We start from the raw sequence: 115,343 nt of genomic DNA, 5'->3' as shown, positions 1-115,343 counted from the left end.
TCGCGGAGGGCTTCGGCGGCCCGCTCGTCGCGTTCGCGGTCGAGGTCGAGCGGCACGTCGAGGCGATCCTCGCCGAGCTGAAGCCCGGCCGTGAGCTGCACACCAACGTGGAGTTCTACGCGGGCGTGGTCATGGAGCTGTGCGGGGTGCCGCGCGAGATGTTCACGCCGACGTTCTGCGCGGCCCGGGTGGTCGGCTGGAGCGCCAATATCCTGGAGCAGGCGGAGGACTCGAAGATCATCCGCCCGGCGGCCCGCTATGTCGGCCCGCCCGTGCCACAGCCCGTGCCCGCACCCTGAGAGAGGTCCCCCTTGAGCCCGACCGGTCCGAGCCAGCATTCCAGCCAGCCCGAGAGCCGGTCGGTGAGCCGGCGGATTCCCGTCGTGGTCCTCGCGGGATTCCTCGGCTCGGGCAAGACCACGCTGCTCAACCATCTGCTGCGGGCGAGCCGGGGGACCCGTATCGGTGCGATCGTCAACGACTTCGGGTCCATCGAGATCGACGCCATGACCGTGGCCGGTCAGCTCGGCGACTCCACGCTGTCGCTCGGCAACGGCTGTCTGTGCTGCGCGGTCGACGCGAGCGAGCTCGACGTCTATCTGGAGAAGCTGACCCGGCCCGCCGCCCGTCTCGACGTCGTCGTCATCGAGGCGAGCGGTCTCGCCGAGCCGCAGGAACTGGTCAGGATGGTGCTGGCCAGCGAGAACCCCCGGGTCGTCTACGGCGGCCTGGTCGAGGTCGTCGACGCCGCCGAGTACGAGGACACCCGCGAGCGGCACCCCGAGATCGACCGGCACCTCGCCGTCGCCGACCTCGTGGTGCTCAACAAGACGGACCGGGTGGAGCGGGCCCGGCTCGACCGGTTGCGGGAGTCCCTGGGCGGGGCGTCGGTGGTCGAGGCGAGGTACGGGCGGGTCGACCCGGAGCTGTTCTTCGACCGCAGGCCCGCCGCCGAGCGCGTCGGCCAGCTCGCCTTCGAGGACCTGCTGGACGACGACGCGTACGGCATGGGAAGCGACCATGGTGATCACTGCGGCTCCGACTGCGGCCACGGTCACGCCGCCCATCTGCACACCGCGTACGAGTCCGTCGCCTTCACCTCGGCCGGGCCCATGGACCCGCGTCGGCTGATGGCCTTCCTCGACAGCCGCCCCGAAGGGCTCTACCGGATCAAGGGGTTCGTCGACTTCGGTGCCGCCGATCCGCGCAACCGGTACGCCGTCCACGCCGTCGGCCGCTTCCTGCGCTTCTACCCGGAGCCCTGGGCGCCCGGCGAGGAGCGGCTGACCCAGCTCGTCCTCATCGGCTCCCGCATCGACGCCGAAGCGCTGAGCAAGTCCCTTGACGCGGCCGTGGCGCAGGACGTTCCGGATGAGCACGCGATGTGGGGCGTCCTGCGGTACGTACGCCAGGACGAGGCCGAGGAGGAGCCGGACGCGGAGATGTGAGCGCGCCCGAACACGACGACGCGGCCCGGCTTCTGAAAGCCGGGCCGCGTCTTTGCGTGCGGGCCCCTTACGAGGCCGGGCCCGCCAGGTCCGTGATCGCGTGGGCCAGCGGTGTGCCCGAGCCGTCGCGGCGCGGGTCCGGCTCCGGCAGCTCGGCGGGTGTGCCGTTGGCCTGCGCCGCCCGGGCCGGGGCCGCGCCCGCCCAGGCCAGCACCAGCATGTCCTCGCCCTTCAGGAACCGCTGGCAGCGCACTCCGCCGGTGGCCCGGCCCTTGCGCGGATACTGGTCGAACGGGGTGAGCTTGGCGGTCGCCGCCGAGTCCCCGAGCAGTGTGCCGCGCGAGCCCGCGACCGTGAACACCGCGCCGTCCGCCGCCGGGTCGACCACGGTGAACGAGATCACTTTGGCGCCGTCGGCCAGCTTGATGCCCGCCATACCGCCCGCCGGGCGGCCCTGCGGGCGCACCTGGGAGGCCTGGTAGCGCAGCAGCTGGGCGTCGTCCGTGATGAAGACCAGGTCCTCCTCGCCGGTTCGCAGCTCGGCCGCGCCGATGATCCGGTCACCGTCCTTGAGGGTGATGACCTCCAACTCGTCCTTGTTCGCCGGGTAGTCGGGCACCACCCGCTTGACGACACCCTGCTCGGTGCCGATCGCGAGCCCCGGCGACGACTCGTCGAGCGTCGTCAGGCAGACCAGCTTCTCGTCCGCGTCGAGCGAGAGGAACTCCGAAACCGGTGCCCCGCCCGACAGGTTGGGCGCGGCCGCCGTGTCCGGCAGCTGCGGCAGGTCGATCACCGCGAGCCGCAGCAGCCGCCCGGTGGAGGTCACCGCGCCGACATCGCCGCGCTGGGTGGCGGGCACGGCGCAGACGATCACATCGTGCTTGGTGCGCCGCTCGGCGTCGGTGGCGAGCGGCTCCGCGTTCGCCGTACGGGCCAGCAGACCCGTCGAGGAGAGCAGCACCCGGCACGGGTCGTCGGCGACCTCCAGGGCCACCGCCGCGACCGGGGCGCCCGCCGACTCCAGCAGGACGGTCCGCCGCTCGGTGCCGAACTTCTTGGCCACCGCAGCCAGTTCCGTCGAGACCAGCTTGCGCAGCTCGGTGTCGGACTCCAGGATCCCGGTCAGCTCGTCGATCTCGCCGGTGAGGCGGTCGCGCTCGCTCTCCAGCTCGATGCGGTCGAACTTGGTGAGCCGGCGCAGCGGGGTGTCCAGGATGTACTGCGTCTGGATCTCGCTCAGCGAGAAGTGCTCGATCAGGCGTTGCTTGGCCTGCGCAGAGTTGTCACTCGACCGGATGAGACGGATGACCTCGTCGATGTCGAGGAGCGCGACGAGCAGACCCTCGACCAGATGCAGCCGGTCGCGGCGCTTGGTGCGGCGGAACTCGCTGCGCCGGCGCACCACGTCGAAGCGGTGGTCGAGGTAGACCTCAAGGAGCTCCTTGAGCCCCATGGTGAGCGGCTGGCCGTCGACCAGCGCCACATTGTTGATGCCGAAGGACTCCTCCATTGGCGTCAGCTTGTAGAGCTGCTCCAGGACCGCCTCGGGCACGAAGCCGTTCTTGACCTCGATGACCAGGCGCAGACCGTGCGAGCGGTCGGTGAGGTCCTTGACGTCGGCGATGCCCTGGAGCTTCTTCGAGCCGACCAGGTCCTTGATCTTGGAGATCACCTTCTCCGGGCCGACCGTGAACGGCAGTTCGGTGACGACCAGGCCCTTGCGGCGGGCCGTCACGTTCTCCACGGACACCGTCGCGCGGATCTTGAAGGTGCCGCGCCCCGACTCGTACGCGTCCTTGATGCCCGACAGGCCCACGATCCGGCCACCGGTCGGCAGGTCGGGACCGGGCACGAAGCGCATCAGCGCCTCCAGGTCCGCGCCCGGGTGCCGGATCAGATGGCGGGCGGCGGCGATGACCTCGCCCAGGTTGTGCGGCGGCATATTGGTGGCCATGCCGACCGCGATGCCGGTCGCACCGTTGACCAGCAGGTTCGGGAACGCGGCGGGCAGCGCCACCGGCTCCTGCTCCTGGCCGTCGTAGTTCGGCGAGAAATCGACGGTGTCCTCGTCGATCGACTCGGTCATCAGCGAGGTGGCGTCGGCCATCTTGCACTCGGTGTAGCGCATCGCGGCCGGCGGGTCGTCGTTGCCGAGCGAGCCGAAGTTGCCGTGGCCGTCGACCAGCGGCAGGCGCATCGAGAAGGGCTGGGCCATCCGCACCAGCGCGTCGTAGATCGACGCGTCGCCGTGCGGATGCAGCTTGCCCATGACCTCGCCGACCACGCGCGCGCACTTCACATAGCCGCGCTCGGGGCGCAGGCCCATCTCGTTCATCTGGTAGACGATGCGGCGGTGGACCGGCTTCATGCCGTCGCGGGCGTCCGGCAGGGCCCGCGAGTAGATCACCGAGTAGGCGTACTCGAGGAAGGAGCCCTGCATTTCGTCCACGACGTCGATGTCGAGGATCTTCTCCTCGAAATCGTCCGGCGGCGGGGTCTTCGTGCTGCGGCGGGCCATCGCGGCTGCGGCTCCTTCACCAACGAGTTCTTCTCAGCGACCACCAACAAGGTCTGCTCCTGACGCCGACCATTGTGGACCGTCCCACTGACAACGCCGACCGCGACCCGGAACAACGCGGACCGGGACCCGGGAACTTCGCCAGGTGTCGGTGCGCTTGCATACAGTGGCAGGACTTCTTCCTGACTTCTTCACCGCGATCGAAGGGACGTACATGCCCATGGGTCACACGGCCACCGCCCAGGCCGGCTCCGGCGGCCTGACAGCGACCGAGCACCGGCTGGCCAACGGCCTGCGAGTGGTGCTCTCCGAGGACCACCTGACCCCGGTCGCCGCGGTCTGCCTCTGGTACGACGTGGGTTCCCGCCACGAGGTCAAGGGCCGAACGGGCCTTGCTCACCTCTTCGAGCACCTGATGTTCCAGGGCTCCCACCAGGTCCACGGAAACGGTCACTTCGAGCTGGTGCAGGGCGCCGGTGGTTCGCTCAACGGCACCACCAGCTTCGAGCGCACCAACTACTTCGAGACCATGCCCACCCACCAGCTGGAGCTGGCGCTGTGGCTGGAGGCGGACCGGATGGGCTCGCTGCTGGCCGCCCTGGACGAGGAGTCCATGGAGAACCAGCGCGACGTCGTCAAGAACGAGCGCCGCCAGCGCTACGACAACGTGCCGTACGGCACCGCGTTCGAGAAGCTGACCGCGCTGGCCTACCCCGAGGGCCACCCGTACCACCACACGCCGATCGGCTCGATGGCCGACCTGGACGCGGCGACCCTTGAGGACGCGCGGAACTTCTTCCGTACGTACTACGCGCCGAACAACGCGGTCCTCGCGGTCGTCGGCGACATCGACCCGGAGCAGACGCTCGCCTGGATCGAGAAGTACTTCGGCTCCATCCCGACGCACGACGGCAAGCAGCCGCCGCGCGACGGCGCGCTGCCCGGCGTGATCGGCGAGCAGCTGCGCGAGGTCGTCCACGAGGACGTGCCGGCGCGCGCGCTGATGGCCGCCTACCGGCTGCCGCACGACGGCACGCGCGAGTGCGACGCGGCGGACCTGGCGCTCACCGTGCTCGGCGGCGGCGAGTCGTCCCGGCTCCACAACCGCCTGGTGCGCCGCGACCAGAGCGCCGTCGCCGCGGGCTTCGGCCTGCTGCGCCTGGCCGGTGCCCCCTCGCTCGGCTGGCTGGACGTGAAGACGTCCGGCGGCGTCGAGGTCCCGGACATCGAGTCGGCCGTCGACGAGGAGCTGGCCCGGTTCGCCGAAGAGGGCCCCACGGCCGAGGAGATGGAGCGCGCCCAGGCCCAGCTGGAGCGCGAGTGGCTGGACCGGCTCGGTACGGTCGCGGGCCGCGCGGACGAACTCTGCCGGTACGCGGTGCTGTTCGGCGACCCCCAGCTCGCCCTGACCGCCGTCGACCGGGTGCTCGACATCACCGCCGACGAGGTGCGGGACGTCGCCCGGGCCACCCTGCGCCCGGACAACAGGGCGGTGCTGGTCTACGAGCCGACCACCGCCGAAGCAGACGAGGACGAGGCGGCCGACGCCGACGCCAAGGGAGCAGAGCAGTGAGCGAGACCGGCGTGACCATGGAGTTCCACCCGCAGCCGGTGGCGGGCACCGCGCGTCCCTGGGCGTTCCCCGCCCCCGGCCGCACCACCCTGTCCAACGGGCTGACCGTGCTGCGCTGCGACCGCCCGGGCCAGCAGGTGGTGGCCGTCGAGATCTTCCTCGCCGCCCCGCTGGACGCCGAACCGGCCGGTCTGGACGGCGTCGCCACGATCATGGCGCGCGCGTTCTCCGAGGGCACCGACAAGCGCTCCGCCGAGGAGTTCGCCGCCGACCTGGAGCGCTGCGGCGCCACCCTGGACGCGCACGCGGACCACCCGGGCGTGCGGGTCTCCCTGGAGGTGCCGGTCTCCCGGCTCCCCAAGGCGCTCGGTCTGCTCGCCGAGGCCCTGCGCGCGCCCGCGTTCGCCGACGCGGAGGTCGACCGCCTGGTCCGCAACCGCCTCGACGAGATCCCGCACGAGCTGGCCAACCCGGCCCGCCGCGCCGCCCAGCAGCTCTCCAAGGAGCTCTTCCCGGCGACCGCGCGCATGTCGCGCCCGCGCCAGGGCACCGAGGAGACCGTCACGCGGATCGACGCCGCCGCCGTACGGGCCTTCTACGAGGCGTACGTGCGCCCGGCGGCGGCCACCGCGGTCGTCGTCGGCGACTTCGGCGCCACCGACCTGGACGCGGTCCTCGCGGACTCGCTCGGCGCCTGGACCGGCACCGCGGCCCAGGAGCGCCCGATGCCGCCGATCACCGCCGACGACACCGGCCGTGTGGTCATCGTCGACCGGCCCGGCGCCGTCCAGACCCAGCTGCTCATCGGCCGGGTCGGTCCGGACCGCCACGACCGCGTCTGGCCCGCCCAGGTCCTCGGGACGTACTGCCTGGGCGGCACGCTCACCTCCCGCCTGGACCGCGTCCTGCGCGAGGAGAAGGGCTACACGTACGGAGTACGTGCGTACGGTCAGGTCCTGCGCTCCGGCGCCGAGGGCACCGGCGCCGCCATGCTCGCCATCAGCGGCTCGGTCGACACCCCGAACACCGGCCCGGCCCTGGACGACCTGTGGACGGTGCTGCGCAAGCTCGCCGCCGAGGGTCTGACCGACCCCGAGCGCGAGACGGCCGTGCAGAACCTGGTGGGCGTCGCCCCGCTGAAGTACGAGACGGCGGCGGCCGTCGCCGGGACGCTGGCCGACCAGGTCGAGCAGCACCTCCCGGACGACTTCCAGGCGCAGTTGTACGCGCGCCTCGCCGAGACGGGCACCGTGGAGGCGACGGCGGCCGTCGTCAGCGCCTTCCCGGTGGACCGTCTGGTGACCGTCCTCGTCGGTGACGCGGCGCAGATCGCGGAGCCGGTCAAGGCCCTCGGGATCGGTGAAGTCACCGTCGTAGCGGGCTGATTGGGAGCCGCGTCGCGCGCGTGGCGTCCCGTACGGGAAGGACCCCGGTGGCAGGTGTGCCGCCGGGGTCCTCCTATATGTCCCATTTAGTGGGGAGGTTGCCTGTCTGTCATGTGGCGTGCGCTACAAAAACAGGCGTCTGTTTGGCGATTGAAAGATCAGCCGTCTAGCGTCGGTCGGGCTGTCCGTCACCACCCGTCGCAGCCGCGGCACCGGACAGCGATCGCCGAGTCCCCAACTGGCGCGAGCCAGGGGAGCCGGGGACCCACTCAGTCCCTGGGGTGAATCGGACGCCTCCGCCCGCGGAGGGGCCCGTAGGAGACCTTCCAGCTCCGAACCCGTCAGCTAACCCGGTAGGCGAGATGGAAGGAAAGGACACCGCCTCTCCATGGCGTTCACCCGTGCCACCGGGAAACATCGTCGTCCGAGCGCCATGTCGCGCAAGAGCGCGAACATAGCCGGCATCGCCACCCTGGCCACCGCCGGAGTCGTGGGCACCCTCGCCTCGCCGGCCCTCGCCGCCGAGAACGCCGCGTCCACCTCGGCCTCCGTCGAGGACACCGGCATCACGCAGGCCATCGTCATCGGCGACACGCTCGCCGACCGCATCGGCGCCCAGGCCGCGGCCCAGCAGCACGCCGCCGACAAGGCCCGCGCCGCCGCCGAGGCCAAGCGCAAGGCCGAGGCCCGGGCCAAGGAAGAGCGCGCCGCCAAGGAGCGGGCCGCCCGCGAGGCCGAGCGCAAGCGCCTCAACACCTTCGTGGCGCCGATATCCAACTCGTACGTCTCCACCGGCTACAAGACTGGCGGCTCGCTGTGGTCCTCCGGGAGCCACACCGGCATCGACTTCCACGCGGAGAGCGGCACCGTGGTGCACGCCGTGGGGCTCGGCACCGTGGTCGAGGCGGGCTGGGGCGGGGCGTACGGCAACAACATCGTGATCAAGATGAACGACGGCACGTACACGCAGTACGGCCACCTGTCGTCCATCGGCGTCTCCGTCGGCCAGTCGGTCGAGCCGGGCCAGCAGATAGGCCTCTCCGGCGACACCGGCAACACCACCGGCCCGCACCTCCACTTCGAGGCCCGCACGGCCCCCACCTACGGCTCGGACATCGACCCGGTCGCCTACCTGCGCGCGCACGGCGTCGACGTCTGACGCACGGGCGTACCGTCCTTCCGCGAAGCCCCGGCACCTTGTGCCGGGGCTTCGTCGCGTTGGCCAAAAGATATCGCTGGAATAGGCCATGTCACCGGGAATTAACAGCCGCTGGAATAGAGTCGCCGAACAGGCGTCGATCGACCGCGTTTCGCGGGGATTAAGGCGGAGGTTCGGTCATGCGCATTCCGGCGCAATCGGTATGCACGGCGATCCGTGACGACATCGTCGCGGGACTCTTCGAGCGCGGCGGCCGGCTCACCGAGGAAGTGCTCGCCCGGCGTTACGGAGTCTCGCGCGTCCCGGTCCGCGAGGCGCTGCGCACCCTGGAGTCCGAGGGCTTCGTGACCACCCGCCGGCACGCCGGGGCCTGTGTCGCCGAGCCCACCGAGCAGGAGGCGGCCGACCTGCTCGAAATGCGCGTACTGCTCGAACCGCTGGCCGCCGCGCGGGCGGCGACGCGGCACACCGAGGCCCATCTGAAGGTGCTGCGCGGCCTGGTCAGGCTGGGTCAGGAGCGCATCCGGCGGGCCCAGGGCGAGGACCTGCGCTCGCTGGGCGTCTGGTTCCACGAGACGCTCGCCCAGGCCTCCGGCAGCCCCGGCCTGATCGCGCTGCTCACCCAGCTGCGCCACAAGATCGCCTGGATTTACGTGGTGGAGCACCCCGCGCTGCCGGGTGAGTCCTGGGCGGAGCACGGGGCGATCGTGGACGCGGTGGCGCGGGGCGACGCCGAGCGGGCCAGATCGCTGGCGACCCTCCATGCCGAGCGCGCCTTTTCCGCCTATCGGCTGCGCCGCCCGGCGGACGTGAGAAGTTCGCAACATGCCGTAAACATCGCGGGCGTACGTGCTTAACAAAGCCGCCGTATACAAAGAGAAGTAATTCGAGGGGCCGGTTTTCCGCTGCCCGGAATCAGCAGGCGTGTATGTGAAGCCGCGTAAAAGAAAGCGAGCCGTGGATCCCGAATTCGGGATCCACGGCTCGCTTCGTGAAGCGTGGGGCTCGGCCGACCGGGGTGCGGTCAGACGGTCTCCGGGAGCTCCTCAAGGCCCTCGGCGACGAGCTTCGCCAGACGGTCCAGGGCCGCGTCGGAGCCCTCCGCCTCGGAAGCCAGCACGATCTCCTCGCCGCCCTGCGCGCCCAGGCCGAGCACCGCGAGCATGGAGGCGGCGTTGACCGGGTTGCCGTCGGCCTTGGCGATCGTCACGGGGACGCCGGAGGCCGTGGCGGCGCGGACGAAGATGGAAGCGGGGCGGGCGTGCAGGCCCTCGGCCCAGCCGACATTGACGCGGCGCTCAGCCATGGTGATGCCCTTCGAAATCTCTGACGGTTGTCTAGACCATTCTCTCATGTCCTGCGGAGTGCTCATAACGGCCTCGGACCCCGGCCCTGAGGCCGTTCGGCCCTGCGCTCCTCTCCCTGTCCTGTCCCTGTCCGGGCGCCCTGCTCCGGCTCCCTACCTTGGCCCGCCCCAACCGGCGCCGCGACCCGTAGGCTGCCCGTATGCAGGCTCCGCAGGAGAAGACGCAGGACCCCGCGTACCCGGCCCACTGGGAGGCCGACGTCGTGCTGCGCGACGGGGGTACGGCCCGGATCAGGCCCATCACGACCGCCGACGCCGAGCGGCTCGTCTCCTTCTACGAGCAGGTGTCGGACGAGTCCAAGTACTACCGCTTCTTCGCGCCCTACCCCCGGCTGTCCGCCAAGGACGTGCACCGCTTCACCCATCACGACTATGTGGACCGGGTCGGGCTCGCGGCGACGGTCGGCGGCGAGTTCATCGCGACCGTCCGCTTCGACCGGATCAACGCGCAGGGCCGCCCCGCCTCGGCCCCGGCCGACGAGGCCGAGGTGGCCTTCCTCGTACAGGACGCCCACCAGGGGCGCGGGGTGGCGTCCGCGCTGCTCGAACACATCGCGGAGGTCGCGCGCGAGCGGGGGATCCGGCGGTTCGCGGCGGAGGTGCTGCCCGCCAACAACAAGATGATCAAGGTGTTCACGGACGCGGGCTACCAGCAGAAGCGTTCCTTTGAGGACGGCTCGGTCCATCTGACGCTCGACCTGGAGCCGACGGCCGAGTCGCTGGCCGTGCAGCGCGCGCGTGAGCAGCGCGCGGAGTCACGCTCGGTGCAGCGGCTGCTCGCGCCCGGCTCGCTCGCCGTGATCGGCGTCGGCCGCGAGCCCGGTGGAGTGGGGCGCACGGTGCTGCGCAATCTGCTGGGGGCGGGGTTCACCGGCCGGGTGTACGCGGTCAACCGGGCCTTCGGGGACGGGAGTTCCACTGCCGGCGGCGGCTCGTGGTTCGGTGGCGGCCCCACGGTCGACGGTGTACCGGCGGTCCGCTCGCTCGCGGAGATCGGGGAGCCGGTCGACCTGGCGGTCGTCGCGGTACCGGCCGAGCGGGTGCCGGAGGCGGTCGCGGAGTGCGGCGAGCACGGGGTGCAGGGCCTCGTCGTCCTCTCCGCCGGTTACGCGGAGAGCGGCGCGGCCGGACGCGAGCGCCAGCGCGAACTGCTGCGGCAGGTGCGGTCGTACGGGATGCGGCTGATCGGGCCGAACGCGTTCGGCGTGATCAACACCGCGCCCGGGGTACGGCTGAACGCGTCCCTGGCGCCGGAGCCGCCCGACCGGGGCCGGATCGGCCTGTTCACGCAGTCCGGAGCGATCGGCATCGCGCTGCTCTCGGGGCTCTACCGGCGCGGGGCGGGCCTGTCGACGTTCATCTCGTCCGGCAACCGGGCGGACGTCTCGGGCAACGACATCCTCCAGTACTGGTACGAGGACGCCGATACGGACGTGGTCCTGCTGTACCTCGAATCCATCGGCAACCCGCGGAAGTTCACCCGGCTCGCGCGGCGGACGGCGGCGGTGAAGCCGGTGGTCGCGGTGAAGGGCGCGCGCCACAGCGGCTCGACCCCGCCGGGCCACGCGGTCCCGGTGACCCGTGTCCCGGACGCGGCGGTCTCGGCGCTGCTGCGCCAGGCCGGGGTGATCCGGGTGGACACGGTGACCGAACTGGTCGACGTGGGCGTGCTCCTCGCGGACCAGCCGCTGCCGGCGGGCCCGCGCGTGGCGATCCTGGGCAACTCGGAATCGCTCGGCCTGCTGACGTACGACGCCTGCCTCACCGAGGGGCTGCGCCCCCTGCCGCCCCGCGACCTGACGACGGCGGCCACCCCGGCCGACTTCCGGGACGCACTGGCACAGGCGCTCGCGGACGAGTTCTGCGACGCGGTGGTGGTCACGGCGATCCCCTGGGTGGGCACCCCCGGCCACCCCGACGAGGCCCTGGCCACGGCCCTCAAGGAAGCCACGGCCACGTCCCCGGCGAAGCCGGTGGCGGTGGTCCACGTGGAACTGGGCGGCCTGGCCCAGGCGCTCGCGAGCGCGGCGGACACGGCACCGCGAGCGGCGACGGCGAACCGGGGGAGGGTGGTGCCCGCGCGGCCGGAGCCCGGAAGCGGGGGTATGGCGGCCGAGGGGGTGCAGGGGCGCATCCCCGCCTACCCCGCCGCCGAGCGCGCCGTACGGGCGCTCGCGCAGGCCGTGCGGTACGGGCAGTGGCGGCGGCAGGCCGCCGAGCAGGGGAAGGTGCCGGAGTACGACGACATCGACGAGGCCGGGGCCGCCCGGGACATCGCGGGGCTGCTCGGGGACGCCCCGGACCCCCGGGGCGTGACGCTCGGCAGCGACGCCGCCGAGGCGCTGCTCGGCCGGTACGGCATCCGGGTGCGCCCCGCCCGCCCCGCCCCGCACCCGGACGCCGCCGTCGAGGCCGCCGCCCGCATCGGCTACCCCGTCGCGCTCAAGACCACCGCCCCGCATCTGCGCCACCGCCCCGACCTCGGCGGGGTCCGCCTGGACCTGGCGGACGAGGAGCAACTGCGGCGCGCGTACGCCGAGTTGACCCACGCGCTCGGCAAGCCGGAGGAGCTGCAGCCGGTCGTCCAGGCGATGGCGCCGCGCGGGGTGGACACCGTCGTGCGCGCCGCCATCGACCCGGCCGTCGGCGCCGTGCTCTCCTTCGGCCTGGCGGGCGCCGCCTCCGAGCTGCTCGGGGACACCGGCCATCGTCTGGTTCCGGCCACCGACCGCGACGCCGCCGAGCTGATCCGGTCGATCCGGACCGCCCCGCTCCTGTTCGGCTGGCGCGGCTCGGCCCCGGTGGACACGGCGGCGCTCGAAGAGCTCCTGCTGCGGGTGTCGCGCCTGGTCGACGACCACCCGGAGGTCGTCGCGGTCACCCTGGAACCGGTCGTCGTCGCCCAGCACGGTCTCACCGCCCTCGGCGCCACCGTCCGCCTCGCCCCGCCCCCCGCCCGCACCGACCTCGGCCCCCGGCGCCTGCCCAGCTACTGAAACGATCGGGCCCCGGGGCCCCGTAGGATGGAGTCCATGGCGAAGACCGGCACGATGACCCAGGGGCTGCGCGCGGCGATCGAGCGCAGCGGCTACTACCCGGCCCTTGTGGCCGAGGCGGTGGAGGCCGCCGTCGGTGGTGAGCCCATCGCGTCGTACCTGGTGCACCAGGAGACCACCTTCGACGCCAACGAGGTGCGTCGCCACGTCACGGTCCTCGTCCTCACGGACAATCGTTTCATCGTGAGCCACACCGACGAGCAGAACGCCGACACCAGCTCCCCGACGCCGTACGCGACGACCTCGACGGAGTCCGTGAAGATCGGCCGGATCTCGTCCGTGGTGGTCAGCCGCGTCGTCGCCAACCCCGAGTCGTACACGCCGGGCGTCCTGCCCCGTGAAGTGGTGCTCACCATCGGCTGGGGTGCGGTGTCCCGTATCGACCTGGAGCCCGCCGCCTGCGGCGACCCCAACTGCGACGCCGACCACGGCTACACCGGCAACGCCACGGCCGACGACCTGAGCCTGCGGGTCAGCGAGGCCGGCGACGGCCCGGACACCGTGCGCCAGACCCTCGCCTTCGCGCAGGCGCTCTCCGAGGCGACCGCGGCGACCGGCCGCTGATGGCCCAGCCCTACTGGCAGGATCCGGAACCCCTCGCCCTCGACACCGCCCCCCTGCCCGAGTACGGCAGCGGCTCGCTCGCCGATCTGCTGCCCACGCTCGTGGCGGGCCAGGGCGTGCCCGGTGTGAGCGCCGCGATCCCCGAGCTGACCCCGGCCGACCGGAACTGCGTCTTCCTGATCGACGGCCTCGGCTGGGAGCAGATCAAGGCCCACCCGGACGAGGCGCCGTATCTGCACTCGCTGCTCGGCACCTCGCGCGGCGGCACCGGCCGCCCGATCACCGCGGGCTTCCCGGCCACCACCGCCACCTCGCTGGCTTCCGTCGGCACGGGCCTGCCGCCCGCCGCGCACGGCCTGCCCGGCTACACCGCGCGCAACCCCGAGACCGGCCAGCTGATGAACCAGCTGCGCTGGCGGCCGTGGACCGATCCGCATGTGTGGCAGCCGTACCCCACGGTCTTCCAACTGGCCGACGCGGCCGGGGTGCACACCGCCCAGGTGTCGTCGCCGACGTTCGAACACACTCCGCTGACTAAAGTGGCGCTCAGTGGCGGAACGTTTCACGGGCGGCTCTCCGGCGAGGACCGCATGGACCTCGCGGCCGAGCAACTGGCCGCCGGAGACCGCTCGTTGGTCTACACGTACTACAGCGACGTCGACGGCAAGGGCCACCGCTTCGGCGTCGACTCCGACGCCTGGCGCGGCCAGCTGATGTACGTCGACCGGCTCGTCCAGCGCCTCGCCGAGCAGCTGCCGCCCCGCTCGGCGCTGTACGTCACCGCCGACCACGGCATGATCGACATCCCCTTCGACGAAGAGTCCCGTATCGACTTCGACGAGGACTGGGAGCTGCGCGCGGGCGTCGCCCTGCTCGGCGGCGAGGGCCGGGCCCGGCATGTGTACGCGGTCCCGGGGGCCCAGTCCGACGTCCTCGCCGTCTGGCGCGAGGTGCTCGGCGAGCAGTTCTGGGTGGCGAGCCGCGAGGAGGCCATAGCCGCGGGCTGGTTCGGGCAGCCGGGCGTCTGCGACGAGCGGGTGCACGGCCGGATCGGCGACGTCGTCGCGGCCGCCCAGGCCGATGTGGTGATCACCGCCTCGCAGAACGAGCCGAACGAGTCCGCGATGGTCGGCATGCACGGCTCGATGACCCCCGTCGAGCAGCTGGTGCCGCTCATAGAAGTACGCTCGTAACCCTTCCCGTACTTCTTCCACCCTCTACGCGCGCGTGCGCGCAGACCCGAAAGGCCGTCACCCTCCCATGCCCGAGCTGGTGTTCTTCTCCGGAACGATGGACTGCGGAAAGAGCACCCTCGCTCTTCAGATCGAGCACAACCGGTCCGCGCGCGGACTCCAGGGCATGATCTTCACGCGGGACGACCGCGCGGGCGAGGGCAAGCTGTCCTCCCGGCTCGGGCTCGTGACGGACGCCGTCGAGGCCGCCGAGGGCTTCGACTTCTACGCGTACCTCGTCGCCCATCTCTCCAAGGGCGGCCGCTGCGACTATGTGATCGCGGACGAGGCGCAGTTCCTCGCGCCCGAGCAGATCGACCAGCTCGCCCGGGTCGTCGACGACCTCGAACTGGACGTCTTCGCCTTCGGCATCACCACCGACTTCCGCTCCAAGCTCTTCCCCGGCTCCCAGCGGCTCGTCGAGCTCGCCGACCGGGTCGAGGTGCTCCAGGTGGAGGCGCTGTGCTGGTGCGGCGCGCGGGCCACGCACAACGCCCGTACGGTCGGGGGCGAGATGGTCGTCGAGGGCGCGCAGGTGGTCGTCGGCGACGTCAACCAGTCCGAGGACGAGATCGGTTACGAGGTGCTGTGCCGACGCCATCATCGGCGCCGCATGACGGCCGCGGCGGCGCGTGCGGCTGCGCTGTCGCCGGATGTGCTGCCCGTCGACGCGTAGCGCTCCGCGGGGGCTGGATATTTGGCTGCGGACCGTGCGGGGCTGGTCGCGCAGTTCCCCGCGCCCCTTTAGGGCGCCGACCGCACCAGGGTGAAGACCGCCCCCTCCGGGTCCGCCACCGTCGTCACTCGGCCGCTCGAACCGTCGCGGGGTGGCTTGATCACGTGGCCGCCGAGTTCCGTGACCCGGCGGGCCGCCGCGTCGGCGTCCGTGACCTCGAAGTACGTCATCCAGTGCGCGCCCTTGTCGCGGGGCAGGGCGTGGCCGACGCCGTGCAGGGACGCGACCGGGCGGCCGTCGAGGTGGAGCGTCACGTAGTCGAAGTCGGCCGAGACCACCGCCTCCTCCTCGTAGCCGAACACCGACTCGTAGAACTTGCCGACCGCAGAGGTCTCACGGGTCACCAGCTCGTTCCAGACGGGCGTGCCCGGCGCGCCCGCCACCGTGTTGCCGACGTGCGCCTCGGCCTGCCAGGCGCCGAAGACCGCGCCCTCCGGGTCCGAGGCGATCACCAGGCGGCCCGCGTCGCCCGCGTCCAGCGGACCCACCCCGACGGTGCCGCCGCAGTGCCGGATCGCCTCGGCGGTCGCGTCCGCGTCGTCGGTGGCCAGATAGGTGGTCCAGGCGATCGGCAGATGGCGGTCGGGCGGGAGCTGTCCGATGCCCGCGACCTCGGCGCCGTCGAGCACGGCCCGTACGTACGGGCCGAGCGAGGCGGGCCCGGGGCGGAACTCCCAGCCGAAGAGCGCCGCGTAGAACTCCTGTGTAGGCGCCAGGCCGTGCACCATGAGGCTCACCCAGCAGGGTGTTCCGGGTGTGTGCCGGGTCTCTGCCTGGGACATCGTGACTCTCTCCTCGGACCATCGCTGTGACAACGCGCCCTAAAGAAGTGGGCGGCCGGCCGCGCCGCGCGCCCACCCCCTCGCAGATGCTTGCACCACCGGAGGCGATGCGCGCCCCGGCCGCGCCGCTTTTGGCGCGTTCCCGCAGGAGGGATGCCCACTTTGGCATTTCTCATCCGTTTCGCGCCCGTTACGTTGCGGCGGGCACTGCGCGAGGATGGCCCCATGAACGTCATCATCAGCGCATCCGAACTGGCGAGCGAGCTGGCCGGGGCGCGGCCGCCGGTCCTGCTCGACGTCCGCTGGCAGTTGAGCCTGGCCAAGGCGGCGGGCGCCGCCCCCTTCGACGGCCGGGCCGAGTACGCGGCCGGGCACATCGGCGACGCGGTCTTCGTCGACCTCGACGCGGAGCTGGCCGCCCCGCCCGGCGCGGCCGGACGCCATCCGCTGCCCGATGTGGCCGCCTTCGGCGCGGTGATGCGCCGCGCGGGCGTGTCGGCCGGGACGCCGGTCGTTGTGTACGACGGCGGCCAGGGCTGGGCGGCCGCGCGCGCGTGGTGGCTGCTGCGCTGGACGGGGCACCAGGACGTACGGGTCCTCGACGGCGGCCTCGCCACCTGGAGCGGCCCGCTCTCCACCGAGCTCCCGACGCCCGCCGAGGGCGACTTCGCGCCGGAGCCCGGCGCGCTGGGCCTCCTCGACGCGGACGCGGCGGCCGCCCTCGCCCGGTCGGGGCTGCTCCTGGACGCGCGTGCGGGGGAGCGCTACCGGGGCGAGGTAGAGCCGATCGACCGGGTCGGCGGCCACATCCCGGGCGCGGTCTCGGCGCCGACCACCGAGAACGTCGGCCCCGACGGGCGCTTCCTGGCCGCCGAGGTCCTCGCCGACCGCTTCAAGGCGCTGGGCGCCTCCGGCACCGACGTCGGCGTCTACTGCGGCTCCGGGGTCTCCGGCGCCCATGAGGTGCTGGCCCTGGCGGTCGCGGGCATCCCGGCCGCGCTGTACGCGGGCTCCTGGTCGCACTGGTCCTCGGACGAGTCCCGCCCGGTGGCCACCGGCCCCGACCCGCAGTAGCGCGACGCACACCGAGGGGGCCCGCGCGGTGCGCGGGCCCCCTCGGGTCGTCAAGGCTTCCCCTACGGGGAAGCGGTTGCCGCGAAGAAGCGGCTACTCCTGTTTCTTGCGGCGCGTGCCGAAGACGATCTCGTCCCAGCTCGGCACGGCGGCCCGGCGCCCGGGCCGGACGCCGTCCGCCTCGGCCTGGCGGTCGGTCGTGCCGGTGAGCCGGTCGCGGTGACCGCTCACCGAGCGCGGCATCAGGACGTCCGCGTACGCGGCACCCGCACCCGCCGAGGCGGCGGGCGCCGGCGGCTCCTCGACCTCCGGCTCGGCCTCGGGCTCGCTCGCCGGGGGCTCGGGCGGGGCGGTGGGCCGCTCGGGCACCACCATGTCGCCCCGGAAGCTGGGCACCGCCTCCAGGAGGCTGGTGAGCGAGTCGCTCTCGTCCACAGGTTCCGGCGCGGGCGCGGTGGGACGCTCCAGTGGCCGGTCCAACTGCCGGTCCAGGGCGCGGTCCAGCGGCCGGTCCCGGGGCAGCCGGGCGATCCTGGGCACGAACGGGAAGCTCGGCTCGGGGGTGTCGTCGCTCTCGCCGATCAGCGAGCGGGCCTCGTCGTCGACGGCCTGGACGAGGCGGCGCGGCGGGTCGTACGTCCAGCTCGCCGCGTGCGGCTCGGTGGCCACACGGTAGACGAGCAGGACCTCCCAGGTGCCGTCGTCACGGCGCCAGGAGTCCCACTGGACGCTGTCCTTGTCGGCGCCGCGCAGCAGCAGCCGTTCCTGGACCGCCTCGCCGAGCTGCGGTCCGGTGTTCTCGCCGGGACGGCGTACGGGGGTCTTGCGGGCCCGCTCGGCCATGAAGGCGCGCTCCGCGAGCACCGGGCCCTCGAAGCGGCGCACCCGGTCGACGGGGATCCCGGCGAGCTGGGCGACCTCTTCGGCCGAGGCACCGGCTCGTATACGCGCCTGGATGTCGCGGGGCCGGAGGTGGCTCTCCACCTCGATCTCGATCTGGCCCAGGCGAGCACGGTCGTTGCGCACGGCGGCGCGCAGCCGCTCATCGATCGGAAGCGTGTATTCCGTGCTGTCCGCAGCCTTGAGCACCAGTCGTGTGCCGTCGTTGGAGACGGCCACGACACGCAGTTCGGGCATGGGGACCTCCCGGGTGGTGCCTGCCGACGTCACCTGCGTCGCTGCTTCCGCTAGTCGAGTGTGGCCTGCCCGGGTGCAGCCTGCCACAACATTGCCGAGTTGCCCGGCGTGTCGGGCATGTGCCCTGGTACGCCGTTATGGCACGGTTACCTATTTGCAACGCAGAGTGACCGATGTGGTCGCTCCACCAGCAGGCGCCCGTACGGTGCCACGGCTCCGCCGGTTCGAGTGCCGCTTTCGGCCCCCTCCCGCAGGACCCGGAAACCCGTGAGGGAGACCAGGCCCAGGGCTCGCCACAGTACTCCATTCGGGCCACCTGGGTGGACCGCCGCGCCGCCGAAGTTCTCCCGGGGGGCGGGAGTTGGACGCCGCGTGCCGTGACGACACGTACTTCGTACGTGTCGTGCTTCACACAATCGCCAGAAACGGAACTATTCGCTTCGCCCATGGGTCCCCTCTACGTACAAGCTGGCGGAGAAGGGCGAACAGAGGCTGTAGATGGGTGAGAAGCCGGATACCGGGACGAAGCAGGATGAAAAGCGCCTCGACCTGAGCGTTCCCCAGGTCGCGGGCAGCGCGCTCGCGGCGATCGCGGCCGCCGTGCTCGCCTCCAAGCTCGGCGTCTACGGGACGATCCTGGGCGCCGGTGTGGTGAGCGTCGTCGCCACCTGCGGCGGCACGGTCTTCCAGCATCTGTTCCGCCGGACCGGGGAGCAGCTGCGCGACGTCACCGTCCAGACGATCCCGAAGGCCCGGCAGACGCCGGGGCTGCCCGCGTACGAGGAGACGCGCCAGGGCGAGTTCGGCGCGGCCACCGTCCACGGCACCCGCGTCCGGGGCTGGAAGCGCTCCGCGCTGGGCGCCGCGGTCGTCTTCGTCATCGCGATGGCCGGCATCACCACGTACGAACTGGCGTCCGACTCGAAGCTGAGCGGCGGCAAGGGCGGCACCACCTTCGGCTCGGTCGTCAGCGGCAGCGGCGCCAGGTCGTCCGACAAGGAGCCGGAGACCGACCGCGACAACCGCCACACCCCGGACACGGGCACCGGCGGCGGGCAGTCGCCCTCCAAGGACCCGGGCCAGGGCGGCGGTTCGACGTCCGGCACGAGCGGCACGTCCGGTGGTTCGACCGGTACGAGCCCGACGCCCACCCCGTCCACCTCGCCCGGCACCACCACCGGCGGCCAGGGCGCGACCGGCGGCACCCCGAGCCCGCCGCCGTCCCCGTCCCCGAGCAAGGACACGGGCGCGGCCGACGGCGGCACGAGCTCGGGCTCGACTCCGAAGGCCGAATCCCCGGCCCCGCCCACCACCTGAGTCAGTCGCCCAGCACCCGCCGCAGATACGCGTTGGCGAACCGCCGTTCCGGGTCGAGCCGGTCGCGCAGCGCGGTGAACTCGCCGAAGCGCGGATAGGCCTCGGCGAAGTACTCGGCGTCGCGGGTGTGCACCTTGCCCCAGTGCGGACGGCCGCCGTGCGCGGTCATGATCCGCTCCACGGCGGTGAAGTACGCCTGGTACGGCGTGCCCTTGTACATGTGCACGGCGATGTAGGCGGTGTCCCGGCCGGACGCCGTGGAGAGCGCGATGTCGTCGGCCGGCGCCGTGCGCACCTCGACCGGGAAGCTCACCCGCAGACCGGAGCGGTCGACCAGCATGCGCACCTCGCGCAGCACGTCGACGACGTCCTCGCGCGCGAGGGCGTACTCCATCTCCACGAACCGCACCCGCCGTGGACTTGTGAAGACCTTGTACGGAATGTCGGTGTACGTACGGGCGGAGAGGGCGCGGCTGGAGATCCTGGCGATCGCCGGGATCGTCGCGGGCACGGCCCGGCCCAGTGAACAGGCCACCTGGAAGACCCCGTTGGAGAGCAGCTCGTCCTCGACCCAGCCGCTCACCCGGCCGGCCGGGGCGGCGGGGCCCGCGCTGCGGTTGTTGCGCTTGGTGTTGCAGTTGCCGGTGTGCGGGAACCAGTAGAACTCGAAGTGCTCGTTCTCCGCGAACAGTTCGTCGAACTCGCCCGTCACCCGGTCGAACGTCATCGGCTCCTCGCGCGCGGTGAGCAGGAACTCCGGCTCCACCGCGAAGGTGATCGCGGTGACGATCCCGAGCGCCCCGAGCCCGATCCGGGCCGCCGCGAAGACCTCCGGGTTCTCCTTCGCCGAGCAGGTGAGCAGCGAGCCGTCCGCGGTGACCAGCTCAAGTGCCGTGATCTGGGCGGCTATCGACGCCGAGTCGCGGCCGGTGCCATGGGTTCCGGTCGCGGTGGCCCCGGCCACCGTCTGCTCCATGATGTCGCCCATGTTGGTGAGGGAGAGCCCCTCGCGCGCGAGGACCGCGTTCAAACGCTTCAGGGGCGTGCCCGCCTCGACCGTCACGGTCATCGCCGTACGGTCGATCTCGCGTATGCCGGTGAGCAGATCGGGGCGTATGAGCACGCCGTCGGTGGCCGCCGTCGTGGTGAAGGAGTGGCCGGTGCCGACCGCCTTCACCTTCAGGCCGTCCCCGGCCGCCCTGCGGACCACCGCGGCCACCTCGGCCGCCGAGGCGGGGGACACCTCCCGGACCGGCCGTGCGGTGACGTTGCCCGCCCAGTTACGCCACGTGCTGCTGCTCGCTCCGCTCATCTGCCAGCCCCTCCCGTCGTGGCGCCGGCCTGCGCAGCCGGCGGTACCCCGAGAACGCCACCGCGGCCGCGAGCGCTCCCGCCACGACGGGCACCAGATACCCCGAGCGCGCGCCCGCCGCGTCGACCGCCCACCCGGCGGCCGACGAACCGAGCGCCACACCGACCGCGAGCCCGGTACTCGTCCAGGTCATGCCCTCGGTGAGCTTGCTGCGCGGTACGTGCTGTTCGACGAGGGCCATGGTCGACACCATCGTCGGCGCGATGGACAGGCCCGCGACAAAGAGCGCCACGGCCAGGAACGGCAGGCTCCCGGCCAGTTGGAGCGGGATCATACTCACCGCCATCGCACACACGCCCACCAGCCACCTCTTGGCAGGGGCGCCCTTGAACCGCAGCAGCCCGAACACCGCACCCGCCAGACACGAGCCGAGCGCATACGCCGCGAGCACCAGACTGGCCGCCGCCTTGTGGCCGCGCTCGTCAGCGAAGGCCACGGTGACCACGTCGACCGCGCCGAAGATCGCGCCGGTGGCGACGAAGGTGGCGACCAGGACCTGGAGGCCGGGGGAGCGCAGCGCCGAGCCGCCGGTGTGGTGCTCGCGCGGATGCGGTACCGGCTCGGTGGCGCGCTGGGCGGTCAGCCAGAAGACGCCGGCGACCAGGAAGGCGGCCGCCATCAGCGGCCCCGCCTCGGCGAACCAGGCGGTGGAGAGCCCGATGGAGAGGATCGGCCCGACGATGAAGCAGAGCTCGTCGACGATCGACTCCCAGGAGTACGCCGCGTGCAGGCTCTGGCCGTCGCCCCGGTAGATCTCGGCCCAGCGGGCCCGGACCATCGAGCCGACGCTCGGCACACAGCCCGCGGCCGCCGAGAACACGAACAGCGTCCAGTCCGGCGCCCCCTGCTGGGCGCAGACGAGCAGTCCGGCGACGGCCGCCACCGCCGCGAGCGTGGCGGGCCGCAGCACCCGGCGCTGCCCGTGCCGGTCGACGAGCCGGGAGATGTACGGCCCGAGCACGGCGGCCGACATGGCGAGCGTCGCCGAGAGCGCGCCCGCGAGCCCGTAACGGCCGGTGAGCTGGGAGACCATCGTGACGACGCCGATGCCCATCATCGACAGCGGCATCCGCCCGAGGAGGCCGGCGGCGGAGAACCCCCTGGTGCCGGGGGCGGCGAATATCGCGCGGTAGGGACTGGCCATGCGAGGCTCCGGCTTCCGGCTCAACCGAGCAGTTAATTCCTAAAGCTTACGGTGTTGAACTTACGGTGCGGAGTGGCGCCTGCGCACCATGTTTTCCGTGCGCCGCCGTCCCGGGTTGCCGATGGGGCCGGTTCGGCGGGGCCGCGTTCCCGGTGCCCCGGTTGTCAGTGGCGGATGGCAGGATCGATGCCATGTCCGATCTGCGCGATCAAGCTTCTGGAGCGGCCCTCGAAGCGGCTCCTTACGACGCCCTGCTGCTGCTCTCCTTCGGCGGCCCGGAGGGTCCCGACGACGTGGTCCCGTTCCTGGAGAACGTGACGCGCGGCCGGGGCATCCCACGGGAGCGGCTGAAGGAAGTCGGTCAGCACTACTTCCTCTTCGGCGGGGTCAGCCCCATCAACGAGCAGAACCGCGCCCTGCTCGAAGCCCTGCGCAAGGACTTCGCGCAGAACAGCCTGGACCTCCCGGTCCACTGGGGCAACCGGAACTGGGCGCCGTACCTCACGGACACGCTGCGCGAGATGGCGCTGGCCGGCCACCGCCGTATCGCCGTGCTCACCACCAGTGCGTACGCGTCGTACTCGGGCTGCCGCCAGTACCGCGAGAACCTGGCGGACGCGCTGGCCGCCCTGGAAGCGGAGGGCATCGAGCCGCCCCGCGTGGACAAGCTGCGGCACTACTTCAACCACCCCGGCTTCGTGCGCCCGATGATCGACGGCGTGCTCGCCTCGCTCGCCGCGCTGCCGGAGGAGGTCCGCGCGGGCGCCCACCTCGCGTTCACCACGCACTCGATCCCCACCGCGTCCGCCGACGCCTCGGGCCCGGTGGAGGAGCACGGGGACGGCGGCGCGTATGTGAGCGAGCACCTGGACGTGGCCCGGGTGATCGCCGACGCCGTGCGCGAGGAGACCGGGGTGCAGCGGCCCTGGGAGCTCGTCTACCAGTCGCGCTCCGGCGCCCCGCACATCCCGTGGTTGGAGCCGGACATCTGCGACCACCTGGAGGCGCTGCACGGGGACGGCGCCCCGGCGGTCGTGATGGTGCCCATCGGGTTCGTGTCGGACCACATGGAGGTCCTGTACGACCTGGACACCGAGGCCACGGCCAAGGCGGCCGAGCTCGGGCTTCCGATCGCCCGGTCGGCCACGGTCGGCGCGGACCCGCGGTTCGCCGCGGCCGTGCGCGAGCTCGTCCTGGAGCGGGCGGCGGCCGAGCGCGGGGAGTCCGTGGAGCGCTGCGCCCTGGGCGCGCTCGCCCCCTCGCACGACCTGTGTCCGGTCGGCTGCTGCCCCGCCCGGGCGCCGCGGCCCGCCGCGGCCGGCGCCGACAGCCCGTACGCGTAAGGAGCGACCATGCCCGCCGAGAACACAGAGAACACCGAGAACCGCGAACTCCTCGCGCTCGCCCTGGAGGCCGCCCGGCGGGCCGGGGCGCTGCTGCGCGACGGGCGCCCGGCCGACCTGGGCGTCGCCGCCACCAAGACCAGCCCGATCGACGTCGTCACCGAGATGGACATCGCGGCCGAGAAGCTGATCACCGGCTTCCTGGCCGAGCACCGCCCCGACGACGGCTTCCTCGGTGAGGAGGGCGCCTCCAGCGAGGGCACCAGCGGGGTGCGCTGGGTCATCGACCCGCTCGACGGAACCGTCAACTACCTTTACGGGCTGCCCACTTGGGCCGTCTCCATCGCCGCCGAGCGGGACGGGGTGCGGGTCGCGGGCGTGGTCGAGGCGCCGATGCGCGGCGAGACGTACCACGCGGTGCTCGGCGGCGGCGCGTTCGTGGGCGAGCGGCCGCTGCGCTGCCGCCCGGCGGCCCCGCTCGACCAGTCGCTGCTCGGGACCGGCTTCGCCTATGTCCAGTCGGTGCGGGCCCACCAGGCGGAGATCGCGGCCAAGCTGATCCCGCGGTTCCGGGACGTGCGGCGCGGCGGTTCGGCGGCGATCGACCTGTGCGACGTGGCGGCCGGGCGTCTGGACGCGTACTACGAGCGCGGGCTCAACCCCTGGGACCTGGCGGCGGGCGACCTCATCGCGCGCGAGGCGGGCGCCCTGACCGGCGGACGCCCGGGCGACCCGGCCTCCCGGGACCTGACGATCGCCGCGACCCCGGAGCTCTTCGGCCCGCTCCAGGCCCTCCTTGAGGAGTACGGGGCCTGGCACGACTGAGCGGGCCTGTGGACAGCGCGAACCCCCGGCACCGTCCTGCGATGCCGGGGGTTCGCGTGCTGCTCAGCTTGCCGTGGCCACCACCTCGACGCCGTGTTCGGCGGCGAGGCGATGGAGATCGTCGAGCTCGGCCTGTTCGACTTCCACCAGGAAGTCGTCGCCGTTCTCGCGGGCCCGCGTGAGGTCCGTCTCCGTGGCCCTTATGCGCTGCAGGAGTCCTGCGGTGAATGCGTCCATGGTGCGCCCCCTCGTCGTGGGTCGGTGGCACGGGGGTGTGCCGACGGTGGGTCACGATCACGAGCAGCAGGTAGTGGCATGCCACATACAGGGCGTGATCGCGGGTGTGCAGTCGTCCTCCCCCCACCCGGTCCCACAGAAACCTCAACTCGCGCGAGAATCCGGCGAATTCCGTCGCCGCCGGTGAACCCGCAGGTCGGACGGCGACTGTGCGGTGGCACCGTCTTACCGCCGGTTTATGGCCGTAAGGGGCAGGATGGAAGCACACAGTCACTGCTTCAGTGCCCACAGAACGGCCCACACGGGCTCGGAAGAACCGCCCGCGTGGGCCTGCGTGCCCCAGGGCGCTGCTGCCCGCGAGGGCTCAGAGGAAGGAAAAGCGCCGTGCGCGTACTCGTCGTCGAGGACGAGCAGCTGCTCGCCGATGCGGTGGCCACCGGACTGCGCCGGGAGGCCATGGCCGTCGACGTCGTCTACGACGGCGCCGCCGCCCTGGAGCGCATCGGTGTCAACGACTACGACGTGGTCGTGCTCGACCGGGACCTCCCGCTGGTGCACGGCGACGACGTCTGCCGCAAGATCGTCGAGCTCGGGATGCCCACCCGGGTCCTGATGCTGACCGCCTCCGGCGACGTCAGCGACCGTGTCGAGGGCCTGGAGATCGGCGCCGACGACTATCTGCCCAAGCCGTTCGCCTTCAGCGAGCTCACCGCGCGCGTGCGGGCGCTCGGCCGGCGTACGACGGTGCCGCTGCCGCCCATCCTGGAGCGCGCCGGTATCAAGCTCGACCCGAACCGGCGCGAGATCTTCCGCGACGGCAAGGAGATCCAGCTGGCCCCGAAGGAGTTCGCGGTCCTGGAGGTCCTGATGCGCAGCGAGGGCGCCGTGGTCTCGGCCGAGCAGCTGCTTGAGAAGGCGTGGGACGAGAACACCGACCCGTTCACCAACGTGGTGCGCGTGACCGTCATGACGCTGCGCCGCAAGCTCGGCGAGCCGCCCGTCATCGTCACGGTGCCGGGCTCGGGATACCGGATCTGACCCCGATGGCCACGACCCCCGCGCCGCCACCGACGGCGCCACCGAAACCGACCTGGGACCCCCGAGGTGCCGAGCCCCCGTTCCCCTGGGTGCGCCCGACCATCCGGATAAGGCTCACGCTGCTCTACGGCGGCATGTTCATGATCGCGGGCATCCTGCTGCTCTCGATCATCTACCTGCTCGCGGCCGCCGCCTTGCACACGGCCAACGATCTGCCCTTCAAGCTGCTGCCCGAGAGCAAGATCCAGCTGACCAGCAACTCGTGCCCGGCGCTCGCCCCCGGCCTGTCGGCCGACGAGGCGAACGCCGCGCTCAAGGCGTGCGTCGCCGAGCAGCGCCAGCACGCGCTCGACGATCTGCTGACCCGCTCGCTGATGGCGCTCGTGGGCCTCAGCGTCATCGCGTTCGCGTTCGGATACGCGATGGCCGGCCGGGTCCTGTCGCCGCTGGGCCGGATCACCCGCACCGCCCGCCGGGTGGCCGGGACCGACCTGACCCGGCGGATCGAGCTGGACGGCCCGGACGACGAGCTCAAGGAGCTCGCGGACACCTTCGACGACATGCTGGACCGCCTGGAGCGGGCCTTCACCGCCCAGCAGCGGTTCGTGGCGAACGCCTCGCACGAGCTGAGAACCCCGCTGGCGATCAACCGCACGCTCCTGGAGGTCCACCTCTCCGACCCCGGGGCGCCCGTGGAGCTCCAGCAGCTCGGCAAGACGCTGCTGGCCACCAACGAGCGCAGCGAGCAGCTGGTGGAGGGCCTGCTGCTGCTCGCCCGCAGCGACAACGAGATCGTCGACCGCAAGCCCGTCGACCTCGCCGAGGTCGCCTCCCGCGCCATCGACCAGGCGCGCGGGGAGGCCGAGGCCAAGGGCGTGGAGATCCGCGGCGAGCGGGCGCCCGCCGTGGTGCAGGGCAACGGGGTCCTGCTGGAGCGGATCGCGCTGAACCTGGTGCAGAATGCGGTGCGCTACAACGTCCCCGAGGACGGCTGGGTGTCGGTGACCACCGAGCTCCAGCAGGGACAGGCCGTCCTGCTGGTCTCGAACACGGGGCCGGTGGTTCCCGCGTACGAGATCGACAACCTCTTCGAGCCGTTCCGGAGGCTCCGCACGGAGCGCACGGGCAGCGACAAGGGTGTCGGGCTCGGGCTTTCCATCGCGCGATCCGTCGCGCGGGCCCACGGAGGCCGTATCATCGCGGAGCCCCGCGAGGGCGGCGGCCTCGTGATGCGTGTCACCATGCCAGTTTGAGATGCTTTTCGATGCCGTCGAGAAGTTCGCTTTGAGCGGAATTTTCGGGACCCGTTCCGGAGATGTCCGTGTGTGATCAATCACAAGGGCAAATTTCCGGCCATCTACTCTCCGTGATCATTGCCTCCGCCGGAAAACCGGGAAAAGTCCGGGTTTCCGGGGGGTGAGATCACGGGAAGTACACGGGGTGACGCCCGTGAAGTGCGACATTCGGACCGTGTACGGTCCCGATCGCCATCCAAGACGATCACTCTTGAGGAGTGCGGCTGGGTGTCGATTGAGTAACAGACCTTGATGTGAGGCAAAATCTCCGCCTCGGGTCGGGCACAAGTCCGGCCTCTCACGCGTTACGTGCGCTGGAGACACCGCAACCACCCAGAGGGGGAGAGCGACATGGCAACGGACTACGACACCCCACGCAAGACCGATGACGACGTCGATTCCGACAGTCTTGAAGAACTGAAGGCCCGGCGGAACGACAAGTCGGCCTCGGCCGTCGACGTCGACGATTTCGAGGCCGCGGAGGGCATGGAACTGCCCGGCGCGGACCTTTCCAACGAGGAGCTCGCCGTTCGGGTCCTGCCCAAGCAGGCCGACGAGTTCACCTGCATGAGCTGCTTCCTCGTGCACCACCGCAGCCAGCTGGCCCGGGAGAAGAACGGCCAGCCGATCTGCCGCGACTGCGACTGATCAGGCAGGCCGTGGCGTGGCAGGCGCCGAACCGCCCCGGAAGCGACCGTTCCGGCGAAAGGGTGCCTCGGGTACGCCCGAGGCGTCACAGGGCGGCACAGGCCCGGCAGAGGGCGTCCAGACGCCCGCCGAGCCCTCCGCCCTCCCCGCGGTGAGCTCTGCCGCTCGTGCACGTGACGACGAGCGGGGCCGGCCGGCCTCGCTCGAAGCAGTACTGGACGACCAGGCGGGGCCCGCGGCCGGGGCCCGACGCCTGGGCGCCCTGAGAAAAGCCGCCGCCGACAAAGGCGTGCCGGCCCTGAAGAACGGGGTGCGCAAGAGCGGCGCGAGCGCGAAGGCGGGGCTCGGCCATCTCGCCGACCGCGTCATCGAGATCGCCCCGCGTATTCCGGTGCGCGACCTGACCACGTTGCGCGCCCACTTTCCGGGCCTCGGCCCGGAGGAAATCGCCGACAAACTCATCGCGGGCGCGGCCAACGCCACCTCCGCGGTGGGCGCGGGAATCGGCGCCGCCGCGATGCTGCCCGTTCCGCCCGCCATGCCGGCCGAGCTCGCCGCCGAGGTCACCGGAGTCGCGGCCATCGAGCTCAAGCTGATCGCCGAGCTCCACGAGGTCTACGGAATGCGGCCGTCCGGCAATCTCACCCAGCGCTCCACGGCGTATCTGACGTCCTGGACCGAGGAGCGGGGTGTCCAGGTGACCAAGCCGTCGACCGTCAATGCGGCGCTCGGCGTGCAGATGAAGCGCGAGCTGCGCCAGCAGATCATGAAGCGCATGGTGCGGAATCTGCCGAATCTGACGCCGTTCATGGTCGGGGCGGCGGTGGGTGCCGTCATGAACCGGCGGGATACGAAGAAAGTCGCCGCGCGGGTCCGCGCGGATCTGCGGGCCCGGCAGGTGCCGTGGGACGCGCTGCCCGAGCTGCCTCCGCTGGAGCGCCCCACCGACCCGCTGCGGCCGGGTGAGCTGCCCAAGGAGCTCGGCAGCTAGCCGTCTGCGCCTGCGGCGGGCTTTGCCCCACCCCGCCCCTTCCCGAAAGCCCTTGGCGGGCCGCCGTTGCGGGGGCTCTGCCCCCGGGCCCCCGCTCCTCAAACGCCGGAGGGGATTAGGCCCGCAGCCCGTCCAGTGCCGCCTTGAGCGCCTGCGGGTCCCTCGTCGAGAGGTAGACGTACGGGGTCGGGTCCTGCGGGTCCGTGACCTCCACCCGGACCGCCGTCGGGATGTAGCTGCGCAGCAGCATGAACGCGCGGGGGTCGGCCTTGTGGAGGCGCCAGGCCCGGGCCTCCTCCGCGTCCAGGACCTCAGGTTCGCCCAGTGCCGTCACCGGGATCCGGGCGTCGCCCGCGACCAGGGTGCCCGCGACGACCCGGATGCGTACCGAGCCGTACGAACTGACCACCACGGCGGCCGCGGCCGTGCCGCCGATGAGGCCGCCCAGGAGCGGCAGGCCGCCCAGCGGCAGCAGCATCAGCGCGCACGCGACGCCCACCAGGGCGGCGATCATCCACCAGGAGCGGGGCGCGGTGAGGCGTTCGGTGTACTGAGGGGCGTTCGGCTGCATGACAGCAAGCTTGGCACGACGCGCTTCGCGCCCGGGACCGCGGGTAAGGTCAGCGGCTGTGACTGCTAGATCTGCGTCCCTGACGCCCCCGGCCGACGCCGCGCCGCCGGTCAGGCACCCCGACGCGCCCGCCCCCGGAGAGCTGCTCGGCGCACACTACGAGCACTGCTTCGGCTGCGGCGGCGGACAGCCCCACGGGCTGCACCTCCAGGCGCGGGCCGGCGAGGGCGTGCGGGTGACCGCCGAGTTCACCGTGCGCCCCGCCCACCAGGGCGCCCCGGGCCTCGCGCACGGCGGCGTGCTCGCCACCGCGCTCGACGAGACGCTCGGCTCGCTGAACTGGCTGCTCCAGACCATCGCCGTGACCGGCCGCCTGGAGACCGACTTCGTGCGGCCGGTGCCGCTGGACACCGTGCTGTTCCTGGAGGCCGAGGTCACCGCCGTATCGGGCCGGAAGATCTACTCCACCGCGACCGGCCGGATAGGCGGCCCCGACGGGCCCGTGGCGGTCCGGGCCGACGCGCTGTTCATCGAGGTGAAGGTGGACCACTTCATCGAGAACGGCCGCGCCGAGGAGATCCAGGCCGTCATGTCCGACCCCGACCAGGTCAGGCGCGCCCGCGCCTTCGAGGTGAACCCGTGACCCGTAACCCCGTAGACGTCCTCATCCGCCGAGTCGACCCCGAGGTGCCGATTCCGGCGTACGGGCACCCCGGCGACGCGGGCGCCGACCTCGTCACCACCGAGGCCGCCGAACTCGCTCCGGGGGAGCGGGCGGTGCTGCCGACGGGGGTGAGTATCGCCCTGCCCGACGGGTACGCGGCCTTTGTGCATCCGAGGTCCGGCCTGGCCGCACGCTGCGGTGTCGCCCTGGTGAATGCCCCAGGGACGGTGGATGCCGGGTACCGTGGGGAAATCAAGGTGATCGTGGTCAATCTCGACCCGCGCGAGAGCGTGCGGTTCGAGCGATTCGACCGGATTGCCCAACTGGTCGTCCAGCAGGTCGAGAAGGTGCGCTTCCACGAGGTGGCGGAGCTTCCCGGCTCGGCGCGGGCCGAGGGGGGCTTCGGTTCCACTGGCGGTCATGCCGCCGTGGGCAGGGCCCTCGGCAGTGAACAGGGTGGGAATCGATACGCTTCGGTCGTATCCGACCGGGAAGGACAGTGACGTGTTCGGACGTCGCAAGAAGAGCGGATCCGCCGAGGACACGGCGGGCGAGGCCGAGCAGGTCGTCGACGGCATTGACGCCGAAGATGCCGACTACGCCGATGATGCCGCTGACGAGGGCGAGCCGCGTCGGGTGAACCTGCCGCCGGCCCCTCGGCCGGACGGCCCGTGGGACATCTCCGAGGTGTCCGAGGCCGGCGAGGGCCGGGTCGACCTGGGCGGCCTGTTCGTCCCCGGGGTCGAGGGGATGGAGCTGCGGGTCGAGGTCGCGGGCGACGCGATCGTGGCGGCCACTGTCGTGCTGCGCGACAGCGCGGTGCAGTTGCAGGCCTTCGCGGCCCCCAAGAACGAGGGGATCTGGGGCGAGGTCCGCGAGGAGATCGCCTCCGGCATCACACAGCAGGGCGGGATCATCGACGAGGTCGAGGGTCCGCTGGGCTGGGAGCTGCGGGCCCAGGTGCCGGTGCAGCTGCCGGACGGGACCAACGGGGTCCAGCTGGTCCGCTTCGTGGGCGTGGACGGCCCGCGCTGGTTCCTGCGCGGTGTCATCTCCGGCCAGGGCGCGGTGCAGCCGCAGGCGGCCGGGCTGCTTGAGCAGATCTTCCAGGACACGGTCGTCGTGCGCGGCGAGGGCCCGATGGCCCCGCGCGACCCGATCGTCCTGAAGCTCCCGGACGACGCGCAGATGATGCCCGACGGCGTCCAGCAGGAGGAGCAGGAGGGCTCCCGCTTCTCCGGCGGAATGGGCCAGCTCCAGCGCGGCCCGGAAATCACCGAGGTCCGCTGACCCGAAACGGGTTCACAAGGATGGGCCGTACCCCTGCGTGGGGGGGTGCGGCCCATCGGCCGTTTTTCAAGGGGCGCGGGGAACTGCGCGACCAGCCCAAGACGGCCCGCAGTCGCACAACGACATCTCCAGCGGAGCATTGGGCGCACATCATTGACGTGTCCATAGCCAAGCCCTAGGTTCACGGGCCATCGCGGGCGTTCAAATGGACGCCCATCGTTCACGTACAAGAACGGATGGCCCCACATGCCCCTGTGCATACCCCCGCGTGCCACCCACCGCAAACGCCGCACCATAGGTGCCGCGCTCGCCGTAGCGGCGGTGCTCGGCACCCTAACCGCCGGGCTAAGCGCGACGGCCCGCCCGGCCAAGGCAGCCGCAACCGCAACCGCGCCCACAGGCTTCGTCCACCCCGGCGTCCTCGTCTCAAGGCCCCAACTCGACTTCGCCCGCAAGCAGGTAAACGCCGGCGCCCAGCCCTGGAAGGCCGCGTACGACCAGATGACGGCGAGCCCGTACGCCGACCTCAGCCGTACGCCCAAGCCCCGCGCCGTCGTGGAGTGCGGCCCGTACTCCAACCCCAACCACGGCTGCACCGACGAGCGCGAGGACGCCCTCGCCGCGTACACCGACGCCCTCGCCTGGTACATCACCCAGGACAGCCGGTACGCGAAGAAGGCCATCGAGCTCATGGACGCCTGGTCGGGCGTGATCACGAGCCACACCGACTCCAACGCGCCCCTCCAGACCGGCTGGTCGGGTTCGGTGTGGCCGCGCGCGGCCGAGATCATCCGGGCCACGTACAACGGCGGCTGGGAGCAACAGGGCCGGTTCGCGACCATGCTGCGCACGGTCTATCTGCCCGAGGTGATCAACGGCTCGAACTCCAACGGCAACTGGGAGCTGTCGATGATGGAGGCCGCCGTCGGCATCTCCGTCTTCCTGGACGACCGGACCTCGTACGACAAGGCCATGGCCAGGTTCCGCACCCGCGCCGCCGCGTATGTCTACCTCGCTTCGGACGGGGCGCTGCCCAAGACTGTGCCCTCCCAGCACCTCGACACCCGGGACAAGATCGTCAAGTACTGGCAGGGGCAGTCCACCTTCGTCACCGGCCTCACCCAGGAGACCTGCCGCGACTTCACCCACACCGGATACGGCATCTCCGCGATCTCGCACACCGCCGAGACCAGCCGTATCCAGGGCCAGGACCTCTACTCGACGGACATCGGCGAGCGGCTGCGGCAGGCGCTCGGCTTCCAGGCCACGTACGAGCTGGGCGCGGCCGTGCCGAGCTGGCTCTGCGGCGGCAGCGTCAAGCGCGGCCTCGGCCCGGTCACCGAGGTCGGCTACAACGCCCTGCACAACCGGCTCGGCATCGCCATGGCGCACGCCCGGACGCTCACCGAGCAGAACCGTCCCGCCGGCTCCGACAACCTCTTCGTCGCCTGGGAGACGCTGACGCACGGCGACAACCCGAACTGATCCAAGGCCGTCCATTGCCCGGCCGGACGCCATCTGCCCATACTGGCGCCCGGCGGGGCATCACGGACGTACGGGGGAGCGCATGAGCGAGAGCACCAGCGGACGCGGCGGCACGGCGGCGCTCGCCGAGGAGCCGGGCGCCGGGCCGATGGTCCGCGTCGAGGACCTGCGCCGCTCGTACGGCGAGGGCGCGGCCGCCGTGCACGCGCTGCGCGGGGTCTCCTTCGAGGTGCCGCGCGGCGAGCTCGTCGCCCTCAAGGGCCGCTCCGGCTCCGGCAAGACGACCCTGCTCAACCTGGTCGGCGGGCTCGACCGACCGGACGGCGGCAGCGTCACCGTCGACTCCACGGATCTGGCCGGACTCGGCGAGGAGGGCCTGCTCGCGCTGCGCCGCGACCGTATCGGCTTCATCTTCCAGTCCTTCGGACTGATCCCGATCCTCAGCGCCGCCGAGAACGTCGGCGTGCCGATGCGGCTGCGCCGGACCGACCCCGCCGAGCGCGACGCGCGCGTGGAACTGCTTCTTGGGCTCGTCGGGCTCGCCGACCACGCCCAGCAGCGGCCCGGCGAGCTCTCCGGCGGACAGCAGCAGCGCGTCGCCATCGCCCGCGCGCTCGCCAACCGCCCCGCGCTCCTGATCGCCGACGAGCCCACCGGCCAGCTGGACGCCGAGACCGGGCTCGCGGTGATGGAGCTGCTGCGCGCGGTGGTGCGCAGCGAGGGCGTCACGGTCCTGGTCGCCACCCACGACAGCCAGTTGCTGGGCCTCGCGGACCGGGTCCTGGAGCTCAGCGACGGGCAGATCATCGACCACGGCTGACGGATACATCGCCGACCACGACTGACGCCACCCGCCCCGCCCGCGACATCAGAATCGCGTCAATACGCACGCCAGGCCGCCCCCCGGTCCGATTTGCCCGGATCGGTGGCCGTAAGGTCGGCATCGCGTACGCAGCGATTTTCTGAAAGACAATGGGGCCATGGCACGCGGCAAGCTTCGGATATACCTCGGTTCGGCACCGGGCGTCGGCAAGACGTACGCGATGCTGTCCGAGGGCCACCGGCGCGTGGAGCGCGGCACGGACTGCGTGGTCGCGTTCGTGGAGCACCACGGCCGCCCGCGCACCGAGGTGATGCTGCACGGCCTGGAGCAGATCCAGCGCCGCGACATCGAGTACCGCGGCTCGGCCTTCACCGAGATGGACGTCGACGCGGTCCTGGAGCGCAGACCCGCGGTCGCCCTGGTCGACGAGCTCGCCCACACCAACGTCCCCGGCTCGCGCAACACCAAGCGCTGGCAGGACGTCGAGGAGCTGCTCCAGGCGGGCATCGACGTCGTCTCGACCGTCAACATCCAGCACCTGGAGTCGCTCGGCGACGTCGTCGAGTCGATAACCGGCGTACGCCAGCGCGAGACGGTGCCCGACGAGGTCGTGCGGCGTGCGGATCAGATCGAACTCGTCGACATGTCGCCCCAGGCGCTGCGCCGCCGGATGGCACACGGCAACATCTACAAGTCCGACAAGGTCGACGCGGCCCTGTCCAACTACTTCCGCCCCGGCAATCTGACCGCGCTGCGCGAGCTCGCGCTCCTGTGGGTCGCCGACCGGGTCGACGAATACCTCCAGCAGTACCGGGGCGAGCACAACATCCGCTCCACCTGGCAGGCCCGCGAGCGGATCGTCGTCGGTCTGACCGGCGGGCCCGAGGGCCGTACCCTGATCCGGCGCGCGGCCCGCATGGCCGCCAAGGGCTCCGGCAGCGAGATCCTCGCGGTGTACGTGGCCCGCAGCGACGGCCTGACCTCGGCCTCGCCCAAGGAGCTGGCCGTCCAGCGCACCCTGGTCGAAGACCTCGGGGGAACGTTTCATCACGTCATAGGCGACGACGTGCCCGCCTCGCTCCTGGAGTTCGCCCGGGGCGTCAACGCCACCCAGATCGTCCTCGGCTCCAGCCGACGCAAGGCCTGGCAGTACATGTTCGGGCCGGGCGTCGGCGCGACCGTCGCCCGGGACTCGGGGCCCGACCTCGACGTCCACATCGTCACCCACGAAGAGGTGGCGAAGGGGCGCGGACTGCCGGTGGCGCGGGGCGCGCGGCTCGGGCGGGCCCGGATCATCTGGGGCTGGGCGGCCGCGGTCATCGGCCCGGTCCTGCTGTCCATCCTGCTCACCAATGTCGACGCGGACCTCGGGCTCGCCAACGACATGCTGCTGTTCCTGACGCTCACGGTGGCCGCGGCGCTGCTCGGCGGACTGGTCCCGGCGCTCGCCTCGGCGGCCGTCGGCTCGTTCCTGCTGAACTACTACTTCACCCCGCCGATCCACAAGATCACGATCGCCGACCCGAAGAACATCGTCGCCATCGTGATCTTCGTGTTCGTGGCCGTCTCGGTGGCCTCCGTCGTCGACCTCGCGGCCCGCCGCACCCACCAGGCGGCCCGGCTGCGCGCCGAGTCCGAGATCCTGTCGTTCCTGGCGGGCAGCGTGCTGCGCGGCGAGACCACCCTGGACGCCCTCCTGGAGCGGGTCCGCGAGACCTTCGCCATGGAGTCGGTGGCCCTCCTTGAGCGCGTCAGCGACGTCGAGCCGTGGACCTGCGCGGGCAGCGTCGGGCCGCACCCCGTCGCCCGCCCCGAGGACGCCGATGTCGACATGCCCGTCGGCGACCACATGGCGCTCGCCCTGAGCGGCCGCGTACTGCCCGCCGAGGACCGCCGGGTGCTCGGCGCCTTCGCCGCCCAGGCCGCCGTCGTACTGGACCGCCAGCGCCTGGTGGACGAGGCCGAGGAGTCCCGCAAGCTCGCCGAGGGCAACCGCATCCGCACCGCGCTGCTCGCCGCCGTCAGCCACGACCTGCGCACCCCGCTCGCCTCCATCAAGGCCGCCGTCACCTCGCTGCGCTCCGGCGACGTCGAGTGGTCCGAGGAGGACGAGGCCGAGCTCCTGGCGGGCATCGAGCACGGCGCCGACCGGCTCGACCACCTCGTCGGCAACCTGCTCGACATGTCCCGCCTCAACACCGGCACCGTCGTCCCGATCATCCGCGAGATCGACCTCGACGAGGTGGTCCCGATGGCGCTCGGCGGCGTCCCCGAGGACAGCGTGGAGCTGGACATCCCGGAGACCCTGCCGATGGTCGCCGTCGACCCCGGGCTCCTGGAGCGGGCGGTGGCCAACATCGTCGAGAACGCCGTCAAGTACAGCCCCGACGCCGTGCCCGTAGTCGTCGGCGCCAGCGCCCTTGGCGACCGCGTCGAGGTGCGCGTCGCCGACCGCGGCCCCGGCGTGCCCGACGAGAGCAAAGAACGGATCTTCGAGCCCTTCCAGCGGTACGGTGACGCTCCGCGCGGCGCCGGCGTCGGACTGGGGCTCGCGGTCGCCCGGGGATTCGTCGAGTCGATGGGCGGCACCCTCACCGCCGAGGACACCCCCGGCGGCGGTATGACCATGGTTCTCACCCTCAAGGCGGTGCCCGGCCCCAGCCCGGTCGTCGCCGATCTCTCCGCCCAGGTCACCTCATGACCCGCGGCCCCCGACAGAAAGCAGGACCCGCATGACCCGGGTGCTCGTGGTGGACGACGAGCCGCAGATCGTCCGAGCGCTGGTGATCAACCTCAAGGCACGGAAGTACGAGGTGGACGCGGCCCCCGACGGGGCGACCGCGCTCCAGCTCGCCGCCGCCCGCCACCCCGACGTGGTCGTCCTCGACCTCGGCCTGCCCGACATGGACGGCGTCGAGGTGATCAAGGGGCTGCGCGGCTGGACCCGGGTCCCGATCCTGGTGCTCTCGGCCCGCCACACCTCGGACGAGAAGGTCGAGGCGCTGGACGCGGGCGCCGACGACTACGTCACCAAGCCGTTCGGCATGGACGAACTGCTGGCCCGGCTGCGCGCCGCCGTACGGCGGGCCGAGCCGGTCGGGGGCGAGGGCGCGGACGACGTGGTGACCGTGGAGACCGAGGGCTTCACCGTCGACCTGGCCGCCAAGAAGGTCAACCGGGACGGCCGCGACGTGCGCCTCACGCCCACCGAGTGGCACCTCCTGGAGGTGCTGGTGCGCAACACCGGCCGCCTGGTCAGCCAGAAGCAGCTCCTCCAGGAGGTCTGGGGCCCCTCCTACGGCACCGAGACGAACTATCTGCGCGTGTACATGGCCCAGCTGCGCCGCAAGCTGGAACTGGACCCCGCGCACCCCAGGCACTTCATCACCGAGCCGGGGATGGGGTACCGCTTCGAGGCGTGAGCGCGGGCGGGGGCCCGGCCCGCCCGGGGCGTGAGCGAAGGGTGGCGCGGGCTGCTCCTGTGTCGGTGGGGGCCGGTACGCTTTCTGTATGAGTGCTGACCTTGGGACCGAGAAGCGCGCGGGGCGGTTCCGCCGGATGCTCGACCGGCTGTCCACCTCGCAGGAGGAGCTGCACTCCGCGGAACTGCAGGAGGACACGCAGGCCACGGGGTGCACGCGCATCTCCGACTGCGACGACCGCCAGATAGTCAAGGTGACTGGTACCTTGCGGACGGTCACCCTGCGTCCGAGGGCGGGCGTTCCGGCGCTGGAGGCCGAGCTCTTCGACGGCACCGCCCCGCTGGACGTGGTGTGGCTGGGACGGCGCTCGATCGTGGGCATCGAGCCGGGCCGCAAGCTCATCGCCTCGGGCCGGATCTCGATGAGCCACGGCCGGCGGGTGCTGTTCAACCCCAAATACGAACTGCGACCGCTCGGACAGGAGTAGCCGGTGACGTCAGTCGACAAGCCGACCACCACGACCGCCGCACGGCACGCGCGCACCGCGCCCGACGCCGACGCGGACGCCAAAGCCGTCACCGAGGCAGCCCTCTTCGAGGCGTTCGGCGGCGTGCGCGGCATGGTGGAGACGTGCCTGCCCGGGCTCCTCTTCGTCACGATCTTCACGGTCAACAAGGACCTGCACAGCTCGGCGATCGCGGCCGTCGCGGTCTCGCTGCTGCTCCTGGTGGTCCGCCTGGCCCGCAAGGACACGGTCAAGCACGCCTTCAGCGGCGTCTTCGGCGTGGCCTTCGGCGTGGTCTTCGCGATGATGACCGGCAACGCGAAGGACTTCTATCTGCCGGGCATGCTCTACACGCTGGGCCTGGCCGTCGCGTACATCGTGACCACGGTCTTCGGCGTCCCGCTGATCGGTCTGATCCTGGGCCCGGTCTTCAAGGAGAACCTGTCCTGGCGGACCCGCAACCCGGGCCGCAAGAAGGCGTACGCGAAGGCCAGTTGGGCCTGGGGCCTGATCCTGCTCGCCAAGTGCGCGATCCTGTTCCCGCTCTACTGGTGGGCCAACACCTCCCAGTTGGGCTGGGTCCTGATCGCCCTGAAGATCCCGCCGTTCCTGCTCGCGGTCTGGCTGACCTGGATCTTCCTCGCCAAGGCCCCGCCGCCCATCGACGTGTTCGCGGAGATGGAGGCCGAGGAGGAAGCGGCGAAGGCGGTCAAGGCCGCTGACGCGGCCCAATAGGGGCGCGGGGAACTGCGCGACCAGCCACAGACGGCCCGCAGCGACCCGGCCGCCTCGTCGGCGAGACGCCCAAGGGAAGGGGCCGGGAGTACGTCACGTACTCCCGGCCCCTTCCCTTGCTATGAGCGAGCGTCAGCTCGCAGTGCCCTCCCGGCGGACCGACAGCAGGTCCTCCAGTTGCTCCTCGCGGGCCTGCGCGGCCACGAACAGGAGCTCGTCGCCCGCCTCCAGGGTCTCCTCCGACTGCGGAGTGAGCACCCGGGTGCCCCGGATGATGGTGACCAGCGAGGTGTCCTCGGGCCAGGCGACATCGCCGACCTGAGTGCCCGCCAGCGCCGACTCCGGCGGCAGCGTCAGCTCGACGAGGTTGGCGTCGCCGTGGCTGAAGCGCAGCAGCCGCACGAGGTCGCCGACGCTCACCGCCTCCTCGACAAGCGCCGACATCAGACGCGGGGTCGAGACGGCGACGTCGACGCCCCACGACTCGTTGAACAGCCACTCGTTCTTCGGGTTGTTGACCCGGGCGACCACGCGCGGCACGCCGTACTCGGTCTTCGCGAGCAGCGAGACGACCAGGTTCACCTTGTCGTCGCCGGTGGCCGCGATGACCACGTTGCAGCGCTGCAGCGCCGCCTCGTCCAGCGAGGTGATCTCGCAGGCGTCGGCCAGCAGCCACTCCGCCTGCGGCACCCGCTCCACCGAGATGGCGGTGGGCGCCTTGTCCACGAGCAGTACCTCGTGGCCGTTCTCCAGCAGCTCGCCCGCGATGGAACGACCCACCGCGCCGGCCCCGGCAATCGCGACGCGCATCAGTGACCGCCCTCCTCGGGACCCTGGGCGAAGGCCGCCTCGACCTTCTCGACCTCGTCCGTACGCATCATCACGTGGACCAGGTCGCCCTCCTGCAGAACCGTCTGGGAGCTCGGCAGTACCGCTTCGCCCAGCCGGGTGAGGAACGCGACGCGTACGCCGGTCTCCTCCTGCAACTTGCTGATCTTGTGGCCGATCCAGGCGGTGGAGGTGTGCACCTCCGCCAGCTGGAGCGCGCCGCTCGGGTCGCTCCACAGCGGTTCGGCGCCGGACGGCAGCAGCCGCCGCAGCATCTGGTCGGCGGTCCAGCTGACCGTGGCGACCGTAGGAATGCCGAGCCGCTGGTAGACCTCGGCGCGGCGCGGGTCGTAGATACGGGCCGCGACGTTCTCGATCCCGAACATCTCACGGGCCACCCGGGCCGCGATGATGTTGGAGTTGTCGCCGCTGGAGACGGCCGCGAACGCGCCCGCCTCCTCGATCCCGGCTTCCCGCAGGGTGTCCTGGTCGAAGCCGACACCGGTGACCCGGCGCCCGCCGAACCCGGAACCGAGCCTGCGGAAGGCCGTGGGGTCCTGGTCGACCACGGCGACCGTGTGCCCCTGCTGCTCCAAGGTCTGCGCGAGAGCGGCTCCCACTCGCCCGCAGCCCATGATGACGATGTGCACGTCCCCTCACATACTTCCTTCTCGGCGGTGCCCGGTGACGAGCTTATGCGGCGAGCGGCGGGATGCACTCATCAGCGTCCGTACTTCCCCCGGTGCCCGCTGGTGAAGCGTATGGGGGTGGGCCGGGTCAAGACCTCCATACGGAACCCTTACGCTTCTCTGTTGTGTCCAAACTGACCGACGTGCCCAAACGGATCCTGATCGGCCGGGCGCTGCGCAGCGACAAGCTGGGAGAAACGCTCCTCCCCAAGCGCATCGCGCTCCCCGTCTTCGCGTCCGACCCGCTCTCGTCCGTTGCGTACGCACCCGGAGAAGTCCTCCTGGTGCTCTCCGTGGCGGGTGTGTCGGCGTACCACTTCAGCCCCTGGATCGCGGTCGCGGTCGTGGTGCTGATGTTCACCGTGGTCGCCTCGTACCGGCAGAACGTGCACGCCTACCCCAGCGGCGGCGGCGACTACGAGGTCGCCACCACCAACCTCGGCCCCAAGGCCGGGCTCACGGTGGCCAGCGCGCTCCTCGTCGACTACGTCCTGACCGTCGCCGTCTCGATCGCCTCCGGCATCGAGAACCTCGGCTCGGCGGTCCCCTTCGTCGTCGAGCACAAGGTGCTCTGCGCCGTGGTCGTCATCGTGCTGCTCACGCTGATGAACCTGCGCGGGGTCAAGGAGTCGGGCAAGCTCTTCGCCATCCCGACCTATGTGTTCGTCGGCGGCGTCTTCATCATGATCGCGTGGGGCGCCTTCCGGGGCATGGCCCTCGGCGACACCATGAAGGCCCCGACGGCCGACTACACCGTCCACGCCGAGCACAAGGGACTGGCGGGCTTCGCTCTCGTCTTCCTGCTGCTGCGCGCCTTCTCCTCCGGCTGCGCGGCGCTCACCGGCGTCGAGGCGATCAGCAACGGCGTCCCGGCCTTCCGCAAGCCGAAGTCGAAGAACGCGGCGACCACGCTCGCCCTCATGGGCGGCCTCGCGGTCACCATGTTCTGCGGCATCATCGCGCTGGCCATGGTCACCAAGGTGCGGATGGCCGAGAAGCCCGCCTCCGACCTGCTCAGCAACGGCGTCCCGGTCGGCGACGGCTATGTGCAGAACCCGGTGATCTCGCAGGTCGCCGAGGCCGTCTTCGGCAAGGGCAGCTTCCTCTTCATCATCCTGGCCGCCGCGACCGCCCTGGTGCTGTTCCTGGCCGCGAACACCGCGTACAACGGTTTCCCGCTGCTCGGCTCGATCCTCGCGCAGGACCGCTACCTGCCGCGCCAGCTGCACACCCGCGGCGACCGGCTCGCGTTCTCCAACGGCATCGTGCTGCTCGCCGGGGCCGCGGCCCTGCTCACGGTGATATACGGCGCCGACTCGACCCGGCTGATCCAGCTCTACATCGTCGGCGTCTTCGTCTCCTTCACGCTCAGCCAGACCGGCATGGTCCGGCACTGGAACCGGCACCTGGCCACCGAGCAGGACCCGGCCAAGCGCCGCCACATGGTCCGCTCCCGCGCGATCAACACCTTCGGCGCCTTCTTCACGGGCCTGGTCCTGGTCGTCGTCCTCGCCACCAAGTTCACCCACGGCGCCTGGGTCGCCCTGATGGGCATGGTGATCTTCTACGGGACGATGACCGCGATCCGGAAGCACTACGACAAGGTCTCGGAAGAGATCGCGGCGGCCGAGGAGCGTCCGGACGAGTACGTGCGCCCCTCGCGCGTCCACTCCGTGGTCCTCGTCTCCAAGCTCCACAAGCCCACCCTGCGCGCCCTGGCCTACGCCAAGCTGCTCCACGCCAACCAGCTGGAGGCGATCAGCGTCAGCGTGGACGCGGAGGAGACCAAGGCGCTCAAGGACGAGTGGGAGCGGCGCGGCATCGACGTACCGCTGAAGATCATCGACTCGCCGTACCGCGAGATCACCCGCCCGGTCATCGAGTACGTCAGGGGCCTGCGGCGCGAGAGCCCGCGCGACGCGGTGAGCGTCTACATCCCCGAGTACGTGGTGGGCCACTGGTACGAGCACCTGCTGCACAATCAGAGCGCCCTGCGCCTGAAGGGCCGCCTGCTCTTCACGCCCGGCGTGATGGTGACGTCCGTCCCCTACCAGCTCCAGTCCTCCGAGGCCGCCAAGATGCGGGCCCGCAGGCGGCAGGAGTGGAACGCGCCGGGCTCGGTGCGCCGCGGCCCGGTCGGGCAGCAGCGGTCGAAGGAGCAGAGCGCCAAGAAGTAAGGGCCGGGTTCGCCGACCGCTGCATTGGGCAAGCGGTCGGCGTCTCCGACTGGCACACGTAGACTGAGGGGCTGTCGTCCGTACGCGGACGGCGGCCCCTCATCCCTGGTACCTCTGGAGTCCCCCCGTCATGCAGAACGAGTCCGATTCCTCGTCTTCCTCTTCGTCTTCGCTGGTCGGGGAGGAGTACGAGGTCGAGGTCGGCCCTGTCGCGCACGGCGGCCACTGCATCGCCCGCACGGAGCAGGGCCGGGTCCTGTTCGTCCGGCACGCGCTGCCCGGCGAGAAGATCGTGGCCCGGGTGACCGAGGGCGAGGAGGACTCCCGCTTCCTGCGTGCGGATGCCGTGCAGATCCTTGAGGCGTCGAAGGACCGCGTCGAGGCGCCGTGTGTGTTCGCGGGCCCCGGCAAGTGCGGCGGCTGCGACTGGCAGCACGCCAAGCCCGGCGCCCAGCGCCGCCTCAAGGGCGAGGTCATCACCGAGCAGCTCCAGCGGCTGGCCGGCCTCACCCCCGAGGACGTCGGCTGGGACGGCACGGTCATGCCCGCCGAGGGCGACAAGCTGCCCGCCGGCCAGGTCCCGGCGTGGCGCACCCGCGTCCAGTACGCCATCGACGAGGACGGCCGGGCCGGCCTGCGCAAGCACCGTTCGCACGACGTCCAGGTGATCGACCACTGCATGATCGCCGCGCCGGGGGTCACCGAGCTCGGCATCGAGAAGCGCGAGTGGCCGCAGATGGAGTCGGTCGAGGCGATCGCCGCGACGGGCTCGCACGACCGCCAGGTGGTTCTGACCCCGCGCCCCGGCGGCCGCCTCCCGCTGGTCGAGCTCGACAAGCCGGTCTCGGTCCTGCGGGTCGAGGAGAAGGACGGCGGCGTGCACCGCGTCCACGGCCGCGCGTTCGTGCGCGAGCGGGCCGGTGAGAACGCCGACGCGCGCACCTACCGTGTGGGCATGGGCGGCTTCTGGCAGGTCCACCCGCAGGCCGCGAACACCCTGATCAAGGCCGTGATGCAGGGCCTGATGCCGCGCAAGGGCGAGATGGCGCTCGACCTGTACTGCGGCGTCGGCCTGTTCACGGGCGCGCTCGCCGAGCGCGTCGGCGAGCAGGGCGCGGTGCTGGGCATCGAGTCCTCCAAGCGCGCGGTGGAGGACGCCCGCCACAACCTCGCGGACCTGCCCCGCGTCCGCGTCGAGCAGGGCAAGGTCGAGCAGGTCCTGCCCCGCACCAAGATCAGCGAGGCCGACCTGATCGTCCTCGACCCGCCGCGCGCGGGCGCGGGCAAGCAGACGGTGAAGTACCTCGCGGGCCTGGGCGCCCGCCGCATCGCGTATGTCGCCTGCGACCCGGCGGCGCTGGCGCGGGATCTGGCGTACTTCGCGGCGGGCGGGTACAAGGTGCGGACGCTGCGGGCGTTTGATCTTTTTCCGATGACTCATCATGTTGAGTGCGTGGCGATTCTGGAGCCGGTCACGAGGGGGGTCTGACGCGAATTGGCAGGGGCTTCGGGCTGGACGACGAGACGATGGCCGAGATAGCGGAGGGGCTGACGCTGATCCGTCTCGACCTCGGCGGGGACACGACCTGACCGTCGCTTCCCGTCCCGGTCGAGGCGAATGCCGAGCGCTGCGGGTGTGGCTGGCGCAGGACGAGCGGCGTGCTCGGGCGACCTGGGGCAACCACCGCACCAAGCCGATCCTGCGGGCTGTGGGCCGCGGACGTGCGAGAGCCCTGCCGCCCCAAGGGACCGGCAGGGCTCTCGCGTACGTACGGCCGTCAGGCGTCCCGCTCCGGCGAGGCCGATCCGACGAAGCCCGCCCACGCCTCGCGCGACACGCGGACGACCGGCCCGGCCACCGCCTTGGAGTCCCGGATGTGCACAACTCCCGTACCGGCCGCGACCTCGACGCACTGGCCGCCCTCGGTTCCGCTGTAGCTGCTCTTGAACCAGGTGAGGCCGGATGCGACGGTCGAGGACTCAGCGTTGTTCATAGCGATTCCAGCAACCCTTCGATAAACTCCAGCGACTCTCGCGGAGTGAGAGCCTGAGATCGGATAATCCCATAGCGGGCTGCGGCGAGAACCGTCTGTTCCGGGTCGGTCTCCAACGTGCTGGTCGCGTGTGCCTCGGAGTACACGAACTTCTTGCTGTCCTTGCGCGTGACAACCGTGAACGGCCCGTTCACGCCCGCGTTGTCCTCGCAGGCGAGGGGCATGACCTGGATCTCGACGTTCCGGTGCTCGCCGAACAAGAGAAGCTGCTCCAACTGTCCCCGCAGCACGTCCTTGCCGCCGTAGCGATGCCGCAACACTGCCTCGTCCATCACGAAACCCAGCAGAGGCGCGGGCCGTCGGCCGAAGATGTCTTGTCGGGCCAGTCGTGCGGTTACTCGCTGATCGATGGTCTCCTGCTCCAGCGTCGGACGCCTCATGGCGAGCAGGGCCTTCATGTATTCCTTGGTCTGGAGCAGGCCGTTGACGACATGCGTGTCGTACATCAGCAGCTCGATGCACTGCTTCTCCAGCTCCGCCATCCCCTGAAAGAACACCGGATACTGAGCCCGCTCCACCTGCTCCTTCCACACCGTCAGCAACCCGTCCGCCCCCAGGACTTCGTCCGCCTGGTCGATGGTCCGGGGCGACGGAATCCGCCGGCCCTGCTCGAACGACGCGATGGTGGAGGCCGAATACCCCAGCCGCCGCCCGAACTCCTCGCGTTCCAGGCCCGCCCGCACGCGCAGTGTCTTCATGCTCTGGCCGAACGCCGTGACCACGCCCTGGCCGGACTTGTCCGCCGCCTGCCCTCCGGCACCGTCGTCGACCGTCACGGCGGCCTCAGTCTCCCTGCCCGTACCGTTGGTCACCACCATCGCCTCCCTGGCCCAACGCCCATCCAGGAGCGTCGTCACGCCGCGTGTCCCGTACTCGTACCGACACCGCGCGTACAAACGGCCTACGTCGGTGCGTCACCACTGGTCACGCTACGCGACCGGCGACACCGTTGCCGGTGTGACGACCAATCCCGCAAGCTCCGGCTGCACCCCCCAACCCGCCTGCCCCACCGGTCACTTGACCGCCCCTCACGCGCCGCTCGACCACGTCTTCGAGATGCGCTTCACCTCCACCCCGCGCGGCGCCCGCCTCGCCCGCAGGCTGGCCGCGCACCGGCTGGACGCGTGGGGCATCCCGTACGGCGCCGACGCGCACGACGCGATCGTGGTGATCGTCGCTGAGCTGACCGCCAACGCCGTACGACACGGCCACGTCCCCGGCCGGGACTTCCGGCTGCGGCTACAAGTGACCGCACACCCGCGGACCGCCCGGATCGAGGTCACCGACGCCCGCGCCGAACGCCTGCCGCCCTGGCCGGACGCGCTCCGGCTGCCGGACGCGGACGACTCCGGTGGCCGGGGGCTCCTCCTCGTCGCCGGGCTGGCCGCCCGCTGGGGATGGCATCCACGGCCTGACGGCCCCGGAAAGACAGTGTGGGCCGAGTGTGAGTACACGCTGCCCGTGTGATCGTGCTGTGGGAGCAGGGGCTCGCCCGGGCCGACCCCAGGGACGGGTCGGCCCGGACGCGTGTCGGCCCGATCAGACCAGATCGAACCGGTCCAGCTCCATCACCTTGACCCACGCCGCCACGAAGTCCGTCACGAACTTCTCCTTCGCGTCGTCGCTCGCGTACACCTCCGCCAGGGCGCGCAGCTCGGAGTTCGAGCCGAAGACCAGGTCGGCGCGGGTGCCGGTCCACTTGACGGCGCCCTTGGCGTCGCGGCCCTCGAACGTGTTCGCGTCCGAGGACGTCGCCTTCCACGTGGTGTCCAGGTCGAGCAGGTTGACGAAGAAGTCGTTCGTCAGCGTGCCCGGGGCGGTGGTGAAGACACCGTGCCGCGAGCCCTGGTGGTTGGCGCCCAGGACGCGCAGGCCGCCGACGAGGACGGTCAGTTCGGGGGCGCTGAGGTTCAGCAGGTTCGCCTTGTCGATCAGCAGGTACTCGGCGGGGAGCCGGTTGCCCTTGCCGAGGTAGTTGCGGAACCCGTCGGCCGCCGGCTCCAGCGCGGCGAACGACTCCACGTCGGTCTTCTCCTGCGTGGCGTCCACCCGGCCCGGCGTGAACGGGACCTCGACGGTCCGGCCCGCGTCCTTCGCGGCCTTCTCGACGGCCGCGCCGCCCGCCAGGACGACCAGGTCCGCCAGCGACACCTGCTTGCCGCCGCCCTGCGCCGCGTTGAAGGACTCCCGTACGCCTTCGAGCGTACGCAGCGCAGCCGCGAGCTCGTCGGGCTCGTTGACCTCCCAGCCGATCTGCGGCTGGAGGCGGACGCGCCCGCCGTTGGCGCCGCCGCGCTTGTCGCTGCCCCGGAACGAGGAGGCCGCGGCCCACGCTGTGGCGACCAGCCGGGACACCGGCAGGCCCGTGGCGAGGATCTGCTCCTTGAGCGAGGCGATGTCCGCCGCGTCGATCAGCTCGTACGTCCGCGCCGGCAGCGGGTCCTGCCACAGCAGCTCCTCGGCCGGGACCTCCGGGCCGAGGTAGCGCGAGAGCGGGCCCATGTCGCGGTGCGTCAGCTTGAACCACGCCCGCGCGAAGGCGTCCGCGAACTCGGCCGGGTTGTCCTTGAACCGGCGCGAGATCTGCTCGTACGCCGGGTCGAGGCGCAGCGAGAGGTCGGTCGTCAGCATTGTCGGGGCGTGGGTCTTCGACGTGTCGTGGGCGTCCGGCACGGTGCCCGCCCCGGCGTCGTTCTTCGGCCGCCACTGGTGGGCGCCCGCAGGGCTCTTGAACAGCTCCCACTCGTACCCGAACAGGATCTCGAAGAAGGTGTTGTCCCAGGTGACCGGGGTGTTCGTCCAGATGCCCTCAAGGCCGCTGGTGATCGCGTCGCCGCCCTTGCCGGTGCCGTGGCTGCTCTGCCAGCCGAGGCCCTGCCGCTCCAGCGGGGCGGCCTCGGGGTCGGGGCCGACCGCGTCCGCCGGGCCCGCGCCGTGGGTCTTGCCGAAGGTGTGACCGCCCGCGATCAGGGCGACCGTCTCCTCGTCGTTCATCGCCATCCGGCGGAACGTCTCGCGGATGTCGCGCGCCGCCGAGACCGGGTCCGGGTTGCCGTTGGGGCCCTCCGGGTTGACGTAGATGAGGCCCATCTGGACGGCGCCGAGCGGATTCTCCAGCTCGCGGTCGCCGGTGTAGCGCTCGTCGCCGAGCCACTGGGTCTCGGGGCCCCAGTACACGTCCTCGTCGGGCTCCCAGACGTCCGCGCGGCCGCCGCCGAAGCCGAACGTCTCGAAGCCCATCGACTCCAGCGCGACATTGCCCGTGAGGATCATCAGGTCGGCCCACGAGAGGCTCTTGCCGTACTTCTTCTTCACCGGCCACAGCAGGCGGCGGGCCTTGTCCAGGCTCGCGTTGTCCGGCCAGCTGTTGAGCGGGGCGAAGCGCTGCTGCCCGGCCCCGGCGCCGCCGCGGCCGTCGCTGATCCGGTACGTACCCGCGCTGTGCCAGGCCATCCGGATCATCAGCGGGCCGTAGTGGCCGAAGTCGGCGGGCCACCAGTCCTGCGAGGTCGTCAGGACCTCCTCGATGTCCCGCTTCACCGTCGGCAGGTCGAGGCTCTTGAACGCCTTGGCGTAGTCGAAGTCCTCGCCGAGCGGGTTCGCCACGGCGGGGTTCTTCGCGAGGATCTTCAGATTGAGCCGCTCCGGCCACCACTGGCGGTTTCCGCCGCCCTGCGTCGGGTGCGGGGCGCGCCCGTGCGCGACCGGGCAGCCGCCGCCTTCCTCCGGCTTCGGGTCGGTGACGATCGCGTCATGGTTCTCAGACATGGCAATCCTTGTTGGCTCGGTGGATCACGTTGCTCAGGAACTGCGGACGGTGGAGCTGGTGGGGTGGGTGAGGAGGAGTGGCGTGATGGGGGCGGGACCCGCCTGGCCCGGCGGCCGGCCCCCGGCCGTGATGCGCTACGCCCCGTACCCCACGTGGTGGGCAAGTGGAGGGCCGCACAGGCGACTTGAGAGCGCGACCTGAAAGAAGAATACGGTCCATGTGATCACGTATCCGGGAGGCGTCGCCGCGACGCCGCAGCTGTCGCGACCGTGTGCTGGAGTGTCTTCTGGTTCCTATTCTATCGATGGATCGATCCTATGGTGGACAGAGTCCAAGTCAAGAAGCACATCAAATGTAGGTCTCGGTGAAGCCGACGGCATCCTGATCGGGTCGCGTGGGAACGCGTGGGCTGCCGGGCCTAGAGTGCTGTCGTGCCGACGTACAGCATTGGGCAGGCGGCGAGCCTGCTCGGCGTGAGTTCCGAGACGGTTCGCCGCTGGGCGGACGCCGGACGGTTGCGCATGGAGCGGGACGGTACGGGGAACCGGGTGATCGACGGGGTCGGGCTCGCCGGGTTCGCGCGGGAGCGGGCCGTCGGGCAGCACGAGGTGGCGGGCGCCGTGGCCACCTCGGTGCGGAACTCGTTCGTCGGGATCGTGACCGCCGTGGTCGTCGACGACGTGGCCGCGCAGGTGGAGATCCAGTGCGGGCCGCACCGGGTGGTCTCGCTGGTGACCCGGGAGTCGGTGGACGAGCTCGGCATCGAGGTCGGGGTGACCGTCACCGCACGGGTCAAGTCGACCAACGTGCATGTTGACGTGACGTAGACCCTCATGGACCTTCGCCCTTGCGACCGCCCACCCCTCACCTGCACAGCAGCGCCGCCCGCAGGTCAAGTTTGTGGTCCAGGCGGGACAGGTCTCGGCCGGTCAGCAGCTCGATCCGCTCGATGCGGTAGTGGACCGTGTTGACGTGCAGATGCAGTGCCTCGGCGGTCCGCGCCCACGAGCAGTTGTGAGCGAGGAAGACCTCCAGTGTTTCGAGGAGTGTCGTGTGCGAGGGGGTGTCGGTCTTCAGCAGCGGGCCCAGCGTGCGGGCGCAGTACGCCGCCCGTACGTCCGCCGGGACCCCCGCGAGCAGCGACTCCAGGGTCGACAGGTCCTCCACGGCCGTGACCCCCGCGCCGCCGGGCGACGCGGTCCTGGCCGCCGCCAGGGCGTAACGCGCCTGCCCCAGCGCCGAGCCGAGCTCCGACGCCTCCACGGGCGCGCTCACCCCGGCGTGCAGGGGCGCATCCGGACGGCAGTCCTCCAACAGGGGCCAGGCCACGGCCAGTTGGGTCCAGTCGGCGTCCGGTGCGTGGACGACCGCGATCGCCCCGCCGTCCGGTGCCGCCCCGACCGCGAACGGCACCGGGGCGAAGTGGCTCAGCGCTTCCGTGAGGGCGTCGGCGGCCCCGCACCCCTCCGTGCCGGGTGTCGACGCGGCGAGGACCCGGTACGGTCCCTCGGTGGGGAGCCCGCAGGCGGTCAGGGCGGCCGGATCAACCGCCTTCACCTCGTCATGAGTTGATGCGATCAATGTCATCAAGTCGTCCTGGGCCCGGCGCCCCGTCGTCCTGCGGCGGTCGTGGTCGTCCCGCGACTGGGCGACGATCTCGGCTATCTCGTGCAGCACACGCGGCGGGACGTCCGCCGCCTCCGGCAGATGCAGATGCCAGGTGTCGTACGGGCCGCTGTCGGCCCGGATCCGCAAGGTCACGCCGGAGCTGCCGCGCAGGCTCAGGGCCGCGCGCCGGGCGGGCAGCGGCGGCGCCGACGGGGTGCGGGCGACCGTACGGCCGCTGCTGGTCAGCAGATAGCAGGGCGGTGCGCCGAGCGGGGAGAACGCGCGGTCCAGGAGCTCGCCCAGGTCCGCGCCGCGGTCGAGGAGCCGGCTGAGCTCGGTGCGTACGTTCTCGGGCAGCGCGTAGTGCGGCGCGGGCAGGCGGCTGAGGTCGCCCCACTGTCGTAGATACACCGCCTCGGTGATCGCCCGGAAGCTGGTCCGCGCGGGCACCGACAGGAGCGGGACGCGGTGCTCGCGGCAGGAGTCGACCAGGTCGGCCGGGACCGTGCCATGCGTCTCCTCGCCCGCGAGCAGCGCGGTCGCGCCCGCCGTGCGCAGGGCCGAGACGAAGCGGTCGGCCCTGGCGCGGTCGTCGCCCGGGCTCCACCACACCAGACCGCTCAGCACGATCTCGCCCTCCTGGAGGAAGCGCGCCGGGTCCTCCAGGTCGGTTGCGGTGACGCCGCTGATCTCGCGGCCCAGGAGCGGCTCCTCGCCCCACAGCAGGGCGAGGTCGAGGCTGTCGAGCTGGAGGAGGTGTCCGACGTGCATGCTCTGGCTCCTTGCGCGGCTGCCGGGCGGACGGCCCGACTTCTCACATTCACGAGGCGAGTGCGAGTTCCGACATCGTAAATGCCAGTTGAACGAGAAAGAATGGCTCCTGGTGGATCCTCCAGTTCGCGATCGTACGGCTGGGAGGTTTTCCGTGTACCGCACCAGTCGTTTCCGGCCGGGCGCCCGGGCTTCACTGGCTGGAACACAGCGGCCGAACGCGGCGGCGGGCACAGGGGAGACGGTGCGGAGCCATGGATCTGAACACGGTCGTCGAAGTGTGCGACGCCCGCCGGCGCGGGCCCTGGCGGCCCGGCGACGCCTGGCTGGGCGGCGGCACCTACCTCTTCTCGGAGCCCCAGCCGCAGCTGCGCCGGCTGGTGGACCTCGGCCGGATGGGGTGGGAGCCGGTGCGCCGCCTACCGGACGGCTCGGTCGAGATCGCCGCGACCTGCACCATCGCCGAGCTCTCCCGTTTCGGCAAGCGGCTGAACAGTCCCGCAGCACCCCTCTTCGAGCAGTGCTGCCGCGCCTTCCTCGCCTCCTTCAAGATCTGGAACATGGCGACCGTAGGCGGAAACCTCTGCAACGGCCTGCCCGCCGGGCCGATGATCTCGCTGACCGCCGCGCTCGACGGCAGCTGTCTGCTCCAGGCCCAGGACGGCTCGCTGCGGCGCGTCAAGGTCGCCGACTTCGTCGTCGGAGCCGGGCGCAAAGACCTGGCCCCGGGCGAACTGCTGCGCTCGGTGACCCTTCCCGCCCGCGCCCTGAACTGCCGTACGGCCTTCCGGCAGGCGTCGTTGTACGGACTCGGGCGTTCCGGAGCGCTCGTCATCGGCACGCTCGACCCCGGCGACGGCTCGCTCACGGTCACGGTCACCGCCGCCACCGTGCGCCCGTTCCGGTTCTGGTTCCCGCTGCCGCCGGACGCGGGCCGGCTGCGCGGCGCGATCGAGTGGGCCGTCGGCGACGACGACTGGTTCGACGACATCCACGGCCTCCCGGCCTGGCGCCGCCACATGGCCCTGCGCTTCGCGGAGGAGATCCGCCGCGAGCTGGCCGACAACGAAGTCCCCGACGACCGCCGAGGTGTGTGATGACGTATCAGATCGATGTGAACGACCGGCGGTTCGACGCAGAACCCCGCCCCGGTCAGTGCCTGCGCACGTATCTGCGCGAGCGCGGCTGGTTCGGGGTGAAGAAGGGGTGCGACGCCGGGGACTGCGGGGCCTGCACGGTGCATGTGGACGGCAAGCCCGTGCACAGCTGCCTCTACCCGGCCGTGCGCGCCGACGGCCGGTCCGTCACCACCGTCGAGGGCCTGGCCCGGGACGGCGAACTCCACCCCGTACAGCAGAAGTTCCTCGACGCCCAGGGCTTCCAGTGCGGCTTCTGCACCGCCGGGTTCCTGATGACCACCGCCGCGCTCGACGAGGATCAACTCGCCGATCTGCCGCGCGCCTTCAAGGGGAACATCTGCCGCTGCACCGGCTACCGGGCCGTCGAGGACGCGGTACGCGGAGTGCGGCACACCGAGCGGCCGTGCGCGGGCGAGGCCGTCGGCCGCAACCTCGGGGCGCCTGCCGGGCCGCAGGTCGTCACCGGCACCGCCCGCTACACCTTCGACGTCGACGTCCCCGGACTGCTGCACATGAAGCTGCTGCGCTCCCCGCATCCGCACGCCCGGATCGTCGCGATCGACACGGCCGCCGCCCTGCGCGTCCCAGGCGTCCACCTCGTCCTCACCCACCACGACGCCCCCGAGCGGCTCTATTCGAGCGCCCGCCACGAGCACCCCACCGAGGACCCCGACGACACCCGGCTGCTCGACGACACCGTCCGCTACATCGGCCAGCGGGTCGCAGCCGTCGTCGCGGACAGCGAGGCCGCGGCCGAGGAGGGCTGCCGACGCGTCGAAGTGACGTACGAGCAGCTGCCGTTCGTCGTCGATCCCGAGGAGGCGATGCGGCCGGGCGCGCCCGTCATCCACGACAAGGGGCCCGCATCGCGCATCGCCCGGCCCGAGAACAACGTCGTCGGCGAGGTCCACGGCGAGATCGGCTCGGTCGAGGACGGCTTCGCCGAGGCGGACACGGTCTACGAGGAGACCTTCCGCACCCAGCGCGTCCAGCACGCCAGCCTCGAAACGCACGGCGCGCTGGCGTACTTCGAGCCGAAGGAAGACGGCGAGGGCGAGCGGCTGACCGTGCGGTCCAGCACCCAGACGCCGTTCCTGACCCGCCGCGCCCTGTGCGCGCTCTTCGATCTGCCGCCGGACGAGGTGCGGGTGGTCGCGGGCCGGGTCGGCGGCGGATTCGGCGGCAAGCAGGAGATGCTGGTCGAGGACATCGTGGTCCTCGCCGCGCTGCGGCTGCACCGCCCGGTGAAGCTGGAGTACACGCGCGCCGAGCAGTTCTACGGGGCGACCACCCGCCATCCGTTCCTGGTCGGCGTGAAGATCGGCGCCCGCGCGGACGGCACGCTCACCGCCCTTCAGCTGCGGGTGGTGTCCAACACGGGGGCGTACGGGAACCACGGCCCCGCCGTGATGTTCCACAGCGTCGGCGAGTCCATGGCCGTCTACCGCGCCCCGCACAAGAAGGTCGACGCCTTCTCCGTCTACACCAACACGGTCCCCGCCGGCGCCTTCCGCGGCTACGGCCTCGGCCAGGTCACCTTCGCCGTGGAGTCCGCGATGGACGAACTGGCCCGGCGCCTGGGCATCGACCCGCTGGTCCTGCGCGAGCGCAACATCATCGGCCCCGGCGAGCACATGATCAGCCCCGGTGGCGAGGAGGAGGACCTGGAGATCGCCAGCTACGGCCTCGACCAGTGCCTTCAGGTCGTACGCGACGCGATCCGCGAGGACCGCAGCGCCGCCGACGCCCCCGAGGGCTGGCTGGTCGGCCAGGGCACCGGCATGTCCATGATCGCGACCGGCCCGCCCGGCGGCCACTTCGCCGACGCGGCGGTGAAACTCCTGGACGACGGTACGTACGACATCGCCGTCGGCACCGCCGAGTTCGGCAACGGCACCACGACCGTCCACAAGCAGATCACTGCCTCGGCCCTGGGCACGACCGTCGACCGCATCGCGATCCGCCAGTCGGACACGGACGTCGTGCGCCACGACACCGGCGCCTTCGGCTCGGCCGGCACGGTCGTCGCCGGCAAGGCCGTCATGCGCGCCGCCAACTCCCTTGCGGAGCAGATACTTTCGTACGCCGCCGAGCACACCGGCGTGCCCGTCGATGTATGTCGGCTGACCGAGGACGCCGTCGAGTGCGACGGCCGTACGGTCGCGCTCAAGGAGTTGTACGAGGTCGCCCGCGCGGCCGGGCGCGAGCTGAGCGCCGACGGCCACTGGGGCGGCTCGCCCCGCTCGGTCGCTTTCAACGCCCAGTGGTTCCGCCTCGCCGTCGACCCCGGCACCGGCGAGATCCGCATCCTGCGCAGCGTGCACGCCGCCGACGCGGGCCGGGTGATGAACCCGATGCAGTGCCGGGGCCAGGTCGAGGGCGGAGTGGCCCAGGCCCTCGGCGCGACCCTCTTCGAGAACGTACGCGTCGACGAGCGCGGCGAGGTCACCACGGCCGCCTTCCGCCGCTACCGGCTGCCGCAGTACGCGGATGTGCCGCGCACGGAGGTCCACTTCATGGAGACCGCCGACGCGATCGGACCGCTGGGCGCCAAGTCGATGAGCGAGAGCCCCTTCAACCCGGTCGCCCCGGCTTTCGCCAACGCGCTGCGCGACGCGACCGGCATCCGCTTCACCGAGCTGCCCGTGACCCGGGACCGTGTATGGCTCGCCCTGGATGGGCATGTGCAAGACCATGTCGGGTAGTGGATTCACATCAGCGAGGCAGAACCGGGAACTCGGTTCGCAGTCGAGGCTCATGCTGGGGTCCTTGCCGGAGCCCGCGCCGAGGGCCTTCGCCCTGTGCGGGGACGTGGCCCGTCCCGCCGCGCTCACCGTCGCGGATCTGCGCGGCGGCTGGGCGGCGCACCGGGCCGATGTCGTCTTCGACTGCGCGACCAGCGGCCCGCAGCGCCACTCGTTCGAGGGGCCGCTGCTGCGGGAGGTCGTGGGCGACGCCGGGCCGGGGTTCGACATCCGCCGCCGCAAGGACCGCTCGCGCTTCCTGCTGGCCGTCGACGGCGGCGACGGCCACCACACCGTCCTCGCTTGGGCGGAGATCGACGCCGACTTCGGCGACCGGCCGGTCCTGCTGGCCACGCGCATGGACGGCCGCGAACTGGACGCCGAGGGAAGCCAGTTGGTGGTCCCCTCCGACCGCTGCGGGGCGCGCTATGTCAGCGCGATCACCCGCATATGGGTCGGCCCGTTCCCGGCCGATGCCGTGGAGGGCGGGGGAGAAGCGGGCGTCTGAGCGGCCTTGTGGGGAGTCCGAGCGCTCAGTAGACGTCGCGCACGTACCGCTTCTCGGCCGTCAGTTGCTTCACATACGCCGCCGCCGCGTCCTCGTCGAGCCCGCCGTGCGCTATCGCGATGTCGCGCAGCGCCCTGTCGACGTCCTTGGCCATGCGGGACGCGTCGCCGCAGACGTAGAAGTGCGCGCCGTCCTGGAGCCAGGACCAGAGCATCGGGCCGTGCTCGCGCATACGGTCCTGGACGTACACCTTGGCCCGCTGGTCGCGCGAGAACGCGGTGTCCAGGCGGGTGAGCGTGCCCTCGGTGCTCAGTTTGGCGAGCTCGTCCTCGTAGTAGAAGTCGCTCGCACGGTGCTGCTCGCCGAAGAACAGCCAGTTCGGGGCGGTATGGCCGAGCGCCCGGCGCTCGTAGAGGAAGCCACGGAACGGGGCGACGCCGGTGCCCGGCCCGACCATCACCATCGGCGTCGTGGGGTCGGAGGGCGGCCGGAAGTGCCGGGTGCGCTGCACGTACACCGGCATCAGGGTGTCCGGCGGGGCGTCCGCGAGCAGAGCCGAGCACACACCCTGGCGCGGGCGCCCGAGCCGGTTCTCGTACCGCACCACCGACACCGTCAAGGACACCTCGTACGGGTCGGCCAGCGGGCTGGACGATATCGAATACAGCCTGGGCCGAAGGCGTTTGAGCACACCCGCCCACTCCTGCGCACTCGCCCGCACCCCGTACTCGGCGATCGCGTCGATCGCCTGACGCCCCCACGACCAGCGCGTCAGCTGCCACTTGTTGTCGGGCCGCAGCAACTGCCGCAGCTCACGGTCGTGGGTGCGTTCGGCGAGGAACTTCAGCAGGTCATGGCTGACCGTGGTGATGTCCAGGTGCTCGCGCAGCGCGGTACCGAACTCCACCGGCCGGACCTCTCCCGCCCTACCGACCCCGCCGATCTCGATCGGCGCCCCGGCGTCGATCCCCGTCACCGCGAGCCATTCGGCCACGAGCGCGGGGGAGTTGACGGGATGCACCCCGAGCGCGTCCCCGGCGGCGTACGTGAGCGGCGTGTCGCTCTCCCGGGTGTCGAACGTGAACCGACGCACCTCCTTGCCCGCCCCCGGCAGACTCAGCAGCGAGTTCCCGGTGAGCTTGGCGGTGACCGCGGCGGCCCGCGAACTCGACAGCGGCAGCGAGGCGCCGACCGATCGCGGGGCAGCGGCCGAACGCGGCGTCGCGGTGGTGCCGGCCGTGCCCGGCATCCCGGGCGCTCCGGAGGAACCGGACGCGCCGGGCATCCCCGGCGCGCCGGGCATCCCGGGCTCGGGCGCGGACGCGCCCAGCAACGCCAGCACCTCGTCCAGCCACCCCTGCGCCCGCTCCTCGAAGTCCGGTTCGCAGTCTGTGCGCGCCAGCAGCCGCACCGCGCCCAGCTCGTCCAGTCGCCGGTCGAGACGTCGCCCGTGCCCGCAGAACTCGTCGTACGACGAGTCGCCGAAGGCCAGCACCGCATAGCGCCGCCCCTCCAGGCGCGGAGCGCTCGCCGCGGCCAGGGCCTCCCAGAACCCGGTGCCGTTGTCGGGCGCGTCGCCGTCACCGGTGGTGCTGGTGACGAGCAGCAGATCGGCGTCCGGGGACAGTGCGCCCGGTCCGGTGTCGTCCATGGCGAGCAGCGCGGTCCGATGCCCGGCGGCGGTCAGCCGTTCGGCGGTGACGGCCGCGACCTGCTCGGCGTTGCCGGTCTGCGAAGCCCACAGGACGACCACGTCACGGCCCGAGGGCTCGGCGGGTACGTCGCCCGGCTCCGCGGCGGTTCGCGGGGCCCGTGAGTACATCCCGGCCAGCGCACCGTTCACCCACAGCGCGTGCTCCTCGGAGAACGGCGCCCCTGGCGGCAGTACGGGAACCCCGGGCGCCCCCGATTCCAGCCCGGCGAGAAATCCGACCAGGTATCGGCGTTCGTGCTCGGCGAGGACCGGCGGTTGGACGTCGAGCCCGAACACGGCAGCGGGGCTGCCGGCTCCGCTCGGCGGAATCGTGTCAATAGCCTCCAGTGTGTGGGGAGTTGATGGTGTGGTTGCAGCTGTCGTGCCCGCACTCGTGCCTGTGCCTGCGCTTGTGCCCGTGCCGCTGCCTGTGCCCGTGCCTGCGTTTGTATCTGTGCCCGCACCCGTCGCCGTTGCCACGGGCGCGGCCGGAGTCGCCACCTTGGTCAGCGACACCGCGCACATCTTGAAGCCGGGCTGGAGCGAGATCGGGTCGACAGCGTCGCTGGTCACCGCGTTGACGCTCAGGTACTCGCCGAACAGGTCGCTCCAGTGGAACGGCGCGAAGCAGCACCCCGGCCGCACCCGGTCGGTCACCACGGCGGGCAGCACGGCCCGCCCGCGCCGCGAGGCGACCTCCACCGAGTCCCCGTCGGCGATGCCCAGCGCCTCGGCATCCTGCGGATGCATCTCGACGAACGGCGCCGGGTTGAGCTTGTTGAGCTTGTCCACCTTTCCGGTCTTGGTGAGCGTGTGCCACTGGTGCGGCAGGCGCCCGGTGTTGAGTACGAACGGAAAGGCGTCGTCCGGCATTTCGGCGGCCGGGACGTGTGGCCGGGCGTGGAACACCGCCCGCCCGCTCGCGGTCGGAAACTCCGGGCCACCGCCCTTCCCGTCCACATAACGGATGGGATTGCGGTCCGGTTCCCCGGAGTTGGCGGCAGGCCACTGGACGGGTGTGGCGCGCAGCCGCTCGTAGCTGATCCCGCGCAGGTCGTAGCCGGTCGCGGGATTGTGGGCGCGCTTGATCTCCTCGAAGATCTCCTCGGCCGAGGCGTAGGTGAACGCCTCCTCATACCCCATCGCGCACGCCACCCGGGCGATGATCTGCCAGTCGGGCAGCGCCTCGCCGGGCGGGTCGACGGCGCGGCGGGCCAGCGTCAGGTTGCGCTCGCTGTTGACCAGCACACCCTCGGCCTCGGTCCACAGCGCGGCGGGCAGGACCACATCGGCGTACGCGTTGGTCTCGGTCTCGGCGAACGCGTCCTGGGCGACGACGAATTCGGCCACCTCCAGGCCCTCGATGACGGTGCGGCGGTTGGCGACCGAGGCGACCGGGTTGGTGCAGATGATCCAGCACGCCTTGATGTCCCCCTCGGCCATCCGCCGGAACATCTCGATGGTGCCGAGCCCCGCCCCGTCGGTGCGCAGTGTGCCCGCGGGCAGCTCCCACAGCTCCTCGGTGAACGCCCGGTCCGCGTCCACGAGGACCGAGCGCTGTCCGGGCAGCCCGGGGCCCATGTAGCCCATCTCGCGGCCGCCCATCGCGTTCGGCTGGCCGGTGAGCGAGAACGGTCCGCTGCCCGGGCGGCAGATCGCGCCGGTCGCCAGATGCAGATTGACCAGGGCGTTGGTGTTCCAGGTGCCATGGGTGGACTGGTTGAGCCCCATCGTCCAGCAGCTCATCCACTCCCCGGCCGCCCCGATCCACCGCGCCGCCGTACGGATGTCGTCCTCGGTGATCCCGGTGATCCCGGCGACCGTGGCGGGCGCGTAGTCGGCCAGGAACTCCTCCATCGCCTCCCAGCCCTCGGTGTGCCCGGCGATGAAGGCGGGGTCGGTGTCCCCGTTCTCGTGGAGCAGGTGCAGCAGCCCGTTGAGCAGCGCGAGATCGGCTCCCGGCTCGATCTGGAGGAACAGGTCGGCCTTGGCGGCGGTCGCGGTCCGCCGGGGGTCGACGACGATCAGCTTCGCGCCCGCCTTGACCCGCTCCATCATCCTCAGAAAGAGGATGGGGTGGCAGTCGGCCATGTTGGAGCCGATGACGAGGAACACGTCCGCCGTGTCGAAGTCCTCGTACGAGCCGGGCGGGCCGTCCGCTCCGAGCGACAGCTTGTAGCCGCTGCCCGCACTGGCCATGCACAGCCGGGAGTTGGACTCGATCTGGTTGGTCCCGATGAACCCCTTGGCCAGCTTGTTCGCCAGGTACTGCGCCTCGAGGCTCATCTGGCCGGAAACATACAGCGCGACGGCGTCCGGCCCGTGCTCGTCGACGATGGACCGCAGGCGGTGTGCGGTGGCGGTGATCGCACCGTCCACCGGGGCGGCGACGGGCCCGTCCCCGCGCTCGCCCCGCACGAGCGCGGTGGTGAGCCGCCCTGGTGCGGCCAGCATGTCGGCGGTGGTCGCGCCCTTGGTGCACAGGCGGCCGGAATTGGCGGGGTGGGTCTTGTCGCCGGACGCCTTGAGCACGGTGCGCCGCCCGTCGGGGCCCGCACCGATGTCGAGGACCATCCCGCAGCCCACACCGCAGTACGAGCAGACCGTGCGGACCTGCTCGGTGCCGGTCCGCGAGTCCTGTGCGGTCAACGGGGGTCCCCTCTCGTCCCGGCCGGATCCTTGTGTTCCGACCGTACGAAATGCCCGTTACGTCGATGTCACGCGCGGAGATCGTGCGTGGTTACGCGAGCCACACTAACCGCGACCCGAGGATGTGAGCATGAGTGTTCGACTGCGGCAACGCGCGCGTGGGCGGGCCCGAACGGGGACGTAAAAGGGGGCTGAAACAGGCCATGGGTGGCCCGATTTATTACTGAGCGCGATTGTCCGACGCACTCTGTAGGGTGGCTCACGCAGCTGGTTCGCACCTGTCCGCCAGGCAGGCGCGTCGCAAGAGGGAACCCGGTGGGAATCCGGGACTGCCCCGCAGCGGTGAGCGGGAACGACCGCCGTCATACGCACTGGACCCGACCGGGTCCGGGAAGCGACGGCCACTAGGAGTCCGCCGGGAGACCGGTGTACGTGCCCGCGAGTCCGAAGACCTGCCCGCTGCCCGCGCGCGGACCCACGCGCGCGGAGATCCCGGTGACCTCGTGGGCGGGTCGGCGTGTACGGCGGGCGTATCGGCGCGGCAGCTCGCGCGCGTGGCCCCGTCCGTCATCCCTTCGCGTCCGCGACCCGTGCCGGGGTCGTTCCGGGACATTCTCGCGAAGGAGAGATCCGTGACCACCAAGTCCGCAGCCGCGGCAGCACGGGCCACCGTGTACGGCTACCCGCGCCAGGGCCGGCACCGTGAACTGAAGAAGGCCGTCGAGGGCTACTGGAAGGGCCGCGTCAGCGCCGAGGAGCTGCGGGACACCTCCCGCGAGCTGCGCCGCGCCACCTGGCTCCAACTCGCCGACACGGGCATCCACGAGGTCCCCACCGGCGACTTCTCGTACTACGACCACGTCCTCGACACCAGCGTGATGATCGGCGCGATCCCCGCCCGCCACCGCGCCGCCGTCGAAGCCGACGCGCTGGACGGCTACTTCGCCATGGCACGCGGCACCCAGGACGTGGCGCCGCTGGAGATGACCAAGTGGTTCGACACGAACTACCACTACCTGGTGCCCGAACTCGGCCCCGACACCGCCTTCGGCGCCGACTCCGCCAAGCAGGTCGCCGAGCTCACCGAGGCGCTCGCGCTCGGCGTCGCCGCCCGGCCCGTCCTGGTCGGCCCGGTCACCTATCTGCTGCTCGCCAAGCCCGCCCCCTCGGTCGCCCCGGACTTCGAGCCGCTGACCCTGCTGGAGCGGCTGCTGCCCGTCTACGCCGAAGTGCTCGCAGATCTGCGGGCGGCGGGCGCCGAGTGGGTCCAGCTCGACGAGCCCGCCCTCGTCCAGGACCGCACCCCGGCCGAACTGGCCGCCGCCACGCGCGCGTACGAGACGCTCGGGAGCCTCACGGACCGCCCCAAGCTGCTTGTCGCGTCCTACTTCGACCAGCTCGGCGACGCCCTGCCCGTCCTCGCCAAGGCGCCCGTGGACGGCCTCGGCCTGGACTTCACGGGACCGGCCGCCGCCAACCTGGACGGCCTCGCGGCCGTCGGCGGACTGCCCGGCAAGCGCCTGGTCGCGGGCGTCGTCAACGGCCGCAACATCTGGATCAACGACTACGAGAAGTCGCTGGCCACCCTCGGTACACTCCTTGGCCTCGCCGACCGCGTCGACGTCGCGGCCTCCTGCTCGCTGCTGCACGTCCCGCTCGACGCGACGGCGGAACGTGACATCGATCCGCAGATCACCCGCTGGCTGGCGTTCGCCCGCCAGAAGTCGGCCGAGATCGTCACCCTCGCCCGGGGCCTCGCCCAGGGCCCCGACATCATCGCGGCCGAACTCGCCGCCAACCGGGCCGATCTGGCCTCCCGCGCCGGGTCCGCCCTCACCCGCGACCCGGCGGTACGCGCGCGTAGCGCCGCTGTCACCGAGGCGGACGCCCGCCGCTCCCAGCCGTACGGTGAGCGGACCTCGGCCCAGCGCGCCCGCCTCGGCCTACCCGTACTGCCCACGACCACCATCGGCTCGTTCCCGCAGACCGCCGAGGTCCGCACCGCGCGCGCCGATCTGCGCGCCGGACGCATCGACACCGACGGCTACGAGGAGCGCATCAGGGGCGAGATCCGCGAGGTCGTCGCCTTCCAGGAGAAGGCCGGCCTCGACGTCCTGGTCCACGGCGAGGCCGAACGCAACGACATGGTGCAGTACTTCGCCGAGCAGCTGACCGGCTACCTCGCCACCCAGCACGGCTGGGTCCAGTCGTACGGCACGCGCTATGTCCGCCCGCCGGTCCTGGCCGGCGACATCTCCCGGCCGCACCCGATGACGGTGCGCTGGACCGAGTACGCCCAGTCGCTCACCAGCCGTCCGGTCAAGGGCATGCTCACCGGGCCGGTCACCATGCTGGCCTGGTCGTTCGTCCGCGACGACCAGCCGCTCGCCGACACCGCCCGCCAGGTCGCGCTCGCCCTGCGCGACGAGGTGAACGACCTTGAACGGTCCGGGACTTCGGTCATCCAGGTCGACGAGCCCGCCCTGCGCGAGACGCTGCCACTGCGCGCCGCCGACCACGCGGCCTATCTCGCCTGGGCGACAGAATCGTTCCGCCTGACCACCGCGGGCGTACGTCCGGACACCCAGATCCACACGCACATGTGCTACGCCGAGTTCGGCGACATCCTGCGCGCCATCGACGACCTCGACGCGGATGTCATCAGCCTGGAGGCGGCCCGCTCCCATATGCGCGTCGCTGACGAACTCGCGGCCGCGGGCTATCCGCGCGAGGTGGGCCCCGGTGTCTACGACATCCACTCGCCGCGCGTACCGAGTGCGGAGGAGGCGGCCGCCCTGCTGCGCAAGGGACTTGAGGCCGTCCCGGCCGACCGGCTCTGGGTCAACCCGGACTGCGGGCTCAAGACCCGCGGCTGGGCCGAGACCCGGCGGTCCCTGGAGAACCTGGTCGCGGCCGCCCGCACGGTGAGGGCGGAGACGGCGGGTAGGTGAATCGGCCGTTGAGGGCCTTCACGCACGCGTGAAGGCCCTCAACGGATACGAGCTCGCTACACGTCGGCCATCTTCGGCATGTCGCCCTGTGTCGTCGACATGTCGATCACCGAGAAGGCCGCGCCCTGCGAGTCGGTGAGCGCCGCGAACCGGCCGAACGGTGTGTCCATCGGCCCGAACCGCAGGATGCCGCCCCGCTTGGTCGCTTTTTCGACGGCTGTGTCGCAGTTGTCCACGGCGAAGTACACATTGACGTACGGCGGCACCTCCGGCGGGAATTCCTCGCCCATCTTCATCCGCCCCATGACCATGTCCCCGCCCACGCTGAAGACCCGGAAGTCGGCCGCGTCGTCCTGCATCTGCTTGGCGCTGTACGGGAAGACCGCGGGCAGGAACGTGTCCACCTTCGCCGGATCACGGGTGAACACCTCCGCCCAGCAGTACGCGCCGGGCACGCCCTTGGCCTCGAAGCCCTCGTGGCTGCCCGCCTGCCAGACGCCGAAGACCGCGCCGCTCGGCTCGCGCGCGATGGCCATCGAGCCGAAGTCGCCGACCCGCATCGGCTGCATCAGGACCTCACCGCCGTTGTCGGTGATCTTCTTCGCGGTCGCGGCGACATCCGGCGACGCGAGGTACAGGCACCACGCCGACTGCCCCTCCTGCCCGGGCATCGGCGGCACGACGGCGGCCACCGCCTTGCCGTCCGCGTACGCCTGCGTGTAGTTGCCGTACTCGGAGTTGGCCTCGCCGAACGTCCAGCCCAGCACATCGCTGTAGAAGCTCTTCGCCTTCTCGACGTCGCTGAACATCGCATCGGCCCAACACGGAGTGCCCTCGGGGTCTGCGGCCATGACAGTGCTCTCTCCTGTGTGACGGACGGTCCGGCCTGCCACGCTAGCCAGCCGTGCGGCGACCCGCGCGCCGAGCGCTTCCACCCGCCGGGGCGCGGACGCCCGGAGCGCGGACAGGGGTGACGCGCCGCCTGGCGGGCAGGTACTCGGGTACGGATCCTGGCGGGGCGGGAGACTCGGGCGTACGGCGTCGACCCGGCGCTGGCGCGGAGCAGACGTACAGGGGCGGGTGACCTCATGGAAAAGCCGGTCTGGCAGTTCTCGGACGACCGCGGGCAGAGGGCGGCGGCGGGCAGGGCGCCCGCCCGGGTGACCGCCTACCTCCAGGCCGCGGCCACGCTGTGGGACCACGGAGTGGGCGTGGAAGCCGTCTTCGGCTCCTTCCACGACGGCGCTGCGCCCGACCGGGCCAAGGCGGGCGGGCTGCCCCTGGACCGGGTCCGCTACCTGGGCGCGGGCGGTTCCCTGGACCTCGACACACTGCTCCAGGGCACACCGGACCTCGTGGTCGCCGTCAGCTACGGAGGCGGTCAGGTCTACGGGCTCGCCCCCGAGACCGCCAAACACCTGGAGGAGCACGTTCCGGTCGTCGTGATCGACGTGGGGCACTCGCGCGACCTCGCCGAGATCAGGGGCCGCTTCACCGAGCTGGCCCGCTCGCTCGGCGGAGACCACCACGAAGTGGGCGCCCGCCTCCTGGACGCGGCGAGCCGACGGCTGCGCACGGTGACGGCCGCTACGCGCGCGTCCGCGTCGACGGACGCGCCAGGGCAGCCCCGGGTGCTCGCCCTGTCGCCCGCCGGAACCGACCAGGTCCATGTGGCCCGCCCGGGCGCCTGGCCGGAACTGCGCGCACTGGCGGAACACGGCGTCCACCTGGTGGAGCCGCCGCCCGGCGGAGGGGCGAACTGGACGACGCTCGCCTGGGCCGAGGCCGCTGCCCTGCCCGCCGACATCATCCTTTCGGACATACGGGTGAACGCCACCCCGATCGAGGAGCTGCGTGCCGATCCGCACTGGCGGTCGATCGAGAACCGGTCGCAGGTGCTGCCGTGGAACCCGGAAGCCCCGTGCAGCGCCCGGGCCCACGCCCGTTTCTTCGCCCTGGTCGCGGACGCGGTGGCGGCCGCCGTCGTACGCTAGTACGCCTCGGTCCGGACAACTTCACAGCTCAGAGCCGTGTCGGAGTTGGGCTGAACGGGTGAGCGGCGTCATCATGGCCGGATGCAGATACAGCACATGGGCGAGGTGGTCCGGTGAGCAGGTACGACGTCACCGATGAACAGTGGGAGGGGCTCGCCCAGGTCGTTCCGCTGCGCAGCCGCAACGAGTGGCCGTCACGGGTCGACCACCGCACCCTCCCCAACGAGTACGCGGCCGTCGAGCAGCGGCGCTTCGTCGTCCTGCGCGTACAGGTCTTCGCGGACGCGCGCGAGGTCGCCGAGTACATGATGGCGCAGACCCCGGTCCTGCTCGATCTGACCGGCGCCGACACCGAAGTCGCCAAGCGGATCCTCGACTTCAGCAGCGGAGTCGTTTTCGGAATAGGCAGCGGAATGCACCGGGTCGACCGCAACGTCTTCCTGCTGGCCCCGGTCGGCACGGAAGTGGAGGGCATCGCGGAGGCCGTCGTCCCTCATTCGTAGGAAGACGATCGAGGCGTAACGGTTCGTCATCTTTTGTGCTCGTACGGTCCGTTCCATGAACGGAACCTGCGACCGGCCCACCGTCACCGAACTGCGGCTCTCCGCCTTCAAGTCGCATCGGGGAGCGTCCTTCCCGCTCGGCCCGCTGACCTTCCTGGCGGGACCGAGCGGCAGCGGCAAGTCCAGCGTCCTCGAGGCGTACGAGGCGCTGGCCCGGCTCGGCTCCGGCTCCTCGCTGGCCTCCGTCTTCCGCGATCCCGGGGAATGTGTGCCCGAGCGCGCCGAGGCCGACGCCCAGGGGCGGCGCGGGTTCCGCATCGGCTGCACCGTCGACGGCCCCGTCGGTCCCGTCCGGCTCGACCTCGCCGTTCAGGCCGAGCCGGAACTCCGCGTCGTCGGCGAACGTTTGACCAGTGACGGACGGACCCTCCTCTCCACGGCCCTGCGTGACCCCGGGCGCTCGACCGTGCAGGCCGCCTGGCACACCGCGGGCGCGGTGCCCGTCACCCGCGCCCCGCTCCCCGACGACCGGCTCGGCACCGCCCTGCTGCCGCTGCGGGTCGCCGGAAAGACCGAAGGGCAACGGCGGGTGCTCGCCGCCGCCGAGCAGGTCGTGGTGGCGCTGCGCTCGGTGTTCGCCTGCGACCCCCAGCCGCAGCGGATGCGCGAGCCCGTGGTGCCCGGCCAGGGGCGGCTGCGGCGCGGCTGCGACAACCTCGCCGAAGTCCTGACGCGCACCGCCGACGAATGCGCCATCCGCCACGCCCGCCTGGTCACGGCGGCCCGCGCGGGCTGCGCCGGCCCCGTCACCGCCCTCACCGGCCAGGCGCTCGACGACGGCACGTTAAGAGCGGTGGTGGGCCGGGGCGAGCGGACACCGACCCCCGTGGACCGCCTCGGCGAGGGCGAACTGCGCTACCTCGCGCTCGCCCTGGTGCTGTTGACCGGCCCCGGCGTCCTCGCCATGGACACCGTCGCCGAGGTCCCGTCCGCCATGCAAACCCTCACGGTGCTCGCCGACGGTTTCGACCGCGGCCTCGACCGGCGCCAGGCCGGTGAACTCGTCGCGCTGGCGGTCGAGATGTGCCGACGCGGCCACATCCGGCTCCTCGGCGCCGTCACGGACGCCGGATGCGCGCGCGGGGTCGCCGGGGTGGCAGTGGTAGACCTGGAGCCGTGACCCCACCGGACGTAGCGGGACTGCAGCGCAGACTGGCCGACTTCGCGGCCGCGCGCCACTGGCAGCCCTACCACACCCCCAAGAACCTCGTCTCCGCCCTGAGCGTCGAGGCCTCCGAACTCCTGGAGATCTTCCAGTGGCTGACCCCCGATCAGTCGGACCACGTCATGGAGGACCCGCACACGGCCCATCGCGTACAGGACGAGGTCGCCGACGTCCTCGCCTATCTCCTCCAGTTCTGCGCGGTCCTCGGCATCGATCCGCTCGCGGCGCTCTCCGCCAAGATCGACCGCAATGAACTCCGCTTCCCCCTCCCCACCGCCCCGCCTCTCGGGCACCACACCAGCACAACTCCTGTACAGAATCCCGAAGAACGCCCAAACGGTCACTCTTCGGAGTGAGTGAGTTATTCAAAACCCCCTGCCTGTCCACAGATTTCCCAATTACCCTGGCTTTCCGAGCCGCAAAAGCTCACTCTAGGTAGTGAACGGGGAAGCGGATCGTCGTATGAACGGGGGCGGCTCATGGACGCGGTACGGCTCATCGGGGTCAGCAGGTCAGCGCTCGCGGAAAGCACCGCGGTGCTCGAAATCGTCGCCGAGGCCTGGCAGGCACAAGCCCTCGCCCAGGCCATCGGCAGCCATCTGGCGGCCACCGGCCCGCCGGAGCTCAGGGGCGAGGCCCGCGGCCTCAGCGAAACCGGCGGACGCGGCTGCGGAGCGCTCGACCACCCCGGGCTGCGCATCGGCGGCGTCCGCGCGGCCCAGCTCTCCGAAGTCAGCGACGCCAGACAGACCCTGACCGGGCTCGGCGGACTGCTCGGAGACGTCGGGATGGCCCTCGTAGGAGTGGCCTGCGCGACGGACGAGGAAGGGCTCTACTGGCAGTGCATCGAAGCCATAGACGCCGCCGACGAGTCGAGCGACCGGGTCCGCGGAATGCTCCGCCGGCTCACCGTACGGGAGCAGGAGAGACGGCCCGGCGCCCTGCGCGACTCGACGGCGGGGCCGTCATGAACGGATGGTGCGCGAACAAGAAACGGGAACGCGATACGAGAGGGGACGCGACCCGGGATACGCGCGCGAAAGGCTCAGCTGCCCGTGGCGCAGCCCCCGCTGTGCCCGTCGGCGTTTCCACCCGGCAGCGTCCGGTCGGCGGAGGACTGCAGATCCGCGTCCAACTGCGAGAGATCGGCGGTCAGCGCCGCCATCAGTTCCTCCATCTGCTGCAACAGCCCCTTCGGCGCACCTTGCTGCTCGGGAACGGACTGCGCGGTCGGCTGGTGCGGCGCGGCCTGTTCGGGCACGGCTTCCTGGGACATGGCGGCCTCCTCGGCCCAAGCCCTCCCGCGCTGCTGCGGGACGGCAGAACGGCAGACGCACCGGCAACGGCCGCCGGCACGCGGGCCGGGCGGTCCGGCTCCGCCACAGCAAACGACCACTCAGCGCGACAGTCACTGGTCAGGACCTGTGCCGCCCGCCAGGTTGACGGATATTCACCCGACCGGGCAGCCATACGGCACGCTGCAAGGGCAGGGTTGACGGCAGTTCGAAGGTGCAGGATGGATCCATGGATCTTCGCATCTTCACGGAGCCCCAGCAGGGCGCCGACTACGACACCCTCCTCAGCGTCGCCAAAGCCACCGAAGACCTCGGCTTCGACGCCTTCTTCCGCTCCGACCACTACCTGCGGATGGGCTCCGTCGACGGCCTCCCGGGCCCCACCGACGCCTGGATCACCCTGGCCGGACTCGCCCGTGAGACCCGGCGCATCCGCCTCGGCACCCTGATGACCGCCGGCACCTTCCGGCTCCCCGGCGTGCTCGCCATCCAGGTCGCCCAGGTCGACCAGATGTCCGGCGGCCGTATCGAACTCGGCCTGGGAGCAGGATGGTTCGAGCAGGAGCACAAGGCGTACGGCATCCCGTTCCCCAAGGAGAAATCCGCCCGCCTTGAGGAGCAGCTGGAGATCATCACCGGACTCTGGGCCACCGAGACCGGCAAGACCTTCGACCACGACGGCACGTACTACCAGCTCACCGACTCGCCCGCGCTCCCCAAGCCCGTCCAGGCCAAGGTGCCGGTCCTGATCGGCGGCCACGGCGCGACCCGCACCCCACGGCTGGCCGCGCAGTACGCGGACGAGTACAACATCCCGTTCGCCTCGCTCGCCGACAGCGAGCGCCAGTTCGGCCGGGTGCGCGCGGCGGCCGAGAGCGCCGGACGCGGTCCGGACGACCTCGTGTACTCCAACGCGCTGGTCGTCTGTGTGGGGAAGAACGACGCAGAGGTCGCGCGCCGCGCGGCCGCCATCGGAAGGGGAGTGGAAGAACTCAAGGCGAACGGACTGGCGGGCTCGCCCGCCGAAGTGGTGGAGAAGATCGGTACGTACGAGGCGATCGGCTCATCCCGTATCTACCTCCAGGTCCTCGACCTGAAGGACCTCGATCACCTGGAACTGATCGCCTCCCAGGTCCAGTCCCAGCTGAACCGGGAGTGACCGTGCGCCCCGCCCGCCCGCTCGCGGCCGCACTCGCCGAGCGGACCGTGGTCCTGGACGGAGGTCTCTCCAACCAACTGGCTGCACAGGGCTGCGACTTGACCGATCCCCTGTGGTCGGCCCGGCTGCTCGCCGACGACCCGAGCCAGATCGAGGCCGCGCACCGGGCGTACGTACGGGCGGGCGCGCAGGTGCTGATCACCTCCAGCTACCAGGCCACCTACGAGGGCTTCGCACACCGAGGCGTGTCCCACCCGGAGGCGACGACACTCCTTGCCCGGAGTGTGGAGCTGGCGAGAAGGGCGGGGGAAGGGGCAGGGGTGGGGGGAGGGGAGGGGGAGCCCCCCGAAGGTGAAGTCTGGGTCGCCGCCTCCATCGGCCCCTACGGCGCCATGCTGGCCGACGGCAGTGAGTACCGGGGCCGGTACGGGCTGACGGTGAAGGAGCTGGAGCGTTTCCACCACCCACGCGTGGAGGCGCTGGTCGCGGCCGGGCCGGATGTGCTCGCCCTGGAGACGGTGCCCGATGCCGACGAGGCCGAGGCGTTGCTGCGGGCGGTTGAAGGGTGCGGGGTGCCGGTGTGGCTCTCGTACAGCGTCGAGGGGCTGCGCACCCGGGCGGGCCAGGTGCTGGAGGGGGCGTTCGAGCTGGCAGCGGGGCTCGACCAGGTGATCGCGGTCGGGGTGAACTGCTGCACGCCCGCGGATGCGGACCGCGCGGTGGAGTTGGCGGCTTCGGTGACCGGGAAGCCGGTCGTCGTCTACCCCAACAGCGGGGAGCGCTGGGACGCGGAGTCCCGTTCCTGGCAGGGCGGAAGCACCTTCGATCCGTCGCGCGTCAGGGCTTGGCACGCCGCCGGTGCCCGTCTGGTGGGCGGCTGCTGCCGGGTGGGTCCGAGGGAGATCGCACGGCTGGCGGGGTATGTGGCGGAGGGGGTGTGAGTGGCGTGGGGACGGTCGACCAAGGGGTAGGTGGAACGCCCGGTCAGAGCGAAATTGCCTGGTAGGAGTCGGGCGAACCGGGTGATACTCGATGCGTGTTCCTGACAATCACCACAACCGGTACCCCTGAGCGCCCCGCCACCGACCTCGGTTTTCTGCTGCACAAGCACCCAGGGAAGGCGCAAGCGTTCTCCACCTCCCATGGCACCGCGCATGTCCTGTACCCCGAGGCGAGCGCCGAGCGCTGCACGGCCGCGCTGCTCCTGGAGGTCGATCCCGTCGCGCTGGTGCGGCGGGGCAAGGGCAAGGGACGTGGCGGAGCACCCGATTCCGCGCTGGCGCAGTACGTCAACGACCGTCCGTACGCGGCCTCTTCGCTGATGTCCGTCGCGCTGAGCACCGTCTTCAAGAGCGCCCTGCGCGGTGTGTGCAACACGCTGCCGGAACGGGCGGAGGCGCCACTTCCGCTGCGGATCGAGGTGCCCGCCCTGCCCGCGCGCGGCGGCGCCGACCTCGTACGCAAGCTGTTCGAGCCGCTCGGCTGGGCCTCGGTGTCGGCGCAGCCGTTGGCGCTGGACGAGCGGTTCCCGCAGTGGGGCGAGTCGCGTTACGTACGGCTCGTGCTGGAAGGGGAACTGCGGCTCGCGGACGCGTTGCGGCAGCTGTATGTGCTGCTGCCGGTGCTCGACGACGCCAAGCACTACTGGGTCGCGCCCGACGAGGTGGACAAGCTGTTGCGGGCCGGTGACGGCTGGCTGGCCGACCATCCCGAGCAGAAGCTGATCACCAGCCGCTATCTGTCCCGGCGCTGGGGGCTCACCCGGCAGGCGATGGAGCGCCTTGAGCTGGTCCGGCTCGCCGAGGCCGACGACATCGCGGTCGAGGCGATCGACAACGCCGTCGACGAGACGACCGACACCGAGGACAAGCCCGTCCCGCTCGCCGTGCAGCGCCGTGAGTCGATCATGGCGGCGCTCACGACGGCCGGTGCGAGCCGCGTGCTCGACCTCGGCTGCGGTCAGGGCCAGTTGATACATGAACTCCTCAAGGACGTCCGGTTCACCGAGATCGTGGGTGTGGATGTCTCCATGCGCGCCCTGACGATCGCCGCGCGCCGGCTCAAGCTGGAGCGGATGGGCGAGCGGCAGGCCGGCCGCATCACCCTGATGCAGGGCTCGCTCGCGTACACCGACAAGCGGCTCAAGGGGTACGACGCGGCGGTGCTCAGCGAGGTCGTCGAACACCTCGACCTGCCTCGGCTGCCCGCCCTGGAGTACGCGGTGTTCGGCGCGGCTCGTCCGCGCACGGTGATCGTGACGACGCCGAACGTCGAGTACAACGTGCGCTGGGAGACCCTTCCGGCTGGGCATGTGCGCCATGGCGATCACCGGTTCGAGTGGACTCGCGCGGAGTTCCGCGACTGGGCGGGTTCGGTCGCCGAACGGCAGGGATACGACGTCGAGTTCGTGCCCGTCGGGCCGGACGACCCCGAGGTGGGGCCGCCGACGCAGATGGCCGTATTCAAGATGATCAAGAGCGACGAGCCGCCCCGCCGGGGCGCGACGCGCAACGAGAGCCGGACACCCACCGAGACCCCGACGCCCACCGAGACCGAGACCGTGAAGGAGGCGAACGCCGCATGAGTGCCGAGTCCAGCAACAACGCAGATGCCCGCACGGGTACCAGTGCAAGTACCGATGCCAGCACCAGCACCACTCCGCTTGCCGGTACGGAAGGGACCGCGCCCGCAAAGCGCACGCTCGCCGTCCCCGACCTGTCCCTCGTGGTGCTCATCGGGGCCACCGGATCGGGTAAGTCCACTTTCGCCCGGCGGCACTTCAAGCCGACCGAGGTCCTCTCGTCCGACTTCTGCCGGGGGCTCGTCGCCGACGACGAGAACGACCAGAGCGCGAGCGGCGAGGCGTTCGACGTGCTCCACTACATCGCGGGCAAGCGGCTCGCGGCCGGGCGGCTGACCGTCGTCGACGCCACGAGTGTGCAGATGGAGAGCCGCAGGCAGCTGGTCCGGCTGGCCCGGGAGCACGATGTGCTGCCGATCGCGATCGTCCTCGACCTGCCCGAGGAGGTCTGCGCCGCACGCAACGCGGCCCGTCCCGACCGGGCCGGTATGCCCCGCCAGGTCATCGCGCGCCACCGCCGTGAGCTGCGGCGTTCGCTGCGCGGCCTGGAGCGCGAGGGGTTCCGCAAGGTGCACATCCTGCGCACCGAGGCGGAGGTGGACCGTGCCGAGATCGTGATCGAGCGCCGTTTCAACGACCTCACCCACCTCACTGGCCCCTTCGACATCATCGGTGACATCCACGGCTGCCGCTCCGAGCTGGAGACTCTGCTCGCCAAGCTGGGTTACGTCGACGGCGTCCACCCCGAGGGGCGTACGGCGGTCTTCGTCGGTGACCTGGTCGACCGTGGCCCGGACAGCCCGGGTGTGTTGCGGCGCGTGATGAAAATGGTGGCCGACGGTAACGCTCTGTGCGTACCCGGGAACCATGAGAACAAGCTCGGACGTTATCTGGGTGGCAAGAAGGTCCAGCGCACCCATGGACTGGCGGAAACCATCGAGCAGTTGGAGAAGGAGGACGATGGATTCAAGGAACAGGTGAAGGAGTTCATCGACGGGCTCGTCAGCCACTATGTGCTCGACGGCGGCAAGCTGGTCGTCTGTCACGCGGGTCTGCCCGAGAAGTACCACGGGCGTACGTCGGGGCGTGTCCGCTCGCACGCGCTGTACGGAGAGACGACCGGCGAGACCGACGAGTTCGGCCTGCCCGTGCGCTACCCGTGGGCCGAGGACTACCGCGGCCGCGCGGCAGTCGTCTACGGGCACACGCCCGTCCCGAACACGTCGTGGATCAACAACACCATCTGCCTGGACACGGGTGCGGTGTTCGGCGGAAAGATGACCGCGCTGCGCTGGCCGGAGCGCGAGCTTGTCGACGTGCCCGCGGAGAAGGTCTGGTACGAGCCGGTCCGTCCGCTGGCCACCGAGGCGCCCGGTGGCCATGACGGCCGACCGCTCGACCTGGCCGATGTGCACGGCCGCCGTGTCGTGGAGACGCGGGAGCTGGGCAATGTGGCGGTGCGCGAGGAGAACGCGGCGGCCGCGCTCGAAGTCATGAGCCGGTTCGCGGTCGACCCCCGACTGCTCGCGTATCTGCCGCCGACCATGGCACCGACGGCGACTTCTCGGGAGGAGGGCTATCTGGAGCACCCGGCGGAGGCGTTCGCGCAGTACCGGGCGGACGGGGTCGCGCGGGTCGTGTGCGAGGAGAAGCACATGGGCTCGCGGGCGGTGGCGTTGGTGTGCCGTGACGCCGAGGTGGCGCGCGAGCGGTTCGGAGTGGACGGGCCCACGGGGGCGCTGCACACCCGTACCGGACGCCCGTTCTTCGACGACGCGGCGGTCACCGAGGCCGTCCTGGAGCGGCTGCGGACAGCTGTGTCCGCCGCCGGGCTGTGGGACGAGCTCGCCACGGACTGGCTGCTGTTCGACGCCGAGCTGATGCCGTGGTCCCTGAAGGCCTCCGGGCTGTTGCGTTCGCAGTACGCGGCGGTGGGTGCCGCGTCCGGGGCGGTCTTCCCGGACGCGCTGCGGGTCCTGGAGGCGGCCGGGGAGCGCGGGGTCGAGGTGGCCGGGCTGCTGGCGCGCCAGCGGGAACGAGCCGATGACGCGGCCGCGTTCACCGAGGCGTACCGGCGGTACTGCTGGACGACGGACGGTCTGGACGGGGTGCGGTTCGCCCCGTTCCAGATCCTCGCCGCCCAGGGGCGCAGCCTGGCCGGGGTGCCCCACGACGAGCAACTGGCGTGGCTGGACCGCCTGGTCGAGCACGACCCGACCGGGCTGCTCCAGGTCACCCGGCGCCTCGTCGTGGACACCGGCGACGAGGAGTCGGTGCGGGCGGGTGTGGACTGGTGGCTGGAGCTGACCGGCGCGGGCGGCGAGGGGATGGTCGTCAAGCCGCTCCAGGCGCTCGCCCGGGACGGCAAGGGGCGCCTGGCGCAGCCCGGCATCAAGGTTCGCGGCCGGGAGTACCTGCGGATCATCTACGGTCCGGAGTACGTGCGGCCCGACAACCTCGACCGGCTGCGGCAGCGTTCGCTGGGCCACAAGCGCTCGCTCGCGCTGCGCGAGTACGCGCTGGGTCTGGAGGCGCTGGAGCGGCTGGCGTCGGGCGAGCCGCTGTGGCGCGTCCACGAGGCGGTCTTCGCGGTCCTGGCCTTGGAGTCGGAACCGGTGGACCCCCGGCTCTGACGCGGCTGGGGGCGGAGCGGGGCTCCGCCCTCGACCGTGTGGCTGCGCCTCCCGGGCCCGGCCGCGCCCTCGGCCTGGCCGAGCGGCTCCGCCCGCCGGGCCGGTGGGTGCGGCCTGCCCCGGTCCGGTCCGGTCCGGTTTGGCCGCGCCGCACCCGCTGTCCGCCGGGGCGGGACCGCGCCTGCCGTCGATGCGCGCGCGGCTTCGCCCCAGCCCTCCGTCCCCCCGGCGTGACCGTTCGTCGGGTGCGGGGGCTTTGGGCGGGACAGGATGGGGGCATGGGATTCCATGTCGATTCCGAGACCGGGCGGCTGCGCCGCGTCATACTGCACCGGCCGGATCTGGAGCTGAAGCGGCTCACTCCGAGCAACAAGGACGCTCTCCTCTTCGATGATGTGCTCTGGGTGCGCCGGGCGCGCCAGGAGCACGACGGCTTCGCGGACGTGCTGCGCGACCGCGGGGTCCAGGTGCATCTCTTCGGCGATCTGCTGCGCGAGTCGCTGGCGATCCCGCAGGCGAGACGGCTCGTACTGGACCGGGTCTTCGACGAGAAGGAGTACGGCCCGCTGGCGACCGGGCATCTGCGGGCGTCCTTCGACGATCTGTCCGCCGCCGATCTCGCCGAGGCACTGGTCGGCGGGATGACCAAGCGTGAGTTCCTGGAGCGGCACGCGGAGCCGGTCTCGGTCCGTTTCCACGCGCTGGACCTGGACGACTTCCTGCTCGGCCCGCTGCCCAATCACCTCTTCACCCGGGACACCTCGGCCTGGATCTACGACGGTGTCTCCATCAACGCGATGCGCTGGCCCGCGCGGCAGCGCGAGACCGTGCACTTCGAGGCGATCTACCGCCACCACCCGCTCTTCACGGGCCCGGAGGCGGGTTCGTTCCACACCTGGTCGAAGGGGCAGAGCGACTATCCGTCGACCATCGAGGGCGGGGACGTCCTGGTGATCGGCAATGGCGCGGTGCTTATCGGGATGAGCGAGCGGACCACGCCGCAGGCCGTGGAGATGCTGGCGCGTGGGCTGTTCGCGGCCGGTTCCGCGCAGTGCATCGTGGCGCTCGACATGCCCAAGCGCCGGGCGTTCATGCACCTCGATACGGTGATGACGATGGTCGACGGAGAAACCTTCACCCAGTACGCCGGGCTCGGCATGCTCCGTTCGTACACCATCGAGCCGGGCGCCGGTGAGCAGGAGCTCAAGGTGACCGACCACCCGCCGGAGCACATGCACCGCGCCATCGCGGCCGCGCTGGGTCTGGACGGGATCCGGGTGCTGATGGCCACCCAGGACGTGCACTCGGCGGAGCGCGAGCAGTGGGACGACGGCTGCAATGTGCTGGCGGTCGAGCCGGGCGTGGTCGTGGCGTACGAGCGCAATGTCACCACCAACACGCATCTGCGCAAACAGGGCATCGAGGTGATCGAGATTCCGGGCAGTGAGCTCGGGCGGGGGCGGGGCGGGCCGCGCTGTATGAGCTGTCCGGTGGAGCGTGATGCCGTATAGCCGCTCTGCACGGTGACCGTATAGCGATGCGTTCAATCGTATATACTTCCAGCCTCCCCGTATCCGTCACCCAGGAGCAGCCACCATGGCGACAGACCTCGCAGGCCGCCACTTCCTCAAGGAGCTGGACTTCACCGCCGAGGAGTTCCGCTCTCTGGTGGAGCTGGCCGCCGAGCTCAAGGCCGCCAAGAAGGCGGGGACCGAGGTCCAGCGGCTGCGTGGGCGGAACATCGCGCTGATCTTCGAGAAGCCGTCGACCCGGACCAGGTGCTCGTTCGAGGTGGCGGCCGCCGACCAGGGCGCTTCCACGACCTATATCGACCCGGCGGGCTCGCACATCGGCAAGAAGGAGTCCGCGCGGGACACCGCGCGCGTGCTCGGGCGGATGTTTGACGCGATCCAGTTCCGTGGGGACGCGCAGAAGACGGCCGAAACGCTCGCCGCACACGCGGGTGTGCCGGTCTACAACGGGCTCACCGACGCCTGGCACCCCACCCAGATGCTCGCCGACGTCCTCACCATGACCGAGCACACCGACAAGCCGCTGGAGCGGATGTCGTTCGCCTATCTGGGTGACGCCCGGTACAACATGGGCAACTCCTACCTGGTCACCGGCGCCCTGCTCGGTATGGACGTACGGATCGTGGCGCCCCGGGCGTACTGGCCGTCCGACGACGTGGTCGCCCTCGCGGACCAGCTCGCCGGGCAGAGCGGTGCCCGCCTGACGATCACCGAGGACATCGGGCGGGGTGTGGCGGGCGCGGACTTCGTCGCCACCGATGTATGGGTGTCGATGGGGGAGCCCAAGGAGATCTGGGCCGAGCGCATCAAGGCGCTCGCGCCCTACGCGGTGACCATGGACGTCCTGCGGGCCACCGGCAACCCGGACGTCAAGTTCCTGCACTGCCTGCCCGCCTTCCATGACCTGGGCACGGCGGTCGCCCAGGAGATCCACGAGCAGTACGGGCTCGCCGAGCTCGAAGTCACCGACGAGGTCTTCGAGTCGGCGCACTCGGTCGTCTTCGACGAGGCCGAGAACCGGCTGCACACCATCAAGGCCGTGATGGTCGCGACCCTCGCCGCGTGAGCCTCAGCGGCGCGTCGGCAGCGGCGGGCGCGTCGGCAGGGTGAACCAGACCGCCTTGCCGTGTGCGGTAGGGCGGTGACCGCACGCCGAGCTGAGGGTGCGGATCAGCAGCAGGCCCCGGCCGTGCTCCTGCCAGGGGTCGGGCTCGTCGTCCGGTCCCGGCGTGGAGAGATCGCCCGGCGGCAGCGGCGAGCGGTCGTGCACCTCGACCTGGCACCCCGACGCCAGCAGCTCCACGACCAGCTCGATCGGCTGGTCACCGGCGGTGTGCTCGACGGCGTTGGCGACGAGTTCGGCCGTGAGCAGCTCGGCGGTGTCGCTGTCGGCCGAGGCCTCGATGTCCGCGAGCGCGGTACGGATCAGGGCGCGCGCGATCGGCACGGCGGCGTTGGTGTGGGGGAGCGCGATACGCCAGGAGGTCGGGGCGCCGGCCGGTTCGCGGGCGGGGCCGGAGGGGTCGGGCAAGGCGGAGGTTTCCGTTCGGGTCGCGTGGGGTCGTCTCGGACCGGATGGGGAGTGATTCCCGGACGTAGGGGGACGGGCCCGGGCTCTGGTGCTTCCCTCAACTTTACGAAGTGCGGTGCGCGGGGGAGTAGAGGCCCCCGGCAGGCAGAAAAGGGACGTGCGCCACATCGGGACGGGTCGTTCGCCCTCTGGAGCCGCAGGGGAGCTCTACCTCTCGTATCGCGTACTCATGACGACAGTCACGTATCGGTGATACCTTCGAGGGGCAGGCATCTGCCAGCTGGCTGAGGAGGCCGCACTCCATGAGCCCGTTTCCCAGCTCCGCGCCCCGCACCGCACACTGGCGCCATCTGCGGCTGACCGCGGCGGACGGGGTCGCGACCGTCACCCTCGCCCGGCCCGAGAAGCTGAACGCACTCACCTTCGGGGCCTATGCGGACCTGCGTGATCTGCTCGCCGAGCTCGCCCGGGAGCGGTCCGTGCGGGCCCTGGTGCTCGCCGGTGAAGGGCGCGGCTTCTGCTCCGGCGGCGACGTCGACGAGATCATCGGCGCGACCCTGTCGATGGACACCTCCCAGCTGCTCGACTTCAACCGGATGACCGGACAGGTCGTCCGGGCCGTACGCGAATGCCCCTTCCCGGTGATCGCGGCGGTCCACGGCGTCGCGGCCGGAGCGGGCGCGGTCCTGGCGCTCGCCGCCGACTTCCGTATCGCCGACCCCTCGGCCCGGTTCTCCTTCCTGTTCACCAAGGTCGGCCTCTCCGGCGGCGACATGGGCGCCGCCTATCTGCTGCCGCGCGTCGTCGGGCTCGGGCACGCCACCCGGCTGCTGATGCTCGGCGAACCGGTTCGCGCCCCCGAGGCCGAACGGATCGGCCTTATCAGCGAGTTGACGGACGAAGGGCAGGCCGACGCACGCGCCGCCGAGCTCGCCCGGCACCTCGCCGCCGGGCCCGCCCTCGCGTACGCCCAGACCAAGGCGCTGCTCACGGCCGAGCTCGACATGCCGCTCGCGGCCGCCGTCGAACTCGACGCCGCCACCCAGGCCCTGCTGATGAACGGCCAGGACTACGCCGAGTTCCACGCCGCCTTCACCGAGAAGCGGCCCCCGAAATGGCAGGGGCGCTGACCGTGCCGGGCCGCCCGGGCGACGGCCCGGACCCCGCCGCGCGAGCGCTGCGGATCGCCGTCGTCGGCGGCGGCCCCGGCGGGCTCTACGCCGCGGCCCTGCTCAAACGGCTCGGCCCCGACCGCGAGATCACCCTCTGGGAGCGCAACGCCCCGCACGACACCTTCGGCTTCGGCGTCGTCCTCTCCGACGAGACCCTCGGCGGGATCGAACACGCCGACCCCGTGGTGTACGAGGCGCTGAGCGCCGAGTTCGTCCGGTGGGACGACATCGACATCGTCCACCGGGGCCGCACGCTCACCTCCGGCGGACACGGTTTCGCCGCGCTGGGCCGGCGCAGGCTCCTGGAGATCCTGCACCAGCGCTGCCGCACGCTCGGTGTGGGACTCAGGTTCCGGACCGAGGCGCCGCCCGCCGCCGAACTCGCCGCCGCGTACGACCTGGTGATCGCCGCCGACGGCGTGCACAGCCCGACCCGTGAGGCGCACGCCGTGCACTTCGCGCCGCGCGTCACCGGCCACCGCTGCCGCTATATCTGGCTCGCCGCCGACTTCGCCTTCGACTCTTTCCGCTTCGAGATCGCGGAGACCGAGCACGGCGTGATGCAACTGCACGGCTACCCGTTCAGCGCCGACTCCTCCACCGTCATCGTCGAGATGCGCGAAGAGGTGTGGCGGGCCGCCGGGTTCGCCGAGCTCGACGAGCAGGCGTCGGCCGACCGCTGCGCCAAGATCTTCGCGGACGCCCTGGACGGCCGGTCCCTGCGCGGCAACAAATCCGCCTGGACCGTGTTCCGTACGGTCGTCAACGAGCACTGGTCGCACGCGAACACGGTCCTGCTCGGCGACGCCGCCCACACCGCGCACTTCTCCATCGGCTCCGGCACCAAGCTCGCCGTCGAGGATGCCCTGGCGCTGGCCGCCTGCGTCGAGGAGCAGCCCACGCTGACGGCGGCCCTCGCCGCGTACGAGAGCGAGCGCAGGCCCGTCGTCGAGTCGACCCAGCGTGCGGCCGTGGCCAGCCTGCGCTGGTTCGAGGAGTTGGGGCTCTACCTCGACCAGCCGCCACGGCAGTTCGCGTTCAACCTGCTCACCCGCAGCCGCCGGGTCACCCACGACAATCTGCGCCTGCGCGATCCCGCGTTCACGGGCACGGTGGAGCGCGCCTTCGACTGCCCGCCCGACACGCCTCCGATGTTCACCCCCTTCCGGCTGCGCGGACTTGAGCTGCGCAACCGTGTCGTCGTCTCTCCCATGGACATGTACTCCGCCGTGGACGGCGTCCCCGGCGACTTTCATCTCGTCCACCTCGGCGCCCGGGCCCTGGGCGGCGCGGGCCTGGTGATGACCGAGATGGTGTGCGTGAGCGCGCAGGGCCGGATCACTCCGGGCTGCACCGGCCTCTACACCCCCGAGCAGGCCAAGGCCTGGCGCCGGGTCACCGACTTCGTCCACCGGCAGGCCCCGGGGACGGCCATCGGTGTCCAGCTCGGCCACTCCGGGCGCAAGGGCTCGACCAAGCTCATGTGGGAGGGCATCGACGAGCCGCTGGACGACGGCAACTGGTCTGTTGTCGCCGCCTCACCGATCCCCTACCGGCCAGGTGTCAACCAGGTCCCGCACGCGCTCGATCGCGCGGGGCTGACCGATATCCGCGAGCAGTTCGCCGCGGCGGCCTGGCGGGCCGCCCGCTGCGACTTCGACCTGCTGGAACTGCACTGCGCCCACGGCTATCTGCTCTCGGGGTTTCTCTCCCCTCTCACCAACCAACGCACGGACATCTACGGGGGTTCCCTCGCGGGACGACTGCGTTTCCCGCTGGAGGTGTTCGACTCGCTGCGGGGCATCTGGCCCGACGACAAGCCCATGACGGTGCGGATCTCCGCCACCGACTGGGCGGCGGGCGGCACCACCGCCGAGGAGGCCGTCGAGATCGCCCGCGCGTTCGCCGCGCACGGCGCCGACGCGATCGACGTGTCGACCGGGCAGGTCGTCGCGGACGAACGCCCCGAGTTCGGCCGCTCGTACCAGACGCCGTACGCCGACCGGATCCGCAACACGCTGGGCATCCCCGTCATCGCGGTCGGGGCGATCTCGTCCTGGGACGACGTGAACTCCCTGCTGCTCGCGGGCCGCGCCGACCTCTGCGCCCTGGCCCGCCCCCATCTCTACGACCCCAACTGGGCCCTGCACGCGGCGGCCGAGCAGGGCTACACGGGCCCCGGCGCGCCCTGGCCGCAGCCGTACCGCGCGGGCAGCCGCAAGCCGCCGACGGGACGCACCGACGCGCCTCGGCCGAGGCTCACCTTGAACTGACACGCCACGCCACGAGCCCAGAGGCGCCACGTCACGAGCCAAGCGACACACCGTGGGAACCATTCGGCCGCGCCGCGAGTTTCCACAGCGTTGTAGGAGTGACCAGCGAAAGCAGATGGAGAACCGATGGCCCTGTGGGACCGCTTCAAGGAGTCCGCGTCGACGATGCAGACGCAGCTCGTGGCCAAGAAGAACGACCTGAAGAGCGGGGCGTTCCGGGACGCCAGCATGGCGATGTGCGCCCTCGTCGCGGCCGCCGACGGCACCGTCGACCCCTCCGAGCGGCGCCGTGTCGCCCAGCTCATCGCCACCAACGAGGTGCTGCAGAACTTCCCGGCCGACGACCTTCAGCGCCGCTTCGACGACTACCTGAACAAGCTCACCGCCGACTTCGACTTCGGCAAGGTCAGCGTGCTCCAGGAGGTCGCCAAGGCGAAGAAGAAGCCCGCCGAGGCGCGCGCGGTGATCCAGATAGGCATCGTCATCGGCGGCGCCGACGGAGACTTCGACAAGACCGAGCAGGCCGTGGTCCGCGAGGCCTGCTACACGCTGGACCTGCCGCCGGCCGAGTTCGACCTGTAGGGACCCCTCTTCGGGGCAGCCGGGCCGCGCGCGTGACAGCGGCCTGCCCGTGAAGCCGCGCTGTCCGCAAGGGGCCGGTCGTCACAGCGTCGTCGTGACCCGCAGCACGACGGCGAGCGTGACGATCGCGCCCGCCCGCGAACCGCCACCCCGTCAGGCCCTGGTCCCCTGACAGGCCGCGCGCCCGCCTTGATCCGTCACGCCGTCTCCGTGGAGGAAGGTCCCTGCACGAAGGCCGCGCCCGCGTCCCGCAGGCGGGCGTGCAGTCGGCGGAAGACCTCCGCCGAGCGCTCGCCCGGCCAGTTGGGGGGCAGCAGCGAGGTGGGCAGGCCCGGGTCCGCGTACGGCAGGCGGCGCCAGGAGTCCAGGGCCAGCAGATAGTCCCGGTAGGCCTCTTCGGACGGGACCTCGGCCGACGGTGCGGTGTGCGCGCGCGTCTCCCAGCCCCGCAGCACCGGCTCGTGCCGGCCCAGGAACTCCTCGTGCTGTTTGGCGATCGCGGCCAGGTCCCACCATCGGCCGACCGCCTCGGCCGTCGGCGCGAAGCCCAGGTGCTCGCCCCGGAACAGATCGACGTACGGGGCGAGTTGGAGCCGTTCCAGGGTGTGCCGGGTCTCCTCGTAAAGCCGCGCGGGGGCGATCCACACGCCCGGCGCGGCCGTGCCGAAGCCGAGTCCCGCGAGGCGGGAGCGCAGCACATGGCGCTTGTTGCGCTCGGACTCCGGCACCGAGAAGACGGCCAGCACCCAGCCCTCACGCGCGCGTGGGCGCGGGTGCGGGTAGATCCGGCGGTCGCCGTCGTCGAGCAGCTGGCGCGCGTCGGCGGAGAGCGCGTACCCGGCGGCGCCCGCCGTGGTCCGCTCGGGCACGAGCAGTCCGCGCCGTTTGAGCCGGGACACCGACGAGCGTACGGACGGCGCGTCGACGCCGACGGCGGCGAGCAGTCGGATCAGCTCGGCGACCGCGAGGGAGCCCTCCTTCTCGCGTCCGTACGCGCCGTAGAGGGTGACGATCAGGGATCGGGGAGTGTGCTGCTCGGCCACGTGATCACTCTAGGGCCCGCAGCCGGAAGCGCTGCAGCTTGCCGGTCGGCGTCCGGGGGAGCGCGTCCAGGAACACCACCTCGCGCGGGCACTTGTACGGGGCGAGTTCGGCCTTCACATGGTCGCGCAGCAGCCCGGCCGTGGCCTCGCCCGCCACCACGCCCTCGCGCAGCACGCAGTAGGCGACGACCACCTGGCCGCGCGCCTCGTCGGGGCGGCCGATCACGGCGGTCTCCACCACGTCCGGGTGGCGCAGCAGGGCGTCCTCGACCTCGGGGCCCGCGATGTTGTAGCCGGCCGAGATGATCATGTCGTCGGCGCGGGCCACATAGCGGAAGTAGCCGTCGGGCTCGCGTACATAGGTGTCGCCGGTGAGGTTCCAGCCTCCTTTGACGTACTCCGACTGGCGGGGGTCGGCCAGATAGCGGCAGCCGACCGGGCCGCGCACGGCGAGCAGGCCCGGCTCGCCGTCAACCACCGGTTGACCCTTGGCGTCCACTACGCGCGCGTGCCACCCCGGTACGGGCTTTCCGGTGGCGCCGGGTCTGATCTCGTCGTCCGCCGCCGAGATGAAGATGTGCAGCAGTTCGGTGGCGCCGATGCCGTTGATGATGCGCAGCCCGGTCCGCTCCCGCCAGGCGCGCCAGGTCGCGGCGGGCAGGTTCTCGCCGGCCGACACACAGCGCCGCAGTGCCCCCACGTCGTATCCGTCGAGCTCGTCCAGCATCGCCCGGTAGGCGGTCGGCGCGGTGAACAGGACGGAGACCCGGTGGCGGGCGAGCGCGGGCAACAGTTGCTTGGGACCGGCCTGTTCGAGCAGCAGCGACGAGGCGCCCGCCCGCATCGGGAAGACGACGAGACCACCGAGTCCGAAGGTGAAGCCGAGTGGCGGGCTGCCCGCGAAGACGTCGTCGGGCTCGGGCCGCAGCACATGGCGGGCGAAGGTGTCCGCGATGGCCAGTACGTCCCGGTGGAAGTGCATGCACCCTTTGGGGCGGCCGGTGGTGCCCGAGGTGAAGGCGATCAGGGCGACGTCGTCCGCCGCCGTCGCCACGGCCGTATAGGGGACGTCGGCCGCGCGCGCGTCGGCGAGCCGCAGCAGATCGTCGGCACTGTCACCCCCGTAGGGGGTGACGTGAAGGCCCGGCACGGCGGCCCGCTCCAGGTCCGCGAGCGAGCGCGCGTCGCACAGGGCGTGCTCGATCCGGGCGATCTCGCAGATGGTGGCCAGCTCGTGCGCCCGCTGTTGGGCCAGTACGGTCACGGCCACCGCACCCGTCTTCATCACCGCGAGCCAGCAGGCGGCAAGCCAGGGCGTGGTCGGCCCGCGCAGCAGCACCCGGTTGCCGGGGACCACGCCGAGGCTGGAGGTGAGGGTGTGGGCGATCCGGTCGACCCGGCCGCGCAGCTCCCCGTACGTCCACAGATCGCCCTCGGCGGTGCGGAAGACGGGCCGGTCCGCGCCGAACCGCTCGATCGTGCGGTCCAGGAGCTCGGCGCCGCAGTTGAGCCGCTCGGGATAGCGCAGCTCGGGGAGGTCGAAGACCAGTTCCGGCCACTGATCGGCGGGCGGCAGATGGTCGCGGGAAAACGTGTCGGCATGCGCTGAGGTCTTCAGCTCCATACGGGATCGCCCCCTTGTCGCATCTGGAGCGTATCGTTTGGATGACGACAGTCAACGGTTCGCGATAAGAGTGGGGTAGTGGGAACACTCGCGGTCAGAGCGGGGCAGACGGCGGGACCACAGCGAGACTGGACGCGAGACGAGAGGGGCCGCCATGCCCGCATTCGCGCTGGAGCCGGAACAGCTGGAGTGGTGCGCACGGCTGCGCGCCACGGCCGAGGAGCGGCTCCGCCCCCTCGCCGACAAGGGTGACCCGGGGCGCGTCAACCGGCCACTCGTCGCCGCCCTCGGCGAGCTGGGTCTGCTGGAGCGGCTGTTCACCTCCGGCGCGCTCGGCCTGTGTCTGATGCGCGAGTCACTGGCGTACGCGTGCACCGAGGCCGAGACCGCGCTCGCCCTCCAGGGGCTCGGCGCCCACCCTGTGGCCGCGCACGGCACCGAGGCGCAGCGCGCCCGCTGGCTGCCCGAGGTCACCAGCGGCCGGGCCGTCGCCGCCTTCGCGCTGAGCGAGCCGGACGCGGGCTCCGATGCCGCCGCTCTCGCCCTCAAGGCCGAGCCGGACGGCGGCGGTTGGCGTCTGAGCGGGGAGAAGCGCTGGATCTCGAATGCGCCCGAGGCGGATTTCTGCACGGTGTTCGCCCGGACGACGGACGGGGCCGGGGCGCGCGGCGTCACCGCCTTCCTGGTCCCCGCCGACCGGCCCGGGCTCGGCGGCGCCGCCCTCGACATGCTCTCGCCGCACCCGATCGGGGCGCTCACCTTCGACGGGGTGCCGGTCGGCGGGGACGACGTCCTCGGCGAGCCCGACCGGGGATTCAGGGTCGCGATGGGCACGCTGAACCTGTTCCGGCCGAGCGTCGGCGCGTTCGCGGTCGGCATGGCGCAGGCCGCGCTGGACGCGACCGTCGCGCACACCGCGCGCCGCACCGCGTTCGGCGGCCCGCTCAAGGACCTCCAGGCGGTCGCGCACCAGGTCGCCGAGATGGCGACGCGCACGGAGGCGGCGCGGATGCTGGTGTACGGGGCGGCGGCCGCGTACGACCGGGGCGCGGCGGAGGTCCCCAAGTACGCGGCGATGGCGAAGCTGCTCGCCACGGAGACCGCGCAGTACGTCGTCGACGCGGCCGTCCAGCTGCACGGCGCGCGGGCGCTGCAACGCGGCCATCTGCTCGAACACCTCTACCGGGAGGTGCGCGCGCCCCGCATCTACGAGGGCGCGACCGAGGTGCAGCGCACGATCATCGCGAAGGAGCTGTACCGATGAGCCGTCACCGGGTGAACAAGGAGTCGTACCGATGAGCCTCCACCGGGTGAACCCCGCCGAACTCTCCCCGCCCACCGGCTTCAGCCACGCCGTCACCGCGACCGGGAGCCGGCTGGTCTTCCTCGCCGGGCAGACCGCGCTCGACGCGGACGGCAAGGTGGTCGGCGAGACGCTGTCCGAGCAGTTCCGGACCGCGCTCACCAACCTCCTGGCCGCCCTGGCCGCCGCCGGCGGCACCCCCGCCGACCTGGCCCGGGTCACCGTGTACGCCACGGACGTCGCCGAGTACCGCGCCCGGGCCCATGAACTCGGCCGCGTCTGGCGCCGGTTGGCCGGGCGCGACTACCCGGCGATGGCCGTGATCGGGGTCGTACGGCTCTGGGACGAGCAGGCGATGGTGGAACTGGACGGGTTCGCGATGCTGGAGTGAATGCCTCGGCCGAGGCATGACGACCGCCCCGACCCGCACCCGAGCCGGAGGCTCGCGCCCCAACACGGCTCGCGCTCCAGCCGCACCCGCACGCAACTCCAGCCCCGCGCCCACCCCCGTCACCCCTCCAACAACGTCCCCATCCACTCCTCGATCCCCGCCACCGTGCGCGGCAGCGCGCCCGACATCAGGCGGGCGCCGTCCGCCGTGATGACCAGGTCGTCCTCGATGCGGACGCCCATGCCGCGCAGTTCGGCGGGGAGCGTCTCGTCGTCGGGCTGGAGGTAGAGGCCCGGCTCGACGGTGAGCACCTGGCCCTCCTCCAGGACGCCGTCCAGATACGTCTCCGTACGCGCCTTGGCGCAGTCGTGGACGTCGAGGCCGAGCATATGGCCGCTGCTGCACAGCGTGTAGCGCCGGTGCAGATCGCCGTCCGGGCTCTTGAGGACGCCCCACTCGGTCAGCCCCTCCGCGATCACCCGCATCCCCGCGCGGTGGAAGTCGCGGAAGCTCGCGCCGGGCCGCAGCGCCGCCATGCCCGCCTCCTGGGCGGCGAGCACGAGTTCGTACACCTGGCGCTGCACGGGGGAGAAGCGGCCGGAGAGGGGGAGGGTGCGGGTGATGTCGGCGGTGTAGAGGGTGTCGGTCTCCACGCCCGCGTCGAGCAGCAGCAGGCGGGACGGGTCCAGCGGGCCGTCGTTGCGGATCCAGTGCAGCACGCACGCGTGGGCGCCGGACGCGACGATCGTGTCGTACCCCGTGCCGTTGCCCTCGGCACGCGCGCGTAGCCCGAAGACGCCCTCCAGCCAGCGCTCACCGCGCGCGTGGGCGAAGGCCTTCGGCAGCGCGCGGACGACGTCCTCGAATCCGTCGGTGGTGTAGTCGACCGCGAGTTGCAGCTGCTCGACCTCCCATACGTCCTTGACCAGGCGCAACTCGGAGAGCGCGGCCGCGAGTTCGGGGTCGGTGGCCGCATTGCGGCCGGCTGGGCCGAGGTCGTCGAGGTGGGCGCAGCGCAGCCCGGTGAGGCGTTCGGTCTCGGCGAGGTCGGGGCGGCGGCCGACCCAGAACTCGCCGTAGCGCCGGTCGCGGTAGAACTCGTCGCTGACGCCGTCGCGCGGGGAGCGCGGGCGCAGATACAGCACCGCCTCATGGCCGTGCGGCCCGGACGGCTCCAGGACCAGGACGTGGCCCACCTGGTCCTCGCCGGTCAGGCCGGTCAGCCAGGCGTACGCGCTGTGCGGTCTGAAGCGGTGGTCGCAGTCGTTGGCGCGGACCTTCAACTCGCCCGCCGGAACGATCAGCCGCTCCCCGGGGAAGCGGGCGGACAGCCGTGCGCGGCGGGCCGGGGTGACGGCGAACCCCGCCACGCGTGCGTCGGCCGGCAGCGGCGAGGGCGCCCAGTCGGCGGCCATGAAGGCGGCCAACTCCGGGGAAACAGGCAGGTCATGGCTGCCGGTGTTCGGGTTGGCCGGGGTGTTGGGGCGGGCCGGTGTCGCGGTCATCAGCGGCTCCCTGGAGTAACGGGCGGGGAAAGGAGTGGTGCACAGGGGTTGTCAGTGCAATTTCACATTACTATGTTACAGCTCACGTTACGGCTCGTCAGTCCCCAAGTGCCGTATGAGCTCCGGAATTTCACGCGGCACGGCCTGACCGCACCATCGCTGCGAGCCGCAGCGCCGCATTCCTCGCACCGCAGCACCACCCCCACTCCACCTCCCACACAGGAGACTTCGGTGTCCCAGCTGTCCCAGCTCAGATCCGCGCGCAAGCCCCTGCTCTCCGCCGCCGTCGCGGCGACGCTGCTCGTCACCGCCGGGCAGTTCGCCCCGGGCGCCCACGCACAGCCGAACACCGCCAGGGCGGACGTCTCCCGGGCGCTGCCCGCCGCCCTCGCCGGGCGCACCGCCCCCTCCGCAGGCCAGGGGGCCAACCCGTTCGACGAGGTGCAGCACCTCGGCAAGGCCGTCCCGCAGAAGGCCAAGCCGCTGCCCGCCCCGGGCGGCCTCAAGGACGGCCGCGTCGCGGGCCCGCAGACCAAGGCGGCCGCACCGACCCGGACCCCCCTGCGCGCGGCCGGAGTCGCCTGCACCCTCGACGGCATCACCGGTCTGTCCCCGCAGGGCCTCGCCGACTTCCTCACCGACCCGGCCGTCACCGCCGACGGCTGTCTGCGCGGCCTCATCTGGACCTGGGACGGGCGCCTGGCGCCGGTCATGTCGCGGGCCCACGTCCAGGCCGTCGCCAACCGCGCCGCGAGCCTCGCCGCCACCCACGACGGCAAGAACAGCAGCCACCTCCTGGAGCTGTTCACCTACCTGCACGCGGTCGCGTACCAGGACTTCTCGCACGACGAGATCGACATCTCCGACGCGCCCACGCTCTCGGCGATACGCCAGGCCGTCGACGCCCTCGGCTCCGCCGCGCACACCTTCGACGTCACCTCGACGAACGCCCAGACCCTGCGCGAGGCGCTGTACGCGGCGAGCGCGCCCGGGCTGCGCCAGTACCAACTGCCGCTGATCCAGAAGGTCCTGGCGACCATGGCCCCCGGAGCCACCACCGCCACCAACGCGGACTGGGCCGGTCCCGTGCTCGCCGCGCTCTCGGTGAACTACCTGGGCATCTACCCGGGCAACAAGGACACCGCGTTCCAGACCGCCGCGGCCGCCGACCCCGCCTACCGCGCCGCCTTCCGCGCCTTCTCCGGCTACACCCACCTCAAGGGCACGGCCAACGAGTGGGTGCCGCGCGACGCGCTGTCGGAGTACGGCCGGTTCGGCCAGATCGACTCGCTCAAGAGCCGGATCGTCCCCGACCTCGGCGCGCTGCTGCCCGCCGCCGAGAAGAGCTTCGGCAAGATGAGCGCGCCCTGGATCTCGCTCGCCACCTGGCTCAACTTCTACGGCGACTGCGCCACCTTCAACGTGTGCAAGGACCAGGTCGAGAACCAGCTCTTCACCCACACGTACAGCTACGACAACGGCGCCATCCAGGTCCGCACCGCGCTCGACCGGGCCACCGTCGACCAGCTGTACTACGCGAGCAAGCAGGTCAAGACGCAGTTCTTCCGGGTGCTCGGCACCGACAAGCCGCTCGCGGGCGACACCAACAGCACGCTCCACATCCACCTGTACGCCTCGCGCGCCGACTACGAGGTCTACCAGCCGTTCCTCACCGGCTACTCGACCGCCAACGGCGGTATGTACATCGAGGACGGCGCCACCTTCTACACCTATCAGCGCCGGGTCCCGCAGGACTCCTCGCTCACCCTCGAAGAGCTCTTCCGGCACGAGTACACGCACTACCTCAACGGCCGCTGGGCGGTGCCCGGGCTGTTCGGCCAGGGCGCCTGGTTCACCGGCGACCGCACCACCGCGATGGACGAGGGAACCGCCGAGTTCTTCGACGGCGGCACCCGCGACGACGGCATAGCCGTGCGCAAGTCGCTGGTGAAGGGCGTCATCGCCGACACCGCGAACGGCGGCCCGCGCATGAGCGTCGAGCAGCTGCTGCACGCCACGTACGACGGCGACGGCTTCCGCTTCTACAACTACGCGGGCACCTTCTTCGAGTTCCTGTGGAACGAACACCCGTCGCAGCTGCGGGAGATGTACGGCTATGAGCGCGCCGACGACCCCAAGGGCTTCGACGCCTGGCGCGAGCGGATGGGCCACGACGCGGAGATCCAGGCGGAGTACAACAAGTTCCTGGACGAGCAGATAGCCAAGGTGGACACGCTCTACGTGCCCGACACGAAGTACACCCCCAACGCCAAGCTCCGGTACTCCAAGGTGTCCGACGTGCGCAAGGCGTTCGCCAAGGCCACCTACAGCAACCCCGACTGCGTCGACAACGGCGACCCGGGCAAGCACCGCTTCATCTGTACGGGGAAGATCACCGCTCGCCTGGGCGACGCGAACGACGCCGACCAGGTCTTCGAGGACATGTCCGAGACCGTCGACTACTTCCTCCTCGACCGGGCGGGGGACGCGGCCAACAACTTCGCCGACATGAACTGCTCCTTCGGGACCGTCGACATCTGGGCCAACAAGCAGGGCGGCACGTCCACTTACCACTGCGAGGGCCCGCTGCGCAGCTGACGCCGTGACCCCAAGGGCCGGGGTGACACCGACCGCTCCGGCCCTTGGCCGCGCCAGAAGAATGTGACATATTACTGTGGTGCCCAAGAGACACCCCCTGGACGCCGTGATCGTCGGCGCCGGAGTCGTCGGGGCGGCCTGCGCGTACTACGCCAGTCGCTCGGGACTCGGTGTCGCCGTGGTCGACCGTGCTCCTGTCGCGGGCGGCACCACGGGTGCGGGGGAAGGCCATCTGCTCGTCTCCGACAAGGAGCCGGGTCCCGAGCTCGACCTCGCGCTGCTGTCCACCCGACTCTGGCGCGACCTCGCCCACGTCCTCCCACCGGAGACGCAGTACGAACGCAGGGGCGGTCTCGTCGTGGCGCCCGACGAGGCCGCTCTCGCGGCGCTGCGCGCCTTGGCCGCCCGGCAGCGCGAAGCGGGCGTGGACGCACGCGAGATCACTACCGACCGCATGTACGACCTGGAGCCGTATCTGGCCCCGGACCTCGCGGGCGCCGTCCACTACCCGCAGGACGCCCAGGTCGCCCCGGACCAGGCGGCGGCCCAACTCCTGCGTGCGGCACGCCATTTCGGCGCGGACATCAGACTCGGCGAGGAGGCCGAGGAGGTCCTTCTCGGCCCGGGCGGCCGGGTGCGCGGGGTGCGCACCGCGCAGGGCGACCTGTCGGCCCCGGCCGTCGTCAACGCCGCCGGAATCCGGGGCGGCGAGTTCGCCGCGCTCGCCGGCACCGGCCTCCCCGTACACCCCCGGCGCGGCTTCGCCCTGGTCACCGAACCGCTGCCGCGTGTCGTACGGCAGCGGGTGTACTGCGCATCAGGGGCGACGGTGGTCGAGGCGACGGCCTCGGGCCGGGTCCTCATCGGTGCCACCCACTGCGAACGGCCCCTGTCCGTGGAGGGGTTGCACCGGCTGTCCGGCCGGGCCGCCGCGCTCTTCCCGTTCCTCGCGGGGGTGCGCACCATCCGTACGTACCGGGGTTCCTGGCCCTGTCTGCCGGACCGGCTGCCCGCGATCGGCCCGGACCCACGGGTGCCGGGGCTGCTGCACGCCTGCGGTCACGAGGGCGCGGGCATCGGGCTCGCGCCGGGCACCGGCCTCCTTGTCGCCTCGGCGCTGCGGGGCCAGAGACCCGCCCTCGACCTGCGGCCGTTCCGGCCCGACCGCTTCGCGCGCGTGGACGTCGACGGGCTGCCCGCCTCCGCGAGCTGAGCGCGCCCGGGAAGTAACGGGGAGCGGTGTCCGATGACCCCCGTACGGCCCTTGTGGCCGCCGTAGAAGCTTCAGTAAAATGTCACACACCACACGAGGGAGTCATCGATGACGTCTGCCCAGACCGCCGAGTCCGCCCGCTCGTCCGCCGCCCGGCTGCCCTGGCGCGGGATCATGGTCGCCACCGCCCTGCCGCTGCGCGAGGACCTGTCCGTCGACTACGACGCCTACGCGGCGCATGTGCGCTGGCTGATCGACAACGGCTGCGACGGCGTCGTCCCCAACGGCTCCCTCGGCGAGTACCAGACGCTCGGCGACGAGGAGCGCGCCCGCGTCGTCGAGGTGGCGATCGAGGCGGCGGGCGACGGCGACCGGGTGATGCCCGGGGTCGCCGCGTACGGCAGCGCCGAGGCGCGCCGCTGGGCCGACCACGCCGCCGAGGCGGGCGCGGGCTCGGTCCTGCTGCTCCCGCCGAACTCCTACCGCGCCGACGAGCCGGCCGTCCGCGCCCACTACGCCGAGGTCGCCCGGGCCGGGCTGCCGGTGGTGGCGTACAACAACCCGTACGACACCAAGGTCGATCTCACCCCCGCGCTGCTCGCGCAGCTGCACCGCGACGGCACCATCGTGGCGGTGAAGGAGTTCAGCGGAGATGTGCGCCGGGCGTACGAGATCGCCGAACTCGCGCCGGAGCTCGACCTGTTGGTCGGGGCCGACGACGTGCTCCTCGAACTCGCCCTCGCGGGCGCGGTCGGCTGGGTCGCCGGGTACCCCAACGCGCTGCCCGGCTCCTGCGCCGCGCTCTACCGCGCCGCCGTCGCCGGTGACCTGGAGGCGGCGCTGCCGCTCTACAAGTCACTGCACCCGCTGCTGCGCTGGGACTCCAAGACCGAGTTCGTGCAGGCCATCAAGTTGTCGATGGACATCGCGGGACGGCCCGGCGGCCCGACCCGCCCGCCGCGCGCCGCGCTGACCGGCGAGCAGGAGTCGACCGTCCGCGCGGCCACCGAGAAGGCGCTGGCGGAGGGTCTTCGGTAGCCGCAGTTCCGTACTGTCGTAAAAGAAAGGGCACTTCATGCGTACGCGCCACGTCTACCACGCCGTCGACTCGCACACCGAGGGCATGCCGACCCGGGTCATCACCGGCGGGGTCGGCGTCATCCCCGGTGTCACCATGGCGGAACGCCGACTCCACTTCATCGAGCACATGGAGCATCTGCGCACCCTGCTGATGTACGAGCCGCGCGGCCACGCCTCGATGAGCGGCGCGATCCTCCAGCCGCCCACCCGGCCGGACGCCGACTACGGGGTCCTGTTCATCGAGGTCTCCGGGCTGCTGCCGATGTGCGGTCACGGCACCATCGGGGTGGCGACCGTGCTGGTCGAGACGGGCATGGTGGCGGTGACCGAGCCCGTCACCACGGTCCGGCTCGACACTCCGGCGGGTCTGGTGAGCGTGGACGTACGGGTCGAGGACGGCGAGGCGAAGTCGGTCACCTTCACCAACGTCCCCGCGTTCTGCCTCGGGCGCGACCGCAAGGTGGAGGTGCCCGGGTACGGCACGGTCACCTACGACATCGCGTACGGCGGCAACTTCTACGCCTTCGTGCAGCTCGACGACCTCGGCCTGCCCTTCGAGCGGGCCCGCAAGGACGATCTGCTCGCCGCAGGGCTCGCGATCATGGACGCCATCAACGCGACCGACCGGCCGGTGCACCCCGACAACCCAGGGATCGGCGGCGTCAAGCACGTCTATCTGACCGCTCCCGGCTCCGACGCCGTGCGCTCCCGGCACGCCATGGCGATCCACCCGGGCTGGTTCGACCGCTCCCCGTGCGGCACCGGCACCTCGGCCCGGATGGCCCAGCTGCACGCCCGGGGCGAGCTTCCGCTCCACCGTGACTTCGTCAACGAGTCCTTCATCGGTACGGAGTTCACCGGCAGGCTCGTCGACGAGACGACGGTCGGCGGCCTTGTGGCGGTGGTGCCGACGGTGACCGGACGGGCGTGGATCACCGGGACGGCCCAGTACTTCCTGGACCCGTCCGACCCGTTCCCGGCCGGATTCCTGCTGTGAGCCGGTCCGCGTCGCTGCCCTCGATCGACGCGGACGAGATCGTCCGCCTAATCGACCCCGCCGCGGCCGCCGAGGCGATCGCGGCGGTGCTGCGCGAGGGCTTCGACCCCGAGTCGGACCCGCCGCGCACCCATGTCCCGGTGCTCGCCGGACAGTTGCTGCTGATGCCCGCCGCATCAGGTGCGTACGCAGGGGTGAAGATCGCGGGCGTCGCCCCGGCCAATCCGGCGCACGGACTGCCCCGGATCACCGGCAGCTATCTGCTCCTCGACGGCACGACCCTGCTGCCGCTCGCCCTCCTCGACGGCGCGGCCCTCAGCACCCTGCGCACCCCGGCCGTCTCCGCCGTCGCCATCGAGCACCTGGCGGAGCCGGACGCGGAACGCCTGGTCCTGTTCGGCGCCGGCCCCCAGGCGTACGGGCATCTCCAAGCAGCCCTTTCTGTGCGGAAGTTGACCTCTCTCGTCGTGGTGGCCCGGCGCGCGGAGGCCGTCGACGCGCTGGTGGCGTACGCCCGTACGCTCGGCGTCGAGGCGCGCGGCGGCACCCCCGCCGATGTCGCCGACGCGGACCTCGTCATCTGCTGCACCACCGCGCGCGAGCCGCTGTTCGACGGGGCGCTGGTGGGGGAGCGGGCCACCGTGGTCGCGGTCGGCTCGCACGAGGCGGACGCCCGCGAGACGGACTCGACCCTTGTACGGCGCTCGGCGGTGTACGTGGAGTCGCGGGCGGCGGCCCTGCGCGAGGCGGGCGATCTGCTCGTGCCGCTCGCCGAGGGGGTGATCGGGCCGGACCATATGGCGGGCACGCTCGCCGAACTCGTCACCGGCCGCATCTCACCGCCGCCGGATCGTCCCCGGCTCTTCAAAAGCGTGGGCATGGCCTGGGAGGATCTGGCCGTGGCGGCGGCAGTGCACCGTGCGCTCTGAGACCCGGCAGAGCAACGTGACATTGTACGCTGAGCCTCCGCGGATTCACGGAGGAAGTGCCATGGGCGACCTGAAACAGCGCAATCTCATCACCGCGCAGGAACGCCTGCGCGACCAGGTCGCCCACGCCCTGCGCGCGGCCCTGGTCGCCGGTGAACTGCGGCCCGGCTCCGTGTACTCCGCGCCCGGACTCGCCGCCGACTTCGGCATCTCGGCGACCCCCGTGCGCGAGGCGATGCTCGACCTCGCGCGCGAGGGCCTGGTCGAGCCCGTACGCAACAAGGGCTTTCGCATCACCGAGGTGAGCGAGCGCGACCTCGACCAGTACACCGAGCTGCGCGCGATGATCGAGGTGCCCACGGTCGGCAAGGTGACACAGCTGGCCACCGTGGAGCAGCTGGAGGAACTGCGGCCGGTCGCCGAGGAGATCGTCGCCCACGCGCGCGACCACAACCTCATCGGCTATCTGGACGCCGACCGCCGCTTCCACCTCCAGCTGCTCGGCCTCGCGGGCAACGAACGGCTGGTGGAGACCGTGGGCGATCTGCGCAAGCGCTCCCGCCTCTACGGCCTCACCCGGCTCGACGAGCGCGGCCAGCTGATCTCGTCCGCCGAGGAGCACATCGAGCTCCTGGACCTGATGGTGGCGGGCGACCACCAGGCGGCCGAGGAGTGCATGGCCCGCCACCTGAGCCATGTCCGCTCGCTGTGGGCCCAGGCCCGCGACGAGCCGGTGGAGCCGAGGCCGAAGCGCACGCTGGGCGGCCGCTGACCTGCGTACGAGTGGGCGGCGGCGCTTGATCGACTGGTGAGGCCAGGGGCCCGGGCTTAGGGTCGATAGGTGGACCGGACGGCCCCCGCCGTTCGTCCCGTTGTCCCCTCTGTCCTCGTACGAGGGCGGGTCCGCCATGACCAGTGCGCAGCCGACACCCACGACCCATACCGCCGCCCCCGGCGAAGGAGGCGACGGCAAGGGGATCGCACTGCTCGTCATCGCCTCGTGCCAGCTGATGGTGGTCCTCGACATCACCATCGTGAACATCGCGCTCCCGCACATCCAGCGCGCCCTGAACTTCTCCACCACCAGCCTGTCCTGGGTGGTCAGCGCCTATACGCTCACCTTCGGCGGGCTGCTGCTGCTCGGCGGGCGCACCGGTGACATCCTCGGCCGGCGCCGGGTCTTCATGTTCGGCGTGCTGCTCTTCGCCTTCGCGTCCCTGCTCGGCGGACTCTCCCAGAACAGCGGCGAACTGCTCGCCGCGCGCGCCCTCCAGGGCGTCGGTGGCTCCATCGCCTCGCCGACCGCGCTGGCCCTGATCACCACGACGTTCACCGAAGGCCCGGAACGCAACCGGGCGTTCGGCGTGTTCGCGGCGGTCTCCGCGGGCGGCGGCGCGATCGGTCTGCTGGCGGGCGGCATCCTCGTCGAATGGCTCGACTGGCGCTGGGTGTTCTTCGTCAATGTGCCCATCGCCCTGCTGATCGTGCTGGCCACGCCCCGGCACATCAAGGAGTCCGAACGCCACCCGGGCCACTTCGACATCGTCGGAGCACTGACCGCGACCCTGGGCATGGTCGCGCTGGTCTACGGCTTCATCCGGGCAGCTCAAGACGGCTGGCGCGACCCGTTCACGCTGGCGTCGTTCGGCGCCGCGGTGGTGCTGCTGGTCACGTTCGTGCTGGTGGAGCGGCGTTCGGAGCAGCCGATCACCCCGCTGCACATGTTCGCCGACCGCAACCGCGCGGGCACCTACGGGATGATGCTGAGCCTCGCCGCCGCGATCTTCGGCATGTTCTTCTTCCTCACGCTCTTCGTGCAGAACGTCCTCGGCTTCAGCCCGTTGCGTACGGGACTGGCCTTCCTGCCGATCAGCGCGGTGATCGCGGTGGGCGCGGGCATCGCCTCCCAACTGCTGCCGAAGTACGGGCCGAAACCGTTCATGGTGACCGGCTCGCTGCTGGCCGCGGCGGGACTGTCCTGGCTGACCCTCACCGACATCCACTCCACGTACGCGGGCAGCATCCTTGGCCCGATGCTGGTCTTCAGCCTCGGCATGGGCCTCAACTTCGTCTCGCTGACACTGATGGCCGTCTCGGGTGTGCCCGTGCACGAGACGGGTGCGGCGACCGGCATGCTCAACACCACTCAGCAGGTGGGCGGTTCGCTGGGCCTGTCCATCCTGGTCACGGTCTTCGGCACGGCCAGCCGCAACGAGGCGACCGACCAGATCCCGAAGTTCCTCGCCCAGGCCACCCCGGCCCAGCGCCTGGCGTTCGCGCGGACGCACCAGCTGCCGCGCCCGTGGAGCGACCAGGTGCTCGCCTCCGGTGTCTCCACGGCCTTCATCGTGGCGGCGATCTTCGCGGTCGTCGCCGCGCTCATCGCCCTGCTGGCCATCCAGGTCCGCCCCTCGGACCTGGCGCGCCTCCAAGGCGGAATGACCCCCGGCCCCTGAGGCCGCCCGGCGGGGACGATCTCAGGGGCCGGGGACCGGGAACCCGGCCGACCTTTCGGGACGCATCGGCATCACGCCAACCCCTCACGCCCGGACAGCTCCGTCGACTTCCGGCCAGCCAACCACGCCAGGCACTGTCAGCATCCCGACAAGATTGCCAACGCGGCGTGACGGAATTGTGCTGAGAGTACAAAGCGATGGTAAAAAAAACACGCCGACCGGAAAACCGTGATGGTCCTCTTCAAGCCACCGGTGCGGAAGTCCGGCGACGTCCGGAGCGGTGCGGGAACAAGCGACCGGAACCCCGGGATCCGGGGGGTGGTGCCCCGATCGGTACCCCACCCGGGCAGGGCTTCCCGCGCGGCCGATCATCGCCCTGGGCGAGGGTTTCGGCCAATGCAGGGGTACCCCCTACGTCGCTTCCGGGGCGGAGGGGTTCGGTCCGAGTAGGGGTACCCCCTAGTTTGACCGATCTGCTAGACATGGACTCACCGAAACGTGAGTACGTACGAAAGCGTTCGAGGGTTCCGAACGCTGCGACTGCGTCCTGGAACTTCACAGGAAGTTTTAGTCTGTTGATTGAACAGCAAAACAACAGCCGCTGGATCCGCCGCTATCACGCCTCGGACGCGAGTCCGATCAGGCTGGTCTGCCTGCCGCACGCCGGTGGATCGGCCCCCTTCTTCTTCCCCATGTCCCAGTCGCTGGCGCCGGCCGTGGACGTTCTGTCGGTGCAGTACCCGGGCAGGCAGGACCGCAGGGACGAGCCCGGGTTCACCGACCTCGGCGCCTTCGCCGATGCGCTGACCTCGGCGCTCCTGCCGTGGCTCGACCGGCCGACGGCGTTCTTCGGCCACAGCATGGGCGCGGCGCTGGCCTTCGAGGTCACGCGCAGGCTGGAGCGCGACCACGGGATCCAGCCCGTACGGGTCTTCGCGTCCGGGCGGCGGTCTCCGTCGAGCCATCGGCCCGAGACCGTCCATCTGCGCGACGACGACGGCATCGTGGCGGAAATGCGGGAACTGAGCGGAACCGATTCGAGGATCCTCGGTGACGAGGAAATCCTTCGTATGGTGCTGCCTGCCATCCGCACCGACTACACCGCGATCGAGAATTACCGTGCCGCGATCGAGGACACCGTGAAAACTCCCATCACGGTCATGACCGGGGAAGCCGACCCGAGGACCAGCCGGGAAGAGGCGGACGCCTGGGAGGCGCACACCACCGGTGGATTCGACATTCACCGTTTCCACGGCGGCCACTTCTTTTTGGCGAATCATCAGCCGGAGATACTGAAGATAGTTTCCGAAGAGCTCTCCAAGGCCGCCCGGAAGGGCTGACCAAAGGCCGCGGAAAGCCAGGGAAAACCGGTCGCTCGGTCTTTTTAGTACCCCGTACGGACGCCGGACCGGGCAGCCGTACGGGTCGAGGAGCAGGTGGGCCGCGGTGACGGCCCGGCGGGGCATTCGGGGTGCCAGTGCACTGCTCATGGACCGGGGATGTGTAAAGCGCGGGCCGAGGACCCTCGAAAAGTCTTCGGAAGTCATACAGCTCGGGGGAAAGGACGTCCGTCGGTGACGGCAAGGCTGGTCGAGCGTGAGAAGCAGTTCGGCACACTCAATGAATTGCTCGGCAGCGCGATGCGCGGCCGGGGGCGGGTCGCCGTCATCAGTGGTCCGGTCGCCAGTGGGAAAACGAGCCTGCTGGAAAGCTTCACGGAAGAGGCGATCGCCGCGGGCGCGCTGGTCCTCGAAGCCGCGGGCTCCCGGGCGGAGGGCTATCTTCCCTTTGGAATTCTGCGCAGGATCCTTGACAACGTTGCCCCGTTGTCGCCGGAGATCCACGACCACGTGGCCGCACTGCTCGACGGTGTCCTGGCCGAGGCGACCGATGCCGAGGGTGCGCTTGAGGCGGGCATGCGGATCATGCCGAGTGTCTCCACCGCGCTGCTGCGGGTCGCCCGGGACCGCACCGTCGTCATCGCCGTCGACGACGTCCACCACGGCGACGAGCTCTCCCTCCACTTCCTGCTGTGCCTGGCCCGCCGGGTGCGGCAGGCGGGCGTACTGATCGTTCTCACCGAGGCCGTCCGGCTGCGGCCCGCGCAACTCGCCTTCCACGCCGAGCTCCAGCGCCAGCCCAACTGCACCAGCCTCCGGCTGCCGCTGCTCACCGCGCACGGTGCGGCCCGCGTGCTCGGCGACCGCTTCTCGCCGTCGACGGCGCAGCGGCTGTCCGCCGAGTGCCTGGAAACCACCGGCGGCAACCCGTTGCTGGTGCGGGCGCTCCTGGAGGACGGGCTCACGGCGCTCGGCGACAGCGAACCGTTCCAGCGGCTCGTCCCCGCCGAGACCTACGGGCAGGCCGTACTCGACTGCCTGCACCGCGGCGACCCCGAACTGCTCACGGTCGCCCGGGGAATCGCCGTACTCGGCGACTCCGGCTCCGCCCTCCTGCTCAGCCGGATCGTCGGCCTGCACGTCAAGGCCACCGAACAGGCCGTCCAGGACCTCAACCGGTGCGGGGTCCTGCACGACCGGGCCTTCCGTGACCCGGCGGCGCGCACCGCCGTCCTCGAAGCGGTCCCGGCCACCGCGCTGTCGGCCCTGCACCTGCGCGCCGCGAAGCTGCTGCACCAGGAGGGAGCGCCCGCCCTCGTCGTGGCCCGCCACCTCCTGGCCGTCCGCAGGAACGTCGAGGACTGGGCGATCCCCGTGCTCCAGGAGGCGGCCGAGTACGCCCTTGTCGACGACAATCACGAACTCGCCCTGCGCTGCGGCGAACTCGCCGTCGCCTCCTGCCCCGAGGGGCCCCGGCACGCCGCTCTGAAGTCCCGCCTGGTCAGCATCGCGTGGCGCAGCTGCCCGGCCGCCGCGGAAGGTCATCTGCGCCAGCTCTCGCGCGAACTCGCCGTCGGCGGGCTCTCCGACCGCGACCTCGTCCAGGCCGTGTCCCTGCTGGTGTGGGCGGGGGAGGCGCGTACGGCCGGGGAGGCCCTCCTGCGGCTGCGGCAGGACGAGCGGAGCCCGTCGTACTCACCGTCCGCGCTCGTGGCCGCGCAGAGCTGGCTGACGATGGTCAGCCCGCCCCTCAGCGCCCTGTTCGAGGCCTTCGACGTGCCGGGGACGCTGTCCGCGGGCGCGGCCGGTGCGAGCGGGACGGCCTTCGCCACCGCCGGTGCGCCGACCGCCTCCGTGCTCGCCGTCCCTTACGACATGGCCGACAACGCCTACGTCCAGTCCGCCGCCGCCGTGCGCAGCGCCCTGCGCGGCGACCGGGCCGGGGCGGAGGCCGCCGTCCGCGGCGCCATCGGGGTCCTCCAGCGCTTCCACCTCAACGACGGCACCCTCCAGCCGCTCGTCTTCGCACTGCTGGCCCTCGTCTACGCCGGGCGCCTCGACATCGCCCTCGCCTGGTGCGAGCGGCTGCTGGACGAGTGCGCCGCCCGCAACGCGCCGACCTGGCAGGCCGCCCTCGGTGTCGTGCGGGCCGAGATCGCGCTGCGCCGGGGCGACCTGCCCGGCGCGGCGAGCCAGGCCCGGCAGGCCATGGACCGGATCTCGACGCAGAGCTGGGGCGTGGGAGTCGCGCTGCCGCTCGCCATCCGGATCGAGGCCGCGCTGCACATGGGCAACCACGAGGAGGCCATGGCACTGCTCGAACAGCCCGTTCCCGAGGCGATGTTCGACACCCTCCCGGGGCTGCAGTACCTCCGGGCCCGCGGTCGCTGCCACCTTGCCACCGGCCGTTACCACGCCGCCCTGCGCGACTTCCTGATCTGCGGCGAGCTGATGCAGTCGTGGGACATGGACGCCGTGCGGCTGCTGCCCTGGCGCCTGGACGCCGCCGAAGCCTGGCTGGCCCTGGGCAAACCCGAGCGCGCCCGCGAGTACGTCGAGGAGCAGACGCGGCGCGAGGGGGGCGACGTGGGCAACCGCCCGCACGGCTCCCTGCTGCTCCTGCTCGCCCGTACCGGGGGCGACCTCAAGTACCGGCTCAAGCGGCTCACCGAGGCGGTGGAGACACTGGAGGAGGGCGAGGACCGGCTGCAACTCGCCACCGCGCTGGGCGAGCTGGGGCGCGGCTATCGTGCGACCGGTGACTTCAACCGGGCCCGGATGCTGGTGCGCAGGGCGTGGCACATCGCCAAGTCCTGTGGCGCCGAACCGCTGTGCCAGCAGTTCATGCCGGGGCAGGGCGACGGCGAGCCGCCCGCTCAGGGCGGCCGGGAGGCGGAGCCCGCCAAGGAGACCGAGGTCCTCTCGGAGGCGGAGACCCGGGTGGCCCTCCTCGCGGCGCGCGGGCACACCAACCGTGAGATAGCGACCAAGCTGTACGTCACCGTCTCCACGGTCGAGCAGCATCTGACCCGGATCTACCGGAAACTGGCGGTCAAGCGGCGGCGCGATCTGCCCGCCAGGCTGTCGGACATGAGCCTGCCGGGCGTCGCCTGATACCAGGCTCTCAGCTCAGCAGACCCCGCTCCAGCGCGGTGATCACAGCGGCCGTCCGGTCCGAGACCGAGAGCTTCTTGAAGGACCGCAGCAGGTGGGTCTTCACCGTCGCCTCGCTGATGAACAGGCGCCGGCCGATGTCCGCGTTGGTCAGGCCCAGGCTGACCAACTGGAGCACCTCGCGTTCGCGGTCGGAGAGCGCGGGCGGCTCCACCACCCGGGCGCGGAAGAGCTTGGGGGCCAGTGACGGGGTCAGGACCGTCTCGCCGCGGGCCGCCGCCTTCACCGCGTTGACCAGGTCGTCGCGTGAGCTGCCCTTGAGCAGGTAGCCCGCCGCGCCCGCCTCCACGGCCCGCAGGATGTCGGTGTCGCTCTCGTACGTCGTCACGATCACGACCTTGGTGTCCGGGGACACGCGCAGCAGGTGACCCGTCGTCTCCACCCCGTCCATGCCGCCCATCCGCAGATCCAGCAGGACGATGTCGGGAGTGAGCTTGTCGACCATCGCGACCGCTTCCTCGCCCGAGCCCGCCTGTCCCACGACGCTCACGCCTTCGGCGGACTGGAGCATCGAGCTCAGCCCCTCGCGGACCACCGGGTGGTCGTCGACCAGCATCACGGTGATCTCCTTCCGGGGCGCTTCAGAATGCATCGGCTTCCTCTCCGTTCGCGGGCACCGGCACGGTGATCTTGATGGTGGTGCCCTTCCCGGGGCAGCTGTCCACGGTCACCACTCCGCTGATCTCCTGCGCGCGGGCCTGCATCCCGCGCAGCCCGAAGCCCTGCTGGTCCTCGGCGGCGGTGAAGCCGGGGCCGTCGTCGCGTACGAGCAGCCGCACGGTGTCCGGTGCGTACAGCAGCCGGATCTCGGCGGTGCGCGCGCCGCTCGCGTGCTTGCGGATGTTGGAGACGGCCTCCTGCAGGGAGCGCAGCAGGACGACGCTGAGCGCCATCGGCAGTTCCCGCTCGGGGCCCTCGACGGTGACGTCCGCGCGCATGCCGGTCTGGGCGGTCAGGCCCTCGGCCTGCCTGCGCGCCGCCTGCACCAGAGAGGACTCGCGCAGCGCCGGCGGGGTGAGCTCGGCGACGAACTCACGGGCCTCGGCGAGGCTTTCCCACGCCACGCGGCCCGCAAGACCCAGGTGCGACCTGGCTCGTTCCGGTTCGGCCGTGAAGTCGCTCTCCGCGGCCTGGATGAGGCTGATGATGCTGGTGAGCCCCTGGGCGAGGGTGTCGTGGATCTCCCGGGCCAGCCGCTCGCGCTCGGCGGACACCCCGGCCTCGCGCGAGAGCCGTGCGACGCGCTCGCGGTTGCGGTGCAGCTCCTCGATCAGCCCCGCCCGTTCCCGGCTCTGCCGGGTCACCCGGGTGATCCACAGCCCGAGCATGACCGACAGGGCGATGCCAAGCAGCGAGGTGGGCAGCACGGCCATGATCTCGCTGTCCAGCGTGCCCCCGTGCAGCCAGACCACGATGGCCGGCATCAGGTTGGCCAGCATGACCACGGGGATCGCCCGGGAGATCGCGAGGCTCATCATCAGCATCGGAACGACGGCGAACAGGGCGAACGACGCGGCCAGGTCGCCGAAGACGGCCACCGTGAACAGCAGGAAAAGGCCGATGGAGAAGACGGTGCCGGTGACGCTCTGTCCCTCGCCCTGCCGGCGCATCGCGGTACGCCCGAGGGCCGCGTACCAGGGCACGGCCACGGTCAGCGCCGCCATCGCGACGGCACGGTGGACCTGCTCACTCGCGGAGGTGAACAGCAGCATGGTGGTGACGGCGTAGGAGACGGCGAAGAAGGCGTCCCACAGGCCGAACCAGCGGTCACCCGCCTCAGGGGAAGGATCCAGGCCAACAGCTGTTTCGTCCGGCCGGTTTGCAGTGCTCACCGCACCAGTCCTATCACCACCGCGGCCGCTTCACGACGGCGGAGGTGCGGGGCGGAGGCGTACGCCGTGTCCACCGGTCGGTTGACAGCCGGTCCCACCGGTCAGTTGGCGCCACGGCCCCTGCCCCGCGCCTAGCGTTGAAGGCAGAGGAAAGGGGCGGCGCCCGGCGGCGCGGAGCCCCACCGCACCAGGAGCAACGACCAGCAGCGGCCGCACCGGATCAGCACCGACGGGCACTGCCGAGGGACAGGAAGAGGAAGAGGCCCGCCCCATGAGCCAGTTCTTGATCGCACTGATCGCCAGCGGAACGATTCTGATCATTATTCTCTCGACCGACCTCGGCACCCGCAAGGTCACCAACATGCGGGTGCTGCGCTCGATCCTCGCGGTCGTCATCGTCATCGCGGCCTTCGTGCACTCGCTGCCGCTCGACGGCAACGACCCCTCGCTCCAGCTGGCGGGCATCGGAGCCGGTGTCATCTCCGGTCTGATCGCCGCCGCGCTGCTCCCGGCCCACCGGAACTCCGCCGGCGAGATCGTCACCAAGGGCGGTATCGGCTACGCGCTGGTGTGGATCGTGCTGTCCGCCGGGCGGGTGGCCTTCGCCTACGGTTCGGAGCACTGGTTCGCCGACGGCATCATGCGTTTCAGCATCGACCAGAAGCTCAGCGGCCAGGACGTCTACTCCAACGCCTTCGTCTTCATGTCCCTGTCCATGGTGCTGACCCGGACCGCCGTGCTGCTCGCCAGGCGCCGCCGGCTGCTCGCCCAGGGCGCCCCGGCCGCCGGCAACACCGCTGCGGCCCAGGGAACTTCCGCCAGGACGCACTGAAGGGGCCGTCAGGTCCGGTCGGTGTGTGATCATCTCAAAGCTAGGGTGAAGCAGTGGAGCGCATGGATGATGTGAGGCTCAGGCCCCCCCGTAATCGTGTCGAAAGCCGGGCACTCGGCTGGTGGACGCTCCAGTCGGCGATGTTCGCCCTGCCCCTGCCGATCGTCTTCGGCGTGCTGTACCTCGCCATCCCGCCCGCTCGGCTCTTCTTCGGCTGGGCCTTCCTGATCTCGCTCGTACCGGGCCTCGCCTACATGGCGATCATGCCGGCCTGGCGCTACCGGGTGCACCGCTGGGAGACCACCGAGGACGCCGTCTACGCGGCATCCGGCTGGCTCTGGCAGCGCTGGCGGGTCGTACCGCTCTCCCGCGTCCAGACCGTGGACACCCTGCGGGGCCCGCTCCAGCAGCTCTTCGGCCTCTCCGGGATCACCGTCACCACCGCCTCCTCCTCCAGCGCCGTGAAGATCAAGGGCATCGACCACCGCACCGCGCAGGAAGTCGTCGAACACCTCACCAAGTGCACCCAGGCCACGCCGGGAGACGCGACATGAGCCAGTACACCGAGCGGCGGGAGACCACCGGCACCGGCCCCGTGGACGCCGCCGGGTGGAGCAGGCTCAGCCCCCGCCTGCTGGCGGTCAACCTCGGCATGCTGGGCGGGCCCGTCGCCCTCTTCGTCATCACCACCGTCCTGACCGGCGCCAACCTCCAGGCGCTCATCACCCTCGGCTCCCTGGTGATCACCTTCCTCGTGATCACCGGGATCAGCACGATGCGGCTGCTCACCACCCGCTACCGGGTCGACGGCGAACGCATCGAACTGCGCTCCGGGCTGCTCTTCCGCAGCCACCGCTCGGTCCCCGTCGACCGCATCCGGAGCATCGACCTCGACGCCAAGCCGGTGCACCGCATCTTCGGGCTGACCTCGCTGGCCATCGGCACCGGCGAGCAGGTCTCCTCCTCCAGCCGCAAGCTCTCGCTGGACGGCATCACCAGGCAGCAGGCATCGGAGCTGCGCCGGCAGCTGCTCGACCGGCGCGGCTCCGGCGCCGTCACCGGCCGGGACGAGGACACCACCATCGTGCAGATGGACTGGGCCTGGCTGCGGTACGCGCCCCTCACCGTCTGGGGCGTCGGCACCGTCTTCCTCGGCGTCGCCAGCGCCTACCGCACCCTGCACGAGATGAAGATCGACCCGCTCGACCTCTCCCTCGTCAAGGACATCGAGCACCGCTTCGGTTCCGTACCCCTGTGGTTCGGCGTCATCGTCACGATCGTGCTCACCGTCGTCGTGGGCGTCGCGGTCTCCACCGCCGCCTTCGTGGACTCCTGGGCGAACTTCCGCCTGGAGCGCGAGCAGGACGGTGTCTTCCGGGTCCGGCGCGGGCTGCTGATCTCCCGCTCGGTCACCATGGAGGAGCGCCGGCTGCGCGGCGTCGAGATCGTCGAACCGATGCTGCTGCGCTGGGCGGGCGGCGCCCGCCTCAACGCCATCGCCAGCGGCCTCGGCACCGACGAGGAGAACCGCAGCCGCCGCGCCCTGACCCCGCCCGTGCCCAGGGACGAGGCGCTGCGCGTCGCCGCCGACGTCCTCGCCGAGGCGGAGTCCCCCACCGAGACCACCAGGCTGACCGGGCACCCGCGCGCGGCCCGCCGCCGCCGCATCAACCGCGGTCTGATGGTCCTCGTGCCCGTCGTGGCGATCCTGCTGGGGCTGGGCCTGTGGCTGACCCCCATCCTGGTGCACGCCGCCTGGATCACGGCGCTCGCCGGACTGCCGATCGTCCTCGCCCTCGCCGACGACGCCTACCGCACCCTCGGGCACGGCATCCACGACCGCTACATCATCGTGCGCGCCGGAACGTTCGCCCACCGCACGGCGGCGCTCCAGCGCGACGGAGTCGTCGGCTGGAACATCACCCGCTCCTACTTCCAGCGCCGCAACGGACTGCTCACCCTGGGCGCCACCACCGCCGCGGGCGACGGCAGTTACAAGGTCCGCGACGTCTCCGTCGGCCACGGCCTCGTCTTCGCCGAGGAGGCCGTACCCGGGCTGCTGGCCCCCTTCGTCGAGCGGGTCCCCCGCAGCTGACGGACCACCGGGCCGGGCACACCACCCGGACCCGGTGCACCACACAAGACCAACTGGCGATCCCCCGAGAGGTGGAGGGGCGGCAACCCCCGTGCCGTCCCTCCACCTCGCACACCCGACCGCCTGGCGTACGGAACAGGGGCCGTTACCGGAGAACCCTCCGGTAACGGCCCCTTTCGTACGTCCCTGTGCGTGCCGGTCCGCGTCAGCGCCCGGCGGCCAGCTCCTCCAGGCGCGGCACCAGCGACGCCGGAGCGGGCATCGTGGCGATCTCCTCGCGCACCTCGCGCGCCACCGCCGACATCTTGTCGTCCGACAGCAGCTGCCCGAGCACCTCCGCGCTCAGATCGTCGGCCGTACCGAACAGGCCGTTGCCCCGGTCCCGTACCGCCTCGGCGTTGATGTAACGGTCCGCCCCGTCCGGCAGGACCAACTGCGGCACCCCTGCGTTGAGCGCCGCCAGCGTCGTCCCCGCACCGCCGTGGTGCACCGCCGCGTCACAGGTCTGGAGCAGCGCCGTCAGCGGCACCCAGCCCACGGCCCGCACATTGCCGGGAAGCGTGCCGAGCGCGGCGGTGTCGACCTCACCCAGCGCCAGCACGAACTCCGCGTCCACCTCGGAGGCGGCGGCCATCAGCCGCTGGACCGGGCCGAGGCCGTTGATGTGCACCGTCGCCGTACCCAGGGTGACCCCGATCCGGCGGCGCCGCGGCCGCTCCAGCAGCCAATCGGGCAGCACCGCACCGCTGTTGTACGGGACCGGGCGCATCGACCACCCGTCGCGCTCGGGCTCCACCATGCTCGGCGGCGCGATGTCGAGGACCGGAACCCGGTCGGGCACCTGCTCCACGCCGTGCCGGGCCATCGTCCCGGTCAGCATCGACAGCGTCAGCTCTCGCAGACCGGTCCCGCGCGCGAAGCCGAAGTTGTGCTGCACGGCCGGAACACCCAGCCGGGCGGCGGCGATCAGACCCGAGACGAAGATCTGCTCGAAGACGATCAGATCGGGCCGGAAGGCGTCGGCGGTCCGCACGATGCCGTCCGCCAGATGGTCGTTGAGGTGCTGGAAGAGCCGCAGCCCGTCCATCGGGTCCACGCCGTCGGGGCCCGGATCGCGCAGTCGTGACATCAGCTCACCGGCGGTCGACTGGAGGAAGTCCTCCAGCTGGAACCCCGGGGAGACATCCGCCACATGAAGACCGGCGTTGGCCGCCTCCAGCGCGTCACCCGCGCTGGCGACCAGTACCTCGTGGCCGGCCGAGCGCAGCGCCCAGGCCAGCGGAACTGTGGGGAAGACATGGCCAATGGCCGGATACGAGACGAAAAGCACGCGCATGGGGACGCGCTCCTATCGGGTGGCGGTAATTTTCCGGGCCGGAAATCCGTCAATTAATTGGCGTCGATATTCTTGCCATCACCGGCCCTCTCGGCGCATCCTGATGGAGTCGCGCACGCGGAGTCAAGGCGCTGGCCCGGCCTATTTATAGGGGGCCGTAGGGGGTTGTTAGGGGTTTCTCGCGCTTCTCCCGCGTGCAAGAGTTACCCCTGGTCTTGGGTTCTTATTCGGGGTAATGGAGCGCGCGATGTTGAATGAGTCCGAGGATTTCACGGCGGAAATCAATGTCGCCCCCGAAGCCGGTGCGACGCCGGGCGTGAGCCCGGCGGGCGCCCTGTCCTGGCCGCAGCGCCTGACCGGCCTCGCCGAGACCGAACAGCACACCGCGCTGCTTGAGTGGGTCGTCTCGCTGGTCACCGCCGCGCTGCGGGACTCCGCCCCCGCCGTCCTCGACCCGCACCGCCCCTTCCTGGAGCTGGGCTTCGACTCGCTCGCCGCCGTCGACCTGCACGCCAGGCTCACCGCCGGTACCGGCCTGCGACTGCCCGTCACCCTGGCGTTCGACCACCCCACGCCCGCCCACCTCGCCCGCCATCTGCGCGCCGTGATCCTGGGCCTGGGCGAGACCGACGAGCGGCCCGTCGCCGCCGCCGTCGCCAGCGACGAACCCATCGCCATCGTGGGAATCGGCTGCCGCTTCCCCGGCGGCGTGGAGTCCCCCGAAGCCCTCTGGGACCTCGTCGCGGCCGGCACCGACGCCATTTCCGAATTCCCCACCGGGCGCGGCTGGGACCTCGACGCGCTGTACAACCCCGACCCCGACCAGGCCGGTACCAGTTATGCCCGCGAAGGCGGCTTTCTCCACGACGCCGACCAGTTCGACGCCGGATTCTTCGGTATATCCCCGCGCGAAGCGCTCGCCATGGACCCGCAGCAGCGACTGCTTCTCGAAACCTCCTGGGAGGCATTCGACCGGGCCGGTGTCGACCCCGCCGGACTGCGCGGCGGCCAGGTCGGCGTATTCGTCGGCGCCGAGACCCAGGAATACGGCCCCCGTCTCCAGGATGCCACCGACGGATTCGAGGGATACCTCGTCACCGGAAACGCGGCCAGCGTCGCCTCCGGCCGTATCGCCTACACCTTCGGCTTCGAGGGCCCGACGGTCACCGTCGACACGGCCTGCTCCTCCTCCCTCGCCGCCCTCCACCTCGCCGTCCAGGCGCTGCGCACCGGCGAGTGCTCCCTCGCCCTCGCGGGCGGCGCCGCGGTGATGGCGAGCCCCGGCTCGTTCATCGCCTTCAGCCGCCAGCGCGGGCTCGCCACCGACGGCCGGTGCAAGCCGTTCGCGGCCGCCGCCGACGGTACGGCCTGGGGCGAGGGCGTCGGCATGCTCCTCGTCGAGCGCCTGTCGGACGCACGCGCCAAGGGCCACCCGGTGCTGGCCGTGGTCCGTGGTTCGGCGATCAACCAGGACGGCGCCAGCAACGGTCTCACCGCCCCCAGCGGCCCCGCCCAGCAGCGTGTCATCCGCCAGGCGCTGGCCAACGCGGGTCTGGCGACCGCGGAGGTCGACGTCGTCGAGGCGCACGGCACGGGCACGAAGCTCGGGGACCCGATCGAGGCGCAGGCGCTGCTGGCCACGTACGGCCAGGACCGGGAGACGGACCGGCCGCTGTGGCTGGGCTCCCTGAAGTCGAACATCGGCCACACCCAGGCCGCGGCGGGTGTCGCGGGCATCATCAAGATGGTCATGGCGATGCGGCACGGCGTGCTGCCCCGCACCCTGCACATCGACGAGCCGACCCCGCACGTCGACTGGACGGCCGGCGACGTCTCCCTGCTCACGGAGGCCGTCCGGTGGCCGGAAGGCGACCGCCCGCGCCGGGCCGGCATCTCCTCCTTCGGCATGAGCGGCACCAACGCGCACGCCATCATCGAAGAGCCGCCGGTCGAGGACCGCGAGGGCGCAGGGCGTACTTCCGCCGCGGACGGCGAGGGCACCCGGGCGGCCACCGCGACGCAGCCGGAGAGCGACGCGACCGACACCGCGACGGCTCCCGGCGTCCTGCCCTGGACGCTGTCCGCCAAGACCTCCGAGGCCCTGCGCGCCCAGGCCCGCAACCTGAGCGCCCATCTCACGGCCCGGCCGGACGCCACCCCCCTCGACATCGGCCACTCGCTGGCGACCACACGCGGCCTCTTCGACCAGCGCGCCATCGTCCTCGGCGACGACCGGGAGTCGTTCCTGCGCGCCCTGCACGCCCTGGCCGAAGGCACCGAGACACCCTCGGTCGTCCAGGGTGCGCCCACCACGGGCAAGCTCGCGTTCCTCTTCACCGGCCAGGGCAGCCAGCGGCTCGGCATGGGCCGCGAACTGTACGACACCTACCCGGTGTTCGCCGACGCTCTCGACCACGCGTGCTGGTACCTCGACGAGCAGCTCGAAATCCCCCTCCTCGACGTCATGTTCGCCGACGAGGGCACGCCCGAGGCCGAACTCCTGGACCAGACCGCCTACACCCAGCCCGCGTTGTTCGCGGTTGAGGTGGCGTTGTTCCGGCTGGTGGAGTCGTGGGGCCTGAAGCCGGACTTCGTGGCGGGTCATTCGATCGGTGAGATCGCTGCGGCGCATGTGGCGGGTGTGTTCTCGCTGGAGGACGCGTCCCTGCTGGTCGCCGCGCGGGGCCGGTTGATGCAGGCGCTGCCGACGGGCGGTGTGATGATCGCGGTGCAGGCGTCGGAGGACGAGGTCCTTCCGTACCTCACGGACCGGGTCAGCATCGCCGCGATCAATGGTCCGCGGTCGGTGGTCGTCGCGGGTGACGAGGACGCGGCGCTTGAGGTCCTCGCGCACTTCGAAGGCCGCAAGTCGAAGCGGCTGACGGTCAGTCATGCGTTCCACTCGCCGCACATGGACGGCATGCTGGCGGAATTCCTCCGGGTCGCGCAGGTCATCGACTACGGCACGCCCGCCTTCCCCGTCGTCTCCCTCCTCACCGGCCGAGCCGCCGGCCCCGCCGAACTGGCCACCCCCGACCACTGGGTGCGGCACGTCCGAGAAGCCGTGCGTTTCCTCGACGGTGTACGCACGCTCCAGGAGCGCGGCGCCACCACCTTCCTGGAGCTCGGCCCCGACGCCGTGCTCACCGCCATGGCACAGGACAGTGTGCCCTCCCAGGACGCAGCTTTCGCCGCTGTCCTGCGCTCCGGCCGACCCGAAACGGCCACGCTCCTCACCGCCGTCGCCCGCGCGCACGTGCGCGGAGCAGAGGTGAAGTGGGCCGGCTGTTTCGCGCGGACCGGCGCGCGGCGGGTCGAACTGCCCACGTACGCCTTCCAGCGCTTGCGTTACTGGATGGACGCGCAGGTCCCCGCCGTGAACTCCGCCCCGGCACCGCACGGCGCCGACCCGGCCGACAGCGCCTTCTGGGAGGCGGTTGAGGACGAGGATGTCGCTTCGCTGGCTGCTGCTTTGGAGTTGGAGCTCGGTGGTGACCAGCCGCTGAGTGAGGTGGTTCCGGCTCTGTCTGCGTGGCGTCGTCGTCGGCGTGTGCAGTCGGAGGTGGACGGCTGGTGCTATCGGGCGGTCTGGAAGCCGGTGGGTGTCGAGGCCGGTGCCGGGGTGCGGTTGTCGGGTTCGTGGCTGGTGGTTGTTCCCGCTGGTTTCGAGGATGACGACTGGGTCGCGGATGTGGTCGGTGGTTTGACCGTTCGTGGTGCTGGGGTTCGCCAGGTTGTGGTGGCGGCGGGTGCGGATCGTGTTGCGCTGGCTGGTCTGTTCGCTGATGCCGGTATGGCTGCCGGTGTGGTGTCTTTGCTGGCGTTGGACGAGGTGTCTGGTGTTGTTCTGACGGCTGGTGTGGTTCAGGCGTTGGGTGATGCCGAGATCCCCGCACCGTTGTGGTGTGTGACGCGTGGTGCGGTGTCGGTGGGGCGTTCGGATCGTCTTGTGTCTGCGGTGCAGGCGCAGGTGTGGGGTCTGGGCCGGGTTGCTGCTTTGGAGGTTCCTGAGCGGTGGGGTGGTCTGGTCGATCTGCCGTCGGTGTTGGACGGGCGTGTGTTGTCGCGTCTGGTGGGTGTGCTGGGGTCTGGTTCTGGTGAGGATCAGGTTGCGGTGCGTTCGTCGGGTGTGTTCGGGCGTCGTCTGGTGCGTGCTGCGGGTGCGGAGGGCGGCTCGGGTTGGTCTCCTCGTGGCACGGTGTTGGTGACGGGTGGTACGGGTGCTCTGGGTGGCCGGGTGGCCCGCTGGCTGGCTGGCTCTGGTGCACGGCGTGTGGTTCTGACGAGCCGTCGTGGTCTGGAAGCGCCTGGTGCTGCTGAGCTGGTTGACGAGCTGAACGGCATGGGTGTTGAGGCATCGGTGGTGGCCTGTGACGCGGCCGACCGTGACGCGTTGCGTGATCTGCTGTCGTCCGTTGCCGACTCTTTGACGGCTGTCGTGCATACGGCGGGTGTGCTGGATGACGGTGTGCTCGACTCCCTGACGGCGGAGCGTTTTGAGGGTGTGCTGCGGGCGAAGGCGGTGTCCGCCCGGCATCTGCATGAGCTGACCGGTGAGCTCGGTATCGAACTCGACGCGTTCGTCCTCTTCTCGTCGATGAGTGGCAGCATCGGTGCGGCCGGGCAGGCCAACTACGCTGCCGCGAATGCCTATTTGGATGCTCTGGCTGAGCAGCGTCGTGCTGATGGTCTTGCCGCGACGTCTGTGGCCTGGGGTCCGTGGGCCGAGGGCGGCATGGCGGCCGACGAGGCCATGGAAGCCCGTATGCGGCAGGAGGGCGTGCCCCCCATGGGCCCCGACTCCGCCATCACCGCGCTGGAGCAGGCCGTCGGCGCGGGCGAGGCGGCGCTCACCGTCGCGGACATCGACTGGGATCGATTCTTCGCGGGCTTCACCGCAGTCCGTCCCAGCTCCCTGATCAGCGACTTCGTCGCCCGCTCGGAGGGCAGCGCCGCCCTCACCGGCCAGGGCTCCGTCGTCACGGGCGTCGATGTCGCGGGCACCGTGGTCGGGCAGCTGGCGGGCCTGACCGAGGCCGAGCAGACGCGTGAGCTGCTCGACCTGGTTCGTACGCAGGTCGCCGCCGTACTCGGCCACGACGGCTCGGATGCGGTCGGCGCGGACCGTGCCTTCAAGGAGCTCGGGTTCGACTCCCTTACCGCCGTCGAGCTGCGCAATCGACTCGGCTCGGCGGCCGGACTGAGCCTGCCCTCCACGCTGGTGTACGACTACCCGACGTCGGCCGCGCTCGCGGAGTACCTGCGCGGTGAGTTGGTCGGTACGCAGTCGGCGGTGGCCGGCCCGGTGGTCACGTCCACGGTCGTGGACGACGACCCCATCGCGATTGTGGCGATGAGCTGCCGGTTCCCCGGTGGCGTACGCACCCCGGAAGACCTCTGGCGCCTGCTCTCGACCGGCACGGACGCGGTCGCCGAATTCCCGGCGGACCGTGGCTGGGACCTGGCGAGCCTCTACAGCGCGGACCCGGACCAGCCGGGCACCTCACACACGCGGCAGGGCGGATTCCTCTACGACGCGGCCGACTTCGACGCTGGTTTCTTCGGGATCTCGCCGCGTGAGGCCCTGGCGATGGACCCGCAGCAGCGTCTCCTGCTGGAGACCTCGTGGGAGGCGTTCGAGCAGGCCGGGATCGACCCGTCGTCCCTGCGCGGCAGCCAGGCCGGTGTATTCGTCGGCACCAACGGCCAGGACTACCTCTCCCTCGTCACGCGCGAGGCGGACGGGCTCGAAGGCCATGTCGCCACGGGCAACGCGGCGAGCGTCGTGTCCGGCCGGCTCTCCTACGTCTTCGGCCTCGAAGGCCCGGCGATCACGGTCGACACGGCGTGCTCGTCATCGCTGGTCGCCCTCCATCTGGCTGTGCAGGCGCTGCGGCAGGGCGAGTGCTCGCTCGCGCTGGCCGGTGGCGTGACCATCATGTCGACGCCCGACGCGTTCATCGACTTCAGCCGTCAGCGGGGTCTTGCGGCCGATGGCCGTATCAAGGCGTTCGCGGCGGGTGCGGACGGTACGGGCTGGGGCGAGGGCGTCGGCATGCTGCTTGTCGAGCGGCTGTCCGACGCGCAGGCCAAGGGCCATCCGGTGTTGGCGGTGGTCCGTGGTTCCGCGATCAACCAGGACGGTGCGAGCAACGGTCTGACGGCTCCGAATGGTCCGTCGCAGCAGCGGGTGATCCGTGCGGCTCTGGCGAGTGCGGGTCTGTCGGCTGAGGATGTGGATGTGGTGGAGGCGCACGGTACGGGTACGAGGTTGGGTGACCCGATCGAGGCGCAGGCGCTGCTGGCCACGTACGGCCAGGACCGCGAGGCCGACCGGCCGCTGCTGCTCGGCTCGATCAAGTCCAACATCGGTCACACGCAGGCCGCTGCCGGTGTCGCGGGCGTCATCAAGATGGTGCTGGCCATGCAACACGGCCTCCTCCCGCAGAGCCTGCACGTGGACGCCCCGACCCCGCACGTCGACTGGACGGCGGGGGCGGTGTCCCTGCTGACCGAGCAGATGGCATGGCCGGAGTCGGGCCGCCCGCGCCGGGCCGGTGTGTCCTCGTTCGGCCTGAGCGGCACGAACGCCCACACGATCATCGAAGAAGCCCCGGCGTTTGACGCCGAGGTGACAGCGGGCGCCGGGAAGACGGTCCCCCCGGTGCTGCCCCTCGTCCTCTCGGCCAAGAGCGAATCCGGTCTGCGGGCACAGGCCGAGCGCCTGACGACGCACCTGGCCGCGCACCCGGACGTCACGGCCGCTGACATCGCCTACTCCCTCGCGACCGGCCGCTCCGCGCTGGACGAGCGCGCGATCCTGGTCGCCGGCCACGAGAACCGCGATGCCCTCGCGGCCGGGCTGCTGAGCCTCGCCGCCGGTGAACAGTCGGCGGGCCTGGTCCGTGGGACGGTGACCAGTGGCGGTCTGGCGTTCCTGTTCACGGGTCAGGGCAGCCAGCGGCTGGGGATGGGCCGCGAGCTGTACGACACGTACCCGGTGTTCGCGGATGCGCTGGACGAGGTCTGCGCGCACATGGACACACACCTTGAAGTCCCGCTGCATGGCGTGCTGTTCGACAACGACGGTGATCTTCTCGACCGTACGGAGTTCACTCAGCCTGCGTTGTTCGCGGTTGAGGTGGCGTTGTTCCGCCTGGTCGAGTCGTGGGGGCTGAAGCCCGACTTCCTGGCGGGTCACTCGATCGGTGAGATTGCCGCCGCGCATGTGGCGGGTGTGTTGTCGCTCCAGGATGCCTGTGAACTGGTCGCTGCGCGTGGCCGGTTGATGCAGGCGCTGCCTGCCGGTGGTGTGATGATCGCGGTGCAGGCGTCGGAGGGGGAGGTGCTTCCGTACCTCACCGACCGGGTCAGCATCGCAGCGATCAACGGTCCGCGCTCGGTGGTCATCGCGGGTGACGAGGATGCGGCGAACGCGGTCCTCGCACACTTCACGGACCGCAAGTCGAAGCGACTGACGGTCAGTCATGCGTTCCACTCGCCGCACATGGACGGCATGCTGGACGCGTTCCGCGAGGTTGTCGCGGGGCTGTCGTACGGCACCCCGAGCATCCCGGTCGTTTCCAACCTCACTGGTGCGCTGGTCTCGGACGAGATGGCGTCGGCCGACTTCTGGGTGCGTCATGTTCGTGAGGCGGTTCGCTTCCTCGACGGTGTTCGTGCCCTCGAAGCGGCCGGCGTCACCACCTACCTCGAACTCGGTCCCGACGGAGTCCTCTCCGCCATGGCGCAGGAGTGCGTCACCGAGGACGCGACCTTCGTGCCGGTGCTCCGCAAGGGCCGTTCCGAGGCCGAGACGGTGACGATTGCCCTTGCGCAGGCGCATGTCCGGGGTATTTCCGTCGACTGGGAGGCGTTCTTCGCGGGTACCGGTGCTCAGCGAGTTGCTCTGCCGACGTATGCCTTCCAGCGCTCGCGTTACTGGCCCGAGATCACCCTTTCGGCGACCGGACCGGTCACCGGCGGGCTCGAAGATTCCGTGGGTGCCGGTTTCTGGGAGGCGGTTGAGCATGAGGATGTTGCTTCGCTCGCTGCTGCTCTGAAGCTGGATCTTGACGGGGATCAGCCGCTGAGTGAGGTGCTTCCCGCGCTGGCGGCCTGGCGCAAGCAGGGCCAGGAGCAGGCGATGCTTGACGGCTGGCGTTATCGGGCGAGCTGGAAGCCGGTGGGTGTTGAGGCCGGTGGTGGGGTGCGGTTGTCGGGTTCGTGGCTGGTGGTTGTTCCCGCTGGCTTTGAGGACGATGACTGGGTCGCGGATGTGGTCGGTGGTTTGACCGTTCGTGGTGCTGGGGTTCGCCGGGTCGTGGTGGCGGCGGGTGCGGATCGTGTCGCGCTGGCCGGGCTGTTTGCTGATGCCGGTATGGCTGCTGGTGTGGTGTCTTTGCTGGCGTTGGACGAGGTGTCTGGGCTTGTTCTGACGGCTGGTGTGGTTGCGGCGTTGGGTGATGCCGAGATCCCCGCGCCGTTGTGGTGTGTGACGCGTGGTGCTGTGTCGGTGGGGCGTTGGGATCGTGTTGTGTCTGCGGTGCAGGCGCAGGTGTGGGGTTTGGGCCGGGTTGCTGCTTTGGAGGTTCCTGAGCGGTGGGGTGGTCTGGTTGATCTGCCCTCGGTAGTGGACGGGCGCGTGCTGTCGCGTTTGTGCGCGGTGTTGGGGTCTGGTTCTGGTGAGGACCAGGTCGCGGTGCGTTCGTCGGGTGTGTTCGGACGTCGTGTGGTGCGTGCTTCTCGGGTTGAGGGGGCGCAGGGTTGGGCTCCGAGCGGCACGGTGCTGGTGACGGGTGGTACGGGTGCTCTGGGTGGCCGGGTCGCTCGTTGGCTGACGGCTTCCGGTGCGGGGCGGATTGTTCTGACGAGTCGTCGGGGGTTGGATGCTCCGGGGGCTGGTGAGCTGGTTGCCGAGCTTGCGGGTCTCGGGGTCGATGTGTCGGTGGTCGCGTGCGACGTGTCCGATCGGGATGCTCTGCGGACCCTGCTGGCATCCATCGCTGATTCCCTCACCGCTGTGGTGCATACGGCGGGTGTGCTGGATGACGGTGTGCTCGACGCTCTGACTCCGGACCGCTTCGAGGGTGTGCTGCGGGCCAAGGCGGTGTCCGCCCGACATCTGCACGAGCTGACCGGCGAGCTGGGTATCGAACTCGACGCCTTCGTTCTGTTCTCGTCGATGAGTGGCAGCATCGGTGCGGCCGGGCAGGCCAACTACGCTGCCGCGAACGCCTACCTGGACGCTCTCGCCGAGCAGCGTCGTGCCGATGGTCTCGCCGCGACGTCTCTGGCCTGGGGCCCGTGGGCCGAGGGGGGCATGGCGGCCGACGAGGCGCTGGAAGCCCGTATGCGTCGGGACGGCGTGCCCCCGATGCGGGCGGATCTCGCCATCGAGGCCCTCCGTCAGGCCATCGGTGCCGACGAGGCCGCGCTCACCGTGGCCGATGTCGAGTGGGACCGGTTCCTCGCGGGCTTCACCGCCGTACGCCGCAGCGAGCTGTTCGCGGAGTTGCGCGAGGTACGCGAAGCCGCCCGGGCGACGCAGGCCCGTGGCTCGGAGGCACCCGAGGCCGGGCGTCCCGTTTCCCTGGCCGGGCGGCTGGCCGCCCTCGCCGCCGCCGAGCAGGAGCGCGATCTCCTGGAGCTGGTCCGTACGCACGTCGCCGCCGTGCTCGGCCACGCCGGATCCGACGCGGTAGGCGCGGCACGGGCGTTCAAGGAGTTGGGCTTCGACTCCCTCACGGCAGTCGAGCTGCGTAACCGCCTGGGCGCGGCCACCGAGTTGAAGCTTC

88 protein-coding genes and 2 riboswitches (2 of these 90 only partly in view) are annotated in these 115,343 nt (G+C 71.2%); of the genes, 64 read left to right on the top strand and 24 right to left on the bottom strand.

Translation table 11 applies throughout. The features are described 5' to 3' along the window. Window positions 1-299 carry the final stretch of a citrate synthase gene (locus ACT1U9_RS06535; protein ID WP_444537424.1) on the top strand. The gene continues 850 nt to the left of window position 1, outside the view, so 299 of the gene's 1,149 nt are visible here — the last part of the coding sequence; the start codon falls outside the window, past its left edge; its stop codon occupies window positions 297-299. A gap of 12 nt (window positions 300-311) precedes the next feature. Then, window positions 312-1,448 (top strand): CobW family GTP-binding protein, encoded by a 1,137-nt coding sequence (locus tag ACT1U9_RS06530; RefSeq protein WP_444537423.1) that lies wholly within the window; start codon window positions 312-314, stop codon window positions 1,446-1,448. A gap of 67 nt (window positions 1,449-1,515) precedes the next feature. On the opposite strand, the gene ACT1U9_RS06525 is transcribed toward ACT1U9_RS06530, so the two are convergent. Next, on the bottom strand, window positions 1,516-3,969 hold the full coding sequence (locus ACT1U9_RS06525) for a DNA gyrase/topoisomerase IV subunit A (RefSeq protein WP_444537422.1): 2,454 nt from the start codon (window positions 3,967-3,969) through the stop codon (window positions 1,516-1,518). Window positions 3,970-4,183: 214 nt separating this feature from the next. Between ACT1U9_RS06525 and ACT1U9_RS06520 the strand changes: the two genes are divergently transcribed. The 4 genes from ACT1U9_RS06520 to ACT1U9_RS06505 all read left to right on the top strand — a co-directional run bounded on the left by ACT1U9_RS06520 (window position 4,184) and on the right by ACT1U9_RS06505 (window position 8,943). Further along, entirely contained in the window at window positions 4,184-5,542 is a 1,359-nt protein-coding gene (locus ACT1U9_RS06520) for a M16 family metallopeptidase (RefSeq protein ID WP_444537421.1), read from the top strand. A gap of 17 nt (window positions 5,543-5,559) precedes the next feature. Then, window positions 5,560-6,927, top strand: coding sequence for a M16 family metallopeptidase (locus ACT1U9_RS06515; RefSeq protein WP_444539025.1), 1,368 nt, complete (start codon window positions 5,560-5,562; stop codon window positions 6,925-6,927). Between the two features lie 214 nt (window positions 6,928-7,141). Next, window positions 7,142-7,302, top strand: a riboswitch (cyclic di-AMP (ydaO/yuaA leader). 13 nt (window positions 7,303-7,315) lie between these two features. Beyond that, window positions 7,316-8,086, top strand: a complete 771-nt coding sequence (locus ACT1U9_RS06510; protein ID WP_444537420.1) for a M23 family metallopeptidase — start codon at window positions 7,316-7,318, stop codon at window positions 8,084-8,086. A gap of 179 nt (window positions 8,087-8,265) precedes the next feature. Continuing rightward, window positions 8,266-8,943, top strand: coding sequence for a GntR family transcriptional regulator (locus tag ACT1U9_RS06505; protein ID WP_444537419.1), 678 nt, complete (start codon window positions 8,266-8,268; stop codon window positions 8,941-8,943). 167 nt (window positions 8,944-9,110) lie between these two features. On the opposite strand, the gene ACT1U9_RS06500 is transcribed toward ACT1U9_RS06505, so the two are convergent. Continuing rightward, entirely contained in the window at window positions 9,111-9,392 is a 282-nt protein-coding gene (locus ACT1U9_RS06500; protein ID WP_188275429.1) for an HPr family phosphocarrier protein, read from the bottom strand. A 200-nt stretch (window positions 9,393-9,592) separates the two neighbouring features. On the opposite strand from ACT1U9_RS06500, the gene ACT1U9_RS06495 reads away from it, so the two are divergent. The 4 genes from ACT1U9_RS06495 (at window position 9,593) to ACT1U9_RS06480 (ending at window position 14,980) form a co-directional block, all read left to right on the top strand. Beyond that, complete coding sequence (locus ACT1U9_RS06495; protein ID WP_444537418.1) at window positions 9,593-12,448, top strand: bifunctional acetate--CoA ligase family protein/GNAT family N-acetyltransferase; 2,856 nt, start codon at window positions 9,593-9,595, stop codon at window positions 12,446-12,448. 36 nt (window positions 12,449-12,484) lie between these two features. Further along, a complete protein-coding gene (locus tag ACT1U9_RS06490; protein ID WP_188275427.1) occupies window positions 12,485-13,072 on the top strand; it encodes a DUF5998 family protein in 588 nt (195 codons plus the stop codon). Next, on the top strand, window positions 13,072-14,265 hold the full coding sequence (locus ACT1U9_RS06485) for an alkaline phosphatase family protein (protein WP_444537417.1): 1,194 nt from the start codon (window positions 13,072-13,074) through the stop codon (window positions 14,263-14,265). The genes ACT1U9_RS06490 and ACT1U9_RS06485 overlap by 1 nt, the downstream gene beginning before the upstream one ends. A 67-nt stretch (window positions 14,266-14,332) precedes the next feature. Next, window positions 14,333-14,980, top strand: coding sequence for a thymidine kinase (locus tag ACT1U9_RS06480; RefSeq protein ID WP_444537416.1), 648 nt, complete (start codon window positions 14,333-14,335; stop codon window positions 14,978-14,980). Between the two features lie 68 nt (window positions 14,981-15,048). On the opposite strand, the gene ACT1U9_RS06475 is transcribed toward ACT1U9_RS06480, so the two are convergent. Next, window positions 15,049-15,822, bottom strand: a complete 774-nt coding sequence (locus ACT1U9_RS06475; protein WP_444537415.1) for a VOC family protein — start codon at window positions 15,820-15,822, stop codon at window positions 15,049-15,051. Window positions 15,823-16,047: 225 nt separating this feature from the next. On the opposite strand from ACT1U9_RS06475, the gene ACT1U9_RS06470 reads away from it, so the two are divergent. Continuing rightward, the gene (locus tag ACT1U9_RS06470; protein ID WP_444537414.1) at window positions 16,048-16,896 is read left to right on the top strand and encodes a sulfurtransferase; all 849 of its coding nucleotides are present in this window, start codon (window positions 16,048-16,050) and stop codon (window positions 16,894-16,896) included. Window positions 16,897-16,989: 93 nt separating this feature from the next. Here the strand turns inward: ACT1U9_RS06470 and sepH are convergent, their stop codons facing one another. Continuing rightward, window positions 16,990-18,033 carry a septation protein SepH gene (gene sepH, locus ACT1U9_RS06465; protein WP_444537413.1) on the bottom strand — a complete coding sequence of 348 codons (1,044 nt, stop codon included), beginning with the start codon at window positions 18,031-18,033 and terminating at the stop codon, window positions 16,990-16,992. Window positions 18,034-18,531: 498 nt separating this feature from the next. Here sepH and ACT1U9_RS06460 point away from each other — a divergent pair, with 498 nt between their 5' ends. After that, on the top strand, window positions 18,532-19,350 hold the full coding sequence (locus ACT1U9_RS06460) for a hypothetical protein (protein WP_444537412.1): 819 nt from the start codon (window positions 18,532-18,534) through the stop codon (window positions 19,348-19,350). 1 nt (window position 19,351) lies between these two features. Here the strand turns inward: ACT1U9_RS06460 and ACT1U9_RS06455 are convergent, their stop codons facing one another. Together ACT1U9_RS06455 and ACT1U9_RS06450 are read right to left on the bottom strand one after the other, a co-directional pair. Continuing rightward, window positions 19,352-20,662, bottom strand: coding sequence for a D-arabinono-1,4-lactone oxidase (locus ACT1U9_RS06455; RefSeq protein ID WP_444537411.1), 1,311 nt, complete (start codon window positions 20,660-20,662; stop codon window positions 19,352-19,354). Next, window positions 20,631-21,866, bottom strand: a complete 1,236-nt coding sequence (locus tag ACT1U9_RS06450; protein ID WP_444537410.1) for an MFS transporter — start codon at window positions 21,864-21,866, stop codon at window positions 20,631-20,633. The genes ACT1U9_RS06455 and ACT1U9_RS06450 overlap by 32 nt, the downstream gene beginning before the upstream one ends. A 191-nt stretch (window positions 21,867-22,057) precedes the next feature. On the opposite strand from ACT1U9_RS06450, the gene ACT1U9_RS06445 reads away from it, so the two are divergent. Next, a complete protein-coding gene (locus ACT1U9_RS06445; RefSeq protein WP_444537409.1) occupies window positions 22,058-23,209 on the top strand; it encodes a ferrochelatase in 1,152 nt (383 codons plus the stop codon). Between the two features lie 9 nt (window positions 23,210-23,218). Beyond that, a complete protein-coding gene (locus ACT1U9_RS06440; protein WP_444537408.1) occupies window positions 23,219-24,034 on the top strand; it encodes an inositol monophosphatase family protein in 816 nt (271 codons plus the stop codon). A gap of 63 nt (window positions 24,035-24,097) precedes the next feature. Here the strand turns inward: ACT1U9_RS06440 and ACT1U9_RS06435 are convergent, their stop codons facing one another. Further along, complete coding sequence (locus ACT1U9_RS06435) at window positions 24,098-24,271, bottom strand: hypothetical protein (RefSeq protein ID WP_444537407.1); 174 nt, start codon at window positions 24,269-24,271, stop codon at window positions 24,098-24,100. A gap of 384 nt (window positions 24,272-24,655) precedes the next feature. Here ACT1U9_RS06435 and ACT1U9_RS06430 point away from each other — a divergent pair, with 384 nt between their 5' ends. The 4 genes from ACT1U9_RS06430 (at window position 24,656) to ACT1U9_RS06415 (ending at window position 28,243) form a co-directional block, all read left to right on the top strand. Next, a complete protein-coding gene (locus tag ACT1U9_RS06430) occupies window positions 24,656-25,309 on the top strand; it encodes a response regulator transcription factor (RefSeq protein WP_101390599.1) in 654 nt (217 codons plus the stop codon). Window positions 25,310-25,314: 5 nt separating this feature from the next. Further along, on the top strand, window positions 25,315-26,562 hold the full coding sequence (locus tag ACT1U9_RS06425; protein WP_444537406.1) for a sensor histidine kinase: 1,248 nt from the start codon (window positions 25,315-25,317) through the stop codon (window positions 26,560-26,562). 393 nt (window positions 26,563-26,955) lie between these two features. Beyond that, window positions 26,956-27,252, top strand: a complete 297-nt coding sequence (locus ACT1U9_RS06420) for a DUF4193 domain-containing protein (protein WP_067165176.1) — start codon at window positions 26,956-26,958, stop codon at window positions 27,250-27,252. A gap of 16 nt (window positions 27,253-27,268) precedes the next feature. Further along, window positions 27,269-28,243, top strand: a complete 975-nt coding sequence (locus ACT1U9_RS06415; protein WP_444537405.1) for a hypothetical protein — start codon at window positions 27,269-27,271, stop codon at window positions 28,241-28,243. A 115-nt stretch (window positions 28,244-28,358) separates the two neighbouring features. On the opposite strand, the gene ACT1U9_RS06410 is transcribed toward ACT1U9_RS06415, so the two are convergent. Continuing rightward, window positions 28,359-28,814: a DUF3093 domain-containing protein gene (locus tag ACT1U9_RS06410; protein ID WP_444537404.1), complete on the bottom strand. Its 456-nt coding sequence runs from the start codon at window positions 28,812-28,814 to the stop codon at window positions 28,359-28,361. A 58-nt stretch (window positions 28,815-28,872) separates the two neighbouring features. On the opposite strand from ACT1U9_RS06410, the gene ACT1U9_RS06405 reads away from it, so the two are divergent. The 9 genes from ACT1U9_RS06405 to ACT1U9_RS06365 all read left to right on the top strand — a co-directional run bounded on the left by ACT1U9_RS06405 (window position 28,873) and on the right by ACT1U9_RS06365 (window position 37,738). Then, window positions 28,873-29,457, top strand: a complete 585-nt coding sequence (locus ACT1U9_RS06405; protein ID WP_188275412.1) for a PaaI family thioesterase — start codon at window positions 28,873-28,875, stop codon at window positions 29,455-29,457. Then, on the top strand, window positions 29,454-29,981 hold the full coding sequence (dut, locus tag ACT1U9_RS06400; RefSeq protein WP_444537403.1) for a dUTP diphosphatase: 528 nt from the start codon (window positions 29,454-29,456) through the stop codon (window positions 29,979-29,981). The genes ACT1U9_RS06405 and dut overlap by 4 nt, the downstream gene beginning before the upstream one ends. 1 nt (window position 29,982) lies before the next feature. Continuing rightward, complete coding sequence (locus ACT1U9_RS06395) at window positions 29,983-30,768, top strand: DUF3710 domain-containing protein (RefSeq protein WP_444537402.1); 786 nt, start codon at window positions 29,983-29,985, stop codon at window positions 30,766-30,768. A gap of 246 nt (window positions 30,769-31,014) precedes the next feature. Beyond that, window positions 31,015-32,253 (top strand): alginate lyase family protein, encoded by a 1,239-nt coding sequence (locus ACT1U9_RS06390; RefSeq protein ID WP_444537401.1) that lies wholly within the window; start codon window positions 31,015-31,017, stop codon window positions 32,251-32,253. An 82-nt stretch (window positions 32,254-32,335) separates the two neighbouring features. After that, window positions 32,336-33,073, top strand: a complete 738-nt coding sequence (locus ACT1U9_RS06385; RefSeq protein WP_444537400.1) for an ABC transporter ATP-binding protein — start codon at window positions 32,336-32,338, stop codon at window positions 33,071-33,073. A gap of 160 nt (window positions 33,074-33,233) precedes the next feature. Then, window positions 33,234-35,777 carry an ATP-binding protein gene (locus ACT1U9_RS06380; protein WP_444537399.1) on the top strand — a complete coding sequence of 848 codons (2,544 nt, stop codon included), beginning with the start codon at window positions 33,234-33,236 and terminating at the stop codon, window positions 35,775-35,777. Window positions 35,778-35,808: 31 nt separating this feature from the next. After that, window positions 35,809-36,498: a response regulator gene (locus ACT1U9_RS06375; RefSeq protein WP_188275406.1), complete on the top strand. Its 690-nt coding sequence runs from the start codon at window positions 35,809-35,811 to the stop codon at window positions 36,496-36,498. A gap of 136 nt (window positions 36,499-36,634) precedes the next feature. Then, on the top strand, window positions 36,635-36,985 hold the full coding sequence (locus tag ACT1U9_RS06370) for an OB-fold nucleic acid binding domain-containing protein (protein ID WP_067165247.1): 351 nt from the start codon (window positions 36,635-36,637) through the stop codon (window positions 36,983-36,985). Between the two features lie 3 nt (window positions 36,986-36,988). Further along, the gene (locus tag ACT1U9_RS06365; RefSeq protein WP_444537398.1) at window positions 36,989-37,738 is read left to right on the top strand and encodes a DUF3159 domain-containing protein; all 750 of its coding nucleotides are present in this window, start codon (window positions 36,989-36,991) and stop codon (window positions 37,736-37,738) included. A gap of 132 nt (window positions 37,739-37,870) precedes the next feature. On the opposite strand, the gene ACT1U9_RS06360 is transcribed toward ACT1U9_RS06365, so the two are convergent. Beyond that, window positions 37,871-38,548 (bottom strand): potassium channel family protein, encoded by a 678-nt coding sequence (locus ACT1U9_RS06360; protein WP_444537397.1) that lies wholly within the window; start codon window positions 38,546-38,548, stop codon window positions 37,871-37,873. Next, window positions 38,548-39,216: a potassium channel family protein gene (locus ACT1U9_RS06355; protein ID WP_444537396.1), complete on the bottom strand. Its 669-nt coding sequence runs from the start codon at window positions 39,214-39,216 to the stop codon at window positions 38,548-38,550. The genes ACT1U9_RS06360 and ACT1U9_RS06355 overlap by 1 nt, the downstream gene beginning before the upstream one ends. A 164-nt stretch (window positions 39,217-39,380) precedes the next feature. On the opposite strand from ACT1U9_RS06355, the gene ACT1U9_RS06350 reads away from it, so the two are divergent. Both ACT1U9_RS06350 and ACT1U9_RS06345 read left to right on the top strand, forming a co-directional pair. Beyond that, window positions 39,381-41,432, top strand: coding sequence for an APC family permease (locus tag ACT1U9_RS06350; RefSeq protein WP_444537395.1), 2,052 nt, complete (start codon window positions 39,381-39,383; stop codon window positions 41,430-41,432). A 130-nt stretch (window positions 41,433-41,562) separates the two neighbouring features. Further along, the gene (locus ACT1U9_RS06345) at window positions 41,563-42,921 is read left to right on the top strand and encodes a class I SAM-dependent RNA methyltransferase (RefSeq protein ID WP_444537394.1); all 1,359 of its coding nucleotides are present in this window, start codon (window positions 41,563-41,565) and stop codon (window positions 42,919-42,921) included. A gap of 289 nt (window positions 42,922-43,210) precedes the next feature. Here the strand turns inward: ACT1U9_RS06345 and ACT1U9_RS06340 are convergent, their stop codons facing one another. Continuing rightward, entirely contained in the window at window positions 43,211-43,426 is a 216-nt protein-coding gene (locus ACT1U9_RS06340) for a DUF397 domain-containing protein (RefSeq protein WP_444537393.1), read from the bottom strand. Then, window positions 43,423-44,304 carry a helix-turn-helix domain-containing protein gene (locus ACT1U9_RS06335; protein ID WP_444539024.1) on the bottom strand — a complete coding sequence of 294 codons (882 nt, stop codon included), beginning with the start codon at window positions 44,302-44,304 and terminating at the stop codon, window positions 43,423-43,425. Before ACT1U9_RS06335 ends, ACT1U9_RS06340 begins: the two co-directional genes overlap by 4 nt. Before the next feature lie 139 nt (window positions 44,305-44,443). On the opposite strand from ACT1U9_RS06335, the gene ACT1U9_RS06330 reads away from it, so the two are divergent. Next, window positions 44,444-44,953 carry an ATP-binding protein gene (locus tag ACT1U9_RS06330; RefSeq protein ID WP_444537392.1) on the top strand — a complete coding sequence of 170 codons (510 nt, stop codon included), beginning with the start codon at window positions 44,444-44,446 and terminating at the stop codon, window positions 44,951-44,953. A 72-nt stretch (window positions 44,954-45,025) separates the two neighbouring features. On the opposite strand, the gene katG is transcribed toward ACT1U9_RS06330, so the two are convergent. Continuing rightward, window positions 45,026-47,254, bottom strand: a complete 2,229-nt coding sequence (gene katG / locus ACT1U9_RS06325) for a catalase/peroxidase HPI (RefSeq protein WP_444537391.1) — start codon at window positions 47,252-47,254, stop codon at window positions 45,026-45,028. Window positions 47,255-47,686: 432 nt separating this feature from the next. On the opposite strand from katG, the gene ACT1U9_RS06320 reads away from it, so the two are divergent. Further along, window positions 47,687-48,082 (top strand): TOBE domain-containing protein, encoded by a 396-nt coding sequence (locus tag ACT1U9_RS06320; protein ID WP_444537390.1) that lies wholly within the window; start codon window positions 47,687-47,689, stop codon window positions 48,080-48,082. 37 nt (window positions 48,083-48,119) lie between these two features. Here ACT1U9_RS06320 and ACT1U9_RS06315 read toward each other — a convergent pair whose 3' ends face one another. Continuing rightward, window positions 48,120-49,634 carry a PucR family transcriptional regulator gene (locus ACT1U9_RS06315; RefSeq protein WP_444537389.1) on the bottom strand — a complete coding sequence of 505 codons (1,515 nt, stop codon included), beginning with the start codon at window positions 49,632-49,634 and terminating at the stop codon, window positions 48,120-48,122. Window positions 49,635-49,888: 254 nt separating this feature from the next. Between ACT1U9_RS06315 and ACT1U9_RS06310 the strand changes: the two genes are divergently transcribed. Genes ACT1U9_RS06310 through ACT1U9_RS06300 form a run of 3 tightly spaced genes read left to right on the top strand, consistent with a single transcriptional unit; the run spans window position 49,889 to window position 54,025 of the window. After that, on the top strand, window positions 49,889-50,731 hold the full coding sequence (locus ACT1U9_RS06310) for an FAD binding domain-containing protein (protein WP_444537388.1): 843 nt from the start codon (window positions 49,889-49,891) through the stop codon (window positions 50,729-50,731). Further along, window positions 50,731-53,478 carry a molybdopterin-dependent oxidoreductase gene (locus ACT1U9_RS06305; RefSeq protein ID WP_444537387.1) on the top strand — a complete coding sequence of 916 codons (2,748 nt, stop codon included), beginning with the start codon at window positions 50,731-50,733 and terminating at the stop codon, window positions 53,476-53,478. The genes ACT1U9_RS06310 and ACT1U9_RS06305 overlap by 1 nt, the downstream gene beginning before the upstream one ends. Window positions 53,479-53,530: 52 nt before the next feature. After that, window positions 53,531-54,025: a molybdopterin-dependent oxidoreductase gene (locus tag ACT1U9_RS06300; protein WP_444537386.1), complete on the top strand. Its 495-nt coding sequence runs from the start codon at window positions 53,531-53,533 to the stop codon at window positions 54,023-54,025. A 25-nt stretch (window positions 54,026-54,050) separates the two neighbouring features. On the opposite strand, the gene ACT1U9_RS06295 is transcribed toward ACT1U9_RS06300, so the two are convergent. After that, entirely contained in the window at window positions 54,051-58,367 is a 4,317-nt protein-coding gene (locus ACT1U9_RS06295) for a molybdopterin-dependent oxidoreductase (RefSeq protein WP_444537385.1), read from the bottom strand. A 264-nt stretch (window positions 58,368-58,631) separates the two neighbouring features. Then, a riboswitch (cobalamin riboswitch) is annotated at window positions 58,632-58,829 on the top strand. A gap of 170 nt (window positions 58,830-58,999) precedes the next feature. Here ACT1U9_RS06295 and metE point away from each other — a divergent pair. Next, on the top strand, window positions 59,000-61,318 hold the full coding sequence (gene metE / locus ACT1U9_RS06290; RefSeq protein ID WP_444537384.1) for a 5-methyltetrahydropteroyltriglutamate--homocysteine S-methyltransferase: 2,319 nt from the start codon (window positions 59,000-59,002) through the stop codon (window positions 61,316-61,318). A 56-nt stretch (window positions 61,319-61,374) separates the two neighbouring features. Here the strand turns inward: metE and ACT1U9_RS06285 are convergent, their stop codons facing one another. Beyond that, the gene (locus tag ACT1U9_RS06285) at window positions 61,375-62,169 is read right to left on the bottom strand and encodes a VOC family protein (protein ID WP_444537383.1); all 795 of its coding nucleotides are present in this window, start codon (window positions 62,167-62,169) and stop codon (window positions 61,375-61,377) included. 237 nt (window positions 62,170-62,406) lie between these two features. Here ACT1U9_RS06285 and ACT1U9_RS06280 point away from each other — a divergent pair, with 237 nt between their 5' ends. From ACT1U9_RS06280 to ACT1U9_RS06260, 5 genes are all read left to right on the top strand, one after another. Further along, complete coding sequence (locus ACT1U9_RS06280) at window positions 62,407-63,312, top strand: ABC transporter substrate-binding protein (RefSeq protein ID WP_444537382.1); 906 nt, start codon at window positions 62,407-62,409, stop codon at window positions 63,310-63,312. Window positions 63,313-63,425: 113 nt separating this feature from the next. Then, window positions 63,426-63,815, top strand: a complete 390-nt coding sequence (locus ACT1U9_RS06275; RefSeq protein WP_188275391.1) for a cell division protein SepF — start codon at window positions 63,426-63,428, stop codon at window positions 63,813-63,815. A 55-nt stretch (window positions 63,816-63,870) separates the two neighbouring features. Beyond that, complete coding sequence (locus ACT1U9_RS06270) at window positions 63,871-64,995, top strand: AAA family ATPase (RefSeq protein ID WP_444537381.1); 1,125 nt, start codon at window positions 63,871-63,873, stop codon at window positions 64,993-64,995. After that, a complete protein-coding gene (locus ACT1U9_RS06265) occupies window positions 64,947-65,396 on the top strand; it encodes a nucleotide pyrophosphohydrolase (protein WP_444537380.1) in 450 nt (149 codons plus the stop codon). Before ACT1U9_RS06270 ends, ACT1U9_RS06265 begins: the two co-directional genes overlap by 49 nt. Window positions 65,397-65,519: 123 nt before the next feature. Beyond that, the gene (locus tag ACT1U9_RS06260) at window positions 65,520-66,011 is read left to right on the top strand and encodes a DUF6099 family protein (RefSeq protein ID WP_444537379.1); all 492 of its coding nucleotides are present in this window, start codon (window positions 65,520-65,522) and stop codon (window positions 66,009-66,011) included. A 74-nt stretch (window positions 66,012-66,085) separates the two neighbouring features. Here ACT1U9_RS06260 and ACT1U9_RS06255 read toward each other — a convergent pair whose 3' ends face one another. Continuing rightward, complete coding sequence (locus ACT1U9_RS06255) at window positions 66,086-66,316, bottom strand: hypothetical protein (protein WP_444537378.1); 231 nt, start codon at window positions 66,314-66,316, stop codon at window positions 66,086-66,088. Between the two features lie 248 nt (window positions 66,317-66,564). Between ACT1U9_RS06255 and ACT1U9_RS06250 the strand changes: the two genes are divergently transcribed. The 6 genes from ACT1U9_RS06250 to argF all read left to right on the top strand — a co-directional run bounded on the left by ACT1U9_RS06250 (window position 66,565) and on the right by argF (window position 75,306). Further along, entirely contained in the window at window positions 66,565-67,494 is a 930-nt protein-coding gene (locus ACT1U9_RS06250) for an LLM class F420-dependent oxidoreductase (protein WP_444537377.1), read from the top strand. Between the two features lie 2 nt (window positions 67,495-67,496). Continuing rightward, window positions 67,497-68,435 (top strand): homocysteine S-methyltransferase, encoded by a 939-nt coding sequence (mmuM, locus tag ACT1U9_RS06245; protein WP_444537376.1) that lies wholly within the window; start codon window positions 67,497-67,499, stop codon window positions 68,433-68,435. A gap of 95 nt (window positions 68,436-68,530) precedes the next feature. After that, a complete protein-coding gene (locus ACT1U9_RS06240; protein ID WP_444537375.1) occupies window positions 68,531-70,078 on the top strand; it encodes a 3' terminal RNA ribose 2'-O-methyltransferase Hen1 in 1,548 nt (515 codons plus the stop codon). Continuing rightward, complete coding sequence (locus ACT1U9_RS06235) at window positions 70,075-72,708, top strand: polynucleotide kinase-phosphatase (RefSeq protein WP_444537374.1); 2,634 nt, start codon at window positions 70,075-70,077, stop codon at window positions 72,706-72,708. The genes ACT1U9_RS06240 and ACT1U9_RS06235 overlap by 4 nt, the downstream gene beginning before the upstream one ends. A gap of 278 nt (window positions 72,709-72,986) precedes the next feature. After that, on the top strand, window positions 72,987-74,219 hold the full coding sequence (locus ACT1U9_RS06230; RefSeq protein WP_444537373.1) for an arginine deiminase: 1,233 nt from the start codon (window positions 72,987-72,989) through the stop codon (window positions 74,217-74,219). Between the two features lie 85 nt (window positions 74,220-74,304). After that, window positions 74,305-75,306 (top strand): ornithine carbamoyltransferase, encoded by a 1,002-nt coding sequence (gene argF, locus ACT1U9_RS06225; RefSeq protein ID WP_444537372.1) that lies wholly within the window; start codon window positions 74,305-74,307, stop codon window positions 75,304-75,306. A 3-nt stretch (window positions 75,307-75,309) separates the two neighbouring features. Here the strand turns inward: argF and ACT1U9_RS06220 are convergent, their stop codons facing one another. Then, the gene (locus ACT1U9_RS06220; protein ID WP_444537371.1) at window positions 75,310-75,771 is read right to left on the bottom strand and encodes an ATP-binding protein; all 462 of its coding nucleotides are present in this window, start codon (window positions 75,769-75,771) and stop codon (window positions 75,310-75,312) included. 302 nt (window positions 75,772-76,073) lie between these two features. Between ACT1U9_RS06220 and ACT1U9_RS06215 the strand changes: the two genes are divergently transcribed. From ACT1U9_RS06215 to ACT1U9_RS06205, 3 genes are all read left to right on the top strand, one after another. Continuing rightward, complete coding sequence (locus ACT1U9_RS06215) at window positions 76,074-76,901, top strand: enoyl-CoA hydratase family protein (RefSeq protein WP_444537370.1); 828 nt, start codon at window positions 76,074-76,076, stop codon at window positions 76,899-76,901. Then, window positions 76,886-79,216: a bifunctional salicylyl-CoA 5-hydroxylase/oxidoreductase gene (locus ACT1U9_RS06210; RefSeq protein WP_444537369.1), complete on the top strand. Its 2,331-nt coding sequence runs from the start codon at window positions 76,886-76,888 to the stop codon at window positions 79,214-79,216. The genes ACT1U9_RS06215 and ACT1U9_RS06210 overlap by 16 nt, the downstream gene beginning before the upstream one ends. A 126-nt stretch (window positions 79,217-79,342) precedes the next feature. Next, a complete protein-coding gene (locus ACT1U9_RS06205; RefSeq protein ID WP_361426295.1) occupies window positions 79,343-79,798 on the top strand; it encodes a tellurite resistance TerB family protein in 456 nt (151 codons plus the stop codon). A 197-nt stretch (window positions 79,799-79,995) separates the two neighbouring features. Here ACT1U9_RS06205 and ACT1U9_RS06200 read toward each other — a convergent pair whose 3' ends face one another. After that, on the bottom strand, window positions 79,996-80,841 hold the full coding sequence (locus ACT1U9_RS06200; protein ID WP_444537368.1) for a PaaX family transcriptional regulator: 846 nt from the start codon (window positions 80,839-80,841) through the stop codon (window positions 79,996-79,998). A gap of 4 nt (window positions 80,842-80,845) precedes the next feature. Next, on the bottom strand, window positions 80,846-82,465 hold the full coding sequence (locus ACT1U9_RS06195; protein WP_444537367.1) for an AMP-binding protein: 1,620 nt from the start codon (window positions 82,463-82,465) through the stop codon (window positions 80,846-80,848). A 154-nt stretch (window positions 82,466-82,619) separates the two neighbouring features. Here ACT1U9_RS06195 and ACT1U9_RS06190 point away from each other — a divergent pair, with 154 nt between their 5' ends. Together ACT1U9_RS06190 and ACT1U9_RS06185 are read left to right on the top strand one after the other, a co-directional pair. Continuing rightward, complete coding sequence (locus ACT1U9_RS06190) at window positions 82,620-83,729, top strand: acyl-CoA dehydrogenase family protein (protein ID WP_444537366.1); 1,110 nt, start codon at window positions 82,620-82,622, stop codon at window positions 83,727-83,729. Between the two features lie 31 nt (window positions 83,730-83,760). After that, the gene (locus ACT1U9_RS06185) at window positions 83,761-84,159 is read left to right on the top strand and encodes a RidA family protein (RefSeq protein WP_444537365.1); all 399 of its coding nucleotides are present in this window, start codon (window positions 83,761-83,763) and stop codon (window positions 84,157-84,159) included. Between the two features lie 119 nt (window positions 84,160-84,278). Here the strand turns inward: ACT1U9_RS06185 and ACT1U9_RS06180 are convergent, their stop codons facing one another. Beyond that, window positions 84,279-85,664, bottom strand: a complete 1,386-nt coding sequence (locus tag ACT1U9_RS06180) for an aminopeptidase P family protein (protein WP_444537364.1) — start codon at window positions 85,662-85,664, stop codon at window positions 84,279-84,281. 240 nt (window positions 85,665-85,904) lie between these two features. Here ACT1U9_RS06180 and ACT1U9_RS06175 point away from each other — a divergent pair, with 240 nt between their 5' ends. The 9 genes from ACT1U9_RS06175 (at window position 85,905) to ACT1U9_RS06135 (ending at window position 99,391) form a co-directional block, all read left to right on the top strand. Next, a complete protein-coding gene (locus ACT1U9_RS06175; RefSeq protein ID WP_444539023.1) occupies window positions 85,905-88,262 on the top strand; it encodes a collagenase in 2,358 nt (785 codons plus the stop codon). 79 nt (window positions 88,263-88,341) lie between these two features. Continuing rightward, window positions 88,342-89,475, top strand: a complete 1,134-nt coding sequence (locus ACT1U9_RS06170) for an NAD(P)/FAD-dependent oxidoreductase (RefSeq protein ID WP_444537363.1) — start codon at window positions 88,342-88,344, stop codon at window positions 89,473-89,475. 108 nt (window positions 89,476-89,583) lie between these two features. Further along, window positions 89,584-90,513 (top strand): dihydrodipicolinate synthase family protein, encoded by a 930-nt coding sequence (locus ACT1U9_RS06165; protein ID WP_444537362.1) that lies wholly within the window; start codon window positions 89,584-89,586, stop codon window positions 90,511-90,513. A 37-nt stretch (window positions 90,514-90,550) separates the two neighbouring features. Then, the gene (locus tag ACT1U9_RS06160; RefSeq protein ID WP_444537361.1) at window positions 90,551-91,552 is read left to right on the top strand and encodes a proline racemase family protein; all 1,002 of its coding nucleotides are present in this window, start codon (window positions 90,551-90,553) and stop codon (window positions 91,550-91,552) included. Then, the gene (locus ACT1U9_RS06155) at window positions 91,549-92,481 is read left to right on the top strand and encodes an ornithine cyclodeaminase family protein (protein WP_444537360.1); all 933 of its coding nucleotides are present in this window, start codon (window positions 91,549-91,551) and stop codon (window positions 92,479-92,481) included. The genes ACT1U9_RS06160 and ACT1U9_RS06155 overlap by 4 nt, the downstream gene beginning before the upstream one ends. A 61-nt stretch (window positions 92,482-92,542) precedes the next feature. Then, window positions 92,543-93,253: a GntR family transcriptional regulator gene (locus tag ACT1U9_RS06150; RefSeq protein ID WP_188275368.1), complete on the top strand. Its 711-nt coding sequence runs from the start codon at window positions 92,543-92,545 to the stop codon at window positions 93,251-93,253. 136 nt (window positions 93,254-93,389) lie between these two features. Further along, complete coding sequence (locus tag ACT1U9_RS06145) at window positions 93,390-94,937, top strand: MFS transporter (protein ID WP_444537359.1); 1,548 nt, start codon at window positions 93,390-93,392, stop codon at window positions 94,935-94,937. A 572-nt stretch (window positions 94,938-95,509) separates the two neighbouring features. Next, window positions 95,510-96,277: a thioesterase II family protein gene (locus ACT1U9_RS06140; protein WP_444539022.1), complete on the top strand. Its 768-nt coding sequence runs from the start codon at window positions 95,510-95,512 to the stop codon at window positions 96,275-96,277. A 234-nt stretch (window positions 96,278-96,511) separates the two neighbouring features. Beyond that, a complete protein-coding gene (locus ACT1U9_RS06135) occupies window positions 96,512-99,391 on the top strand; it encodes an AAA family ATPase (RefSeq protein ID WP_444537358.1) in 2,880 nt (959 codons plus the stop codon). 10 nt (window positions 99,392-99,401) lie between these two features. Here the strand turns inward: ACT1U9_RS06135 and ACT1U9_RS06130 are convergent, their stop codons facing one another. Together ACT1U9_RS06130 and ACT1U9_RS06125 are read right to left on the bottom strand one after the other, a co-directional pair. Beyond that, window positions 99,402-100,043 (bottom strand): response regulator, encoded by a 642-nt coding sequence (locus ACT1U9_RS06130; protein WP_444537357.1) that lies wholly within the window; start codon window positions 100,041-100,043, stop codon window positions 99,402-99,404. After that, complete coding sequence (locus tag ACT1U9_RS06125) at window positions 100,033-101,283, bottom strand: sensor histidine kinase (RefSeq protein ID WP_444537356.1); 1,251 nt, start codon at window positions 101,281-101,283, stop codon at window positions 100,033-100,035. The genes ACT1U9_RS06130 and ACT1U9_RS06125 overlap by 11 nt, the downstream gene beginning before the upstream one ends. Before the next feature lie 271 nt (window positions 101,284-101,554). On the opposite strand from ACT1U9_RS06125, the gene ACT1U9_RS06120 reads away from it, so the two are divergent. The 3 genes from ACT1U9_RS06120 (at window position 101,555) to ACT1U9_RS06110 (ending at window position 104,210) form a co-directional block, all read left to right on the top strand. Further along, window positions 101,555-102,115, top strand: a complete 561-nt coding sequence (locus ACT1U9_RS06120; protein ID WP_444537355.1) for a hypothetical protein — start codon at window positions 101,555-101,557, stop codon at window positions 102,113-102,115. A gap of 140 nt (window positions 102,116-102,255) precedes the next feature. Further along, on the top strand, window positions 102,256-102,669 hold the full coding sequence (locus ACT1U9_RS06115; RefSeq protein WP_444537354.1) for a PH domain-containing protein: 414 nt from the start codon (window positions 102,256-102,258) through the stop codon (window positions 102,667-102,669). Continuing rightward, a complete protein-coding gene (locus ACT1U9_RS06110; protein ID WP_444537353.1) occupies window positions 102,666-104,210 on the top strand; it encodes a PH domain-containing protein in 1,545 nt (514 codons plus the stop codon). The genes ACT1U9_RS06115 and ACT1U9_RS06110 overlap by 4 nt, the downstream gene beginning before the upstream one ends. 205 nt (window positions 104,211-104,415) lie before the next feature. On the opposite strand, the gene ACT1U9_RS06105 is transcribed toward ACT1U9_RS06110, so the two are convergent. Next, complete coding sequence (locus ACT1U9_RS06105) at window positions 104,416-105,546, bottom strand: nucleotide disphospho-sugar-binding domain-containing protein (RefSeq protein ID WP_444537352.1); 1,131 nt, start codon at window positions 105,544-105,546, stop codon at window positions 104,416-104,418. 247 nt (window positions 105,547-105,793) lie between these two features. Here ACT1U9_RS06105 and ACT1U9_RS06100 point away from each other — a divergent pair, with 247 nt between their 5' ends. Continuing rightward, a protein-coding gene (locus ACT1U9_RS06100; protein WP_444537351.1) for a type I polyketide synthase crosses the window boundary here: on the top strand, window positions 105,794-115,343 show its 5' portion. It continues 14,921 nt past the right edge of the window; only the first 9,550 of its 24,471 coding nucleotides appear in the window; the start codon lies at window positions 105,794-105,796; its stop codon lies beyond the right edge, outside the window.

Source organism: Streptomyces sp. BR1 (genome assembly GCF_052373795.1).
Lineage (GTDB): Bacteria > Actinomycetota > Actinomycetes > Streptomycetales > Streptomycetaceae > Streptomyces.
This window is presented reverse-complemented; position numbering and strand designations above follow the sequence as displayed.

Excerpts from the sequence above, each read along its gene's own strand:
- ACT1U9_RS06525 (WP_444537422.1), bottom strand. The coding sequence starts at position 3,969 with ATGGCCCGCCGCAGCACGAAGACCCCGCCGCCGGACGATTTCGAGGAG.
- ACT1U9_RS06520 (WP_444537421.1), top strand. The coding sequence starts at position 4,184 with ATGCCCATGGGTCACACGGCCACCGCCCAGGCCGGCTCCGGCGGCCTG.
- ACT1U9_RS06515 (WP_444539025.1), top strand. The coding sequence starts at position 5,560 with ATGGAGTTCCACCCGCAGCCGGTGGCGGGCACCGCGCGTCCCTGGGCG.
- ACT1U9_RS06510 (WP_444537420.1), top strand. The coding sequence starts at position 7,316 with ATGGCGTTCACCCGTGCCACCGGGAAACATCGTCGTCCGAGCGCCATG.
- ACT1U9_RS06505 (WP_444537419.1), top strand. The coding sequence starts at position 8,266 with ATGCGCATTCCGGCGCAATCGGTATGCACGGCGATCCGTGACGACATC.
- ACT1U9_RS06500 (WP_188275429.1), bottom strand. The coding sequence starts at position 9,392 with ATGGCTGAGCGCCGCGTCAATGTCGGCTGGGCCGAGGGCCTGCACGCC.
- ACT1U9_RS06495 (WP_444537418.1), top strand. The coding sequence starts at position 9,593 with ATGCAGGCTCCGCAGGAGAAGACGCAGGACCCCGCGTACCCGGCCCAC.
- ACT1U9_RS06490 (WP_188275427.1), top strand. The coding sequence starts at position 12,485 with ATGGCGAAGACCGGCACGATGACCCAGGGGCTGCGCGCGGCGATCGAG.
- ACT1U9_RS06485 (WP_444537417.1), top strand. The coding sequence starts at position 13,072 with ATGGCCCAGCCCTACTGGCAGGATCCGGAACCCCTCGCCCTCGACACC.
- ACT1U9_RS06480 (WP_444537416.1), top strand. The coding sequence starts at position 14,333 with ATGCCCGAGCTGGTGTTCTTCTCCGGAACGATGGACTGCGGAAAGAGC.
- ACT1U9_RS06475 (WP_444537415.1), bottom strand. The coding sequence starts at position 15,822 with ATGTCCCAGGCAGAGACCCGGCACACACCCGGAACACCCTGCTGGGTG.
- ACT1U9_RS06470 (WP_444537414.1), top strand. The coding sequence starts at position 16,048 with ATGAACGTCATCATCAGCGCATCCGAACTGGCGAGCGAGCTGGCCGGG.
- sepH (WP_444537413.1), bottom strand. The coding sequence starts at position 18,033 with ATGCCCGAACTGCGTGTCGTGGCCGTCTCCAACGACGGCACACGACTG.
- ACT1U9_RS06460 (WP_444537412.1), top strand. The coding sequence starts at position 18,532 with ATGGGTGAGAAGCCGGATACCGGGACGAAGCAGGATGAAAAGCGCCTC.
- ACT1U9_RS06455 (WP_444537411.1), bottom strand. The coding sequence starts at position 20,662 with ATGAGCGGAGCGAGCAGCAGCACGTGGCGTAACTGGGCGGGCAACGTC.
- ACT1U9_RS06450 (WP_444537410.1), bottom strand. The coding sequence starts at position 21,866 with ATGGCCAGTCCCTACCGCGCGATATTCGCCGCCCCCGGCACCAGGGGG.
- ACT1U9_RS06445 (WP_444537409.1), top strand. The coding sequence starts at position 22,058 with ATGTCCGATCTGCGCGATCAAGCTTCTGGAGCGGCCCTCGAAGCGGCT.
- ACT1U9_RS06440 (WP_444537408.1), top strand. The coding sequence starts at position 23,219 with ATGCCCGCCGAGAACACAGAGAACACCGAGAACCGCGAACTCCTCGCG.
- ACT1U9_RS06435 (WP_444537407.1), bottom strand. The coding sequence starts at position 24,271 with ATGGACGCATTCACCGCAGGACTCCTGCAGCGCATAAGGGCCACGGAG.
- ACT1U9_RS06425 (WP_444537406.1), top strand. The coding sequence starts at position 25,315 with ATGGCCACGACCCCCGCGCCGCCACCGACGGCGCCACCGAAACCGACC.
- ACT1U9_RS06420 (WP_067165176.1), top strand. The coding sequence starts at position 26,956 with ATGGCAACGGACTACGACACCCCACGCAAGACCGATGACGACGTCGAT.
- ACT1U9_RS06410 (WP_444537404.1), bottom strand. The coding sequence starts at position 28,814 with ATGCAGCCGAACGCCCCTCAGTACACCGAACGCCTCACCGCGCCCCGC.
- ACT1U9_RS06390 (WP_444537401.1), top strand. The coding sequence starts at position 31,015 with ATGCCCCTGTGCATACCCCCGCGTGCCACCCACCGCAAACGCCGCACC.
- ACT1U9_RS06385 (WP_444537400.1), top strand. The coding sequence starts at position 32,336 with ATGAGCGAGAGCACCAGCGGACGCGGCGGCACGGCGGCGCTCGCCGAG.
- ACT1U9_RS06380 (WP_444537399.1), top strand. The coding sequence starts at position 33,234 with ATGGCACGCGGCAAGCTTCGGATATACCTCGGTTCGGCACCGGGCGTC.
- ACT1U9_RS06375 (WP_188275406.1), top strand. The coding sequence starts at position 35,809 with ATGACCCGGGTGCTCGTGGTGGACGACGAGCCGCAGATCGTCCGAGCG.
- ACT1U9_RS06370 (WP_067165247.1), top strand. The coding sequence starts at position 36,635 with ATGCTCGACCGGCTGTCCACCTCGCAGGAGGAGCTGCACTCCGCGGAA.
- ACT1U9_RS06360 (WP_444537397.1), bottom strand. The coding sequence starts at position 38,548 with ATGCGCGTCGCGATTGCCGGGGCCGGCGCGGTGGGTCGTTCCATCGCG.
- ACT1U9_RS06345 (WP_444537394.1), top strand. The coding sequence starts at position 41,563 with ATGCAGAACGAGTCCGATTCCTCGTCTTCCTCTTCGTCTTCGCTGGTC.
- ACT1U9_RS06340 (WP_444537393.1), bottom strand. The coding sequence starts at position 43,426 with ATGAACAACGCTGAGTCCTCGACCGTCGCATCCGGCCTCACCTGGTTC.
- ACT1U9_RS06335 (WP_444539024.1), bottom strand. The coding sequence starts at position 44,304 with ATGGTGGTGACCAACGGTACGGGCAGGGAGACTGAGGCCGCCGTGACG.
- katG (WP_444537391.1), bottom strand. The coding sequence starts at position 47,254 with ATGTCTGAGAACCATGACGCGATCGTCACCGACCCGAAGCCGGAGGAA.
- ACT1U9_RS06315 (WP_444537389.1), bottom strand. The coding sequence starts at position 49,634 with ATGCACGTCGGACACCTCCTCCAGCTCGACAGCCTCGACCTCGCCCTG.
- ACT1U9_RS06310 (WP_444537388.1), top strand. The coding sequence starts at position 49,889 with ATGGATCTGAACACGGTCGTCGAAGTGTGCGACGCCCGCCGGCGCGGG.
- ACT1U9_RS06305 (WP_444537387.1), top strand. The coding sequence starts at position 50,731 with ATGACGTATCAGATCGATGTGAACGACCGGCGGTTCGACGCAGAACCC.
- ACT1U9_RS06300 (WP_444537386.1), top strand. The coding sequence starts at position 53,531 with ATGCTGGGGTCCTTGCCGGAGCCCGCGCCGAGGGCCTTCGCCCTGTGC.
- ACT1U9_RS06285 (WP_444537383.1), bottom strand. The coding sequence starts at position 62,169 with ATGGCCGCAGACCCCGAGGGCACTCCGTGTTGGGCCGATGCGATGTTC.
- ACT1U9_RS06280 (WP_444537382.1), top strand. The coding sequence starts at position 62,407 with ATGGAAAAGCCGGTCTGGCAGTTCTCGGACGACCGCGGGCAGAGGGCG.
- ACT1U9_RS06270 (WP_444537381.1), top strand. The coding sequence starts at position 63,871 with ATGAACGGAACCTGCGACCGGCCCACCGTCACCGAACTGCGGCTCTCC.
- ACT1U9_RS06265 (WP_444537380.1), top strand. The coding sequence starts at position 64,947 with ATGCGCGCGCGGGGTCGCCGGGGTGGCAGTGGTAGACCTGGAGCCGTG.
- ACT1U9_RS06260 (WP_444537379.1), top strand. The coding sequence starts at position 65,520 with ATGGACGCGGTACGGCTCATCGGGGTCAGCAGGTCAGCGCTCGCGGAA.
- ACT1U9_RS06255 (WP_444537378.1), bottom strand. The coding sequence starts at position 66,316 with ATGTCCCAGGAAGCCGTGCCCGAACAGGCCGCGCCGCACCAGCCGACC.
- ACT1U9_RS06250 (WP_444537377.1), top strand. The coding sequence starts at position 66,565 with ATGGATCTTCGCATCTTCACGGAGCCCCAGCAGGGCGCCGACTACGAC.
- ACT1U9_RS06235 (WP_444537374.1), top strand. The coding sequence starts at position 70,075 with ATGAGTGCCGAGTCCAGCAACAACGCAGATGCCCGCACGGGTACCAGT.
- ACT1U9_RS06230 (WP_444537373.1), top strand. The coding sequence starts at position 72,987 with ATGGGATTCCATGTCGATTCCGAGACCGGGCGGCTGCGCCGCGTCATA.
- argF (WP_444537372.1), top strand. The coding sequence starts at position 74,305 with ATGGCGACAGACCTCGCAGGCCGCCACTTCCTCAAGGAGCTGGACTTC.
- ACT1U9_RS06215 (WP_444537370.1), top strand. The coding sequence starts at position 76,074 with ATGAGCCCGTTTCCCAGCTCCGCGCCCCGCACCGCACACTGGCGCCAT.
- ACT1U9_RS06210 (WP_444537369.1), top strand. The coding sequence starts at position 76,886 with ATGGCAGGGGCGCTGACCGTGCCGGGCCGCCCGGGCGACGGCCCGGAC.
- ACT1U9_RS06205 (WP_361426295.1), top strand. The coding sequence starts at position 79,343 with ATGGCCCTGTGGGACCGCTTCAAGGAGTCCGCGTCGACGATGCAGACG.
- ACT1U9_RS06195 (WP_444537367.1), bottom strand. The coding sequence starts at position 82,465 with ATGGAGCTGAAGACCTCAGCGCATGCCGACACGTTTTCCCGCGACCAT.
- ACT1U9_RS06190 (WP_444537366.1), top strand. The coding sequence starts at position 82,620 with ATGCCCGCATTCGCGCTGGAGCCGGAACAGCTGGAGTGGTGCGCACGG.
- ACT1U9_RS06185 (WP_444537365.1), top strand. The coding sequence starts at position 83,761 with ATGAGCCTCCACCGGGTGAACCCCGCCGAACTCTCCCCGCCCACCGGC.
- ACT1U9_RS06180 (WP_444537364.1), bottom strand. The coding sequence starts at position 85,664 with ATGACCGCGACACCGGCCCGCCCCAACACCCCGGCCAACCCGAACACC.
- ACT1U9_RS06165 (WP_444537362.1), top strand. The coding sequence starts at position 89,584 with ATGACGTCTGCCCAGACCGCCGAGTCCGCCCGCTCGTCCGCCGCCCGG.
- ACT1U9_RS06160 (WP_444537361.1), top strand. The coding sequence starts at position 90,551 with ATGCGTACGCGCCACGTCTACCACGCCGTCGACTCGCACACCGAGGGC.
- ACT1U9_RS06150 (WP_188275368.1), top strand. The coding sequence starts at position 92,543 with ATGGGCGACCTGAAACAGCGCAATCTCATCACCGCGCAGGAACGCCTG.
- ACT1U9_RS06145 (WP_444537359.1), top strand. The coding sequence starts at position 93,390 with ATGACCAGTGCGCAGCCGACACCCACGACCCATACCGCCGCCCCCGGC.
- ACT1U9_RS06130 (WP_444537357.1), bottom strand. The coding sequence starts at position 100,043 with ATGCATTCTGAAGCGCCCCGGAAGGAGATCACCGTGATGCTGGTCGAC.
- ACT1U9_RS06120 (WP_444537355.1), top strand. The coding sequence starts at position 101,555 with ATGAGCCAGTTCTTGATCGCACTGATCGCCAGCGGAACGATTCTGATC.
- ACT1U9_RS06115 (WP_444537354.1), top strand. The coding sequence starts at position 102,256 with ATGTTCGCCCTGCCCCTGCCGATCGTCTTCGGCGTGCTGTACCTCGCC.
- ACT1U9_RS06110 (WP_444537353.1), top strand. The coding sequence starts at position 102,666 with ATGAGCCAGTACACCGAGCGGCGGGAGACCACCGGCACCGGCCCCGTG.
- ACT1U9_RS06105 (WP_444537352.1), bottom strand. The coding sequence starts at position 105,546 with ATGCGCGTGCTTTTCGTCTCGTATCCGGCCATTGGCCATGTCTTCCCC.